Here is a 110,946-nt window from a genome sequence, read left to right as displayed (position 1 = left end):
CTCCGTAGTAGACAGGGACGAGTGACTGTATAGGCCGTCTCTCGCATCGTCCTAATCGCCAGCCGGCCCTGCTCGCTGGTAATCAGAGGCTCGCGCCCATGCTCGTCGGTGGTATCCGAGTGCTTGTGGTTTATCCAGCTGTCAAGGACTTCGCAGACATGAAGAGCCAATGCAACCGTTCGCTCGCCTTCTTTTCCGTTCTTCAGCGTCGTCCCAGTTTCGGGCCGATGTTTTGAATGGACAATATTACGCCAGTCATTGGAGTCGCGTTTCGATTGATCTAATCGTTGGCTTCGGTGGCCACTGACTCCGAATATTCCACTTGCAGACAATGTGCTTCCCGAAAATTGAGCCGATATCACGAACTGTACCGCTGAATCTCGGAAGTACTGCTATGACACGTTCAGATACTTTCTTATAGTTGGTGGTCAGAGCTTTGGTAGGAGCGAAGAATCATCGGAGATCCAGAATCCAGTCCCTCTCGGAGACACGTTATATCCTGATACGAAAGTGTAAAACACTCTTCGGCAGAGTATCTTATAAGAAGACGCATGACTCGTATCAAGTCGGCTGTTGAAGATACCCTTCCGGACGGGGTATTTTGGGTCGTTCGGTCCATATACGGAGTGGTTTCACCGAACAAAGAGACTAGCATCGTGGTCCCACACGACGGATTGTGGCTGGTAGTGGATATTAAAGGGGGGGAGTATCTCACTCCTTCTCCGAAACGGGCCAGTTGGCCAGAGTTGGTGGACGGGAAAATCTTCGACAAGTATACTCTTGAAGGGTTCGCTGAAGTCGAACCGAACGATATCGTCTTCGACATCGGCGCGTTTGTAGGGGGTTTCTCGCGACCTGCGGCGAAGAATTGTAAACACGTCGTCTGTATTGAACCCGATCCAAAGAACAAGAAGGCACTAGAATACAACCTCAATGAAGGAAACGAAGAAATCGTCAGGTCCGTAGCATGGAAGGACGAGACAGATATCGAATTACAACTGGGACACGATCCGACTGACCACTCAGTCCTGTCAGCCGACGATGGGGGCACCGGACGCTCAATCGAGGTCAAAGCGAGAACGATCGATGACTTGGCCGCCGAACGTGGAATCGACACAATCGACTTTCTCAAGATCGACGCTGAGGGGGCAGAACCAGAGGTTTTATCCGGGATCGAAGAGACAGAGGTGAAAAAGATAGCAGTGGATTGTTCCTTCGAACGCGAAGGAGAAGCGACGTTCGAAGAAATCGAACAAATTCTTCAGCAACGCGGATTCGCTACCAGACGCTCCGGCGAGGTACTCTTTGGAAGGCTCAAGCCCGAATCCACAGCGGACTAATGACCGGGAACGTAACACTGAGCCTTGAGATTGAATTTGGGTGGGGTTTTCACGACCTAACGAAGAGCTCGAAGTACGACAAATTGAGTACCGGCAGAAAAGAAGAGACCAAGTATCTTAAGCGGTTGTTGAAGGCGTGTGATGTCTATCGTGTACCGATTAGCTTCAATATCGTGGGTCATCTCTTGCTGCCGGAGTGTTCCGGTGACCACGATAGCCCACTCGGTGCAGAATGGTTCGCTGCGGATCCGGGAACGGATATGGATACCGACCCATTATTTTACGCTCCCGACATCGTCAAGTTGATACAGGACGCCGAGGTGGAACACGAAATATGCACCCACACCTACTCACACGTTCTTTTCGATGAAATCAGTGACGCCGTAATCGACTGGGAACTGAAGCGAGTTAAGGAGGTACACGCGGCTGCTGGCCTCAACAGGCCGGAGACCTTGGTGCCCCCGAGACATCAGCTTCCGCCGGAACAAAAGATACGAGAAAACGACATTCACACAGTTCGTGTTCCGTTCCTGGACGTGGAGAAACCGACGAACAATTTCCAATCATTCGTGTGGATACTCACGAGGGACCATCCGGTAGGCTCTCCTGACACGAGCAACGGGGTAGTCAAAACTCGCTGCCCACCGTATCCTTCTTTGACAGCCACGTATCTACAGAACGGACAGACCAAGCCCCATCCAGTGTTTCGGTTGATGCCCGTGAGAGCGCGACAAGCGATTCATCACAGGTATCTCAGAGACGGCCTCCAGCGAGCGATTGAAAGAGAGACGTACATCCACTACTGGAGCCATCTCCATAATCTCTCGAACGAACAGCAGTGGCAGCCTCTCTGCTCGTTTCTCTCGGAACTCGGGAACGCTCGGAGTGACGAGGACATAACGCTCAAAACGATGCGTGAATTGGGGAGAGAGATCGTTGATGACCGATGACAGTACGCCACTGCAGGTCGGACTCCTCTGCGATGGACGCCACGTCCAGCGATGGGTCGCCCGCACATTGGACCATATGCTAACCCATACCGATGCCGAAATCAGTGTTATCGTTGTCAACACGTTCAAAGGCCAGAGTGAATCACGGTCTAGTGGAAAAGTACTTTCGGAGGTGTTGGACAACGGTCTCTGGACCCTCGTTGTCGGAACTAGGAAACTAGCCAACGCGTTGGGCCACCCGCCAGAGTATATCGAGAAACACAAACGCGACATCCCTCTCTCAGAAGTGGACGGAATCGACCAGACGTCGGTCGTGGAAACGGAGCCAGTAGACACCGACGGGTTCGGGAAAGAATTGCCAGACGAGGTCGTGGACATGCTCGCAGAAGAGACCGACGTTGTCGTGAGGTTCGGATTCGGGTTTCTGAAGGGGCGTATTCTTGAAGCACCTGAACATGGTGCCCTGAGTTTTCATGGGGGTGACCTGCGTGAATACCGCGGGAAACCACCGGGATTCTGGGAGTTTATGAACGACAAATCCCATGGAGGGTTTGTACTTCAGCGGATAACGGAAAAACTAGATGGTGGTCAGATCGTGACGATGAAAACAGTCGACTTATCGGACGCTAGAACGTGGCAAGAGGTCAAGTTACGACTGTATGATGCCTCCGAAGATATGTTAACTGACGGAATCCGGAATATCAGTGATCCGGATTTTGAACCAGCTGATCCGGAATCACTTGGGAACGTCTACTCGACACCGAGTGGAAGGGTAGTGGTTTCATATCTCCTGAAAAACTCTCTCGGTAGAGTGAGGGGACTGATGTAGTGCGATAAGAAACCAACGGATGTACAAAGATTTACGAACTATACATAAATGAGTCTTGGTTGGTCCAGATTCTGTCATTCCGAATCGTGATGTCGACAACCCAGAGCGGAGTGGTTTGACAGGGCAGTTACCAAGGTTCGATACTGCTCAGAAACTGAGCTGTATGTGAAGTTCTCTCGAACGTACTCCTGTCCTTTCTTGCCGAACGCCTCGTTCATGTCACTGTCTTCTAGGAGTCTAATGAGATTGTCAGCAAACACGTCAATCTCGTACGGTTCGATTCGGAATCCGGTCTCCCCGTCTATGACTTGATCAACCATGCCACCGACGTCGTATACGACACACGGCGTCTCACAGAGATATGACTCAGAGATACTCATCCCAAAACTCTCGCGCTCGGAGGTGAGTATCGTTACATCGAATGCAGAATACCACGCAGCCAGTTCGTCAGTGGCTTTACGACCGGGCCAGATGACGTTCTCCGCAACGCCGATACGAGATGCGTACCGCTGAACGTTAGTCACGTAGTCACTATCGCCAATGACGACGAGATAGACGTCGTCATCCATCCGGTGCCGAGTTTCTTTCAGTATATCCATCGCTCTGTCTAGTCGCTTGACTGGGCGGGGGTTGAGTACAGCTCCGATAACGCGATCGTTATCCTCGATATCGTACTCACTACGAACGGAACTCGCGTCGGACGATGAGGCGGGATCAAACCACTTCTGATCGATTCCAGGCGGAATCACTCGGACGGACTCCGGGGAGTCGATGCTCAGAGACTGCAGGACTTCCCGTTTTTGTTCATTCGAGATGAAAACGCTAGCGTCGCTCCGTTTTAACAGATAGAACTCTAAAAAGCGTGTCAGTCGTCGTTTCAGTTCCGAATCTGGATTCTTGTACCCATTGAATCTGATAATCATCGGTATGTCGACCACGTTCGAGATTGCAGTCGGAAGCGTCCCGAAGACTTGCGGTGACCCGTAAACGTGTGCGACATCAAATTCGTTGCGGTTGGCGAAAATATATCTAAGAGCCTTGAGTTGGGGCGTTAGCATACCTTCCCCCAAGAACACGAAGTCCATCTCCTGACGCTCGAAATGTCGAGCAACTCGTCGGTCGTGCTCGCCAAAGATCATCGTGGTGACCGCATGGTCACGAAAATACTGGTCGAAACGGTTGATAGACGCGTCGACATTATCCGGCGAGACCGAGCCGGTAATATTCAATACCCTCATTTGTAGTGGAATTATATAAACAATCAAAAAGTCAAAATCAGTCTATATATCCGAGATTTTGCAATCGGTCAGCAGCGACCGACTCTTCGGTATCAACGTCGTCGGTTGGGGTCTCAGCCGTAATTGATTTACGTGTCTCGGAATCGATTTCGAGCCACGGTACAGTCACCAGTTCATCCCTGAGGATGTGCGGTGGATGGCCGTAAATTCGGATCGGAAACGGCCAGGCGAATTCGCCGACCATATTGCCGTGGTCAGATGTCACGACAGACTTCCCGCGTAGGTCGTCTACCAGCGATTGTACGTGTGGGAGAGCTGTCTCGAGGTTTTCCCTGTATGCTTCGAACACACGGTCCTTGTCAACCGTTCCCTCGCGGGCAAGCTCCCAAATATTCGCACTGTCCCGGGAGCCGGTTCCGTTCAGAAGCTGCGTTCGACTGTATTCGAAGCCGCCCTGGGAGCCGAACCATTCTCTGGCTTTTTGCCCGATAAACGGGAAATGCGGCTGGACAAAGTGCGAGATGATCCGTTTGTTCGGGTACGATTCTGCGACGTCTCGGGTCCGTTCAGTCATAACCTGCGGCGTAACCGTGTTCAACTTTTCGTCCCACCCATCGCGCCAGACCTGGACAACATCATGAAACTTGGCGTCGAGATCGAGAGCCATGCTCACTTTCGGGTTCGCAGTCACGTAGACAGTGTCGTGAAACTCGCCCTCTTGGAAGTTCTGACGCAGAAACTGGGCGGTTGCGGAGTTCCAGGATCGCTTCTGACTCAGCGTCCCCGGTATCGTATTGAGTTCTTCGAACATGTCGAATCGGCACGCATCCAGAATGATCAGATTGTCCCAGTCTTCTTCGACAACATCAACACCGTCACCCACAAGCAGAGAAAAAACAGATGGCATGATGATCTCCTGCATGAAATCTTTCTCCAGCCACCAGCCAGGGTCGTTCCAGTGCTGGCGGGCTACGCGGACCAGTGTTCGGAATCGCATACCAGTGGATATCCAGTTTGATAATATATATATTGTGTCTTCACGACCGCGCTGTAGAAGCAGGCAGTAGAGCCGGGTACGGCGTCAAGAGACCAGCTACTTCCGGTTCAGGGCTTCGAGTATGGAGCGAACGGGTGCCGTCGGGATAGGTGTCTGATCGACGGCGGACAAGATGAAATCGATATCGTCAGCGTCGAACCCGAAGGTGACGATGAGGCCGAGATACAAGACACCAAAGAAAGATATGAATCCGAAAAACCGCGGCAAGGTCGATGAGATTACCGACCCGTACATCACCGACGGGATGCCGAAGAGCACGAAACTCGAACCCAGCGGCAACAGGACTGACTTCGGAAAGGGGTTGATCCGTCCGAAACGGACGAGATTATACTGATAAAATCCGTTCATCACGGTGTAGGAACCGGCAGAAGCGAGCGCAGCACCAACCAACCCAAATTCGGGAATGAGGACCAGGTTCAAAGCCACGTTGGAACCGAAAGACATGATATTTCCGTAGAGAATGGCCTTTGAGTAGCCCATCGCAACGAGCGCTCCGGCATTCAGACCCATTAAAATATGAACAAAAAATCCAATGCTGAGGACGACTAAAGCAGTGCTACCGACAGTGTACTCGGTCCGGAACAGCAATTCGAGTGACGTGGTGGGGAACAAAACGAACACAAAAAACACAGGGAAGGTTACAAACACGACCCACTTCGTGACGAGTCGATACAGCTGCCCCATCTCTGATCTGTCCTCGGCCTCGTGTAACCTCGAGATCATCGGGACAAAGAGGAATTTGAACGTAGCCAGAAAAATCAGCAGCGTCCGTCCAAGCGTGTACGCAGCGTCGTAGATTCCGACCGCGTTGCTATTTCTGAAGTAGGCGAGGAGGAAATTATCGCCGTACTGTAACATCAACACAACGCCGCTGGAGAGGACAAGCGGTAACGAAAACGAAAGAATCGATCGGGTTCGCACCGGGTCCGGGCGAACTCGCCAGCGTGCGCCCGCCACAAGATTAGTCCGGATATGTAGGTAGACGAGACCGCTCAGCCCGGCGAGGACAAACGCCCCAGCCCAGCCAATCGCGATGACGAGCGGGCCAAGGCCCAAGAGTGCAAAGCCAATCACACCGACCGCTTTCAGCCCTTGGTGACCGAGGTTTTGTACAACGACTCGGCCGAGTGCCGATTCGAGCCCTCGGAAACCTGCCACAACCAGTTTCATAAGCACAAAAAACGGTAACGAGACCGCGAACACGACCAGCACAGGCGTAAACCCCGGTTCGTTTAATAATGCAGACACAGTGTCGGCGTACAACCCGAGGACCAGTGCGGTTGCCGTCGCGAGCGGCATCGCAATAAGCAGGGTGTCTCGAAAAAGCCCCGGTTTGTCGTCAACGCGTGGCAGTCGCTGTCCCAGTGCTGCTGGAAGTCCGAGTAGGACACCGATTGAGACGATATTGATGATTGAAGCACCGAGTACGACAAGTCCGTACCCGCTGGGAGCAAGCTGATTCGCTGCGATGATACGAGTCAAAAACGTTGCACCGAGGCCGACAATATTACCGACGAAAACAAACGCGGTACCTTGGACAAGCTGTTTGAACGTGTCGGTGTCGTCATCCATCTGTAATGTGAATCAATTCAAACTACTCCGCATAACCGAGTTGTCGGAGCCTCGATTCGACTATCTCTTGATCAACATCGTCGGTTTCTGTTTCGGGGTCTTCGGCAATGATGCGACGACGTGGGCCAGACTCATATTCTAGCCACGGGACAGATACAAGTTCGTCGATGTAGTTCCCGCTCCAGTGACCGTAGTCACGAACTGGAAGCGGAGATAGATGTTCTCCAATGACTTGGCCGTGATCCGCCGTTACAACTGTCTTTCCATCAAGCTCCTCCATTATTTCCTGAACGTGTGGGAGGGTCAGTTCAAGATTCTCTTCAAACGCCTGCCAGTATACATCTTGAGGGACGTTTGGCTTTGCAGCATCTTCAGCACCGAAGAGCGAACCCAAATCCGAATGTTTCTCGGCAGTCGGACCCAGAAACGGTCGATGAGGCTGCATGTAATGCACCACGAGTCGCTTATTATTGTATTGCTCTGAGTATTCTAAAGCGTACTCTGTCAGCGTTTCTGGCCGAACCGTTCCAACCTTTTCATCCCACCCAATATCTTGCCAGATGTTCAATACATCATGTAGTTTAGCGTTTATTTCGTCTTCGTTATAATACAGCTGCGGATTTGCGGTAATGTACACTGTATCACGGAGGTCACGGTTCTTGAAATTCCCATGAAGAAATTCTTTCGTCCCTGTCCCCCGTGACTGCTTCTTTGATAACTTGCCGGGGAGAGTGTTCATTTCGGAAAATATATCGTAGCGACACGAGTCAAGAATTAAGAGATTATCCCAATCTTCATCGAATACGTCCACGCCACTCGTGTTGAAATCTTTGAAAAATAATCGTTGATGATAGAGTCTGTTGATCTCGCGTGCAGCAACAATCGGGTTTGATAACAAATAACGTATATTTTCGAGGATACTCATCTGCTTATACCTGTCTTGTTAATTTGGGCCATTGTACGTTGCGATATCAATTCGATCTATCCAGAAGGTCGGTGACAAGTGTTTGAAGAGTTTCTTTCTGGTATTCTGACGAAAAGTACTGTTTGTTCTCCCATCTATTTGTGGGCGTTTCGTTAATAATTGCCTCAGCCATGCTGTCAACGTCATCGTAGGTAGTTCCAGTCACAAATTCAACATCTCCAGCATCTCGAGCAACAACTGGGACCCCACAACTTAACGCCTCAAGAACTACGAGAGGAATTCCTTCAAACGGTGATGGATGAATATATATGTCTGCTGCTTTATAATATTGATCAATTCGGCGGTAATCCACATATCCTTCAACGCGAACCGTATCATCATCGTATTTTTCCCGAAAGTGATCTGCGTACGAACCCTGTCCAACTATAACAAACTGTACATTACGATTTGCTGTTACTTGATCAACTACTTCTTCAAAGAACGGCATTCCTTTTCGTTTGATGAACTTACCAACATATAGAATAATAGTTCTGTTAGTTGGAAAATCAAGTTTTTGCTTATAGTTTTGTTTATTATCAGGAGGACTAAATCGCCCTTCTGTATCAGGAGACGGAGGTAAAATAGTGATATTTTCCTCTGGTTGTCCGTGCCGTCGTAATTCGGATTTTCCAAAGGGACCGAGTGCGATAGTGTGATCTGATAGCCGAATGGGGATTCGACCGATATAGTTGTGGAGAAAATATACATGTGGTCGAAGGACGAACTTCGCTCCTTTGTAGGCGTTGAAATGATCGCCTGTATACCGGGTGAGAATAGGAAGATCAACTCGTTGACCCGCTAATGAAACGCCAGCTCCGTGTGTCGTGAAATTCCGAAGTTGGATGAGTGCGTCCGGGTTTTGATTTTTTATATACTCTAGACACTCGCGATACGTCGCTAAAACTTTCAAGTACGGAGTTCTGTACTCTTGAGTACTGGTTTTGTATTGCGTGAAGTACTCTGTGGCTGATTCTGGAAGGTTAGCACTCCCGAACACATCAACCTCAAAGTCTTGTAGGTGTTCACCCCACGATATGAGCTGTTTTTCTATGTATTGTGACGTCGTATCGTGAGCTGACCCAATATATATTCCAACCGTCATTCTGAGCAGAAATCAGGCATCACGAATTTGTTCCATAAGCCGTATCGTCCATCTTGCCTGTTCAATTGAGACGGGAGAACCTTTGCCCTCTTCGATAGCCTTTGCTGTTTCATTGAACAGGTAATAGTGGGCTCCCATCGCGTCTTCGCGGTGCGAATCAAACTTATTATCGTAAATTTCCTTTCCAAAATTCATAGCATTCTTTGCAAGACTACCAATGATGCGCGTTGAGTCATTTACTGCATTAAACGCGAGGTTTTTTGGATCGCGGCCGGCACTGTTGGTACTTCTTTCAATGACAGTCATCGAAAGAATATCAATTAAAAGAGATTTTTTTGTGCCGTGAACGAAAACCCGCTGGTTTTCTGGTGTTTCAGCCAAGACTTTAATACTACAAAGAGAATTGCCTTCAGTTATATATTGGACCTGGGCTCCATCGTATTCAATTCCTGCGGGGTATTCACGAACGGCCCGTTTAACCACACCAATGGATTTCTCGTCTCGGGGAAACCCGCCGAATAGCAATGTTAGGTACAATGGGTGGGGAAGACCCTCTTCTAACTCGCCTCCTGGAAGATCAAATACCCAATCGCCTCGAGGAGTTTCATCCGGTACACCTTCTGCAGTATAAATAGTATCTATACCACGGATTTCACCAATTTCACCATCTGAAATGCGTTCACTAACCTCCCTAACCGTCGGATTGAATACCTGGTTGTGGACTGGAGTCAGCAAAACATCATTTTCCTCAGATAGGGCCGCCAGCTGATCTAGTTCATCGACAGTTAGAGTTATTGGTTTTTGAATGAGAACAGGAATTCCAGCATTTATTACAGTTGTGGCTATCTCTACGTGAGTCTGGACGGGCGTACATATATGCACCCAATCAAGGTGTTCGTTCTCGAGGAGTTCCTCAACATCATAATAAGCGCGAATTTCATGTTCGCGTGCCGCTGAATCTGCCCGTGACTGATTCATATCACACACAGCGACCAAATCAACGCGAGGATTCCGGTTCAAGTTGGGCAAATGACCATTCGTCGCGACGACACCGGCACCAATTACTGCCGTCCGGAGAACCATGTGGTGTCCGATAATACATGCAGATTAAAAAGTATCGTTCTTGAAGTCCAACAGAGATATCTACGGATGACTTGAGACTGGCTTTTGACTCATTATTCCCTCACACTCACAAGCAGGCGTAGATCCCGGTACGGTTCATGTCCTACATCGACCTCGCTTTTATACAAATTTAAATTAAGACGATACATTCCTGGCTGGGTCGGTGCCTGAATTGTGATGTTCTTTCGAATCTCATCGTTATATTCTACTCGAACTGTCTGGGTTTCAATGACAGTATCGTTCCACGCGGCTGTGAGTGTGTAAGAGTGACTCTCTGTCTCGTAGTTTGAAATGCCGATCGCCAATGATGTTGTACTTCCGGGAGAAACCTCTGTGGGATAATCTGATGCATCTCCTTCTGGTCCGACCACATAGAATTTAGTGTATTCCCGGCCTGCATCGTTCGGGGCTGGAAATGCAATGATTAATATGAATGATGCTGCCGAAATAACAAGTGCAACCGCAAATACGCGTGTCAATAACAGTCGAATATTTTTCATATGGCGAGAGTCACTCAGTCTAAAGAGGCTATACGATCCACATTCAAAAGCATTCGTGCACTCGCTTTGGTAGTGTTCAGATTAGCTGATTCCATGCGAAGGCGAATGCTTCGATCCAGTCGTCGGCAGTTTCTCGCTCGGCGTTGCTGAAACAGTTTGAGAACGAAGACGTGCGCCGTTTTACTTCACGAAAGACACGTTTGACGCTGTTCCGATTCCGTGGCGTTCGTATCTGAAATCGAGGCCGTGTCGCTGGCAAGCGTCTTTCAGTGAGGCGGTGCCGTCAACGAGAACCACGGCGTCATCAACGGCGTGTTTCTCGCGGAGTTCGGCGAAAAACGCATGAGCGAGAGCGTTCGTTCTGGTCGGTTCAAGCTTTGTGTGGAGTAATTCGTTCGTGTCAGGATCGACGGCGGCGTACAGCCAGTAGCGTTCGTCGTCAAGTTGGATCACGGCCTCGTCGACCGCGACGTGATCCGGATCGCGTCCGTCTTGGGGCTGTAGATCGGCCTTGTGGACCCAGTTGTGTACGGTAGAGCGAGCGCGTTGGACACCAAATACCTCAAGAAACGAAACAGTATTCGCAAGCGAACGTCCAGCCAAATGTAGCTGAATACTGAGTTTCATCAGCAGTCGCGGTGCCGCTTCTCGCTCCTGGTCTAAACAGCCGTTGAGGTGCTCGTTTTTTGGCATAGAGCACTAAAAACCGTTCCCGCCTCACTTCTCAAGCTTATCTGAACACCGCCGCTGCAGATGGCGTCTAGCTCCTTAGGTACGTGCCCGACAATGAACTCCTCCGGATGTGTTCGTCAGTTGATGGGACCTTTTTACTTCAAACTACGAGGGATTCGGATCCGTCTTTATCGAATCACTTGCCGCGGGCACGCAGTGGTTGTGACGCCCATCGTCGGCATTCCCGACGTCACCGAGGACGGAGAAAGCGGGCCCATCTGTAAACCGACCCCGGATTTACTGGCCGCATGTATCGAGACGTGGCCGCCGACCCGGAGTGCTTGGCGTCTATGTCCCGGGCGGCGCGGGCAGTCGTAGAGAATCGCGACTGGACTGATGTCGCTGATTGTGTCGGGACCGTCTACGAGCGGGTCTGCGACGGTGACACCCCATCCTAAACCAACGCCGGCAGATACATCCGCCACCGACACCCTGCCAACAAGTCCACACAAATAGATCCCACCCGATGGAATCGGAACACACGACTATCGAAATCGCTTATTTGTACAACCCAGTCTATCTCTGAGAGAGGCCACCCTCGGGATGCACCATTGAGATGGGCTTGTCCGGAACGCAAGGGCAGGATATTCAAGGCGTGTGCGATCCGTACGAACTCTACACTGGCGGCTGGCGTGCCATCCTGCCGGTCCTCAAATTGCGAATCACCTCACACCGCACCTCCTCAGCGAGGACTACCACGTCGTTGACTGCAAGCTGTTCCCCCCCCTATTACCCCGTGTTCATCAGCAAATTCCACGGACTCACGACCGACACGTCGCTGATCGTCACCTGGTCGGAGGTTTGGAACAACTGCTGGTATAAGTACCTTGGCTGGAAGGGGGTGTTCGGCAAAATATAGAAAAATGACAATAAGCACGCCTGACACTATCATTCCGATTTTGCCGTTCATCCGTGACAACCGCGTGGATGTGGGTCGGACAAGCTGGATGGACACCGTCGAAAACGCCAGCGATTACCAGTGATTCTCTGACATCTCGTGGCGGACCGCAACTGGGACGTGATCTACGTCGGCCGCCTGTCCGAAAATAATAACGTGGTGTGGTTTCTTAAGACCGTCACTACGGCAAAAAAGCAGATTGGTAGGCCAGTCAAGATGTGCATCGTTGGCGATGGCCCCGAGCGGGAACATCTCGAACGACTCGTGGCCGACCGGTGACTCAAGGACGTCGGGTTCCGGGCGTTCGTTGAGGTTAACGAGGATATCGTTGGCTATCTCAAGGCTGCGACGGTGTTCGCACTCCACTTGATTCGCGAATGGTTCCCGAATACCATTCTCGAAGCCAACGCCTGTGGCGTCCCCAGCATCGTTGTTGATGACCTAGATAACGGGCCGACCGCGGCCGTTGACGACGGTGACAATGGCTTCGCCGTTAGCCCGGACCCCGACGCAATCGCCACGCCGCTCGTGGATAGTCTAATCAACGACGAATTTCGGGTGCGAGTTGAAGCCGGTGCGCGTCATCACGACGGGGCCCACGACTGGAGCCAATTCAACTCTTGCAGGCTAAGTCCATCCCCTCAAGAAGCGAGCCACTCCTGTGGCGAGCGAGTAGGGTGGAGTCATTCACTCATCCAGCTGTCAATTGGCTTAACGTCGAACTCCGGTAGAGATACACCGCAGGGCCGATACCTGCGAGCAAGCCGATTACTATGGCGATACTGAACCCGAAAGCTATTAACGATGGTGAAAGGACAGCCAAGCCTTCGAATCCAGTCACAGCATTCGCAGCGGCGTTGGCGGCGTAGATTCCCGGTACAGAGAGAATCGCCCCGACGAGACCGCCGAATAGGGCAATCAAAAACGAGCGAACGACAACGACACCAACGAGTGTGCTGGGCATAACACCGGTGGCTTGGGCAGCCGCAAACTCTTGTTTCTGCTGGAAGATCATCGATAACAAGAGATTCAACGTCAATGCAACCCCGGCAATAATCGCTAGGGCGATGAGACTAATACCGCTGGCGATGACGACGGCTTTGTCTTGCAGGATGGTCCGCAGTTGCTCGCGGTTGGTCCGGACCTCGTAGTCGGGGTAGACGCGTTCGAGTTCGGCCGCCGTCTGCTCCGGGTCGACGCCGTCGGCGAGGCGAACCGAGATGAACGTCGCGCGGTCGCTGGCCGTCTTGCCGGTCACTGTCTGGAGTTCGCTGTGGGGCATCGTCAGCGTCGGCGCGCCCACGAACTCCGAGTACGTGTTCGTGATGCCGACGACGGTGAACTCGTGTTGGCGGGCGGTGGCTATCGTCCCGCCGACGTGGAGGGTGTCGCCGACGGAGACGTTGAAGAGGGTGGCGGTGCGCCTATCGATGGCGATTTCGTGTGTCATCGGCCCGTCGTAGCTTCCGCCTGCGTAGTGGTGGGACCGGTTCACCTCCCGACCGGCGACGATACTGACCGAGCCCCCGCGTGCGGGGCCGCCGACGCCTGCGACGGTTTCGAACGACGACTGGTTCGGGCTGGCGTACACCGTCTGGAACATGAGCGGAACGGCCGTGGCGACATCGTCTCGGCTTTCGAGCCCGACCGCCACGTCGTGCGAGTCGACGATACCGCTCCGGACGCCGCCGACGGACCCCGGTTGGAACTCGATGGTGCCGCCAGTGATCCACAGGTCACGCCCGGCGGAGTCGAACTTCGCCTGGCCGAAGTCGATGACGCCCACGCCGACGCTCAACAGCAGAATCGTCCCCAGCACGGCGACGGCGATGCCGATGGCGGCGATAATCGTCCGTCGTCGGTCGTATCGCAACTGGGCGACGGCGATGCCGACAACCGCCCGGAGCCGTCCCATCATCGTGCCAGCACCTCCAGGATGTCCGTCCGTCGGCTCAGGACGACGGGGTAGACCATCCCCAGCACGCCGATGAGGAGCGTCACGCCGAGAGCGTACCCGAGCAAGAGCGGGTCGAAGCGCGCGACGGTCTCCAGTCCGAGACGCGGGGCGACGAGGGCGTTCAGGCCGACGATGCCGAGGACGCCGAGGCCACTCCCGACGACGCCGCCGAGCAACGACGTGGTGACGGACTCGACGGCGACGAGGGTCATCCGGCGGCGTGCCGGGTAGCCGAGCGCGCCGAGGACGGCGAGTTGTTGCTCGCTCGCGCTCACTTCGAGCCCCATCAGCGTCGCGACGAAGAGGACGCCGACCATCGACCCGATGAGGAGCGCGGCCGCGGCGACGGCCAGCGGGAGGTTCGACAGCGAGGCATTCTGTGCCGACAGGCCGTTCCGCGTGACGACGGTGGTCCGTGGGTAGAGGCCGGCAATCGTCGACCGAACGCTCGGGTCGTTCGTGGTCACCAGTATCTGGTCGGCGTGGTCACCCTCGGCCCCGCCGGTCAGCGTCTGGAGTTCGCTCAGGTGGAGCAACACCACGGGTGCGGTACTCGGGCCGAACCCGATGCCGCCGGCCGTGACGTTGCGCACGGTCAGCGTCTGGTTCGGCCCCGTCCGAGGTGTCCGAACGTCGTCGCCGACGGACGCGTTCAGGACGCTCGCTGCGGCGTCGTTCAGCACGGCGTCGCCCGTCCAGGACCCGTTGTAACTCCCGTTCGCGTAGTAGGGGTCCCCGGGTGAGAGGCTGCCCGTCGGCATCCCCGAGAACTGGCCGCCGCCGGCTTCCGGGACGATGCCGACGGCCATGACGTACTCGCGTTCGTCGGTGGTTCGGTCGGTGGCGGGGAACAGTTCGAGTAACACCGGCGTCGCGTACTGGACCCGGTCGTCGGCTCGGATGCGGGCCGTCGTCGAGTGGGCGTCGCCGAGTTGGACGCTCCCCGTCGAGACGGCCACCGTCGAGACGGTGCTCTGTTCGGGGACGACCCAGTAGTCGACGCCCTCGCTCTGGACCACCGATTCGGAGGCCAACCCGAGCGAGACGCCGGTGACGGTTATCATCAGCCCCACCGCCAGCGCGACGCCGAGGACGCTCAGGAGGAGGCGGCCGGGGGCGGTCGCGAGCCGTCCACGCAGCCGTCGGAGTGCCAGCCCGAAGACCGCGATCAATCGTGTGATGCCGCTACGCATGCGAATCGTGAATCAACTGCCCGTCGTGGAGCTGTATCTGTCTGGAGGTCCTGTCGAGTGCTTGCTGGTCGTGGGACGCGACGATGACCGTCCGTTCCTCGGCGACCTCCGCCAGCACGTTCAGCACGCGCTCGCTCGTCTTCGAGTCGAGTTCGCCGGTCGGTTCGTCCGCGACGACGAGGTCCGGCTCCGTCGCGAGCGCGCGAGCGATGGCGACGCGTTGCTGTTCGCCGCCGCTGAGCGCGCCGGGGCGGTGGTCGGCCCGGTCGGGGAGGCCGACCTTGTCGAGGAGGTCGTGCGCACGGCTCCGACGTTTCGCCTTCGACCAGCCGAGTTCGACCAGCGGCAGGGCGACGTTCGAGACTGCCGGGAGGGCCGGCAGTAGATGGAACCGCTGGAACACGATGCCGACCCGGTCCCGGCGGACGCGGGCGCGTTCGCGTTCGTTCAGGTCCGTCACGTCTTCACCGGCCAGTTCGACACGGCCTGCTGTCGGTGCGTCGAGCGCGGCCACGATGTGGAGGAGTGTCGTCTTCCCGCTCCCGCTCGGCCCGGCGAGGCCGACGAACTCGCCTTGCCCGACGAACAGCGAGACGTCGTCGACGGCACGCACCACGGGGGCGTCGGACCGACTGAACGGACCGCCACCGGACCCGCGGGTGTACTCCCGGACGACGGAGTCGAGGGCGACGACGGGGACCGCCCGCGCTGCGGCGTCTCCGTCCGCGTTGCGAGATTGCGTCACTGTGTCATCTATGCGTTCTGACGGGAGTATATCTCTTTGGGACTGCCGGCCCGAGCAGGTACCGAACTCGCCCACGTTGTCTCATGCTGCATTTCGGCCTTCAACGACTCAAGGGTCTGTCTGAAACCCGCTTCATCTGTACGGCCGTGGTGAATCGCCAGACGTAGCTTGATTTCATGGTTTCAGCGACTGCTTGATGTTGTGAACGGCACACATCAAGTTGACATCCTCCTCCGCGTGAACGCGGAGGAATCCCGAGCGGTGGGAGTTTCAGGTTCGCAGTCCAATCACCGGACTACCAGACCTTTCGGGGACGGGTAGTCCCACAACATCGGACTGGTGGGCTGCTGGCGGTGCCAAACCGCCGTTACCCCTATCCTCGACCGTGTAGGGCGTCCCGGTGTTGTTTTGGCCACGGGGACGCCAGCAGGCGTCAGCGGACTCGGGGGTATCGTATCGCGTGCTTTGAGCAGTCAGCACGTTGGCACGCCCTTCGAAGATGTGGCGTTCACCGCCTGCTCTTCCGGATACTGCCTCGTTACGAGGGCGGACAGGCCGCCTCCGTAGGACGGTTCGGAATCCGCTCCGTTCCGACCGATTCCTACCCTATAGTACGGCGGCCTGTCAGTTAAACGCCGGTATTCTGAAACTCAAGAGAAGGCGTCGAACGCGGATGTTCTCCCAAGTTGACGGCGCATATCCACGGCCTGAAGGCCGTGGTATTGCGCCTGCTCAGCCTATAAGTTCACGAAATTCACCGTACCAAGTTCGCGCACGCACGGCGTCGCCTCGCTCACCAACAGCATTTTTAGCTAACTGAACGGCCCTACTCGTGAAGCGGGAAATTTTCGACATAGGCATCGACAGTTTCCCGCTTCATTCCACTAGTTCTAACTGTCGAAACCGACGCTGTCCAGCGATTCACCAGAGCCGATGAATCAGATGTAGTCGAGTCATGCGCAGTGGCTGTCGACAGTGAACTGTTTTCGATTCGCTACTCGACTCGCGTATTGACTGAGCCTCTCCTGCCGCTGCCTGCAGTCACGTCCGTAACGGGAACGGGTGCGTCGTCTGTCTCGCCGCCTGCGGGCGAAGATTTTTGAGGATTTCGTCAAAGGACAGGTGTGAGCAAGCAAGCGCACAGTCCCCCGGGGCTCCCTGTCGTCGGGAGCGTCACGAAATTGGCACAGGACCCGCTCCGGTATCTCTCCGGCGTGCAGGAGGCATACGGTGGGCAGTATCCACTGGTTAGACTCGATCCGCCGGGTGGGCAGTCAGTGTCGGTCGTACTCGACGCGTCGCTTGTCCACGACATTCTCTCGGATCGCGACCGGTTCGCACGCCCGGGGACTGGAGCGGATCAGCAACGCCGACAGGGGCTGCTCACCAGTGCCGGCACGCTCTGGGAGCAACAGCGGTCGGTGCTGGACCCCGAGTTCGTCGGGCCCCGGCTGTCCGAGTACGCCGAAATTGCGGCCGACACCGTCGGAGCGATGCTCGCTGGGTGGCCGGCGGACGGACGGATAGATCTGGTGTCGGAGCTGTCGACCATGACGATGCGGGTGATCACCCGGACACTGTTCAGCCAAGACACGACGCGCGAACAGAGTCGGACAGTCGAGGAGGCCTTATCAGCGGTCGCCGACGAGTTCGAACCCGAAGTCACGGACTTCCTGTTACCCGACCGACTCCAGCCCGGCCCCTCGGCGGCGTTCGAGGCGGCAAACGAGACGCTCGATACGGTCGCACAGGGATTCGTCGACGACCACATCGACGCCGAGGACCCGCCACAAGACATGATTACGGCACTCATGGAGGCCAAACGTGACCCGGAAGTCGAACTCTCGGAGAACGAGTTGATCGACGAGGCCGTGCTGTTTATGACCGCCGGGCAGGAGACCACAGCACTCACAGTCACGTACGCGTTCCACTGGCTGTCGGCCCATCCCGAGGCGCGTCGGCGTGTCACCGAAGAGGCTCGACAGACCCTGCACGGCGACCCCCCGAGCTGGGAGACGCTCTCTGAGTTGACCTACACTGAGAAGGTCGTTCGGGAGACGCTCCGACTCACCCCCGCAGCGTGGAATATCACGCGGGTGGCCCGCGAACCGACGACTGTTGCTGGCGTCGACATCCCCGCCGACGAACCGTTGCTCCTGTGCACGTACGCTCACCATCGCGACGGCCGTGTGTGGGACGCACCCAAGACGTTCGATCCGGACCGCTGGGGCGAAACCGCGAGTCGAGCCGACGAGTCGTACTTCCCGTTCGGTGCCGGTCCGCGGGTGTGCATCGGGCGCCAAATCGCGCTCACCGAAGCGCAATTCGCGCTCGCACACGTTCTGCAACAGTACGATGTCGAAACCGTCCCCGACTCCCTGTCGTTCCAACCCGGTGTAACCCTCAGGCCCGAGGGCTCCGTCGATGCACACGTGTGCGAGCGGTCCCCGAGAGGCGGCTGACGTCCGCCACTCGCGAACGGTCTGGTACTCGTGCGACTCCCACGCGGCCGAGTAGAACGCCGGTCCACTCGTGTCGGCTCCGCAGTACCGGCCGGTCGCGGTACCCTTCGCCTCGACTTCACATGTGACTGTCCGGTGCCCTCGTCGAAGTAGACGTGGAGCGGACGTGAGCGGACTCGTGAATCAGCGTCCGCGTATGGTCGGCGTCGTTCTGCCGGTCACGCACCGCGACGAGTGGCTGCCTGTCGACGGGGCTCGACTGCCCCGGTCGACTGAGCGGCCCGACAGTATCGCGCTCACTCGCCGGAGAGACGGCCGGGCGTCCACTCTCCATCGAGCGCGTCGTGTGTGAACGGTGTAGCATCTTCGCCGGCGTAGGTCGCCACCAGTTGTCCGTCGCCCTCGAGGTAGTACTTGTAAGTCGTCAGCCCCGCCAAGCCGACCGGGCCGCGGGCGTGTATCTTCCCGGTCGAGATGCCGACTTCGGCACCGAGACCGTAGCGATAACCGTCGGCGAAGCGTGTCGACGCGTTGTGGAAGACGCTCGCGGCGTCGATACTGGTCATGAACGTCTCTGCGTGGTCGGTGTCGTCGGTGATTATGGATTCGGTGTGTTTCGAGCCGTGAGCGTTGATGTGTGTCACCGCCTCGTAGACATCGTCGACGACCCGAATAGAGAGCTCTAGGTCGCCGTACTCGGTCTCCCAGTCGTCGTCGGTCGCCACGCCGACATCGACAATCTCGCGGGTCGCCGCGTCGCCGCGGAGGTCGACACCCGCGTCCTCGTATCGCTCGACGATGTCGGGGAGGAACGCTTCGGCGACATCGGCATCAACCAGCAGTGTCTCGACGGCGTTACACACCGCCGGGTACTGCACCTTGGCGTCGAAGGCGATGTCTTCGGCCATTTCGAGGTCGGCTGCCGTGTCTACGTAGACGTGACAGACACCCTCCGTGTGGCCGAGGACTGGAATCTGCGTGTTGTTCTGAATGTACGAGACGAACTCCGAGGAGCCACGTGGCATGAGGAGATCGACCGAGTCGTCCATCTCCAGCAGGCGGTCAACTTCCTCGTGGGCTTCGATCAGTTGAATCCAGCCGTCGGGTAGGTCTGACGTGGCATCCCGAATGAGTTCATACAGCACGCGGTTGGACTCACTGGCCTCACTGCCGCCCTTGAGGATGACAGCGTTGCCTGATTTGAGTGCCAGTCCGGCAATCTGGACGAGCGCGTCCGGCCTCGATTCGAAGATGGTCCCGACGACGCCGATGGGGACTGCGACCTTGTAGAGCTCGAGGTCCGCGTCGAGTTCTCGGGCCTCCAAGGTCCTCCCGAGCGGGTCTGACTGTCCGGTGACACTCTCTATCATCTCGGCGATACCTTCGAGTTTCGCGTCGTCGAGTTTCAGCCGGTCGACGAGGGCCTGAGTGTACTCGCCGCGGTCCAACATGGCTTCGGCTTCCGCGACATCGGAGGCGTTCGCGTCGAGAATCGTCTCGGTGTTGTCTCTGACTGCGTCGGCGATGGACGCAAGTGCTGCGTTACGCGTCTCCTCGTCGACGTTTGCGAGCCGTAGTGCCGCCTGCTGTGCGTCTGTGACTTGGGTTTCGGTGTCGTACTCAGTCATCTGTGTCTCCGTTTATCGGGACGAAGACCGTCCCCGTTGATTTGCCAGTGGCAATTCGTTCCAGCACGTCCCGTTCCTGTGACCCCGCGATAATCGCGGGCATTCCGTGCTCACTAACGTCACGGGCCCCTTCGACCTTCGTCTTGATGCCACCGAACTCGGCGACGGTACTTTCGTCGATAAGCGACTGGACGGCGTCGTAGTTGGCTTCGACGGCTTCGATAAGTTCCGCGTCGGGGTCGTCCTTGGGATTGCCAGTGTACACCCCGTCAACGTCGGTCAGAATCACGAGCAGGTCGACATCCATTCCGATAGCGACCGACGCCGACAGCATGTCGTTGTCGCCGATCTGAATCTCCTCAGTCGCGATTGCGTCGTTCTCGTTGATGATCGGGACGATACCCCAATCGGACAGAGTCTCGATGGTGTTGTGAACGTTGGTGAACCGCTCGGGGTTGGTTAGGTCGTGTTCGGTCAGGAGAATCTGAGCGACCGTCTGGTCGTACCGGTCGAAACTCTGGGTGTAGTGGCGCATCAGGTGGCTCTGGCCCACGGTCGAGAGTGCTTGACTCTCTTCGAGTGTCTCGGTCTCCTCGCCGTCGAGCATCCCCTTTCCGGCCCCGATAGCACCGGACGAAACCAGAATGACCTCCTTGCCCCGTTCCCGGAGGTCCATGATATCACCGACCAGTTTGTCGAGTTTCACCCGGTTGAGCCGGGAGGCTTCGTCGGTCAGCGAGTTCGTACCCGCCTTGACGATGACGCGGTCTGCCGTAGCGGCCTGCTCGCGCGCTCGTTGCACCGTCTCGCCGGCGACAGTCCCGGCGGGGGAGTGGTCACTCATCGTTGAACTGGTCGGCCAGTTCGGCGGACCGTCTCTCTGCGGCCGTCACGGCTTCAGCGACCGCCGTGTCGGCGTCACTATCCCACAAAACCTCCATCCCTTCGATGGTCGTCCCGTTCGGCGAACACACCGCATCGATGAGTTCGGAGACGTTGCGCTCGTCCCGGAGCACTGTCTCGGCTGCCCCCTTGAACGTCTGTGCGGCCAGTGTTTCGGCCTGTTCTGGCTCTAACCCCCCGTCGATACCGGCCTGCTTCATCGCGTCGATGAGGTAGAATGCGAAGGCTGGTCCGCTCCCGTTGACTGCCGTCGAGATATCCATATATTCCTCGTCGATTTCGGCGAACTCACCGACCGCGTCGAGCATCTCGCGAACCTCGTCGGTGATGCCCGTCTCGGTGGCGGCGGCGGCCATATCGCCTGTCTCCGCCGCGAGGTTCGGCATGATTCGGACCACCGTCGCGTCTGTCCGCGCTGCGACGTGCTTCCGTGAGACACCCGCGGCGATGGTGACCAACGACTGGTCCGTACGGAGGTCGAGGTCGGCTAGAACCGCGTCGACTACCGTCGGTTTCACCGCTAGCACGACGATGTCCGCCTCTCTGGCCACGGCGATGTCGTCGGTAGTTCTGTCCGCGTCGTCGGCGACCGCCTCGAGCGCGTCCGGGTCGAGGTCGATCGCCGTCACGTCGTATGCTCCGGTTCGGGAGAGGCCACTTACCAACGCCCCGCCCATGTTCCCGCAGCCGACAACGCTCACGTGAGTCATCCTGTGTAAGTCAGGTAGATAGTGAGACATACGACCTGCGATTTCGGTCTCAAGGCACTCACCCTACGTGTGCGACTGAACCCAGCCGAGCACGGGGCTTGTCGGAAGAACCCGGAGCGAGGCCAACCAAGCCTTCGAGGGCGTCGAGCAGTGGAAGCAGGCGAGAAAGGCGTCGAATGCCCCTTGGCTCTGCCCCGAGTCGTACGCTGTGTCCGCAACACCGTCCTGCAGGTTCGCGGTGTATCGGGGTGGCTGGCATCGGGAACAGGTTGGATCTCTTGCAGGCTATCATGAGTGTGTGGGACAGCAGACGCTCGACGGAACGGATACCACTGACCGGTACGAGCGGTCCCGGGAGCTTGTCGACGAAGTACTGCTCGGACAGGAGGCACCACTGGTCAAAGAACCGAACGAGCGGTCGCTGCAGTGGGGAGGTGAACGGTGACCACCCTCGGTTCATCGCTCGTGCTCCGGTTCGACGGAAGCGTTCGGTACGGGCCGCACAACGCCAACCCGCGCGGGGCCGCAATCGGCTACGTAGTAGAAGAAAGGCAGCCACTCGCCGAGGGCTCCCGAGAGCTGTCGGCGTTCGTGTCGAGTACCCACGTCGAACTTCGGGCACTCGTTGCCGGTGCGCAGACGGTCGCAGCGTTGACTGACCACCTACGAGTCAGCGACGTTCACGTGCGCGGCGATGCCGCTGCCGTCATCGATACTGTTGCTCCCTGCGGTGAATCCACTGTCGACGACAGGATATCTCAACGACGTGCCGAGCGCGTCCGCAACGCTCTCGCGCCGGTCCCGCGGGTCACGTATCGCTGTGTGTCTCGACACGAGAACGAGCGCGCACACGAAAAAGAGTCGCACACTTGGCGCGGCATTCGTGCTCTTGCAAGGACTGGTGACTGCACTCTTTCCACAGGTGAGCGTTAGGTTCGTCAAAGAGATAATTGGAAAGAATTTCGACAACGCCTCCGGTCTCGAAGCGAAGCCAGCGTATCTCCGGCAGTTGCGCGCGGTCGGCGTCGGTATGGTCGCTGCGGCCGGGACGGATCTGCTCTTGCAGAGCGTCGAAGAAACGGACGACGAACTGTCCGAGACTGGCACGTCCGACAACGGCGACCGTCGAGACTGACAGAGACGGCGAGTAGCGGATCTACTCACGCCGGCGATTGCGAATCTAAGGCGAATATCGAGGCGATAGTAAGCGCGATACCCCGGCACAGTCGTCTCGGTCCAGCAACCCGACAACCAGTCAGTCGCGGAGCTTTGCTCCGATCAGGCCGGCAACTGCCGCGAACACTGCGATGGTTCCGCCGATCTGTAGCTTCGACATGCGTGTATATCTCAAAACCCCCTCGAATGTCAATACCGGCGTCGTGTTTCTCCCCTGGAAACGTTGTCCTGCGTGGGAAGCAGAAGGTGCTCGAAATAAGAGAGGAGTTCCCGTTCGGTGCTGGCGACGGAAACGAAGTGTTCACCGTCAAAACTGACGGGATTACTATCCCAACTGCGGTCGGGATTCCTCCGCCTTCAGGCGGAGGAGGATGTCAATGCGTCAGTCGGCTTGGACGGAGGCTCTTCGCCGTATTTGAGTCGGGTACTCACACGTCGTCGGCGGCCTCCGAATCGTCCCCGCGCCGCGCAATCACGATGCCGGCGACGAAGAGGACCCCTGCGAGCGCGAGGAGGCCGATGGTGAGGACATTACCGTCTAAGAAGAACGAGCCCCCGGCGAGGAAGGCAGCCGTCGTGTGAAGGATAGCCGTCTGGTTCACACGTTTGTCAGGCGTTAGACGGACTAAAGTGGTGCGGACCAGCGTGCTTCTGTGAATCCACTGGAAGCAGTTCGCGCTGTTCGGTATCGCTTCGGGCCGCGTTTGCCGTCACAGTGACCTCCGGGTGGCCGGTGTACACCTCGACGGTTACAGCCGTCGGCGTGGCGTCGGCCGGTACCGGTCACGACAGGGTATCCTCGACATCACTCCCGACTGGGGTGTCTCACCGCGGTGAGTACGTCGTGGCAGTGACGATACTCGACGAGGGGCCACAGAACTGACAGACGATGTGATACAGTCGGCCCCGGCGTCGAAACGTACGTACTCAGCACGGGGACGGGTCGGGTTTTTGATGTCCGCAGTCGGCCCGCCGCTACGTTGGAACGAGGGAACGATGGCTGCGCCGGTCACAACCTGCACGTCGTTACTCCAGTTGGTGGTAGTCGAGTTCGTGGCCTTCGTCCAGTGCGTCCTGCACGGCTTCACTGGGGCTGTCGACGGGAGCTGTGCTGGTAGTCATTCCGCCGAGGTCAGCCTGCTCGTACTGGATGTTACGACGCCACGTCTCGTCGGTATCTGGGTGGTCCGTCCGGTAGTGGGCACCGCGTGACTCGGTTCGCTCACGTGCCCCTTGGAGAATGGCCTCGGCAGTCGTCAACATGAAGCCGATGTCGACGGCGTACTCGAACGACCGGCTGGTAAGCGGTCCAACGTCTAAGTCGTCAGCCTTCTCGCGGACACGCTGGAGCGCGTCGAGTCCGGCGGTAAGCGACTCCTCGTCACGGAGGAGGCCCGCATGCTCCCACATGATGTCCTGCAGTTCCTCGAAGACGGTATCCACGTCGTACGTCCCGTCGCTACCGGCGAGGCCGGCGAGTCCGGCGATGTGTGGTTCGGCGACCCGCTCGGTCAAGTCGTCCGGAATCGTACCGGCTCCGTCGACTCGGTCGGCGATGCGTTCGCCGGCGACGACACCGTACGCGATAGTTTCGGCAAGCGAGTTGCCACCGAGTCGGTTCGCACCGTGGACACCGGCCATCGTCTCGCCGATGGCGAACAGTCCGTCGACGCCGGTTTCGCCGTGGTCGTCGACGACGACGCCGCCCATTCCGTAGTGAGAGGTCGGAGCCACCTCGACTGGTTCCGCCGCCATGTCGACCCCGAGGTCTTGGAACCGCTCGTACATCCGCGGTAGCCGCTCTTTGATGAACTCGTCGTCGCGGTGGGAGATGTCGAGGTAGACGCCACCGTTCTCAGTGCCTCGTCCCTCGGCGACTTCCTGCGCGATAGCACGGGCAACCACGTCGCGGGCATCGAGTTCCATCTGGTCGGGCGAGTACCGCTCCATGAACCGTTCGCCGTCAGTGTTGAACAACCGACCGCCCTCACCGCGAACGGCTTCCGTAACGAGCCGCCCGCTCCACGGTTCCCACTCGGGGTCGGACTCGTCGACTGCCATCCCGGTGGGGTGGAACTGGACGAACTCCATGTCCATCAGCGTCGCACCAGCGTCGTACGCCAGTGCTGCCCCGTCGCCGTTGTTCTCGTCGTCGCGCGAGGTATGGCGGTTGTAGACGGCCGCGTACCCGCCTGCAGCGAGCACGACAGTTCCGGTGTTGAACAGGACGTACTCGCCGCTGTCCATATCGAAGCCGACGGCACCGTACGTCTGCTCGCCGTCCGAGACGAGCTTCGTTATCATCACGTTCTCTCGGTACGGGACATCGAACGACTGTGCACGGTCGACCAGCGTGTTCAGCAGGGACTCTCCGGTGTGGTCGCCGGCGAAGGCGGTTCGGCGGTATGACTGCGCGCCGAAGAACCGCTGGTCTATTTCGCCGTCGTCGGTCCGGGAGTAGTCCATACCCCACTCGTCGAGTTCACGGAGTCGCTCCGGCATCTGCTTGGCGACAGTCTCGACCTTGCCGGGGTCGTTGACGAAGTGTCCCTCGTTGAGGGTGTCTGCGGCGTGAATCGTCCAGTCGTCCTCCTGGTCGTGGGTGCCGAGGGCACCGTTGATACCGCCGCGGGCCCACGTCGTGTGTGCATCGCCGTGGTTCCGCTTACCGAGGACGAGAACGTCTTCGACGCCACGTTCGGCCAGTTCGATGGCCGTCCGGGCACCAGCGGCACCTGCACCGACTACGAGCACCGAGACGTCGACTTCGTCGTACTCGGGAACGCTCGTCTCCATCGCGTCGTCGTCGTGCCAGTTCACAATTTATAATGGGATTCCAGCCATATGAACCCTTTGCGTGCGCGCGTGCACGCGGGCACGACCGGAGGCTGCTCTACAGGCTATCCACTCCCTGCTTACCGACTCTTTACCGTTCACACAGAACCGCCGAAGTCACCGTCACATACGTAGCCGGTTTCTGGACAGAGAGATGCCTGCCCGTCGAACTGCTGAGATAGACAGAACAGCGTGAAAGTCAGTCCGGGCACAGTCGTCTCGGTGCCAGCAACAGGGTCTCGTCTTGTCGTAGAACGCCACCTGTGTCCGCTGATTCGCGACGACGAACGCACTGGTTCGGTCGATTTTGCCACGGTACCGGCGGTTCGTCGGCACCGAAGCACTATCGGACAGGTGTGATACTCCCGAGGGGAACCCGCCACTGTATAGCTCGACCGGTAGTGTTCAGATTAGCTGATTCCATGCGAAGGCGAACGCTTCAATCCAGTCGTCGGCAGTTCCTCGCTTGGCGTTGCTAAAACAGTTTGACCTCGAACGTCCGCTGCACCCTCGAGGGGGCGACGCTCGTACGTCTTGGGTGCACGCTCTGTCTACGTGCCTCCGCAACGACCCACCGAGGACGAGGGTACGGGTCTAGAGGCCAACTGGACTGTGTTCCGCGACCGAGAGTGGCATTTTGCGGACTCCGAAGGGGACTTTGTTGGGGCACCCGTACAGTATTCCATGGCAGACGACCGACCGGAGGTTGGGGCGGACGTGGCGGACGTGGACTTGTCCGGACAGACAGTTCTGGTGACGGGGTCGACAAGCGGTATCGGGCGCGCGGCGGCACTCGCGTTCGGTCGCCTCGGTGCGGAGGTGCTGGTACACGGGCGCGACGAGGACGCGGGCGCGGCCGTCGTCGCGGAACTCGAAGCGACCGACGCCGACGGCGCGACGTTCTTCGCGGCCGACTTCGCGGACCGCTCGGCGGTCCACCGACTCGCCGAGGAAGTGACCGCCCACACGGACGAACTCGACGTTCTCGCCAACAACGCCGGCGGGTACTTCCCGAACGGCGGCACCACCGAGGACGGTATCGCGTTCACGTTCGGCGTCAACCACCTCGCGCCGTTCGTGCTGACGGCCGACCTCCTCCCGACGCTCGCCGCTGAGGCTCGGGTCGTGACCACGTCTTCGCTCGCCCACAGGCAGGGGGGTATGGACTTCGAGTCACTCCGCACGCCGGAGACGGGACAGGGGTGGGGCGAGTACGCGCAGTCGAAACTGGCGAACGTCCTGTTCACCCGCGAACTCGCGCGCCGTCTCGACGCAGCCGGACGCGACGTAACGGCGAACTGCTTCCATCCCGGGGCGATTCCCGGCAGTGGATTCGTCCGCAACGCGCCGTTCCCGATTCCCACGCTCACCCGGGCACTCTCGGCGGTGCCGGACCCACTCACGCGCCCGTTCGTCACGACGGTGTCGGACGGCGCGGAGACGCTCGTCTATCTCGGCGCGTCCCCCGAACTCGACACCAGCGGCGGCTACTTCACGAACTGTCGGGAACGCCGCCCGTCGCTGGCCGCCCGGGACGAGGAGACGGCCCGACGGCTCTGGGAAGTCAGCGAGGACCTCGCCGGCGTCGAGGTGGACCTCTCACCGGCTATCGAACAGTAATCAGTCCACGAGCGCGCCGACCAGTTCGTCGACGGCGGCGAGTTCGTCCTCGTTGACGCCGTGACCCATCCCCTCGTAGATGCGTTCGTCCACGTCGCCGTCGAGTCGCTCGAGCACCTCGGCGGTCAGGTGGACGCGCTCGACGGGGATGTGCGGGTCCACGTCGCTACACCCGAGGAAGACCGGCGTGCCCTCGACGGACCCCTCGAACGCCTCTGGGTCGACTTCGGACCCGATGAGGCCGCCGCTCAACACCGCGAGGCCGCCGTAGCGGCTGGGGTTCCGGGCGACGAACTCGCTTGCGAGACAGCCGCCTTGGGAGAACCCGAGAACCAGCACGCGCTCCAGCGGAATCCCCGCGTCTGTCGCCGTCTCGACGGCGTCGCGGACGGCCTGTAGTCCCGAGGTTCGGCCCGGCTCGTTCGTCGCCACGTCGGCGAGGAAGGAGTTCGGGTACCACTCGTTGCGGGCCGCCTGCGGTGCGAGGTAGGCGACGCCCTCGTGATGGAACTCCCCGCCCATCTCGACGATGCTCCGGGCCGTCGCGCCCCGCCCGTGGACCATCACGACGGCGGCCGCGGCGTCGGCCACGTCCGCCCCGGCGGTCACGAGCGGTTCGTCTTGGTGTGGGCCGTCCACGTCAGTTCACCTCCGTCGTCGCGGGCGTGTCGAGTGGTGGCAGCCGTGACTCGATGGTCTCGCGGTCCTCCGCCAGCCACGGCGGGAGTTTCAGGTCCGCTCCCAACGTCTCGACGCTCTCGTCGCGGGTGAAGCCCGGCGGGTCCGTCGCTATCTCGAACAGGATGCCGCCGGGTTCCCGGAAGTAGATGGACTGGAAGTACTGGCGGTCCTTCTGCTCGGTGACGCGGTGCCCCTCGCCGAGTAGCGTCTCGCGCCAGTCCATCTCCGTCTCGGCGTCAGTGGTGCGGAACGCGACGTGGTGGACGGTACCGACGCCCTCGACGCCGCGCGCGCCGTCGGGGCGGTCCAACACGTCCACGACGCCCGCCCGGTCGCCGGCCGTGAACCGCGTCCGGTCACCCTCGGTGCCGACGCGCTCGTAGCCGAACGTCGTCAGCACGTCGGCCGTCGCGGCCGGGTCGAGCGAATCGAGCGTCACGCCGTGGAAGCCGCGAATCGCGTTCGCCTCGGGGACCGGTCCGTCGCCGTATGGGTCGACGTCGCTCTCGCCGGTCACTAGCGCGAGCGGTTGGCCGTCACGGTCGGTGAACGGGAGGACCGTCTCGCCGAACCGCGTCTCGCGGTCGGCGACGGCGAGTCCCTCGCTCTCCAGTCGGTCGGTCCAGTAGTCGAGCGACCCGTCGGGGACGACGAACGCGGTTTCGCCGGTCTGTCCGCGCCCGACCTGTCCGTCCCGGCCGTTCTCGAACGGAAAGAAGGTCATGATGGTGCCGGGCGTCCCCACCTCGTCGCCGTAGTAGAGGTGATAGGTCGCCGGGTCGTCGAAGTTGACCGTCCGCTTGACGAAGCGGAGGCCGAGGACCTCCGTGTAGAACGCGACGTTCTCCTGTGGGTCGTTCGCAATCGCCGTCACGTGGTGCAATCCGGGAATAGCCTCTGGCATGATGAAATCGGCGCGGTTGCCGTAGGACATCCTACGAGACGGATACACATATGCTCCCGCTGACATCCGTGTCACCGGCTGACTCCGGCGTTACTCGCCGGAGCACCCTTGCGGGTTGGACAGTGCGTTTATGTATTAGCCTGTCGTAATCGCAGACGTTGCGTATAACGTACCAAAACTCATGCTCGACGTAGTCCCTACAACGACAGGTGTACTGCCCGATATTGTCCTGCAAACACAAGCGGACGCGTTCGAATTTATCAACGGCGACCCGCTCCTCGCGTCGTCGCTGTGGGTGAACATCGCCCTCGCGGGGTTCGCGATACTCCTGTTCGTGTACATGGGGCGAAACATCGAGTCGACGCGCGCGCAGTTGGTCTGGGTTGCGACGCTGCTCGTCCCGCTGGTATCGCTGTCTAGTTACTTGGCACTCACCTCGGGACTGACCGCCGGCTTCCTCGAGATGCCCGCCGGGCACGCGCTCGCGAACGAGCAAGTGTTCTCCCCGTGGGGTCGGTATCTCACGTGGACGTTCTCGACGCCGATGATACTGGTGGCGTTGGGCCTGCTGGCTGGTACCGACCGGGCGAAACTCGCGACGGCCGTCACGATGGACATCGGGATGTGTGTTACCGGCCTCGCCGCCGCGCTGACCACGTCCTCGTACCTGCTTCGCTGGGCGTTCTACGTCATCAGTTGCGCCTTCTTCGTCGCCGTCCTCTACGTGTTGCTGGTCGAGTGGCCGGCCGACGCCACGGCCGCCGGTACCGCCGACATCTTCAACACGCTCAAACTCCTGACCGTCGTCCTCTGGCTCGGCTACCCCATCCTGTGGGCACTCGGGTCCGAAGGGTTCGCGCTCCTAGACGTGGCGATAACGTCGTGGGGCTACTCCGGCCTCGACATCCTCGCGAAGTACGTCTTCGCGTTCCTCCTCCTGCGGTGGGTGGCCGCCAACGAGGGGACTGTCGCCGACACCACGACGGCGTCTACCGGTGCCGCCCCGGCGGACGACTGACGCTCTCCCCGTCTCCCCTACCATCACTCGCCGCACGAACGTGGCGACACAAGATTGAAACCGAACGATTCGGTACGTATATCCGTGCCAACTGTCGAAGTTTCACTTCCACAGGACGTACACGCGCAGTTCGAGCGATTGGTCGACGAGGAGTTCGTCACCGAGGAGGAGGCAGTCGAGGAGTTGTTGTCGGCCGGACTGGACGCCTACACGCGGGACACGGGCGACGACCGGGAGACGCCGGACATGGCCGACGAGTACGCGGACGACATGTGGGACACCGCCGAGGACCCGGCGGGCGGTGGCCCGGACGAGGACTACCTCTAACCCCGTCAGACCGGGGCTTCGAGTTCGGTCCCGCCGACGTACTCCCAGTCGTCCAAGTCGGCCGCCGCGACGACGGCGTCGATACGCTCGCCGCCCGCCGCCAGTGCCGCCTGCTCCCCGTCTTCGTCGACGACGACGGCGACAGTGGCGCGGACCGTCACCCGGTACGGGTCGAACGGGCCGTTCGGGTACTCGTACACCTCGACGGCCTCGGCCGATACCGACCGCAAGTCTTCGCCACTCGTCTCCCGGAGCGCGCCCGCGACGGCCGCTTCGGCGTCCGTCTTCGCCACGCCCTCCGTGGACGCCGACCCGGTCGACACCGCCTCGATAGTCCGACGTATCTCGTAGCCTGCCATGGTCGTTCCCTCGTATCCGGGCGTATATATACCTGTGGCGGGGGGTTAGGCGTCGAACGACGGGGGGCCGTCGGTCCCGACCAGTATCTCGTGGGCCTCCACGTCCTCCAGTGCGGCGACCTGCCCACCGACGGTCACGCGCCCGTCGTCGGTGTCGACGGTGAGCGCGGCCGTCTCGCGGTTCGGGTCGACCGACACGTCCGCCACCACACCCGAGAGGGTTCGAGGGTCGCCCGACGCCACGTCCCGGCCACGGATGGTCGCGTAGAACGGCCCGTCCGCGTCACGCAAGTCGTCGATACACCGGCGGATTGTCGCGTACCGCCGGGGGAACGTTGGAGGCGTGTCGGTCGTCGCCAGCGGCTCCGCACTCGACCAGACCACCGTGTTGAGAAAGCCCGAGACGAGAAAGCCCAGTTCCGAGCGGTTGAACACGACGCCGTAACTGTCGCCGTCCTCCCGGAGTGCCTCCCGCGTGGCGAACACGGAGTACGCCCCGTCCGCGACGGCGACGACGGGCGTGGTGACGCCCCGCCGTGCCCGGACGTGGGTGGCGACGCTCCCGTAGTCGAACTCCGCGGCGTCGGGCACGTCTCGGGCTGGCGAGAGGAGGAGTTCGGTCGTCACGCCGGCCGCCCGGTCGGCCCGCAGTCGGTCCTCGAACCGGGCCACGAGGTCGGGTGACAGCGAACAGACCAGTTCGTACTCGGCGGACTCGATGACGTCGCCGAGGTATCGGAGGACGGTCGACCGCGACGTGACGACCGAGACCGCTTCGGCGTCGCGGGCCGGTGTCGTGTACGTCGCGCGGAGGTCCGCGACGAGTTCGTCGAGCGAGGTGCGGACGCTCCCGAAGGCGTCCTCGGGGTCGACTGCGAGCACCTCCATCGGGCGGGACTCGCGCACCTCGACGAGGCCGTCGGCGGCGAGGCTCCGAACCGTGTCGTAGACCCGCGGCTGTGGGATGTCGGTCAGGTCAGCCAGTTCCGACGCCGTGAGACGCCCGTGTTCGAGGACGGTCAGGTACGCCTCGGTCTCGTACTCGCCGAGGTCGAACCGCGCACCGACGCGCGCCAACGCGTCCCGGAGGTCCTCGGATGCCATCACCGGACCGTGGCCCGGCTACCGCAAAGACCCTTTCATTCCGGGCATCGCCGAGTCCCGACACCCCGCCGGTTCGTCTACGTCTCCGCCAGCCAGTCTTCGACGAGACCGTCGATTGCCGCCTCGATGGCGTCGAGTGTCGCCGTGTCCCGTTCGGTGCCGTCGGCCGCGACGAGTTCGTGGGCTCGCATGGAGTAGTCCGCCAACTGCCGACTCGTCTCCGTGTCGGGCCACGCGGGTAAGGCGAGTTCCGAGACGACGGCCTTCGAGAGGCTGGCCTTCCCGTCGCTTGCCCGCCCGCGGAGCGTCCGGCGGTACGGTGCGGCGTTGAGCAGGGCACAGAGGAAGTGTGCCGTCTCCCGCGAGTCCGTCGCGACGAACATGTAGTGGTCGCCCGGAACGACCTGCTTCTCGCCCACGTCCGGGTCCGAGCGCGTCGTCACGACGGCGAACTCGGGCTTGAACCCGAGGCGACACCAGACGACGCGGTAGGGTGCCCACGTGTACTCACCCAGACCGAACACCGAGTAGAAGGGGCCACGGTCAAGCCACGACGACTGCCGGTCCAGCAGTGCCTCGCGGTGGTCCCGCAGGTAGTCGTACGTCGCGGGATACGTCTCCCGGAGCGTCGCCTCGTTGTCCTCGCCCGCCCGTCGCTGAGGCACCAACCGCAGGTCGTGTCCGCTCGTTCCCCACCGCCGGATGTGCCGGGACTGCAGGTACGGGTACACCAGTTCCTCGTCCACTCGCGGGAGGGTCCCCCGGTCGATGCCGAACACCGCCGTGGCGTCGTCTTTCAGCCCGTGTCTGATGTCGTGGGCGCACTCGCCCATCGCGGCGCGTTCGGCGTCGGCCCGAACCCACGCGGTCGTCGGGTCGTCGGGGTCCGTCGGTACGAGTTCCGTCTCGGTCGCCGACGCACTCGCCCGGAATGCCGTCCCGGACTCGTAGTTCGGGGTCCCCACTCCGGGGGTCCAGACTGTCGTCCCTACGGGAAACGACGGGTCACGGTCGGCACGGAACGCGTAGACGGCGGCGTTCGCGCCCACGCCGAACGGGTCGAGTGCCGCGAAATCGTGGACGCCCGTGAGCGCGAGCGACCGGTCACCGACCCGTAACTGCCGCAGGACGGCACCCGCCGGGCCGCGCATGGCGTCGCGCTTGAGGACGAACCCTGCCCGGCCGCCCGGCCGGAGATACCGGTGGATGCAGGTCCACGCGTACGGGACGGCCACGTCGTCGTTGCTGTGCCCCAGCCGTGCCGTCGCCCCCTCGTGCGGTTGCAGTCCCAACTCGTCGACGTACCGGTCGCGCCATCGCCGCTTGTGGCGGTCCGACAGCCGCTCCCACGGAACCCACGGTGGATTTCCCACGAGGGTATCGAACTCCATGTCGACCGGTTCGCCGTCCACCCGTATCTCGCTCTCGCTGGTCAGTCCGAGCGCGTCGGCCAAGTAGACTGGCAGTGCCACCGTGTCGACGCTGGTCAGCGAGTCGAACAGGGCACACCCGTAGGCGAGTTTCGTGCTCTTGACCGCGACGGGGTTCACGTCGATACCGGCGATACGCTCCGTCGCCGCCCGCACTCGCTCTCTCGGGTCCTCGGGGAGTGAGTCACGCCGGGCGTCGAGGGCCGCAGTCAGGAACACACCGGCCCCACACCCCGGGTCGAGGACCGTCGCGTCGGCCGCCGGGTCGACGGCCGCCACCGTCAGGTCGGCGACGGCACGCGGCGTGTAGTACTCGCCGAGTGCCAGCCGCCGCGCGGGGTCGACGGCCCGTTCGTAGAGGGCTCGGAGGTCGCCGGGCGTCAGCGACCGGAGGTCGGCCGGAGAGACGGCTGCACGGACACGCTCCCGTCCGTCCTCGGGAGCGAGTATCCGGTCGTGGAGGTCCCCGAACGCCACGTCGAGGGTATCGGTGTTCGCGCGCGGGTCCCGGTTGGTGATGGTCGCCCCCGTGGCGGCCTCCAGTGCGTCGAGCAGTCCGTCGAAGAGGAAATCGGCCGACAGTGATTCCACGAACAGCCGGTCGACCGTGTTGGAACCTTCGAGGGAATCGAACACGTCACCGTGGCTCGTCCGGACGAACGACGCCCACGAGTCGCGGGCCGCCGCGACCGTCTCGTCGGAGGCGAGAGCGTCGTGGGCGGCATCGGCGTAGTGTTCCACGAGCGCGCCGTCGATGTCGAGGGCGGGACACATTCGGCTGGTGCGACGTAGATATCCCGCGGTAAAATAACCCGTCGACCCGCGTCAGTCGTCGGCGTCCGACTCGACGTCGCCGACGAACTCGAAACCGCTCTCGTCGATGCGTCGGTCGACGTGCTCGATTTCGCCGCGTAGTGCCTCGATGTCTGCCTGTAACTCTGCCACCGAGTCGGGTCTGAGTTCGCGCGCGACGGCCACGACGGCTTGAAGATGGTCGATTGCGGCCGCGTACGCCTCGCGGGCGTCGCCACAACGGCTGGCCTCCCGGTGTGCGTCACCCCGCTCCCGGGCCCGCTCTGCCAGCGTTCGCCGAGTCATCTCTATTTCGTTGACGATGCGGGCGATGGTCGACCGGATGTCCTCCCGGTCGCCGACGAAGCGCGTCTCCTCGGCCCCCCAATCGAGGACGAGTGTGGTCTGGTACTTCTCCAGTGCCTCCTCCAAGAGGTCGGCGGCGAGCGTCGGGTCCTCGACAGCGGTGGCTCGCTCGTACGCCTGCTCGGCCCGCCGGAGGGGCGACTCGGCGAGTTGGTCGAGTTTGTCGGTGATGTCCTCGATGTCGGCTTCGATTTCGGCCGCGTCGGCGAACGCGTGGTCGGGGGCGGCCTCCAGCGCGCTCTCGTACTGGTCGCGCGCCGCGAGGTAACTCTCGTAGGCTTGGTTGTACTGCTCTCGCCGCCACTGTCGCTCTGCCTTCCGTGTGAGATGCTGGCCCCGAGCGCGGTTTGCCTCCAACGAGGTGGCATCCAGCCGTTCACGCGCGGCCCGAACTCGCTCCCAGATGGCGTCGTCCCGCTCCGTCGTGAGTTGGGCAGCCACGTTCCGTGCCTCGTCGACGTGTGTCTCCGCTTGGTCGAGTGCCTCCCGTGCGCGCTCGTGGTCGTTGGCGTCGATGGCCTCGTTCGCGTCCACGAACCACTTGCGAGCGTACCCCAGTTGTCGCTCGGCGCGCGACCAGACGACCGCCGCGCGTTCCAGATACTCGGTGGCCGGTTCGATGTCGACTGTCGCCCGGACGTAGAATCGCCAGCGGACGCCCTCCGTCGACCACACGTCGAGGTGTTTGGTCAACATCCCGCTGTCGCTCTTTACGTCCTCCATCTCGGCATAGGTGACCGAGAACACCTCGTCCCCGCCAGTGCCACTCCCTCCCACGACGAACAGGACACGCGTGTCGGTGACGGCCGCGATGGCCTGGTACCCGTCGCCCGGCGCGTACACCGTCGCCCTGTCCTCCGTCTCTCGTCTGACCCCCTTCTTTTTGTTCGACAATAGGAAGGCAACCCGCTCCTCCTCGTCGAGATACTCGATGAGTGGACGGTCACGCAGGTACCCGCTGGTGAACAGGCCGCCACTGCCCGTTCCCGTCAGCAACTCTTCGTCGGCGATTGCATCGTCGTCGTAGGAGGCGAGCATACTGGGTCTTATATCGGCTATAATGCTGATTTGTATTCAGTCATGCGCTCGATACTATAATTGAATCTAATTAAATTAACCACAGAATAGAAGAAATGAATTGGCGATAGGCACTCCAGTCCCGGCCGTTCTCCGGGACGGCAGGCAGTCGAGTCGCGACCCGGGCGGCCCGGTCGGGTGTGCGGCCCTCGGATTGCCGGTGCGGCGAACGTTTTTGCGTCTGGCGGGTGCGTGACGGGTATGAACCGCGAACTGGTTGCCGGTGTCGTCACACTGGTCGCGGGACTCGTCGGCTACGTGGTCGGTACTGCCGTCTCCTACCCCGGTCGGGCGTTCTCGGTGACGGCGGTCATGGTCGGCCTGTTGCTCGTCGCCACCGGCCGTGTCTCTCACGACGGTGACCCGACGTGATTTCGGCCGTCGCCTACGGTGCCGACGGCGTCACCGAGTACGACGATATCGCGACGGCCCGCGACGCCGCCGGGACGACGTGGGTGCGGGCCAGCGACGCCTCCGCCGCGGACTTGCGCACCGTTGCCGACGCCTTCGACATCCACCAGCTGGTCGTCGAGAACGTCCGCGACGGCGTCCGACCGAAAACCGAAGAGTACGCCGACCACACCTTCACGCTCATCAAGACTGCCGAACTCGCGGGTGGTGACCAGATATTCGCCGAGGAGGTCATCGACGAGACGGTCGGTATCTGCTTCGGGGACGACTGGGTGCTGACGATGACGACGGTTCCCGACACACCCGTCGAGCGCGTCTGGCGGGCCGTGGTCTCCGGCGACGAGCGACTGCTCCAGCGTGGCCCCGACTTCACCGCGTACCGCGTCATGGACGTGGTCGTCGACGAGTACTTCGACCTGCTCGACCGACTCGAAGACCAGATAGAACGCATCGAGGAAGCGGTGACCGTCTCGACGGACATCGAGACGCTCGACGCCATCAACTCGCTCCGGCGTGACCTGCTCGCGTTCCGCAAACTCGTCTGGCCCTGTCGGGGTGCGGTCGATATCCTCGCCCGCGGCGACCCGGAGTACGTCCAGCCAGCCAGCGAGAAGTACTTCAGGAACTTGTACGACCATCTCGTCCAAATCGTCGACCTCACCGAGACGTACCGCGACCTCACCGTGGGGACGCGGGACATCTACCTCAACACCGTCTCTCAGTCCACGAACGAGGTGATGAAGGTGCTGACGGTCATCGCAACCGTGTTCCTCCCGCTGACCTTCGTCGTCGGCGTCTACGGAATGAACTTCACCGGCGGCCCGTACAACATGCCCGAACTCGGCTGGGAGTACGGCTACCCGGCCGTCATGGTCGGGATGGCGCTGCTCGGCGTCGGGATGCTCGCCTACTTCCGCCGCCGAGGATACTTATAGGCCAGTACTCAGCGGGACGAGCAGTACGCCCATCAGGTTCACCCGTCTGGCACCGAACCGCTGGGGAACGAGGCCGACCACCCCGGCGACGCCGTACACCGCGATGCCGAGCGGTCCGGCGAACACGAACGACACGCCCGCCAAGAGACAGAGGACCGCAACCGAGAGGGCGGTGTAGTCCACGCGGCCCACGACACGGAGGTAGCGGTCGCCGAGGACCACGACGAGGACGAACCCGACTGCCGCCGCGAACGCGACACTGGCGAGCAACAGCGGGAGTGCCATCGGGACACCCGCCGCTTCGGCGGCGACGAGGACGCCGGTCCGAGGCGACCCCAGTGCATGGAGTGCGAACAGCGCGAAAATCGTGTTCGCCGTGTTGACGCCGCTGGTCGTGACGACGAATCCGCGCGCACCGTAGCGATACGGGACGGCGAGCAACGCGCCCGTCCCGGCGACGCCGCTGGAGACGCCGGGGACGAACCCGACGAGCGCGCCAGAGACGGTCCCCAACAGCGACAGTCCGCCGACGGCGGACCGGGAGAGTGCGACCGTCGCGTCGTCCTGCGCCGGGACGCCACCACCCCCGAGTGCCTCCACCAACACCGGCGCGCCGAACAACCCCGCGAACAGCGGTGCCAACATTCCGCCAGCGTCGACCAATCCCGACGGATTCGAGTCGAGCGTGACCAGTCCCAACGCGCCGCTCGCGACGAGACCGACTGCCGCGCCGACCTTCGCCCGGTAGGTCCCTTCGGTCGTGACCAGCAGGACGCAGACGCCGGCCAGCACCGCCGGGAGGTGTGCCCGAACCGTCGGGTAGACGGCGGTGACGAGTTCGGTTATCGGCACCGCGAGCGGTACCGCGAGGACGACGGCCAGTCCGCTCCCGAGTGCCGACAGCCTGAGTGCTTCCCGGCCGCGGCCAGCCAGCACCAACTCGTGACCGGGGAGGGAACTGGCGGCCATCGCCGGGTCGGGGACCCCGAGTGCCAGCGCGGGCACGACGTCGAGGAAGGTGTGGACCGTCCCGGCGGCGAGCATGGCCGCGCCGACGAGTCGCGGCGGCCCGGGTACTGCCGCCACACCGGCCGCCAGCAACAGTGCCATGTTGTTCGCGTGCAGGCCCGGCACGAGGCCCGAAACGGTGCCGAGGAGGACCCCCCCGCAGACGAACCCGAGTGCGAGCGCGGCCGCTTCCGGCGCGACAGCCACGCGCGTCCCGAGGACACTCCACCCCATCGTGCCGGGGTGGTCCCGGCATCCGACTTGAACTTACGGCTCGAACGCATCCCTCGTGGACGACGCGGACTCTTGGGTGTGCCCGACCGTCTCACCGGGTGGTTCGACGCCGGCGAACTCGAAGCGTGCCCCTCCGTCCACACTCTCAGTCACCGAGACGGTCCAGCCGTGTGCCCGTGCGATGTCGTCGACGATTGCGAGGCCGAGACCGGTCCCGTCGCCGCTGGTCGTGTAGCCCTGCTCAAGGACGTCGTCGCGCTTGTCTTCGGGAATGCCGTCACCATCGTCCGCGACGTAGAACCCGTCGCCGGTGTCCCCGACGGTTACGGTCACGCCGTCGGCCGCCGGTACCGACGCCTCCTCCGTCGCCCCGTCTTCAGTTTTCCTCGGCTCTGACTCGCCGTCCGCAGCGTGTTCGACGGTGTCGCCAGCACTCGACGAGTGCCGACTGCCCGTCGAGCCATGCTCGACACTGTTTCGAAACAGGTTCTCGAAGACGTTGAGCAGTCGGTCCCGGTCGGCCCCGACTGTGCGGTCTGTCTCCACGACGAGTGTCGACCCGTCGGTCCCGACGTTCTCCCACGCCTCGGCCGCGAGACCGGCGAGTTCGACCGACTCCGTCTCCGTGATTGCCTTCCCCTGTCGGGCCAACTCCAGCGCGTCGTCGATGATGTCGCCCATCCGTTCGTGTGCCTCGACGATACGCGCCACGTGTTCGGAGTCTACTTCGTCGGTCGTCTCCACCTCGGCGGCGAGCAGTTCCGCGTGTCCGCTGGCGACGTTCAGGGGATTCCGGAGGTCGTGAGAGACGATGCTCGCGAACTGGTCGAGTTGTTCGTTCTGATGTTCGAGTTGTTGGCTCCGCTGTTCGAGGTCCGTCGTCCGTTGCTGGAGCGTCCGCTCGCGCTCGCGCAGTTGCTCCTCACGGCGTTTCTGGTCGGTGATGTCGTGTATGAGGACCACCCGTCCAGTGGCGTCGTCGCCGTCAGTCACCGCAGAGACGCTCACGTCGTAACACCGTTTTCCCCCGTCCGTGTCGACCCACAACTCGTCGCGTAGGTCGTCTACCTGTAAGTCGTTCCGGAGTGCCACGACGAGCGTCCCCTCCTTGCGGATGGCGTCGAAGTCCACCACCGTGGAAATCCGCTGGCCGACCGGTCGGTCGACGCCCAGTATCTCCTTTGCCGTCGTGTTGATGTCGACGACGACGCCGTCGGTGTCGAGAACGATGACGCCGTTGTCGATCTCCTCGACGATGAAATCACGGGCCATGACGACTACGCCCCCGAAGCGGGTACTCACGGCCGAAAGGAGCCGTTCGAGCGGAATCGCCCGAACGAACCGCACGTTCGCCGTCGTCAGAAGCGCGATGGACCCGAACGCGAGGAACGTGAGCGGCAACAGCGTGAAGTGTGGAAACGGACTCAGCCCGACGAAACTCGCCACGTTCGCCAACCACATCACACCGAACGACACCAGCAGGATGAAGCTCAACTTCCGGTAGACGTTGCGTGACCGACGGAACTTCTCGAACAACATTCCGATACACGCGAGGATAATTACCCACGAGAGAACGATCAGAGCGGTCGAGGCCGGTCGCCACTCGAACGAGGCCACGGTGTACTGACCGTGGTCCACGAGCCGCACGTTCGCGTAGTAGAGGCCGTGGTAACTGTTCGTCGTCGCACTGGCAGCACTCACCGCCGGGAGGAGTAACAGTCCAGCCAGCGTCCGACGGGTCACCCAGTGATTCCGGCCCGTGTAGTGGAGGGTGAACCCGAGAAGGCTAATCGGGAGAAACAGCAACAGCGGTAACCCGACCACGAGAATCCGCTCTTTGGTCGGGAGCGATACCGCCGAGACGGTGAGGAGGTGAACGCTAGCCCACACTGCCATCGACAACTCGATGGCGACGAACCACCGCTCCGCCGCACTCTCACTCTTTCGCCACGTCAACGCGGCCCCAGCCACGCCCAACAGCACGACGAGGGCCAACGGCACGGTGTAGGGCGTCGACTGGAGCATGCGTCTCTACCGCACGATTGAATGCCACACTCCGTAAACTATGCCCATTGGTATCATATCTGATTCCAAAACGGGCCGTTGCGAGTGTAAAGCACACGGATTCACGCCAGTACCGCGACGCCGCCGTCGCTGTCGCCCCGTGGCGCGTACAAATAATGGGAGAGGTGTGGCGTCAGCCGAACAGTTCGCCGAGGCCTTCGCCGCCGTCGCCTTCGTCCTCGTCGTCGCCGCCTTCGTCGGCCTCTGCTTCGTCGCCGCCTTCGTCCTCGTCGTCGCCGCCTTCGTCGGCCTCTTCGAGTTCGCCTTCGGCCTCGCCACCAGCGGATGCGGCCGCGCCGCCCGCGGGGACGGCCGCGGCCTCCGCCACGGCGTCCTCGATGTCGATGTCCTCGAGTGCCGCGACGAGGGCCTTGACGCGGGACTCCTCCACGTCGACGCCCGCGGCGTCGAGAACGTCGGTCAGGTTGTCTTCGTTGATTTCGGTGCCAGTCTCGTTCAGGATGAGTGCTGCGTAAACGTATTCCATTGTTAGTCTCCGAACATGTCTCCGAGGGCGTCGCCACCGTCGCCGCCGTCGTCCTCGTCGGCGTCGCTCTCCTCGGCGTCGTCGGCGTCGCTCTCCTCGGCGTCGTCCGCGTCGTCTTCGTCAGTCTGTTCCTCGTCACCCGCTGCCGGTTCCGCGTCCGGTTCGGGTGTCTCGACTCCCTGCAACTCTTCGGGGAGTGCGTCGGGGTCGTCTATCTGCGCCGCGAGTGCCCGCACCTGTCCGTCGGCCTTGCTCAGGAGGTCGGGCATGACTGCCTCGTCCTCGATTGCGGCCTGTAGGGCGACGGACTTGGCCTCGCCGCTGGCCTTGGCCAGCAGTGTCGGGGCCGTCGCCGTCGTCGGGTAGGCGGCGTTGACCGAGAGGTTCCGGGCCTGTCCGGCGGCCGCCCGGATGTCGGCCTCGTAGGCCTCGACATCGAGTTCGAGTTCCTCGGGCTCGAACAGCACGCCGTCCGCGAAGACGGCCTGCAGGTCGAGTCCGACCTCTTTGGGTTCGATACCGAGTTCGCTGAGGACGCCAGCGAGCTGGTCGTCCACCACGCCGCCCGCTTCGAGCACCGTCGAGTCTTCGAGGACGACGATGGAGCCGTCCTGAATGCGGGCGTCCGCACCGACGGCTTGCAGTTCACCGACGAACTGTCCGGGGTCCATCCCGGTGTCGCCCTCGGGGATGACGATGTCGTTGGGCGCGACTTCGCCGTCGTTGATGGGGGCCGACGTCTTGGACTCTTCGAGCTGCTGGTACAGCGAGAACGGGTTCGCGTCCGTCCCGATGAGTCCGACCTGCCCGCCGATGTACTCGGTCAGGTCTTCGAGGCCCTCGTCGACTTCGTCGAGTGCCCGCGTCATGAGCGTGTTCCGGCTCACGCGCAGTTCGGCCGTCCCGTGGAGGTTCCGGCGCATCGCCTGTAGCTGTCGGCTCGGAATGCCAGCGATGGCGACGATACCCACGGAGTCGTAGGATTCGAGCGTGTCGACGAGGTCGTCGACCTCCTCCTGTTTCCACTGCGGAATCGTCTCGGTCTTACGTTCTGCGCTCATTTACGCGACCTCCACTGCGGGACCCATCGTGGTCTTGACGAACACCGAGTCGATGTTGAGCGGTCCCTTCTCCAACTCGGCGTGCAGCCGCCGGACGATGACGTCGATGTTGTCCGCGATGGCTTCGGCGTCCATGTCCTCCGCGCCGACGCGCGTGTGGAACGTCCGCCGCTCCTTGCTGCGGAGCTGCACTGTGTTTTTCATGCGTTCGACGACTTCGACCACGTCGTCGTCGGGGTCGAGCGGGGTCGGCATCTTCCCGCGCGGGCCGAGGACCGTCCCGAGGTAGCGACCGATGTCCTGCATCATGTTCTGCTCCGCGATGAAGAAGTCGGTCTCGTCGGCGAGGTCCTTGGCCTCGTCGTCGTCGCCCAGTTCTTCGAGTTCGTTCCCGTCGAGCACGTCGTCGGCAACGTCCTCTGCGCGGATGGCTGTCTCACCCTCCGCGAAGACGACGATGCTCGTCTCTTGGCCCGTGCCTTCGGGGAGAACGACACCCGTATCGACACGGTTCGACGGGTCGTTCAAATCGAGGTCGCGCAGGTTGATAGCGAGGTCGACCGTCTCACGGAAGTTCCGTGGCGGTGCCTCCTCTAGTGCGCGAGTTACCGCTTGCTCTATGTCCTGATCTGCCATTGTTCACCTCCGTAGTACGCCAATGGCTCCTACGGATTAGTGAAACAGGCGAGGCCTGTCTCGTCCGGTGGGAGGCCAGTCTGACACTTAAAACCGTCGAACCGCCCAGAGAGGCGGGCCACTTGCCGTCCGTCACTTACCACCGACAGCGCTGTAACCCAGCCCCGCTACGACGATGAAAACGAACGTCAGTCCCCCAGTTACTGCCGCCTGTGTCAACAACCCGTCGACCGTTCCGAACGCAATCAGCGCGGCCGTCCCGCCCGACACACCGCCGATGACGGCACGGCGACTCCCCGACTCGATTCGTGCCCGCTGCAAGAGTCCCTGGATGGCAGACATTGTTGTCATGTACGCATTTGTGGGCACAAAATAACCGGGAACGATGGCGTTCGGTTTCGTTACCAGTCGTCGGCTACCGGCGTCGACACCACGACGCAGGAAAACGGTGCTTCTTCTGTACGACCGTCCGCGGACTACGCGGTCGCTTCGGCCGCGAACACACCGCAAAACCCATCATGTTCGTTTTGCGAGTGTTTGCCTCGAAGCGACCTACGCGGTCGCTTCGTCGGCGAACACGTCGTCGTACTCGCCCTCGTCGACGCGCTCCTTGAACTCGCGGGGGTTGTTCCCCTCGATGGTGACGCCGAGCGAGGTGCAGGTGCCGACGACTTCCTTCGCGGCGTTCTTGAGGTCGTAGGAGAGCAGGTCCGGGTGCTTCTGCTCGGCGATCTGCTTGACCTGCTCGGCCGTGAGGTCGGCGACGAAGTTCTCCTGGGGTTCGCCGCTTCCCGTCTCGAATCCGGCCTCGTCCTTGACGAGTTCGGCCGTCGGCGGGACGCCGACCTCTATCTCGAAGGAGCCGTCGTCCTCGTACTCGACGGTGACGGGGACCTCCGTCCCGTCGAAGGCGGCGGTCTGGTCGTTGATATCCTCGACAACTGCCTGTACGTCCACGGGCGTCGGCCCGAGTTCGGGGCCGAGCGGCGGGCCGGGGTTGGCCTGCCCGCCGGGGACGAGTACCTCGATGGTTCCAGCCATGTTTCACCAAACGAAGCGGCGCGGATTTAAGAATTGCTTTCCCGGCCGGCCCGTGTCTCTCCCCCACACGGTCCGCGAGGACGCCGTAACCGCCCGGGACGGCGTCTGCGCGGCGACTACTGTACCGAGATGCCGTTGCGGGCGAGGAACTCGCTCGCGTCCTTTATCTCGACCGGACTCCCGACGATTCGCACCTCGGACTCGTCGGTCAGAATGGTGAGCGTGAACCGCTCTTCGAGGTCGTTCCGGAGGTCGCCCAGCACGCTCTCCGGAAGCAGAATCTGCGTGCTGTCGCGTAGCATCGCCGCGCTTGTCATCGTTCTTTGTCAGGGCATCTCGTCGTATAGGTGTGTCGGAACCCGGTAGCGTCACCCACGAAAGAGGTTCATTACCTCCTCGGTGACGGCCGGTTCTACCGCGACGACGTACCGCTTGCCCGGGTCGAGCGTCGTGTCCGGCCGGGCGATACGGTTTCCGTCGTCGCCGGAGACGACGAGTGACCCGGCGGGCAGGGCGATGTCCGCGAGTCGTTTGTTCGCGGCGGGCGCGCCGTCGGCGACGCGTATCTCGAACACTTCGAGGTCACCGACGACGTCGGCGATGGTCTGTACGGCACCGCCGACGACTTCGGCCGCAAGCCCCGTGAGAACGAAGATTCCGGCACCGATCATCGCCCCCATTCCGATCATCGTAGCGTCCAGCAGGCCGAGCGTGGCCTCGGGGGTACGCTCGCCGTGGCTACTCACGCCGACCCCTCCAATTCACCGAACGGGACTCCTGACCGCGCCGTCCATTGACCGGTCCGAGCATGCACCGGTGATTGTCAGACTCGTCTTAAAATTCCTCGCCCGGCATCGGTTTCGGTGCCGACCGAGGGCAACGAAAGCGTTTTTGAGTGCCGATGGCCGACTATCCGGTAATGGGGCTTGAGGAGGAAATCCGTGAGATAGAGGAGGAAATCGCCGAGACGCCCTACAACAAGTCAACCGAGGCACACATCGGCCGCCTGAAGTCGAAACTCGCACAGAAGAAGGAGAAACTCGAACAGCAACAGTCCTCGGGCTCTAGCGGCCCGGGCTACGCCGTCGAGAAACACGGCGACGCCACCGTCGCCCTCGTCGGGTTCCCGAGCGTCGGCAAGTCCACGCTCCTCAACGCCCTCACCAACGCCGACAGCGAAGTCGGGGAGTACGAGTTCACGACGCTGGACGTGAACCCCGGAATGTTGCAGTACAACGGCGCGAACATCCAGATACTCGACGTGCCGGGCCTCATCGAGGGGGCCGCCGAGGGGCGCGGTGACGGACAGGCCGTCCTCTCCGTCGTCCGGACCGCAGACCTCGTCGTCTTCATGCTCGACGTGTTCGAGATAGACCAGTACGCGCGCCTGCGCGAGGAGCTGTACCGCAACAAGGTCCGCGTCGACACCGAACCGCCCCGCATCTCCATCCGCCGAAAGGGGAAAGACGGACTCTCCGTGACTGCGAGCGTCGACCTCGATTTGGACGAGGGGACTATCAAGGAGGTACTCCGGGAGAACGGCTTCGTCAACGCGGACGTGACCATCGGCGAGCAGGTGGATATCGACCGTCTCATCGACGGCGTGATGGACAACCGGGAGTACCTCCCCTCCATCGTCGCCGTCAACAAGGCCGACCTCATCGACCCGGACTACCTCCCGACGGTCGAAGAGAACCTCCGTGACCACGACATCGACCCCGACGAGGCGGTGTTCATCAGTGCCGAGGAGGAGAAAGGGCTGGACGCGCTGAAGGCGGAACTCTGGGACGCCCTCGGCCTCATCCGTGTCTACATGGACAAGCCGGGCCGGGGCGTCGACTACGACGAACCGCTGGTACTCCGCCGGGGCGACACCGTCGGAGACGCTTGCCGGAAACTCGGGGGCGAGTTCGAGGACCGCTTCCGCTTCGCCCGCGTCTCCGGCCCGAGTGCCAAACACGACGAACAGCAGGTCGGGACTGACCACGAACTGGCCGACGAGGACGTGCTCCGCATCGTCCGGCGGAAGTAACTGACAGTGACCGCCACGCGCCATCGCCTCCTCGTGTTCGCCGGCCTCGCCGTCCTCCCGTGGACCGTCGTGGTCACCGGGGGCGCGCCGACGCTGTTTTTCACCGTCGGCTTCCTCAACCTCGACCCGTTCGCGCTGACGACCATCACGGACTACTACTTCGCGTTCACCGAGGGCCTGCCGGGGTTCCTGAACGCCTACGGCATCGGGGTCGGTCTCTTCGTGCTTGCAGTCGGGAGTGCTGCCACGGGGCTGTTCGGCCGGGAGGACGAGCGCGTGACGGCCGCGCTTCTCGTTCTCGCCGGAATCAGTCAGGCTACCTTCGCCCTCGGGTTCCTCCGGCGGCCGGGCGTCGTCGCGTTCCCCGTCGGGACTGTCTTCCTCTGGGGGGCCGTCTGGTGGTACTACTGGCCCCCGTTCCGGGCACTCCTGACCGGTGCTGGCGGCGACCCGTCCTGAGCGGTATTCTTTTCGGACCGCCACCCCTGTCTCCGGACATGCGAGGGACGCTCGACCACACGATGATGCGCGTCGAGGACTTGGACGCCACACTGGCGTGGTACCAGTCTCACTTCGACTACGAGGAGTACGGCCGCTGGGAAGCCGACACCTTCACGAACGTCTTCCTCGGGCCGCCGGACAAACACGACGAGGGGGCACTCCTCGAACTGACGTACAACCACGACGGGCGAAGCTACGACTTCGGCGACGCGTGGGGGCACATCGCCGTGCGCGTGCGCGATGTGTATGAAACGTACGAGCAACTACTCGACGAGGGCGTCTCGGACTACCGCGACCCGGACTCCTGTGGCGGGAGTTACGCGTTCGTGCGGGACCCGGACGGCCACGAGATAGAACTGGTCGAACGTGACCACGGCGCGCGGTTCAGCCTCGACCACACGATGCTCCGCGTCGAGGATGCCGACGCCGCAATCGGCTGGTTCGTCCGGAAACTCGACTACGACCTCTTCCGGCGCGAGGAGTTCGATGACTTCGCGCTGTACTTCCTCAAGCCCGGCGACGACCCCGCCGAGACGATGTCGGTCGAACTGACGTACAACTACGACGGACGGACGTACGACATCGGGGACGCGTGGGGGCACGTCGCGGTCAGAGCCGACGACTTGCAGGCCGACTGGGAGACGCTCGTGACCCGACACGCCGCGGATTACCGTGACCCGGCGAGTTGCGGGAACCGCTACGCGTTCACCAAAACCGCCGACGGACACGAAGTCGAACTCGTGACGAACTGACGCGAACCGGCACGTCCCACGCGTGTCAGACGCCTGTTAGCCGACGGGCGGACGCGCTCGTACGTGCGGCCGAAAATACCGGTATAGCGGTCTGACGGGTTGATTTCCGACCATGTGGGTTGATGTCATCCTCCGGACCCGACCACAAAGCATTTATAACGAGCGATGTTCCTTTTCATCGTACCCCTACCCATGGTGACAGTAGCGAGTACAGCCGGTCGGTCTCCGCGCGGAACGGTGCAGTCCGTGGCCGACCCGTTGGAAAGGTGCTTGAACCGCCCGAATACCAACAATAAACTATGACAGGAACACGAGATAAACTTCGCAGTCTGTTCCTCGTGACGCTGATGGTCGGCTCGGTTTTCGCCGGCACCATCGCGTTCACAGGGACGGCCGCTGCGGCTGCCAACGTGTCGTATCAGGTTGGTCCTCCGACCGACGCTGACGAGCACTTGACAGGAACAACAGGCGTACAGTATAGGATTGGCGGCGTGGTTGAAGATGGCGGTGACGTCTCTGAGACCGTCATCACCATCGAAGAGGCTGACGTTGAGGGCGCGACGATTTCGAGCGTCACCAACGTCCCGACCTCTGTGATCAATAATGCGGACGTCACCTTCATCGACGACGAGATCGAGATCAACTACGATGGAACCATCACTGTCCCGGACAACACGGACGTGACGGCGACCATCACCGGTGTGGAGAACCCCGACGACGCGGGTACCTACGAACTCTCGATCGAGCACTTCGACGACGAGGGTAACACTGTCGACGAGATCGCAAGCGAGCGATACAAGGTCGGCGACCTGAACCTCGAGAACCGTCGCTTCTGGCAGGGTCAAACGATCTACGCCAAGGACGACGCCACACAAACGCTCGAACTGTTCGAGGTTACCCGAGATGACGGTGGTGCCCGTCAGATTCTCTCGAACGACTTCATCTCACAGACAAACTTCGACGAGAACAGCAACGCGCTGATCAACACCGACAATCTCGAAGGCGAGTACGCACTCGCCGACAGTGGTCAGAACCCGACAGACGGGCTTCCGACTGCGCAGACCGGTGGTGGCCTCGCTCCGAACACCGCCTCTACCATTGATGGCGGTGACACGTTCACCGTCTCCGTTCAGAGTCTGAGCGCGACCTTCGACGAGGAGGAGATTGAGACAGGTGACAACGTGGACCTCGACTTTGAGTCGAACCGGAACGACTTCGATGTCACCATCACGTCGGAGCAGCTTGACTCCGGCGACCTCGCAAGCATCTTCAGTACGGACAAGGCTGTTACCGAGGACGAGGACGACGACGAGATCGAGTTCACCGTCAGTGGTGACCAGATCGCAACGGGCGACTTCACGGACATCGACCCTGGCGAGTACACGCTCGATATCGAAGTCTCCGACACGGCAGCGTCCACTAGCGCGTCCATCAACGTCGTCGAAGACGACGACGCAACAGCGACCATCGCCCAGGGCGGCATCGCGACCGCCGCCAAGGGTGACATTGCACAGTTCCCGATTGAACTGGAAGACACTGACGAGGCACGCGTCAACATCGGTTACAACGAAGTTGGGTTCAACCTCACGGCCGACATAGAGGACGGTGACGGCGACGGTGTCGTCACGCCGCAGCTCAACCTCTACACGCTCGGTGCGTATCCGGACCCGGATACTACGGCAGGTTTCACCCAGTCTGACGCGATCAACGCGATGCAGGAATCCGTCGATGTCGACGACAGTTCTGACGAATTCGACATCGTCAACATCAACCCTAACGCAGGGCCGATCGACGACCCGCCACTCGACGCTGCAGCGTACGACATCAACGTCACCCACGACGGTGACGAGATCGGTGTCGGTACGCTCCAGATTACCGAGACTTCGGTCAACGATGTTCGGACTTGGACCGCACCCGAAGAGGAGTTCGGCGAGTTCGACCAAGACGAAGTTGAGGAACTGTACAACGCCGTCGACGAGGGTCTCATCACGCAGTCCGACTCCGTCGCCCAAGAGGACGTGATGGTCGTCGAATTCCAGACGACGAGCGTCTTCGGTGCCATCGAAGCTGAGGAGGAGGCAGCCGATGTCGACTCCGACGACTTCGCAACGGCATTCGTCAACTTGCTTAACGGCACCAGTAACCGGGCAAGCTTCAACTTCGGTTCGGCCAACCAGCGTCTGACCGAAGAGGACTACGAAATCTGGATCGAGCAATCGAATCCGGACGCGAACCGGAACCCGAAGGTTGTCGACTTCGCATCGACGAACGACGCCGATGCGATGCAGGTCGTTCCGGACCAGCGTAACGGCTCGCTGTACGTCCTGATAGACACCGACCAGGCCGTGCTCGAACGCGTCCCGACGGACGATTACGACGAGTACGCAGCTGGCTTCCAGACCAGTGGTAGCGGTAACGCAGAGTTCGACGATGGGGAAACCTACACCGCGAACTTCTTCATCTCAGAGCGTGACCGAGGCGGTTCCGACTTCGTCGTCGGTGACCCGCTCTCGGCCACTGGTGATGTGAGTGTTGTGGACAAGTCGCTCAGCTACGACACGGACGACACCGGAACCATCCGCGTCGACGCTGCGGCGGACCAGGTCATCTCCGGAACCACTACCGTGGCTCCCGGTACTGAGCTGAACCTCCGCATCCGCTCGACCGGTACCAGTCCGTTCCTCGAGAGCCCGACGGCCATCGTTCAGTCCGACGGCTCGTTCAACGCGACGGTCGACTTCTCGGACCGTGCCCCGAACACGACGTTCGAGGCAACGGCCCGTGACTTCGACGACGACGACACCGAGACGCCCGGCGTCATCGGCGATGCCGCGACCGCAGCGGTCGGCTTCGCTGACCAGACCGTCGAGGACGGCACGGTGACCGTCAGTACGGCGACGCTCTCCGAGGGTGGCTTCATCGTCATCCACGACTCGTCGCTCCTCGAAGGGAACGTCGCAGGCAGCGTCATCGGTAACTCCGACTACCTCGAATCCGGCGAGAACGACAACGTTGTCGTCGAACTGGACGAGGAACCGGAGGAAGACACGACGCTCATCGCCATGGCTCACCTCGACACCAACGGGAACGAGGAATACGACTTCCCGGACGCCGACGGTCCGTACACGACCTCGGCCGGTGACGCCGTCACCGACACGGCCAACATCACGGCCGACACCGGTGGCGACATGACCGAGACTGAGATGGATACCGAGACCGAGATGGACACCGAGACCGAGGCTCCTGACACGGAGACCGAAGAGCCCGAGACCGAGACGACCACGTCGTCCGAAGGTCCCGGCTTCACGGCCGTGCTCGCAGTCCTCGCGATGCTCGGTGCCGCACTGCTGGCGGCCCGCCGTCGCAGCTAAGGTCTGAACTACCGGAGTCTTCTCCGGCCGCTCGAACACACCTTTCTTTCGACGCTTCCCGGTGAGTGCCGACAGTAACGACAAAGCATATACTGCTCATTCGCATACCACCTGACAGATGCTGGAGACCGTCCTCGGTGTACTCGCGTGGCTCACGCGCTTTTCGGACCCGCTCGCGTGGCTCGTCCTCGGCACCTTCACCGTCGGGTCCCTGCTTGAGTGGTACGACGTCGACCGCTCGTGGGCACGACGGATAACCGTCGCCGGATGGGTGCTGTTCGCCGTCTTCTGGTTCACGCTCATCTACCACTTCGCGTTCGTCCAGAAGAGTATCGTCGAGGGCATCGGGACGCTCGTCGCCGTCCCGGCGGCACTGTACGCCGGCTACTTACTCACGAGGGGCCGGGACACGCTGTTCGTCCTCTCGCGGGCCGTCGCCGTGATGGGCTTGGTGTACCTCCCGTTCGAGACGATAGTGGTCCTCCGCCAGTTCGTCATCGAGATGGTGACTCGACAGACCGAAGTCGTGATGTCGCTGCTCGGCTTCGAGCCGGCGGTCGTCAACAGCGCGACCGTCTCGCCGGAGAAGTACGACCCGTTCCGAGCGACCTTCAAGTTCTATCCCGAACCGAACCACGCGATAACGTACACTATCGTCACCGCGTGTACGGGTATCGGGAGCATGGCGATTTTCGCCGGGCTGGTCACCGCCGTCGACGCACCGCTCGGCCGGAAGCTCCGTGCCTTTGCCGTCTCGATACCGATTATCTACGCCCTGAACATCGTCCGAAACGTGTTTATCGGCATCTCCTTCGGCTACCAGTACATGGACCTCTTCCCGAACGCAGTAATGACCGTGTTCGCCACGGACGACCCGTACATGGTCTCGTACTTCATCGCCGACCGCATCCTCGCACAGGGGCTGTCGGTCGTCGCCCTCGTAGGTATCACGTGGCTCGTCGTCCGGGAACTCCCGGAGGTGCTGGTAGTGGTCGAGGACTTGCTGTTCATGCTGACGGGGACGGAGTACGACTTAGAGCGTGCGCTCGGGGCCGAACAGGTCCGTGCCGACGGCGAGGGCGACGGTTAGGCGAGGCGGTCGGCCGGTGCCTCCGCGAGTTCCACGAGTGCCTCGCGTTCGAGGACGTGGAGACTCCCGGGCACGACGAGCAAGTGGAGCGGCGGGCCGAACAACTCGGTTGCGAGCGTCGAGAGCGTCTCCGCGCGGACGGTCGGGTCCGGGCTTCCGGCCTGACAGACGGCGACGGCGAGCGTGTTCGGGAACTCCTCGGCGAGCATCGCCGCGGCGGTGTCGGCGGTCATGTAGTCGTCGTCAGCGGCTTTGATGTCGAGGTAGACGAGGGTGTGGAGGTCACGGCTCCGGTTGTCCCGTATCGTCGCCACGACGCTGTCGGGGACGCCCTCGCCGCCGTGGGCGCGCTCGAACGGGAGCGTCGTCGCCTTCCCGAATCGGTAGTTCTGGAGGCCGGTGAGCGAACTCGCGGCGGTCTGTGCGGTCGTTCCGTGGACCACCCGCGTCTCGATGCCCCGGTCGTGGGCACGCATGCGGAGGTCGACGTGTGTCGTCGAAATCATCGTATCGCCGGCGGTGAGAAAGACGGCGTCGCCGGACTCGGCGGCGTCGAGAATCGGACCGGGGTTTCTCTCGATACCGTCGCGGTCGCGGACCTCGATGTCGACCCCATGATGCGATTCGAGGGCGTCGACCGAGGTCCCCGCGAGTTTACTGGTGTAGAACTCCGCGAACACGCGGTCGGCGGCCCGCAGTGCCTCCTGTCCGGCCACCGTGACGGAGCGTTCGTCGTACAGCCCCAGACCGACGAAAGTGAGCATACGGCCAGTCGGTCGGCGGTGCGGTTAAACCGCCCGGACCGTCAGGCTTACCGCACGCGCTGACCGACCACCGCTATGGCAGTCCCGTGTGTCCGCGTTCCTCGCGAGGACGGCGAAGCAGTGCGCAGCACCCTCGCCGAGGCGGACCTCGTGACCGAGACGCGCGAAATCGTCGTCGAGGACGGCTGGCTCTACATCCCCGTCACCGACGCCACCGCAGTTCCCGACGACTACGAGGTGGTACACCGCGACGTGCCGACCCGGGAGACACAGACGACGCCGGCCGATATCGTCGACTTCACGCCCTCCTACGAACGCATCGGGGACGTCGTGGTCGTCGACGAGGACGACCCCGAGCGTGCACAGGCTCTCGCGGCGGCCGTGATGGAGTCGGCCATCCCCGCACGCGCCGTCATCAACCGCGCCTCGAAAGTCAAGGGCGACCTCCGAGTACGAGACTGGGAGGTGCTGGCCGTCGCCGAGGACGGGACCGACCGCGCACCGACCGAGACGGTTCACCGGGAGTACGGCTGTGAGTACGCGCTCGATTTGGCGGCAGTCTACTTCTCGCCGCGGCTCGCCACGGAGCGCCACCGCGTCGCCGAGCAAGTGCGCGCGGGCGAGCGGACACTCGACATGTTCGCCGGTGTCGGTCCGTTCGTCGTCCCGTTCGCCAAACGCGGCGCGACGGCCGTCGGCGTGGACTTGAACGACACCGCAATCGAGTACCTCCGGGAGAACGCCCGCCGGAACGGCGTCGCTGACCGGGTGACCGCTATCCACGGCGACGTTCGAACGGTGACCGACCCTGATGGAATCGACGGCGACGGGACGGACTATCGCGACTGGGCTGACCGTCTCGTGATGAACCTCCCCCACAGTGCCGAGGAGTTCCTCGACACGGCGGTCGAGCTCGCGAGCGAGGAGTGTGTCCTGCACTACTACGACATCCAGCACGAGGACGACCCCTACGGCCCGGGCGAGCGTGCCATCCGCGCGGCGGCCGAACCAGAGTACGCAGTGACCGTCGACACCCGCCACACCGTCCGCTCGTACGCGCCACACGAACTGAACGTGGTGCTGGACGTTCGACTGTCACGGACCTGAACCGGACGCGATTCACAATCCTTATTGCGGTTATGGGACGAACGGTTATCTGCACACGCGGACACGCGCGGCGGCTCGGTAGACGAACAGCGTGAGTGTGCCGGTGTCGTGCGGAGTAGAGCGACGCAGGGCTGGGCACACGAACAGCGTGAGTGTGCCGGTGTAGCTCAGACTGGCTAGAGCGAATCCTTCGTAAGGATTAGGCCGAGGGTTCAAATCCCTCCACCGGCTCTTTCTCTCGGACGAACGACTGACCAGACAGCGACCCGCTCGGTCAGTGGGCCGGCTGGTGTCCCGTCGGTATCACGATACTCGTGTGCCAGCCGTGGCTTCCGAAACGGCCCTTTCGCCGCCGGCACCGAGCGTGTGGATTTCAGCCGTGGTAACTGCCCTCAACGCTTAACCGTGTACTATGCCAAGGGGGTGCCATGAGCGAAGTCGGAGTCGACCCGATTCGGGTGTTACACGTGGACGACGACCCCGAAATCGTGGAGTTGGCGGCGACGTTCCTCGAACGCGAGGACGACCGGCTTGCGATGGAGGGGGCGGTGACGGGGGAGGAGGCACTCGACCAACTCGAAGCGGGCGAGTTTCACTGCGTGGTGAGCGACTACCAGTTGCCCGACATGGAGCCACCGGCGTTCGCCGAGGCCATTCACGACGCCGCGCCGGGGGTCCCCATCGTTCTGTTCACCGGACGGGACGAGGAGCAGGTCGACGGGGAGATGCTCGATACCGTCTACACGGCGTATCTCCAGAAGGGGTCGGGTACCGAGCAGTACGGTGAACTCGCGGCCGAAATCGTCGACGCGGTGGCCAGTGCAGACGACGTGGCGACTGACGGCGGCACGCCGGTCTACCGGACCGACGGCGGTCCCGGGAGCGCGCCGTCCGACGACGGCGGCCGGCCGACGGAGCCGACGGACCCCACGGCGGACCGCAGTCTCTCGCGTATCGCCGGTGGGAACGCTGCTGCGGTCCTGACCGGTGTCCTCGACGCACTCCCGGATGGGGTACTCGTCCTCGACAGCGACCGGACGACTGCGTACTGGAACACGGCGGTCCCCGAACTGACGGGACGGAGTGGGGCCGAACTCGCCGATATCGAGCCGCCAGTGCTGTTCGCCCCAGAGGACCGCGAGGCCGTCGCGGCGACGCTCTCGGCGGCGGCGAACTCGGGACAGGACACGCTCGATTGCGCGCTCGAAACGGCCGACGGCACGACGCGGCGCGTCGAGTTGCACTGCACGCGCCTGACCGACACCGAGGGGCGGATCGTCGCGCTCGCCTGCACGCTCCGGGACGTGTCCGACCGGGCGGCGTACGAGCGGGAACTGGGCAGACAGCACGAACGACTGGAGGAACTGGTCGGTGCCGTCTCACACGACCTGCGAAACCCGCTGAACGTGGTGACCGGCCGCATCCAACTGGCTCGTGAAACCGGCGACGAGACGCACTTCGACGCGCTCGAACGCGCGACGGACCAGATGGAGGACCTCATCGTCGACCTCGTCGACCTCGCACGGAAGGGGCACACGGTCCCGGACACCCAAGAGGTCGCCCTCGCCGAGATGGCCGAGTTCGCGTGGGAAGAAGTCGACACCGCGGACGCAACGCTGTCGGTGGCGACGGAGGCGACGGTCCCGGCGGACCGCGAACGCTTAGAGCAAGTCCTCGTCGAACTGTTCGAGAACGCAGTCCAGCACAGCGACGGGCCGGTCGAAATAACGCTGGGGGACCTCGACGGGGGGTTCTACGTCGCCGACGACGGTCCGGGGATGGACCCGGACCGTGCCGACCAACTCGTCGAGTACGGGGAGACGACGGACAGGGAGGCGACCGGCCTCGGCCTCGCCTTGGTCCGTCGCATCGTCGAGGGGCACGGCTGGCGGCTGGACATCGTCGAGAGCGACGCGGGCGGGACCCGCGTCGAGGTGACGGGCGTCGGCGGCGACACGCCACCGGCGGCCTGAGTCAGGACTCGCCGGTCACGTCGCGGAGGACGCCGACGATGCCGCGGAACTCGTCGTCAGCCCCGCTGAGAATCGAGACTCTGGCGACCACCCGGCGGATGTCGCCTTCGACGTTCTCGGCGACGAACCCGAACCGTCGCCAGTCGTTCGCGCCTTCTTCACGGAGTTCCGAGACCAGTTCGGTTGCCGTCCGGTAGTCGTCTTCCCCGATGAACGCGGAGACGTGTGTCCCTTCCACGAACTCCCGTTCGTAGCCGGTCTGTCTGACGAACGCGTCGTTGACCCACTCGAAGTACCCCTCGGGGTCGAGGACGTACATCGCGTTGCCGACGTTCTCGACGACCTGCCGGTACAGTTCGTGCTCTCGTTCCCGTTCCCGTCGCTCGCTCACGTCCCTGATGATGACGACGAACCCGCGGACGACGGGGTCCGAGAGGAGGTTCCGGCCGCGCGCTTCGACGGCGCGCCAGCCGCCGTCGTCGTCCCGAACGCGGAACTCGACGGTCGGGATGTAGTCGGGGTCGATGACGGCGTCGTAGAACTCCTCCCGGAGGTCCTGCCAGTCGTCCTCGTGAATCCGCTCGTAGGGCAACCGACCGTCGACCTCGGCGGGGTCGAACCCCAACACCTCGTCGACGCGGCCGTTCCCGAAGGCGAGGTCGGCACCGGGACGCACGACGGTCACGACTTCGGGGTTCTTCTCGACGAGACGCGCCGAGAGCGCGCGCTCTTTGCGAGTCGCTCGCTCCCGTCTGGCCGTCGCGGCACAGTCCAGAACCCGTGCGACGAGCGTTCCAGTCGGCTCCTCACACGCCCTCGTCACGTAGCCGCTCGCGTCGGCCGCGACGGCCCGCCCGGCGATGTCCTCGCTTCCGTCGTCGAGGAACAAGACGACTGGGAGCGTTCCGTCCCGGTTCCTGATGCGGCGGGTGACGTCCGTGGGGTCCCAGTCCCCGTCGTCGGTGACGACGAATCCGTCGAACGGCGGGTCGGACTCCCCCATGGGTGTCCGTAGCCGCGGGTCGGGCGTGTGTTGGGCGGTTTCGACGTGTTCCACCGCGTCGGAGACTGACTCTTCGATGACGAAGTCGACTGGCTCCGTCGCTCGCTCGAAGCCAGCGCGGACCCACTCTGCGACATCCGAATCGGCACCGACGAATCCGACTCGATGCGGCGTACCGCCGGCGTCCTCCATTGGTGCCAATCAGAACACGTCTCCTGATAAGTTTTAGCAAGGAATCGATACGACGGCGACGCGACGGCCGCCCGCCGCCGCGGACACGTCGCTCACCTGCCGGTAGGTAGGCTCTGTTTATCGCGGTTCGGAAACGGGTCGGTGGCCGTCAGAAGGCCGCGCCGACGTAGAGGACGACGACGAGGAAAATCCAGACGGCGTCGACGAAGTGCCAGTACATCGAGGCGGTGCTGACCGAGGTGTGCCGGTCAGCCGAGTACTGGCCGAGCAGGGCACGGGCGAACACGATGCCGATGAGGACGGCACCCATCGAGACGTGGAGGCCGTGGAGGCCTGTCAGCCCGTAGAACGCGCTCCCGAAGACGCCCTCGGTGAGCGTGAAGCCCTCGTGGACGAGGAACTCGTAGTATTCGAGCACCTGTCCGCCGATGAATATCACGCCGAGCAACAGCGTCACGCCGAGCAGGCGGATGAACCGCTTGCGGTTCTCGTTGAGGAGCGCGACGTGTGCGTAGTGGAGCGTGAAACTGCTCACCACGAGGATGGCAGTGTTGACGAGGACGAGCGAACTCACGAGGGGCGGGAGTTCCGCACCCGTGGGTGGCCACGTCCCCGACCGGACGAAGAAGTAGTAGACGAAGCCAGCCCCGAACGTGGCGACTTCCGTTCCGAGGAACAGTAACATCGCCAGTTTGAGGGTCGAGCCGCCGTGTCCCTCCGTGCCGTGCTCCCAGAAGTTGACCACGAACGCGTGGTAGACCCAGCCGTACAGGCCGATGAGGAAGAGGACGGTACTGGCCACGAACACGCCGGGGCCGACCATCGGCCCGACGATGGCGTTCTCGCCTCGCCCGAGGACGAAGAGTCCGGCACCGACGTAGAAGCCGGCCGCCGCGATGGCCGTGACGAACGGCCACCAACTCGCCTCTCCGAACCCGCGGGGCCAGTCCTCTACCGCGGGGAGATGATGGTCCCCGTGGCCACCGTGGTCGTCTGTCGTGTCGTCTGCGACGCCCATTGTATCGGGGGGTAACGGGTGGACTACCAAAAACCTGCCCAACTCGTCGCCGCCTTTCGGAAGGTACTCGGCCCGGACGGCCGTAGCCACCCCCGATGGCAGAGACGCCGTCCCCGCGCCGGACGATTGCGACGCTGGTCGCCCTCACACTCGGGAGTGCCCTGTTGGCCACCCCGGTGGCCGCACACGGCGGGAGTCTCGGTGCCTCCGCCCGTGAGTCGCTCGCGGTGCCGACGTGGCTGTTCCTGCTGACCGGCGGCGGTGCCGTCGGCGGGTCGTTCCTCCTCGCCAGTTTCGTCACCGACCGCGCGTTCATCGCCCGGATTCACGGCTGGCGAGCGACGACGGACGTACCCCTCCGCCGCGTCGCCGCCGCGCTGGTCCAACTCGTCGGTGTCCTCGGATTGGGTGCCATCCTCGTCGTCGGCTATCTCGGTCCACCGGACGCCTTGGGGAACCTCGCGATTCTGCTCGTCTGGGTCGGCTGGTGGGCCGGGTTCACCGTGACGACGTACCTCGTCGGCAACGCGTGGCCCCTCCTCAACCCGTGGCGGACGCTCTCGTGCCGCCTGCCGTCGCTGAACGGGACCTACCCCACACGACTCGGCGCGTGGCCGAGCGTCGCCGGGTTGCTCGTCCTCATCTGGCTCGAAGTCGTGAGTCCACTGGCCGACGACCCTCGCTTGCTCGCTACCGTCGTCGCCGGGTACAGCGTCGTCACGCTCGCCGGTGTGGTGGCCGTCGGCCCCGACCGGTGGTTCGGGTCGGTCGACCCCGTGGCGCGCGTGTTCCGCTACTACGGCCGCGTCGCACCCCTGTCGTGGGACGGTGCCGGCGACAGGCTCTCGGTTCGACTCCCGGGCACCGCACTCACGGAGTCCCGACTGGTCGACGGGTTCGACGAGGTGGCCTTCGTCGTCGCGTTGCTGTGGGTGACGACGTACGACGGGTTCGTCTCTACGCCCGCGTGGACGGACATCGCCACCGTACTCGTCGGCGTCGGCGTCCCAGCGTGGGTCCTCTACCCGGCCACGCTCCTCGTCGGCTACGCACTCTTTCTGTCCGTGTTCCGCATCGCCGTCCGCCTGAGTCGGCGGACGGCGGACACCTACCGCACGTCCGAATCGCTCGCCGTCCGCTTTGCCCCGTCCCTGCTCCCCATCGCGGCCGGGTATCACCTCGCGCACTACCTCGATTACTTCCTCTCGCTGTCGCCCGCGCTCCTCTCGGCGGTCACCGCGCCGCTGGCCGCCCCGGCGACGGTACAGGTCCTGCAGGTGCCCGGGTGGTTCGGCGGTGTCTCGATGGCGTTAGTCCTGCTCGGCCACCTGCTCGCCATCTGGGTCGCACACGCGACGGCCTACGACGTGTTCCCCGGACGGTTACAGGCCGTCCGTAGCCAGTACCCGCTCGCCGGGGTGATGGTCTGTTACACCGTCGCGAGCCTCTGGATAATCACGCAACCGACAGTCACGCCACCGTTCCTCTGACAATGACACACACGACACCCACCGCAGACGACGCGCCCGACGCCAACGGCGACTTCGCGGTTCCGGCAGACGACGACGCCGTCCGCTGTCGCCACTGTGGCGCGCCGTTCGCCGACGACGAACTGCTCGCACTCCACCGTGGACTCGACCACCCCGGCGACCTCTCGGCCGACGAACGGGAGGCGTTCGAGACGGCCTACGACGCCGAACAGGAGGAAATCAGGCGGTTCCGACTGTTGGCACTCGGCGTGTTGGTTCTGCTGTACTTCGGCCTGCTGATGACCTACGCCGTCGTCGCGTGAGTCACGCCTCGCGTTCGACGACGAACCGGGTAAACTCCCGGAGGTTCTCGGCCGCCTCTCCCTCCAGTGGCACGCCGTCGAGGTGGTCGCGGGCGTTCGCCGCGAGCGAGAGTGCCCGTTCACGGGCGTACTCGATGCTTCCCGTCGCTTGGAGGATTTCGATGGCCTCGAGGACCTCCTCGTCGCTGTTGTCCTCGGCCCAGAGTATCTCTTCGAGGCGGGCCGCGTCCTCGGGCGGGGCGTGTTCGGCGGCGTGGATAGCCATCAGCGTCTTCTTGCCTTCGCGGATGTCGTTGCCGAACTCCTTGCCGAAGTCGTCGTCGAACCCACCCTCCGCGGCCGTCGCCACGCTCTCGGCTTGGTCGAGCGTGTGTTCCACGTCGAGGATGTCGTCGCCGATTTGGAAGGCGACGGACATCGACTGGGCGTAGTCGGCTACGGCCGCCTCCACCGCATCGGACTGTCCGGTGACGATGGCCGCGAGGCGGGCGACGATGCGCCCGAGGCATCCCGTCTTGCAGGCACACATCTCCAGATACTCCGGTTCGCCGACCCTGATTTCCTTCTCGTTGTGCCACTGGATGTCCATCCCCTGCCCGAGGTGCGTGCGGTTGAGTTCGTGCGTGAGCATCTCGTAGGCGTCGAGACGCGTCCCGTCGTCGAGGTCAGCGGGGTTGCGCGAGAGAACCTTCAGCGGCAGGAAGTACATCGCGTTGCCCGCGTTCAGCGCGATGTCGGTCCCGTGGCCCAGATGGAGTGCCGGGTCGCCGCGACGCATCGTCGCCCCGTCCTCCACGTCGTCGACGATGATGGTCCCGTTGTGGAGGATTTCGGGGATGCAGGCGTACGGCAGGTAGTCGTGTGGGTCCTCGCCGAACCCCTCGACGAGGAGGAGGAAGACCACGGCACGCCAGCGTTTTCCGCCACGGTCCAGCAGTTCCCAGATGGGGTCGGCGAGTGCCGACTGCACTGCAGTCGCGTCGTACTGATAGGCTGGCGGCCCGAACAGGTCGTCGAGGTACGCCTCGTCGACCGCTCGGGGCAACAACTCGGCGATGGCATCGTCGACCACCGGCCGCCACTCGGCGAGTACGTCCCGCATACCCCGCCAATCACCGGCCCGGCCCAAAAGCCTTCAGTTCCCCCGGCGAAAGCCTTAGGCTCTCATCGCCGCACCGAGGGGTATGGACTGGATAGGCGATGTCTTCACCAGCCAGCGTGGCTGGTCGCATCTGGAGTCCCTCGTCGACGTGGGCACCCGGATGGCCGGGACCGACGGCGAACGCCGAGCGGCGGAGTTGACACGCGACGCCTTGACCGAGGCGGGCGCGCGCGACGCCCGAATCACGGAGTTCCCGCTCCAAGGGTGGACCCGCGGCGAGAGCCGTCTCGTGGCCGACGGCACCGAAGAGGACTGCATCGCGCTCCCGCGAAGCCCCGCGGACACGGCGACGGGCCGGTTCGTCGACGCGGGCTACGGCCGCCCCGAGGATTTCGAGGAGGCCGACTGTGAGGGGGCCGTCGTGATGGCCGCCAGCGACGTGCCCGAGTGGTACGACCGCGTCATCCACCGCCGGGAGAAGTACCACCACGCCGTCGAGGCCGATGCCGTCGCGTTCGTCTTCCGGAACCACGTCGAGGGCTGTCTCCCGCCCACCGGGAGCGTCGGGTGGAACGACGACGAAATCGGCCCCATCCCGGCCGTCGGCGTCAGCAAGGAGGTCGGCTGCCGCGTCGCACGTCGGTTCGAGGGCGAACCCGTCACCGTCGGCGTCGAGGCGGACATCCACGACGCGACGAGTCGCAACGTCCACGCAGCACTCGGCCCCGACACCGACGAGGAAGTCCTCCTGACGAGTCACGTCGACGCCCACGACATCAGCGAGGGCGCGATGGACAACGGTGCCGGGACGGCGATGCTGGTCGAAGTGATGGGGGCACTCGCCGCGCGAGAATCCGACCTCGACACGCGGGTCCACGCCATCGCGTTCGGGGGCGAGGAGGTCGGCCTCCGCGGGTCCGAACACCACGCCGCGCGGACCGATACCGACGACGTGCGCGTCGCCTGCAACCTCGACGGTGTCGTCCGCGGTCGGACGCTGCGGGCACAGACACACGGCTTCCAACCGCTCGCAGACGCGGTCGAGACGGTCCGGGACCGGTTCGACCATCCCATCGAACTCGACCCGCGGATGGGACCCCACAGCGACCACTGGTCGTACGTCAAGCGCGGCGTCCCCGCCTGCTACGTCCTCAGCGACACCGAAGACCGCGGCCGCGGGTGGGGACACACCTATGCGGACACGCTCGACAAACTCGACTCCCGCGACCTGCGTGAGGGGGCGATTCTCGTGACCGACCTCGTCGTCGAACTCGCCGACGCGGACCGTACCGTCTCACACGCCGACACCGACACCGTCGCCAAGGCACTCGAAGCCCAAGGGCTCGCCGAGGGGATGCGTATCACCGGCGACTGGCCGTTCTGAGCGGGAACCCCATCCTTTTGCCTGCCCGGACTAACTGCCCTACACGATGAACGAGGAGGCCCGTCCGGTCGTCGGCGTCGTCGGGGAGTCGGCCACGGTCACCGACGCAATCGTGGCCGCGGACGGTGAGGTACACGCCACACGGGGGACCGACTACCCCGCCGACCTCGACGCCGTCGTCGCAGTCGGTGAGCACGCCCTCCTCTCGCTGACCGACGCCCCGCCGTCCGTCCCTGTCCTCCCCGTCGACGCCGGGCCGGGCGTTCGCTCGGTCGCGACGGACGACGCCCTGCGTGCAATCGAGCGTCTCGTCACGGGCGAGGGAGCGACGGTGACCGTGCCGATACTCGGCATCACGGTGGACGATACGCCGCGTGCGCACGCACTCGCGGACATAGCTCTCCTCACGGAGGAACCTGCCCGCATCTCGGAGTACGCCGTCACGACCGGGACGGACCTCGTGTCACGATTTCGCGCCGACGGCGTCGTCGTCTCGACGCCCGTCGGGAGTCACGGGTACGCCAGAGCAGTCGACGCGCCGGTCGTCGCCCCCGATACCGGCGTCGTCGCCGTCGCACCCGTCGGCCCGTTCGCCACCGAGGCCGACTCGTGGGTGCTACCGACCGACGGCGTCTCCCTGACCGTCGAACGCGACGAGGCTCCGGTCGAACTGCTCGCCGACGACCGGGTCGTCGGTCCCGTCCCACCCGGGGACCCGGTCGGCATCTCCGTCGCCGACACGCTCCGGGTCGTCGTCCTGCCGGAGAGCGCGCCACCGTTCGAGCAGGAGTGACGCCGGCCGGGATTGGAAAAACTCTAATGTATCTGGTGTCCACGTTCGCGTATGGAACCATCGGTGACGCTTTTCGGCCCGCTCGACACCTTAGTCGGTCCGTACATAGAGTGGGTCATCCTCGTCCTCGCAGTGGTGAACATCGGAACGCGTGCCATCGCACACCGGAAACACGTCTCGCAGGCCGCAGACGGTGCCGACGCCGTCTCTCGGTTCATTCCCCACGAGGCGGCCAACGTCGCCCTCGCGGCGGCGGCGTTCTACTACACCACGCTGCACCCCCACGGTGGCATCGTGATGTCGACGCTCGTCCTCGGTGCCTTCGTCAGCGACTTCTTCGAGTTCGAGGCCCGTAAGGTCGAAGCCCGCCGGGGCATCAGCCTCGAACGCCCGAAAGCCGGTATCGCCGCGTCCGGCCTCGTGTTCCTGTACGCGGCCTACCAGACCCTGTTCTTCGTCATCGAACCCGTCTGGTCGGCCATCGTCTGACTGCCCCGTCGGTCACGGACGACCGATACCACACCTTTTCGCGCACCGCTACGAGTCGACCAGTCTCGCATCTCCGAGGCGTGTCCGCCGCCAGTGACCGCCCGCTTCCGACATCGGTGTGGCGCACGGACGTGATGGCTGGCCCTACTTGCGGAAGCGACCACGACAGCGCGCAGGCTAACGCGTCGAGAGACGTGCCACACATGCAGTCGGTCGGGCACACGCTGACAGTATGCTCCGCGGCAAGAGCAACGACAGTAGCCCACCTGCCACACGCCGCCACGCGATGGCGGCCGCTGTCCGGGTGAGAAGCGTTTCGGGAAAAGACCGCGTCCGTCAGTTAGCTACTGCGCTCGGCCCACGTCTCGCGCGCCTGTTGGACCGCCGGGATGACGACCCAAAACGTCAGCGCGCCGAGGATGGCGAACCAGAACAGTGCCTCCCTGAGGAACAGGGCGAGCTGCCCGTAGAAGTCAGGGTTCTCGGGTGGTGCCGCGATGAGCTGTCCCTCCTCGAAACTGGCGGTGGTGTACCAACCAGACAGCACCATCCAGCCCAGCCCTGCCACAGTCAGGATGCCGAGACCTTTGGCGAATTCGTCAGCCATTATCCGAAGGTTCGTCGGTGTCGTCTTTAGACTTTCCCATTCCCGCCGCACGGAACCGTGTCGAGAACGCGTAGGCCGCCGCTCCGGCGACGATGAGGCCGATGCCGACGAGCGCGAGTGGGGCGTTGATTTCCGAGAGCGACGCAGTCGCCCTGTTGGTCGCCGAGTCGAGGAGAATGAAGCCGCCAACGACCGCGAAGACCGAAAAGAGCGTCGTGAATACCGTGACGGCCTTGTACACTCTCATCGGGACTTCGACATCGCGGGACCCATCACCGTCCGACGCCGCGGTGTCGTCGGCAACGTCGTCGGGGACGCGTGGCTCCCCGTTGGCTGTCGACTGCGACGACGAATCCTGAGAACTCATCGCGGCCCCGCTATTTCGGTGGGCGGAGCCGGTAGTACCGACGGTTGAGGGTGAACATGTACCCCTCGCGCATCGACTTGAGCACGGCGTACGTGATGAACCCTGCCACGAACGGGAGCAGGAACGTCAGGTCGAACAGCAGGTGCGAGTCCATCGGGACGAGGTTCTTGATGGAGAGCGCGGAAATCGTCGCCGCGAAGACGACGCCGAACACGCCCACTGCCGCCCAGAAGGGCTGTTCGACCGGCCGCCGCGCCGCACCTTTGTTCACGAACGGGACGATGGTGATGGCACCGACAATAACGAGGTTCGCCAGCACACCGTAGGTCCGGTCGGCCATCAGCTTCTGCCCGCCGAGCAGGCTCAGGTCGGGGTTGAGTGGCCCGAGTTTCAACAGGCCGAACGACCAGTAGAGGTACCAGTCCGGCAGGATGACCGCGGGCGTGTTCGATGCGTCGGCCGGTGGTAGCATCTCCGGCGGGAGCGTCGCCGAGAGGAACAGTATCATGCCGACGAAGAAACTCGTCAGCGCGAGATTCCGAATCATCTCGTGGGGCCACGCCGGGAAGCCCAACACGTCGCGCTCGACGTAACTGGACTCTTGGCGCAGGTCTTGGTCCTCACGGCGTGCACGCTCGAAGTACTCGTAGGTCAACCGGGAGAGACCCTGCGTGCGCTCCTTGCGCTCGCGCCACGTCGGCGTCTCGTCGTCCGGCGGGACGATGCCGGTGCCGTCGGTGGCGACCTCTTCGCCACCGTCAGTCACCTTCTCCGAGTCGGTGTTCGTATCGTTTGCTGTCATTGTATCAGTGGGGTTCCGCGATGCCCTGCATCCAGACGATGCCGATGTGGACTGCGATGAGTGCGGTCACGAGGAACGGCAGGAAGAACACGTGCAGGATGTACATCCGTTGCAGCGTGGCCTGGGTTAGCGTGAACCCGCCGAACATCAACTGTGCGACCCACTCGCCGGCCATCGGGATGGACAGTGCCATCTCGACGCCGATCTGTCCGGCCCAGAAGCTCAGCTGGTTCCACGGGAGCAGGTACCCGGTGTACCCGAAGACCATCGTCATCGAGATGAGGACGATGCCGATAATCCAGTTGAGCTCTCGGGGTTCCTTGTACGCACCCGTGAAGTACACACGGAGCATGTGCAGGAACACGGCGGCCGTCATGACCTGCGCGCTCCAGCGGTGGATGGACCGGAGCATGTACCCGAAGTTCAGGTCGGTCATGATGGCTGCGACAGAGTTCCACGCGACGGTCGGGTCGCCGGTCGCACCCGCGGCGGCCGGCGCGTAGTAGAACCCCAGCAACGCGCCCGAGACGGCCGCGACCAGGTACGCTAACGTCGAGAACGACCCGAGCGCGTACAGGGGGTACCAGTACCAGAACTTGTTGTCGAGTCCGTACTGCTCGGTGTGGCTCTTGGGCATCTGCATGTTGACCTTGTAGTACAGGTCCTCCAGCAGTTCGAGGTAGTCGACCAACCTGAACCGCTTGTCGAGCCACATCAACACCGCGAGGTAACGCTCTTCGACGACCGTGAGGTCGCGGGACTCCATCCAGCCTTTGTGGTCGTGTTCGTCTTTCTTTTTTAGACTCATTGTATCACTCGCCCGGACGCGGTAGTGCCACGAACTGTAGTTCGACGGGGCTGAACGGGTCGTATATCGACTGGTGGCACTGGCAGTACACTTCGTTTTCGGCCCCGAACTTCGCACTCCCTTCGTACGCCTTGAATCCGGGGACACAGCAGAAGTGCGTGCACTTGTTCAGCCACGCCATGAACCCGTCCTGTGTCGCACCGGAGATGAAACTCTGTGCCCGTTCGGGCAGGTCGCTGTACTCGCCCTCGCCGTTCGCCATCTGTTCGACTTGGGGACTCCGCACGATCTGCACGGGAATGGACTGCACGTCGCCGTCGGACCGCCAGTTCGCGGCCGCTGGCTTGCCGACGCCGTCGTTGCCGATTCCGTTGCCCCACTCTTCGTAGTCGTCGAAGTCCTCGACGAACAACTTGTCGCCGGCCTCCTTCTCTTCGGACTGCCACGTGAACCCCGGTGGCGGGGACCCGACCGACCGGAAGTAGTTGTCTTGGTCGGCACTCGGGTCGAGTCCGGCGTAGTTCTGGATGCCGCAGTACTGGTACCACGAGGAGGAGTAGGTGACGCCGTTGATTTCGCCCTCGGCGATGGTTACTTGACGGCCACCGACCGTCTCCGTCTGCACTTCGGGCCAGACGCCCCGGAGTGCCCCCTCGTCGTCTATCTCCAGCGGAACGAGCGGCATTCCGCGTGGGGCCGGTCCGTCGGTGTTCTCGATACCGATGAACTGTGTGATACCACCGCCGACACCTGTCGGGGATGTCGCGGTGTCGATGGCGGCCGCACCGCCGGTACCGACGCCCGCCAGTGCAGCACTGCCGACGACGCCTTTCACGAAGCGGCGTCGGCCCGTCTCGCTCGGATATTTGTCTTCGTCAAGTGGCATGGTTTATTTCTTGTAGTAGGGGTACAGCGCGCGTTTGACTCCGTCCCACGGGTCGTCCACGAGACTCGTGCCGTCGACTTGGTCCTCGCGGATGTAGAGGTCCTCCCACTTGCGCCGACGTTTCTTGACTATCATCACGTCGGGGAGGAACTCCTTACGGTACAGGAGCATGATGAAGGCGAGGTCCACGAAGATGACGGCGAGGATGCCGCCGAGATACATGTTCCCGACTTCAGTCAGCCCCCACCCGGAGATGAGGCCGTAGGTGAACAGACCGACGAACACGACTTCGACCACTGTCAACAGGACGATAGCCAGTGCCGCGGCGGTGCTCTCTCTGGGCGGTTCGTAGCGGTGGATGTCGCCGTAACTGCTGCCTTCCGACGCCATCAGTCGCTCCCTCCTTTGGTGTGGGCTGATTCACCGTACTTCAGCAGGAAGAAGGTGAAAATCAGCGAAACCACCATCATCAGTATCGTGGCGATGCCGACGAAGTGGGCTTGGAACGGGACACCCATGTGGATGGGGTTCAACTCTCCACCGCCACCGCCGTCGCTGCTTGCAGTGGGGTAGTCAGTGCCGACGACGACGGAACCGACCATACCACTGCCCTTGTGCGGCTGGCAGTAGTAGTTGTAGACGCCGTCCTCCTCGAAGGTGTACTCGTAGGTGTTGCCGGCTTGCCCAATGGGCGCGCCCGACTCGAAGTCGGCGTCCTCGGCGACGACGTTGTGGGCACCGCCTTCGCCGGTCCACTCCCAGACGACGGTTGCTCCGTTGTCGACGTGAACTGCCGCCGGACCGAACGCGAGGCCAGTGCTCCCCGCGCCGACCTCGACAGTTACCTCGTCCTGTCCGGTCGCGTCGACCACGCTCCCGTCGTAGTTGTTCGCGCCGCTGAGGTAGCCGCCGAAGTCGGGGCCGCCGCCACCGCCGCCCTCTTCGGAGGCGGCGGCCGTGCCCACGCTCGCGGACACGGCGGCGGTGGCACCGGCAGTCCCACCGGCTGTTCGGATGAAGTCCCGCCTGTTCATATACGTCTCAATCTCAGGACTGGGTTTGTATAAACCCACCGAATACGCCAGCAGGAACGCCGATGAACTGGTCTAACGCTGTTTCTGGTTCTCACGAAAACGGACTCCGTGCCCCGCTCGAACCGCCCTGTCAATCCGACTGTTCGGTGCCGTCGTCTCCGCCGTCGTCGGCGGGAATGCTGGACCGGCCGTCGCCCTCGTCGCCGACCCACCGACCGTTCTCGACCGGCAAGAACTCGGGGTACTCCCCCTCGCCGACGCCGACTGCCCGGAGCCGATTCCGGAACTCTTCCGCCCGGAACCGGTCGGACAGTCGTGCGTTCGCCACGACCATGAACAGGACGAGGCCGATTATCAGGAAGCCGATGCCCGCGACGACCAGCAACGTCAGGTTCACGTCCTGCCCGCCACGCGGCGCGGAGAGCAGTCCCGTCACGAACCCGAGCCACGCCAGCAGGAGGCCCACGCCAGCCAGCACCTGTACGCCTGCGATGACCTGCAGGACGCGGTTGCCGAGTTCGCCGGTCCCCTCGGGAACCTCCGCCGGGTCCGGCAGTACCTCCCCATCCGGCATGTCCGGTGCATCGTAGTCGTCCATCGAACAGAGTGCGACGACGGGTTTCACGTCCCTGACGACGGTGCCGAACCCCTCGACGCTCCCGTCCGGTTGGACGAGCGCGTACCCTTGGTCCGAGTACGCGACGAGGTTCCCGTCCCGGAGTCGCTCCACGCGGGCGAACACGTCACGGATGGCGACGCGGTATTTGAGGTCCGCTTCGACCCGGTCCAGCAACTCCTCGCCGGTTATCCACGTATCCGGGTCGAACGCCGCCTCCCACTCCTCGGGTGACATCTCCGCCATCTGTTCCGGGCCGAACTCGTCGAAGTCGTACTTCTCTTCGACCTCCGCACGGAGTTGTTCCGTCGTGGGCGTCTCCGTCTCCGCGTCTTCCGCCGTCGCCGAACCTCCCTCCGCCGGGTCCGCTCCGTCCGCCTCATCCGCCTCGCCCGTGCCGGCGTCGGCGGTGACTGCTCGGTCCCCGGCCTGTTCGTCGTCCCCCCGACGTCCGTTCGGTGGCGACTCTGGGTCGGCCATCACACGTGGATACGAACGGGAGCGGTAAACGCTTTCCGACCCCGTCTCCGCCTTTCGGCACGCTTTAGCGCGCCCAGTGGCTAGGCGCGGCTATGGTCGGGTTGTCGGACGCGGCGATTGCCACTGTCGTCCTTTTCGCCGTCACGCTCAGTTTCCCCTGTTTTCTCTACGGCGCGTGGATAATGATAGACGCCGAAGGGGTCACGTGGGGCGTGCTGACCCACCACCTGAAGTTCATCCTGACGGGACTGCTCCTGACGACGGTCCCGCTCCTCACGTGGATGCTCCCGCGCCTTCTCACGCAAATCGGTGGCGCGACCGTGGTCCACGCGTTCCTCGGATTACAGGCCTACGCCATGCTCACGTTCGCGTTCACGGGTATCGTGCGCGTGTTCCGCGCGAAGTACGAACACGACCTCTACAACGACTACGACGAGGACGTACTGCTCGACGAAATCGGGTCCGAGCAGATGCAGTTCTGGCGGCGACGCATCCGCATCGGCGTCTTCGGCTACGTGTTCTTCTGGCTCCTCGCCTACCTCGTCGGTCTCACCCGATTCCTCTTCAAGTACGCCCTGTAAAGCGGGATGGGCCGGGGCTGGCGACCGGCCGCCCACGGGGGAACGCACGTGTGCATCGAGATGGCAGTTCTGTATTGGTGGGAGTCGCTATCGACTGCGAAGGCGACCAGTCGTCGTCACCGACGGGCGGCCCGTCCCGGCTCGGTTTCGACGCGACCCACCGACCGAAGTCGGTGGCGGCAACACCTGCACGTGGCTTGCCCGAGCCATTCCGCTCGGCCGTGACGGGCCACCGCAACTCGTCGTCGTAGGGTTATCCTGTCGACCCTACGTTTCGGTAAGCGAGTGATACTGACATAACGATTTTTTCGGGTTCGACAGTTCTCTATGCAGTTTCCGTCGCTCTGAGTGCGAACTCGATGCGCACTTCTTTCCACTCACAGACGTAGTTGTTCGTGGACGAGACACGGGAACAGAACGGGCGGAGCGACGCGGTAGATAGGGCTTACCACGCCTCGCCGCTGGCGAGGTCGGTGTCGCTGTCCAGTTTCGACGACGGACAGATGTCTTCGAGGGCGCAGTCCGCACAGTCGGGGTTGCGCGCGGTACACACTGCACGGCCGTGACTGATGAGGAGGTGGGTGAACTGTTGCCAGTCGTCCTCGGGTACCAGCGGCATGAGGTCCGCCTCGATGGCCTCGGGTCGTTTCTCCTCGGTGATACCCAGCCGCCGGGTCAGCCGCTGGACGTGCGTGTCGACGACGATGCCCTCGACCACTTCGTGCCCGTGCTGGAGGACGACGTTCGCCGTCTTGCGGCCGACGCCGGGGAGGTCAGTCAGTGCCGCCATCGTGTCGGGAACCTCGCCGTCGTGGTCGTCGAGCATCTGCTGGCAGGCGTTCTTGATGTACCCCGCCTTGTTGTTGTAGTACGTAATCGAATTCAGGTCCTCGGCGAGTTCCGCCTCGTCGGCCTCGGCGTAGTCCTCGACCGACTGGTACTTCTCGAAGAGGTGTTCGGTTTCGGTATTCACGCGCTCGTCGGTACACTGTGCCGAGAGGATGACAGCCACGAGCAACTCCAAGCGGTTCGAGAAGTTCAGGGAGATGGTCGTGTCGGGGTACTCCTCGTACAGTCGCTCGATGACTTCCTCGGTCTGTGCCTCCCGGGAGGCGAGCGGCGTGCCCATACCGGAACCGAGGGTGCCGACGACTTCGGCGTTCCGTCTCGCAGTGGCGAACAGGCGACACTCCGTGACCGACGCGGCGTGTCGCACACCCGCGAACCGCGCCGGAACCGTGGTCAGGTCACGCACCGGTCTGGTCACGGCTCCGTACAAGAACGCTCGTACCGCGTCGATGACGGCCCTACAACCCGAGTTCGTCGCCGAGGACGGCGTGTTGAATCTCGCTGGTCCCCTCGCCGATTTCCATCAGTTTGGCGTCGCGGTAGAACCGCTGGGGCGCGAAGTCCTCGGTGTAGCCGTAGCCGCCGAGTACCTGCACTGCGTCCTCGGCGACTTCCCGCGAGACTTCGCTGGCGTCGAGCTTGGCCAGCGAGGAGAGCCGCGTCACGTCCTCGCCGTCGTCGTACTTCGTCGCGGCCTTCTGTGTCAGCAGGCGGGCGCGCTCTATCTTGCGGTCCATCCCGACGAGTTTGTCGCGGATGGCGTCGAACTCGCTGATGGCCTGCCCGAACTGCTCGCGTTCGGTGGCGTACTCGCGGGCCGCCTCGAACGCCCCCTGTGCCAGTCCCGTCGAGAGCGCGGCGATGGAGATACGGCCGCCGTCGAGCGTCTTCATCGTCTGTTTCCACCCCTCTCCCTCCGCGCCGAGTAGCCGGTCCGCGGGGACCCAGCAGTCGTCGAACTGGAGTTCACAGGTTGGCGAGGCGTTCAAGCCCATCTTCTCCCAGACGTTGGTCACCGCGATGCCGTCGTCCTCGTCCGGGTCCACGATGAACGTCGAGATACCGCCGTAGCCCGCGTCGGGGTCGGTGACGGCCTTGACGAGAATCGACCCCGCGACGTTGGCGTTGGTGATGAACTGCTTGGTGCCGTTCAGGACGTAGCCGTCGCCGTCTTCTGTCGCAGTCGTATCCATGTTCGAGGCGTCACTGCCCGACGTGGGTTCGGTGAGTGCCCACGACCCGATGGACTCGCCCTCGGCGAGCGGGCGGAGCCACCGCTCTTTCTGTGCCTCGGTCCCGAACATCTCTATCGGCTTCGCCCCCAGCGAGGTGTGGGCGACGTAAGAGAGGCCGACGCTCCCGGAGACCCGCCCGAGTTCCTGCGCGACGGTGGCGTACATCAGGTAGTCACCGCCCAGCCCGCCGTACTCCTCGGCCACCGGGACCCCCATCATGTCGAGGTCGGCCAGCGCGTCGAAGATGTCGGCAGGGAACGTGTGGTCGTCCTCGATGTCCTGTGCGACCGGGGCTATCTCCTCGTCGCAGAACTCGCGGACGGTTTCCCGCATCATCCGGTGTTCGCTCGGGAGGTCGAAGTCCATGGCAGTTCCGTACGGCCCCGCCGAGATTAAAACCACGGAACCACTCGCGGAGTTGGCAGGTCGGAACCCAATTCGTATTCGGCAAGCGGTACAACCGCATGACTGCGACGTAATCGCTGAGACTGTAAACTAAAAGTAGGATGGGGCAAAGCGGTTGTGCCTCATTTTCGACACTCGGAGACCTTCGGTCAATCAGATTTTTGAACTGTCGATCGTTGCGGCTGGCTATTCAAATTAGTCTCACTCTAAGTATGCCGATGTCAGCCGCGACTCGACGCTCCCGTACCGGAAAGCGACGTATCCGACAGTGAGCGCGGCGACACAGAGCCACGCTCCGGTGTTGACCAGCCCGAACGCCCCGACGAACTGTGACGGGCCGGTGAACGTCGGCCGGAGCAGCATCGGCAGAACCTCCGCAGCTTCACGGACGTTCGCCAAGCCGTAGATGTTGTTCGTCGCGAAGTTGATCAGGAAGTGGAGGCCCATCGGCAGTGCCAGTGAGTCGGTCCAGACGTACGCCGCGGCGAGGATGACCCCCATCATCAGCCGGGATCCGAAAGCGGCCAAGGAGTTCGGGAAGTGCGTGATACTGAATATCAGCGCGGACGCCACCACTCCTACCACGACCGCACCACGGTCGGACAGCCACCGATTCCGGAGTCCTTCGACGGCACTCGTCAGAATGAGGCCCCGATTGATCAACTCTTCCCAGAAAGCCACCAGCACCCACTGGATGACGTACACGCCGAACGCGACGGCGAACGGTAGCGTGTTCGCTCCGGTGCCGCCTGAGAACAACTCGGAGACAGTCGCCCACCCGGCGATTAGACTCACGGGAAGTGCCACCGCCATCCCTGCCAGGGCGATGGCACTGCCAGCACCGAAGTCCGTGAGCCACGACGGACCGAACGCGAGTCCGTAGTCGGTCACCGGTCGCCGGTCGACGTACTTCGCGAAGCAAACCGCCGTGACGAGACCGGCGAGGGCAGCGATGAGGTTGACGACGGCTCCGGTCACCGACGGCGGGAGTTCAGTACCTGCGAGAACCAGTGTCGGGACCACGTACACCCCCACGAATCCGGCGACCGTCGCCCCAAGAACGCGCCAGAGCGCGCGGAGGCGATTCTCGGTTCGATTCCACAGCACGGAGACGACCTGTCCCACGATGCCACTGCGGTCGGCTCGCCGGTCGGCATCGGCCGACCGGGATGCGGTTCGTTCGAAGTCAGTATCGGGATCTACTTCGGCCATCGACACCTGGACGTACGGACCCGCTGAAAAAGGCCGGGTTCCCTGGCTTCACTCGCTGAAGCCAACCCGGTGTCGCGTGTGGGTTCGGACGTGGGGTCACCCTACCTACCAAGGAGGTACCTCGTCCCTCGCGTACGAAGGCCTTTATTGACCGGCGGTCTGGGGCGTCGCCGCCGCGGTCACAGGAACGCCGACGGCGTTGACGCTTTTGAACCGGCAACGCGGACCTTCGTTCCACAGTTTCCGACGAAGAGAGCACTCTCCGAACCGACTCCCTCTGGCCGCCCGCAGTCCAACGGAGTGACAGATGACGAACACCTCTGAGGAGATACACGGTCAGATTCACTCCTCCGGTTGTAATTGATACGCACGTGAGCCACCAGTATCAGTCTCGGCGTGGCATCCACAGCCCGTAGAGTATCAGTCCCAGACCGGTGAACTCGGGGACCTGGAGGAGGCTATTGAGGACGGGGGTGGGAAGTTCCAAGACATAACTGAATATCAGGGCCAGCGGGGCCTGAACGAACAACACTAGCATGAAGCCGGTCGCGATGTACAACATTGGACGACTCTGGTTTTGCCGGTATGCTGTGTAGGCGAGGTAACTGATCGCCAATCCGAGGACCATCGGAATTACTTCGCTGGCCTGTCGAACGGTTCGTAAGGTTTCGATATCAATCTGGAGCGGTATGTCGAGCATGTCAGGTCCCCTCTACGAACTGTGTGAAGCGGTCTGCCATCCGCTCTCGGCGTGAGACTGTAATCTCGAAGCCGTCCTCGCTGAGGTCGAGTTCGATGCCGTCGAGTTCCGTCCGATAGAGTTTGTAGTTCTTGCCATCGGTGACTGGCTGGATATCTTCGGTGACTAAGTCGTACTCGCGGAGTCGTTCGAGTCGCCGGTAGACGGTTGGTTCCGAAACCCCGGCGCGGTCGCTGAGTTCGGCCGCCGAGCGAGGCTCTTTCTTTGCCTCGACGAGAATCGTGCGCGCACACTCATCACCGAGTAAATCTGCGAGTGATTCGGGGTCTCGCACGCCGGACACGGTAAGTGTGTCATCTCCTGTTTCGTCAATATAGGTTGTGCCGTTCTGGGCTTGCTGTCTGGCTTCAGTCAGTGAAGCCACGAGAAATCGCTATTCATCACCGGGTTGCGAGGTGGAAGCATCGGGAATCACCGTGGAGAGCCCTCTCGAAGGATTCAGGTACCGAAAGTGAGGTTATCCACGGAGTGTTCCCCGGACGCGGTTCGGTCGCTATTGAGTTTGGAACTAGCCGAACTTCGTGGCTCTTGCCCTCGAATATACCCGAACTCCTGTATCAGGAAACTGAACAACCCTCGCTAGGCCGAACTTCACTGTTAGCGGAGGTGCGTAGTGCCCTCATCGTCAGTGCGAGAGTTCAAACGAGTACACACGGTCGGAACCCCTATGTCGCTGGGGCGGTTCCCCTACGGCGATGGCAGTCCGTCGCCTGCTCCGCGGGCACCTCTCCCGCGAGGACGTGGCCCCCGTCGTTGATTCCGTCGCCGACCGGTACGCGTTCTCGGACCCGACCGTCGAGTTCCTCGAAGCGGACAACTGGCTCTCGACGCCGCTGGTCGTGGACGAACAGGTGTTCGTGAAGGTAATCTCCGACCAGAACTCGCTGGTCCACGCCCTCCTGACCGCCGGGCGGAACCTCGGGGCGTTCTCCTCGGGCACCGAGGGCTTCTTCGAGCACTTCGGCACTCCCGTCGAGATGGCCGAACACGAACTCGACGCGACGCGACGGATGCGCGAACTGGGGATTCGGGCCCCGGAACCGCTGGAGGCGTTCGAGGTGAACGGCTACGGCGTCCTCGTGTTGGAGTACCTCCCCGAGTTTCGGACGCTCGACGAACTCGACCCGGACGCGATAGCGGCCCACGCCCCGACACTGTTCGCGTCGCTGGCGACGATGCACGACAACGGCCTCGCACACGGTGACCTCCGCGAGGAGAACGTCCTCGTCGCCGACGGCGAACTCTACTTCATCGACGCGACGAACGTCCGCGAGGGCGGTATCGAGGACGCGCGCGCGTACGACGTTGCCTGCGCCCTCGGTGCCCTCGCCCCGTTGGTGGGTGCCGGTCGCGCCGTCGAGGCCGCGCTCTCGGCGTACTCGCCGGACGCACTGCTCGACGCCCGGGAGTTCCTCGACTTCGTGAACATCCGCCCGGACCACCGCTTCGACGCCGCCGCCGTCAAGGGTGAGATCGAGAAGGCCGCGAGTTGACGACGTATCGCTCTCGGTGTCGCTCGCTCCGTCCCTCCCCGAACCGCCGGGTGATTTTTATCCCGCGCGCGCAAATTTTGCCGCATGAGCGACGAACGGGCGGCCACGTCAGGACACTACATCGACGGCGAGTGGGTCACCGGGTCGGCCGGGGAGACCTTCGAGAGCGAGAACCCCGCGACGGGCGAGACGCTCGGGACTTTCGAGCGTGCGACTGCCTCGGAGGCCGACCGGGCCGTGACCGCGGCGGCCGACGCCTTCGAGTCGTGGCGCGACCTCTCGTACATCGACCGGGCCGAGTACCTCTGGGAGGTGTTCCACGAACTCCGTGACCGCCACGACGAACTCGGGGCGACGGTGACCCGCGAGTGTGGCAAGGAGATAAGCGAGGGGCGGGCCGACGTGACCGAGGCGTGGCACATGGTCGAGTGGGCGGCGGGCAACGCCCGCCACCCCCACGGCGACGTGGTTCCCTCCGAAATCGCCAGCAAGGACTCCTACATGCGTCGCCGTCCCCGCGGCGTCGTGGGCTGTATCACGCCGTGGAACTTCCCCGTCGCCATCCCCTTCTGGCACATGGCCGTCGCGCTCGTCGAGGGCAACACCGTCGTCTGGAAACCGGCCGAGCAGACGCCGCTCTGTGGCGAGACGGTCGCCCAGCTGTTCGAGGCCACCGGCATCCCAGACGGGGTGTTCAACATGGTACAGGGGTACGGCGACGCCGGGAACGAAATCGTCGAGGACGACCGGGTCGACACCGTGTTGTTCACCGGGTCCGCGGCGGTCGGCCACGAAATCGCGGACACGCTCGGCGGCCGCCCCGGCCGCGAGGTATCGGTCGAGATGGGCGGGAAAAACGCCGTCGTCGTCACCGACGAGGCGGACCTCGACATCGCCGTCCACGCCGCCGTGATGTCGTCGTTCAAGACGACCGGCCAGCGGTGTGTCTCCAGCGAACGCCTCGTCGTCCACGAGGACGTCCTCCCCGAGTTCCGCGAGCGGTTCGTCGAGGTAGCCGACACAGTGGCCGTCGGCGACCCGCTCTCGGAGGACACGTTCATGGGGCCGCTCGTGGACGAGTCTCAGGTCGAGAAGTTCCACGAGTACAACGCCCGCGCACGCGAATCGGACGCCGAGGTGCTGGTCGACCGCGAGGAGTTGCCTCCGACGGAGATTCCCGACGGGCACGCCGACGGCCACTGGGTCGGACCGTTCGTCTACGAAACCGACTACGACCCGGAGAACCCCCTCCTCCGCGAGGAGGTGTTCGGCCCGCACGTCGCGCTGATACCCTACAGCGGGTCCATCGAGCGTGCCGTCGAGATACACAACGACGTGCCCTACGGCCTCGCGGGTGCCATCGTCTCGGAGGACTATCGTCAACTCAACTACTTCCGGGACCACGCCGAGGTTGGCCTCGCGTACGCGAACCTCCCGTGTATCGGTGCGGAGGTGCAACTCCCGTTCGGCGGCGTCAAGAAGTCCGGCAAGGGCGCGCCGAGTGCCCGCGAAGTCATCGAGGCGGTCACGGAACGGACAGCGTGGACAGTCAACAACGCCGAGGACATCGAGATGGCGCAGGGGCTCTCTGCCGAGATTACGCGCAGAGACGAGTGAACTCCGGCGGGCCGACCCCCCCGCCGGAGCGAGGTGCGGGCCGCGGTGGGCTGTCCGGACAGCCAGTTGCGGTGCGGTGGCCGAGCAGCGAGGCGGATGTGCCGGATTCAACGTGAAAAGCGTCTCACCGGCGTCCGATAATTGTCCCCCACCCGAGATAAACGTTCGGCTCCGGGCGCGTGGCCCTGCCGGGCTATCGACTCACCGTGAAACCCTACAGCCGTCGGTCCGACAGCGCGGGGAACTCCTCACGGACCGCACGAACGCGCTCGGGGTCGACGGTGGCCGTCACCGTCGTCGGGTCGTCGCCGCTCCCCGCCAGTACCGTTCCCCACGGGTCCTGCACCGTCGAGCGGCCGAGCAGCGTCGCGTCCCCGAACGACCCGCTCCCGTTGACCGTCGCCACGTAACACTGGTTCTCGATTGCCCGTGCCTGTTGGAGGACCCGCCAGTGGTCGACGCGCGGGTACGGCCACGCGCTCGGAACGAGGACGAGCGTCGCGCCGTCGGCGACGAGTTCGCGGTACAACTCCGGGAAGCGCAGGTCGTAACAGGTCGTGATGCCGACGCCGAACCCCTCGAACTCGACGACCGGTGTCCGCTCCCCGCGCGTGAGCAAATCCTGCTCTGTGGACCCGTACCCGAAGAGGTGGTGTTTCCGGTACACCGCTTGCCGGTTCCCGTCTCGGTCGAAGAAGACGGCCGTGTTGGCCAGCCCCTCGTCGTCGGGGACGGGCGCGTCGGTTCGGGCGGCCGTCGCACCGAGGTCCTCGACGATGCTCCCCGCGAGGACCGCAACGCTGTTGTCCCGCGCAGCCGCGGCGATAGTCGAAAGCGTCTCGCCACCCAGCGGTTCGGCGTCGCGGTGGTACTGCTCGAACGCGAAGTACCCGATGTTGAAAATCTCCGGGAGGGCGACGAGGTCGGCGTCCTCGGCGGCCCGGTCGATGGCGGCCACCGCTCGGTCGACGTTGTCAGCGACGGCACCGCCCTCGACGGCGAGCTGGGCGAGCGCGAGTTTCATATCTCGATGCCGAGGTCGGCGAGCAGTGCGTTCTCGACGTTCTGGAGTTCCCCGTCCATGTTCCGTTTGAAGTACCGCTCGACGCCCGGTAGCTTTCCGTCGACGGTGAACCGATTGGTCAGCCGGGTCCCGTCCTCGATGGCTTCGAGTTCGTGTTGGCCGACGACGCGCATCACCTTCGACCGACCGACGAACTCAACGTACTCCGGCGGGTCGAACTCCACGTCCTCCGTCTCGATGGCGACGTGTCTGTCGACGTAGGGAATCGGGAGCTTCACGTACCACGTCGCGGTGTGTTCGCCCGTCTGCTCGAAATCGGCGACGACGCTGATGGGACGTGCGCGCTTCTCCGGGTCCGAAATAAACGACCACACTCGTTCCCTCTCTGCTGGCAACTCGAAGGTCCGCTCGACCCGGACTGTCATACTCCCCGTAGGGGTTCCACGTCACAAAAGCGTCCGCATCAACTCCGGGTGACGCGCCACGTCGTCGACCGGGCGCGACCCCACTTCTCGATGTCCACGTCGTCGGACTTCTCCGCGAGTCGAGGCAAGCGCGCGCCGACCTGTTTGGCCGAGAGGCCGATGCTCTCGGCGATGTTCTTCGCGCGGACGTAGGACTCACCTCCGGTGACTTGCTGCCGGAGATGGTCTAGGATGCGCCGTTCCTCCTCGCTGAAATCGGCCATACTAACACTAGGGGGTCGACGCTTTTATTCCTTCCTTTTACCCCGAGGCCTGCCTACGAGAAGACGTGAATCGCCGCGATTGCGAGCGACCCCGCGAGAACGGCTAGCGCGAATCCCCAGCCAGCGAACACCTGCTCTGACGCGGCAACGTACATCACGACCGCGCCCGCGACGGCGAGCGTGCCGAACACGAACCCGAGTCCGGTCGCTTTGTCCGACTGCTCTCCGGTTGCTACCATTGCCGGTCGTTCCGAGGGCGCGCACTTAGTTCATTCGAACGGCCGCGGCGAGGCCCAGAAGACATATCCGCTCGCTCGCACTTCCCGGCGACAATGGGTCGTATCACGTCGGTTCTGTTCGGCAGTACGCTCCGCATCGTACTGACTGCTGTCGTCGGGATAGCCGTCGTCGTCGGGGGTACCGTCGCCGTGGGTGTCCTCGGCGCGCCCGCCGTTGCAGGTGTGCAAAACCAGTTCGGTGCCGTCACCGAGGACAACACGACGATAGGGACGAATTTGACAGTCAGAAACCCCAACCCCGTCGGCGTCCAGTTGGGCGACACCGCGGTCAACTACACCGTCTACATGAACGACGTGCGGATGGCGAGCGGGCAGAAGTCGGGACTACAAGTCGGGACGGGCAACTCGACGCTGAACTTCACGACCCGGATGGACAACGGGCAGATACCGCCGTGGTGGACATCCCACATCGAGAACGGCGAGCGAACGCAGGTGTCCATCGACGCCCGCGTCACCTCCACGCTGACCGCCGGGCAGACCGTCCAACTACAGCAGGACCGGACCGTCGAGACGGATCTCATCGGCCAGTTCAACTCCGACGAGGACCGGCCGGTCGACGCGAACCGCCGGGTCGTCTCCGACCCAGTGTTGTGGGTTAACGGTACCCGCGCGTCGTGGGACCGCGAGAACCTCTCGCCCGAGCAAACGCCGCTCGACCTCTCGTTCGACGTGTACAACCCCAAGCCCTACCCCTACGCCGTCTCGGAACTGGGCTACACCATCACGATGAACGGCATCGAAGTCGGCACCGGGAGTACCGACGACGTGGCGACCCTCCCGCCGGGAACCGAGCGGACCATCGACACCCGGACGATACTCCGAAACCAGCACTTGGACGAGTGGTGGGTGTCCCACCTCCAGAACAATCAGGTGACGGACTTGCGGATGCAGTTCTACGTCGTCGTCGACCCCGTCGAGGAGGATGGCCTGCTCGGGTCCGACCCCGTCGGCGAGTTCCGGGTCCCGCTCGAACCGATAGACTACCAGCGGACCGTCGAGACGGACATCTTCGGAACGAAGCCGACGAACGAAACCGCGAGCAACGAGGAAAGCGGTAGCGAGACGGCAGACGACGACTCCGACACCGCGACCGAAACCGCGACGGCGACACCGACGGAGACGGCGACTGACACGGCGACCGACGACGGCGGACTGCTCGGCGGGTCTGGCAGTGACTCGACGGCCACCGAGACGCCGACAGACGAGACGACGGGCGGCGAAACTGACACGGCGACTGACACGCCGACCGACGACGGCGGACTGCTCGGCTGAACCCTCGACTACTTGATTTCCGTGTGTTCGGACTCCTCGTTGAGCGCGAGGTTCGTGGCGATTTCGGCGTTTCGGACCGCGTACTCGGCAGTCTGACGGAGGCTGACCAGCACCTCGCGCACGCGGAGGAGTTCCGTGTTCCCCATCTCCGGGAGGTCGTCGAGGATGTCCTGCTCGTTCGACCCGACTTCCGCGAAGCGTTCCCGGACCTCGATGGCCGCGTCGTAGTCGCGTTCGACGGCGGCGGTGACGGCCAGTTCGGTCATCTCGTTGACGCCGTCGGTGAACTCGCGGATGCGTCGCATCGTGGAGGAGTCCACGTCGAGGGTGTGTCCCTCCGTTTCGAGGACGATTTCGGCGATGTCCTCGGCGTTGTCGGCGGTGAGTTCGAGATTCTTGGCGATTGCTCGGTAGCCGATGAGCGGGAAGCCGTCTTCGAGTCCCACCGCGCGGGCGAGGTTGGGGTTCTGGTAGGCCGTGAAGATGAGCCGAAGCAGGAGGACGAATATCTTGTTGGCCTGTCGTTCGCGGTTGAGGGCGCGCTGTGCGAGGTCGGGGTTGCCGTGGGCCAGTGCCTTCACGGCCTCGTTGCGCATCGTCGACCCGGTCGATTCCAGTCGTTCGAGCAGGTTGTCGAGCGTGAAGTCTTCGGGGTCGACCGAACACCGGATGGCGATGCGCTCGGGCGTCTCCTCGATGACGCCGAGTCCCATCAACTGCGTCTCGGCGTTGTAGACGGCGTTGATGTGTTCGCTCTCGAGCGTCCCCCCTTCACCGGCCTCGACGTGGATGATACGTCGCCCGAGGACGTACTGCGCGACGATGGCTCGCTCGACGGCGTCGGCGTCGAGGTCCTGTGCGTAGATTATCGCCTCGGACTCCTCCGTCTGGACGGACTCGGGCATCACCGTCAGCGTCCCCTTGCCACCGATGCGCAGGGACACCTCGTCGCCCTTGTCGACGTCGTGTTCGGAGGTCCACTCCGCCGGGAGGGTCATGGCGAGCGTGGACGGTCCTAGCCGCTGTACTTTCCGCGTCTCCATACGCACTCTGTGGGCGGAACGGCCTTAATCCTGTCTATACATGGGTTAATACCGAGCGAAATATAATATCTCTTCATGAGGGTCCGCCTCGCGGCCGTGTTCCTAAACCACTTCCATCAGCCGTCGCTCGTACCGGCCGACCCGGACTTGGAGCCACCCCCGTAACTCCTCGTCGAGGTCCGGGTCGCCGGTGTCGACCCGGAGGACGCCGATACCGTCGAGTTTCCGCTTTGACGCGACGACCTCGACCCGGCACCGGCGGATGATGGCCGGCGAAATCTGCTGGTTGCCGCGGCCGAAGACGAATCCCTGTCCCCCGATGGGTGAGACGACGACGACGTTCTCCTCGCCGAGAGCGTCGAGTATCTCTGCTTCGCTCGCGTCTTCGACCAACACCTCGCCGTCGCGCCACACGTCGACGCCCAGTGCAGTCCCCTCGAAGCCGAGTTGGGCTTTCACCGCACCGACGGTACTCCCGGGACCGAGGACGTACGTGACGCCCGCGCTCGCTTCGCGGGCGACGCCCTCCGCGACGCCCTCGACAGTGCCGCCGCCCAACTGCTTGCTCGACTGGCGTTCCTCGGCGACGGGGACCTGTACCACCCCGCGAAGTTCCGTGTGGACCTCCCCCTCGCGGTACTCGTCCTCGTCGATGTCGTTGACCTCGCCCGGCTCCGTGTCCTCGAAGGTGGCCGCGACCTGTCCGGCCGCCCGCGGCCGTACGCCGAACACCTCCGAGTAGACCTTCACCCCGGCCGGCACGCCGAGCATCGGGGTGTCGTCGTCGCCGATGGCCTCGGCCACGTCGACGGCCGTCCCGTCCCCGCCGACGAACAACACGAGGTCGACGCCGCGGGCGAGGAACTCCCGGACGGCCGCCCGGGTGTCCGACGGTGCCGTCTCCTCGCCGTCCGGGTGGCCGACCACGGTCGGTTCGAAGCCCGCCGCGCGGGCGGGGTCGGCCCCCATCGCCCCGCCGTAGGTCAGCACCTCGGTGTCGGGTGCGAGTTCGCGGACGCGTGCCAGTGCCTCGCGGGCACGGTCCGGCGCGCGCGGTTCCGCACCGCGAGCGCGCGCCTCCGCAACCTTCCCGTCGGTCCCTTTCAGGCCGACGCGCCCGCCCATGCCTGCTATCGGGTTGACCACGACCCCGAGGGTATGCATTGACGGTCGTAGTCGGGGCGTCCTCAAAAGCAGTCCGGGATTGTTAAGACAGAGCGGCCGGAAGCGTCGGCTATGAGCGTCGTACTCGCCGCCTCGGAAAGCACCGTCCAGACGGGTATCATCAATCTCGCCGGGGCCATCGTCGGTCTCGGTGGCCTCGCCCTCGTCGCCGCGTGGTGGGCATACCTCTACCGGTAGCAGCGTCCGCGACGACGCGTCCCGTTACTCCTCGGATTCCGGTGTCTCGACCCGCTCGCGGAGCCACGCCGCCGCCTCGTGTACCACGTCCTCGTCGGTCCCTTCGAGTTTGACCCGGACGGTGTCGCCGGGGTAACTCCCGACCTTCACGTCGAACCGGTCGCGCACCTCGCGGATGCGGTCGAGCATCGCACTCTCGGGTTCGTCGGCGGCCACCCGCTCAACGTGTCGCCGTTCGCCAGTAAACTCTGCCGCCACTTCCTCGAACATGGCCTTCATTTCGGCCGGGACGCCCGGGAGGACGTAGACGCTCTCGATGACACACCCCGGGGCGACCCCCTCGTGGTTCGGGAGCATCCGCGCTCCTGCCGGAATATCGGCGGTTCCCTCGGCGAGGTCCGCGCGGGCGTAGCCGCTGTGGTCTTCCAGCCACGCCAGTGCCTCCTCGCTCCGGGTCACTTCGCGACCGAACGCCGCCGCCACGCCGTCCATCGTCACGTCGTCGTGTGTGGGTCCGAGGCCGCCCGTGACGACCACGGCGTCGTACTCGGCGTGATACTCGTTGACGACACGGGCGATGTCGCTCACTCGGTCGGGAACGACGGTCACGCGCTCGACGGCCGCTCCGCGGTCGACGAGGCGTTCGCCGAGCCACGCGGCGTTCGTGTTGACGGTGTCTCCCGCGAGTAGTTCGTCACCCACGGTGACCAGCGCGACGCGCATAGCACTCCTTGGCGGTCGGCGGTCAAAAGTCCCCCAGATGCGACCGCGCCCCGGCGGGCCAGTTGCGCGTCACCCCATTCCTGGTGGCGGGTCGTCCCCGTCGTCCTCGACGTCTACGTCGAGGCCCACCTCCTCGCGTCGTCGCTCCAACGAGCGAATCTGCCGGAGGTAGTACAGCAGGCCGCCGGCCGCGGCGAGTAGGCCGACACCGAGCAGACTGCCGAACAGCCACAGGTCACGCGTCAGGTAGTACCTGACCGATATCGACCGCCGTTCGACGTCGTCCCAGTGAATCGTCACGCGGTCGTTCTGTATCTCCGTCCCGTCGTGGCCGGGGCTGACCTGCCCGAGAATCGGGATGCCGACCCGTGCCCCCGGCGGGAGCGTCACGTCGTACGTTCCCTCGACGAAGGTGGGTGACGACCACGACTTCCCCCGCCGCGGCGAGGTGAACGCCAGCTTTCCGTCCCGCGCCGGGAACGTGACGACGGCACGCTTGCGTGTCAGTGAGACGTTCTCGACGGAGACGTTCCGCACCGTCCCGTTCTCGAACTGGAACTTCAGCGCGCGCGCGTCGAGGGGGTTCTCGGTCCCCAAAGCGTCCCGCTGGTAGAGTTCTATCTCGGTCCGGTTGTCGATGACGTAGACGGCGGTGTACTCGGACTGTGCCACGTCGACCGTGACGTTCGCGCTCGTGTTCCAGTCGTAGGTGACGTTCTGGTTGATTTCCTCGGGGTCCGGCTCTCCCGGTCCCAGAATCGTCGAACACCCCGCGAGCGCGGCGAGGACGGCCAGGACACCGACCGCGAGGAGGAGTCGCCTGTTCATGGTACGACTGCGAGCAACTCCGCGGGCAGGTACTCGCCGATGCTCGCCACCAGCCCCGGCGGGTCGGTCCCCTCACGACAGACGATGCTCTGTTCGAGCAGTCCGAGTCGCTCGACGGTCACGATGTCCTGTGCGTGACCCGCGCGGTTGACCGTCGCACGCGCCTCCGCCCGTGTCGCGCTGTTCACGTTGACCCGCCCGGTCCCGCGCGTCCAGTCGTACAACCGGTCGCGCTCTGCCTCCGCCAGTCGCGCCGGGTCGTCCCAGACGAACCGGAGCGGGACGTGTTGCACCAGCCCGAACCGCGTCCGTATCTGGGCGGGTGTCCCCTGTCCGAGGCCGAGTTCCGAGGCCGGAATCCGCACCTCTCGCCCGGCGTCGAGGACGAACCCGTCGTCGTCCCACCCTTCGAGGGTGCCGACGTAGGTTTCGCCCGTCTCGAAGTCGCCGGTAATCGACCCCCACTCCTCGCGGAGGAGGTTCCGGGCGGCCACGGCGTCGGGGCCGTCGACAGTGACCGAGGGGAAGTCGTCGTCGCGGATGCCGACCTCGTAGGTCACGTCGAGGTCACCGACCGCATTTCCGACGAGGGAAGTCAGACTGTCGAGCGTCCGCTCGCGGGCGTCGCCGCCGACGTACAGTTTCGATGCGAGGACGACCATCAGGCCTCTCGCTCGATTTCGACGTTGAGTTCGTCCCGGAGGGCGTCGATTCGCTCCTCCATCGAGCCGACGAGCGCGGTGTTCTCCATGGCGTCGACGGGCGACCCACACTCGGGGCACTCGAAGCCGAAGTCCATGGCCTCGTCGAACTCGAAGCGGATGCCACACACCTCACAGAGGTAGAACTCGTTGTTGTACTCGTACTCTTGGCGTTGTTCCAGCGCGTCGAGCAGGCGGCGCATCTCCGACTGGAGTTGCTCGGGAATCTTGTCGTACTCGAACGTCCAGAGGTAGGTCAACCACCCGGAGTCCTCGTCGCGCAGGCGGCGATAACTCGCCAGGTCGTTCTCGTAGAGAATAAAGAGCGCGCGGCGCACGTCGTTCAGTTCGAGGCCCAGTTCCTCGGCGAGTTCCTCGTCGGTCACTTCGCCGTCCGGCGGGGCCGCGGCGACGGGCATCCCCTTCGGGCCCACGAGTTCGTGGAGATACTTCTGTATCACCGGGTCCTCGAGGAGTTCCTCAAAAGCCATTGATACCTAGTCCGGGTCTGAATCGTTTAAAAGCACCGGACCGCCCCGGTCGACCGCCCGGGCTCGGACCGGCGTCGCCGCGGCCGCTCCGGGCCTCGGTCGCCCGTAACCAGCCTGCCGGTCACGTCTCGTCGGTGTCCTCGACCTGTTTCCCCGTGGCTTGCGGCACGACGACCTTCTCTGCGTCTTCCCACTCCCGGTCGAGTTCCCGGCCCTCGAACAGCCGGTCGAGGAAGACGGCGAGCGACGCGATTTCCGAGTGGGGCTGGTTCGTCACCGCGAGGTTCCAGTCGGCGGCCTCGTACACCTCGAACGGGACCTTCTCGGCACCGACGACGACGAGCAGCGGGTCGCGCCGGTCGCGGTGGCGTTCCCGAATCTCGGCTTCGACGTCCTGCACTTCGAGACCGTACATGGTGAGGTGGACGACCGCGCCCTCGAACGCACTGAGGACCGGCCGCCACGACTCGACAGTCTCGACCGTGAAGGGACCGCCGAACCGGTCGGTGATGTCCTGCACCGTGTCGGCACGGCTCGCCCCGTCACCGGCCAGCACCACGCGGTCGGCCCCCAACGCCCGCGCGGTCAGCCCGACGTGTGTCGTGATTCGCTCGTCCCGGCCCGGCCGGTGGCCGAGGCGAAGGACCGCGACTTCGGGAGTGTCCTGCATGTCTGCCCCGAGACCACGGCGGGGTTAGGGGGTTTCGGTGCGCGTCCCCAGCGCGTCCTCGATTGCGGCACTGATGGCGTCGTACGTCGGGTCGACAACCGTCCCGTCCACGGCCACCGTCGGCGTGCCACGGACGCCAGCCTCCTCGCCCCGCTGGCGGTCGGCGGCCACCGTCGGCCGGTACTCGCCGTCGAGTGCGGACTCGCGGACGGCGGCCCCGTCCAGCCCCGCATCGTCCGCGAGTCGCTCGTAGGCGTCCGGCCCGAGGTCCGACTGTGCCTCGAACAGGGCGTGTGCGTACTCGAAGAACGCCTCGTCGTCCGCCCGAGCCTGTACCGCCCGCGCGGCACAGGCCGCGTTCCACGATACGTCCTCGTCCACCGGGATGGGGAAGTCGTGGAACTCGTAGCGTATCGTGCCGTCGTCCGCGTACTCGGCGAGGATATCGGGGACGACGTTCAGGGAGTAGTCACGGCAGTGCGGGCAGGCGAAGTCCTCGAAGGCGAGGACCGTCACGGGTGCCTCCGGGTCGCCGCGAACGGGTGTCGAGAGTATGTCCGACGCGGGGGACCCGGTGGCCGTGCCGGTTGCGTCACCGTCTTCGAGCGTGTCCGGGCCGCCGCCGAGACACCCGGCGACGGCGACGGCCGTCCCGCCGCCGACAGCCGCGAGCAACTCCCGTCTGGTCCGTCGCGCGCTCGATTCAGTCGTCGCTCGTCCGTCCATAGGTTCCGCTTCGGCACCACCGCATTTAAGTCCGTCTCGATGGCGTCACGTTCCGAACTACCCAGTCAGGGTGCCCGCCGAGAGCGGTGTCGTGCGGTGGCGTTCGTACTCTTCCGCGGGGCCGTGTCGGCGGTTTCTCCGACGACGACCACCGGGAGCGGCGTCCGGAGACTCTCGACGGTGAAGAACGCGACACCCGCGTCCTCGGTGTAGACACCCATCACTTCGACGACGGGCGTGGTGCGACCCCACAGCAACAGGTCCTTGCGGCTCAGGTAACTCTTGTCGTTACTCGGGTGGCTATGGACCGCACCGAGGAGTCTGGCGCCCTCCTGTGCGAGGAGTCGGCCGGCTGTCTCGCGGACGCAGGTGAACTGTATCTCCTCCTTGCTCTGGGAGAGCGGCCGTGCGGGGACCACAGCGTCCACGCGGAGGTGGGTCTCGTTGGCACTGCCGTAGAGGCACCACCCCTCCTCCCGGTCGTCCCGGTAGTGTCGCTCGAAGATGTCGAGGGCGTCGCTCTCGACGACGACGGTCCGGTCGTCGTCGTCGTAGCCGACGGACCCGAGCGAGAGGCCGATGGAGCCGAAGTACCACGCCACGAACAGCACGGCGACGACGAGACAGACGGCAAGCACGACTGTCAACGACGCGAGCGTTCGCGGCGTACAGTGACGTTCCAACCAGTCGACGGGACGCGGTGTCCTACACATCTCTCTTAGGAGCGTCTTACCGCTGGTAAGGACCTCTTTCGGCGGCCGGGGGTGTCGTTCGCTCGAACCACATGGTCGTGGCTACGCCGCTGGTAGGGAAATCCTTAGTCGCGTGGTTCGTTCGTTCGCCTCCGTTTCCGTTCCGATTGGGTGCCCGTTGCGTGTGCCGTTCGCGTTCCAAAGGCACTTTGGCAGACCCCACGGGAGAGGGGGTATGGACCTGACAGGAAAGCGGATACTCGTGACCGGCGGCGCGGGGTTCGTCGGCTCACACCTCTGTGCGCGCCTCGTCGAGGACAACGAAGTGCGCGCAGTCGACGACTGCTCGACCGGTGACCCCTCGTGGCTCCCCGGAGGCGTCGAACTCGTGGACGGTGACCTCACCGACCCCGACGTGGCCGCCGAGGCCATCACGCCCGACACCGACGTCGTCTTTCACTTCGCCGCCGACAAGGACGCCGCCCGCGACGACATCGACCAGTACCGCTTCAACAACCGACTGACCGAAACCGTCCTCGACCGGATGGACGAGGCCGGTGTCGAGAACATCGCGTTCACCTCCTCCTCGACGGTGTACGGCGAGGCACCGCGGCCGACCCCCGAGGACTACGCGCCGCTGGAACCCATCAGCATCTACGGGGCGAGCAAACTCGGCGAGGAGTCCCTGCTGTCGGTGTACGCGAACAGCCACGACATGACGGCGTGGGTGTTCCGCTTCGCCAACATCGTCGGCCCGCGCCTCCAGAAGGGGGCTGTCGTCCCCGACTTCATCCACAAACTCCGCGAGGACCCGTCTACGCTCGAAATCCTCGGCGACGGCCGCCAAGAGAAGTCATACATGCACGTCTCCGAATGCGTCGACGCGATGTGCCACGTCGTCGAGAACGCGACGCGACCGTTCAACGTCTACAACCTCGGTACCCGGACGACCACCTCCGTCACGACCATCGCGGACATCGTGAGCGAGGAGATGGAGTTGGACCCCACCTACGAGTACACCGGCGGCGACCGCGGGTGGGTCGGCGACGTGCCACGGATGCGTCTCTCCATCGAGAAACTGGCCGCGCTCGGGTGGGAACCCGACCAGTCCTCCGACGACGCCGTACGGCAGGCGACCCGCGAACTGCTCGACGGCGACTGACGCCGCGCCTCTCGTAGCACCTATACCTCCCCGGTCGCTACGCGTCGCCGTGCAAATCGTCGGGTACGACACGGGGGTCGGCGTCGACGACGACCGCGACCCCGCGCTCTCGCTGGCCGACGGCGGCGACGTGACCCGCCAGTCGCTCGCGCCCGGGACGGACCTCGCGTACACGCTGGGCGAGCGTCACTGCGCGGGGGCCGTCTCCGGGGACGGCCACGAGCGATGCCCGAACCCGTCCGCGCCGTACTGTGCCGACCACACCAGCAAGTGGGCCTGCGCGCGGTGTGTCGGGAACTGTGACCGCCCGCTCCCCGCCTGTCGGGAGGAACACGCCGTCTATCTGGCCGCCTTCGCTCCGGCCATCTTCAAAGTGGGGGTCACCCGTTCGTGGCGACTCGACACCCGCCTGCGCGAGCAGGGAGCCGACCGCGCCGCCCACCTCCGGACGGTGAAAGACGGCCGCATCGCCCGCCAAATCGAGGCCGACATCGCCAGCGAGGTGGGCGATAGGGTTCGCGTTCCGACGAAAATCGACGGCATTCATCGCTCGGTGGACGACGACGCGTGGACCGCGCTCCTCGCGGAGTTCGACCCGCTCGCGACCTACGAGTTCGACTACGACCTCTCGCTGACGGACCGCCCCGTCTCGGAGACGCTGGCGACGGGCACCGTCCGCGGGACGCAGGGCCGAGTCCTCGTCCTCGACCACGCGGGGAGTGCTTACGCGGTGGACCTGCGTGACCTCGTGGGGCACGAGGTGACTGACGGGGGCACCGACCGAAACCTCCAGTCCAGCCTCGGCGCGTTCTGATTCGTGTTTCTGCACAAGAGATTTGTTCCCCCCTGAGAGTCTCACCGCTGTGAAGCGTGAATGGTCCCTGTTTGCCGGTCTGGCGGTGGTCCTCCTCGTCGCGACACTGCTGGCCGTCGCCGTCCCCGGAGCCGTCTCCGCGCCCGAGGACGACGTGCGGCGTGGTTTCCTGCAGATACGCGACGTGACCGTCTCCCACGGGCAGGTCGGCGGCGAGACGGTGCCCCTGACCGTCGAGACGCGAGTGCAACACGATGGCGGCCCCTCCGAGAACGTCAGCGTCCTGTTCCGGGCCGTCGGCAGCCAATCGGGGCTGGTCGAGGCGACCCGCTCTGTCGACGTGGGTACGGTCGAGGGCGAGCGTGAGGTGCCCGTGACGGCGAACCTCACTGTCCCGCGCCGCGGCGGCTATCGCATCCAGACCGTCGTCTACGCCGACGGGCGGCGATACGACGAGGGTGAGACCGAAGTCGGCGGCGTCGGGACGCTGACGCCCGAGTACGCACAGACGACGGTCGACTTCCACCGCTTCGCCGGCGGTGCGGACGCACAGCCGTCCGTCGAGTACCGCATCGAGCGCGCGGGCGAGGACACGACGACGCTGAACGTCTCGACGTACCTCACGAACAACGGCGACACGCCGTCCGAAGAGGTCAGGCTGACGCTGAAGGCGCGGCAAGCCGACTCGAACATCGTCGCGGCCGAGCGGACGGTTCGGGTCGGCCAGATTCAGCCCGGCACGACGGCCAACCCGTCGACGACGCTGACGGTCCCCGCCGAGTACAACTACTACCTCGACGCCACGCTCTGGAAGGACGGGGTCATCGTCACGTCCACGCGCGCGGCGGCCAACCTCGACCCGAGCGAGACCATCTCCGTCAACGAGACCAGACGCGAGGTGGGCCTGCGCGTCGAGGACTTCGAGCGCGGTGACGGCGCGGGCGGCGCGCCCGACAGAGAGCGGCCGGGGACACCCGTGTCCGAGGAAGGGCCGGGGTTCACCGCCGCGCTAACGCTCGTGGCACTGCTCGCTATCGCGCTCGGACTCGCCCGACGAGGTGGTTCCCGTGACTGACACTGATACAACCCCGACAGACGCACCGACGACCGGCGAACCGACCGACGAGAACGACGGCGACAGCTCCCTCCTCCGGGGCCGGAGTGCCGTCGAGTACCTGTACTGGGGTGCCTTCGCCACCCTGCTCGTCCTCGCCCTGTTGGCGACGCTGCGTTTTTACGACAGCGCGTCACGGGCCATCCGTATCTGGATAGCAAGCGACTGGGTGCCGGTGTTTCAGGCAGCGTTCAACCTCGCCGTCGTGTTCGGGTGTGCCATCGGCCTCTCGCTGCTGGTCCGGCGGATGCGCAACTGAGGGGACACGACAACCCTTTTGGGAGCAGCCACCCAACCCGGAGCCATGGCAGACGAACCTGAAGACGAAGCCAACGAAGCAGGCGAGGAGACAGGAGAATCGGAGAGCGACGGGAAGTCCTTCCGCGAGCGTGTCGAGGAGATTCGACAGGAGCGTGCCGAGGGCGGCGAGGGCGAGGGTGACGACCACGAGTCCCGCGAGGAACGCCTCGAAGAGATGATGGGTGGCGGCGGCCCCGGCGGCATGGGCGGCGGCAACCCCTTCGCACAGATGATGGGCGGCATGATGGGCGGCGGCCCCGGCGGCGGCGGTGGCATGGGTCCCGGTGGCGGCCCCGGCGGTCCGGGCGGGATGGGCCCCGGCGGCGGTCCGGGTCGCGGCGAAGAGGAGTCGGCCGGGAACGAGGAACTCACCCGTGAAGTGCGGAAGCTCCGCGACGAGGTACACGACGTGCGCCGAACGCTCGACCGTATCGCCGACGCGCTCGAAGACTGAGTCTCAGACTCCCGCCGACGCGTGGGGGAGCGAGAGCGTCACGACCGACCCATCCTCCGTCGTTTCGATGGTGAACGACCCGTCCGATTGCTCGGCGAACCAGCCGACCAGCCACAGGCCAGTCCCGTTACTGTGTTCGAGTGCCGTCTCACCCGGGCGGTTGCGGAGGGTTCGCTCGTACTGCGGGATGCCGGGGCCGTTGTCGCGGATGTCGATTTCGACCGCCGAGTCGGTCGACTCGACTGACACCTCGACGGCCGGGGTGTCGGAATCGTTGTGAACGACGGCGTTCTCGACGAGATTCATCACCGCCGTCTCTAGTTGTCCCCGCACCGAGACGGGGGCCTCTTCCGGGCCGTCGAGATGGAACTCCGCGTCCTCGTACTCCGTTCGACACTCCTCGACGACGTTCGTGACGGCATTCGGCGCGTCGACGACGGTCCACTCCTCCGTCCGGAGCAGTTCCTCCATTCTCCGGGCCCGGTCGGCCAGTTCGACGAGACGGTCCGTGTGTTCTCGCATACTCTCGACCCGCTCCGGATTAGCCTCTTCGAGGGCACCGAAGTGCCCTTGCAGGACGGTCATGTGGTTGCGAAAGTCGTGCCGCAGGATGCGATTGATGACCGAGAGCCCCATCGCGAGTTGTTCGGCCTCCTCGCGTGCCTGCTCCGACCGCACGCGCTCTATCCGCCGCTCGGCGTCGTAGATGCCGACGAATCCGCCCGGGAGCAGTCCGCTTGCCGCCCAGCCGACGGCAGACTGTACTATTACCATCAAGCCCTCCGTCGTCTGTGCGTACGTGCTCAGCCCGCCGCCGATGCCGAGGAAGAGCGCGCCGAGATACGCCCACACGACGACGCGGTTGAGGTGCCGTGCCCGGGACGAATCGGCCCGTACCCAGAAACCCACCGCGAAGACGAGCAGGATTATACAGATTGGGGCGACGAGCCACGCGGCTATCTCCCGCTGGGTCACGTCGGCAGTGTACATCAGCCAGAGATTCACCACGAGAACGACGGCGACGCCGATCGATAGGGATAGGACTCCGCGGTAAACGGATTGCCGACTGTTACGTTCCAGACCCTTGCCCATCTATGCCTATGTGAATACACTTTGATGTTCCCTGCTTAATGAAAGCTGTCGCCGTTTGGGAATTTGATTCCCGTTATTCGAGCAGCGCGTAGGCCTCGCGGAGCGCGTCGACGGCGTGGTCGACGCTGATTGATTCGCGCTGGGCGAGACAGTTTTCCCGGAGTGGTTCCCGGTCGCGGAGCGTCCGCTCTATCGTCTCCCGGAAGCCGCCTACGTCGCCCGGGGGCGCGCGGTAGCCGTTCTCGCCGTTCCGAACGGTGTCCGAGAGCGCGCCGGCGTCGACGGCCGCGACGGGCGTCCCGCAAGCGTTCGCCTCCAGCGCGACCAACCCCTGTGTCTCGACGGGACTCGGGAACGCGAACACGTCCAACGCGCTGTAAAACGCCGGGAGGTCGCCCCGGTCGAGAAAGCCGAGAAAGTGTACGTCGACGTCTGCTGTGGCGGCGCGCCGTTCGAGGCGGTCCCGTGCCGGTCCGTCGCCCCCGAACACCACCGTCACGTCCATGCCGTCGGTGGCGTCAAGTATCAGGTCTAACTCCTTCTCGAAGCCGTGGCGGCCGGTGTACCCCACCAGCGGGCGGTCGGCGTCGAGGCCGTGTGTCCGGCAGAACTCGTCGGTATCGACCGGCTTGAACTGCTCCGTGTCGACGCCGTTTGGGACGACTTCGATGGGTGCGCGAACGTCGATTTCCCGGAGGTGGTGGCGGGCCGGTTCGCTCGGGACGATAACCATCTCGGCACGGTTCATGTACCACTTCTCGTAGCTGCGGGCCGCCCGCTCGACAGGCGAGCGGAGCCACCCCTCCGCGATGTAGTCGGCGTACTCGGATGTCGGCGTGTGGTAGGAGGCGACCAGCGGCAGGTCGTGTTGACGCGCGTAGTTGAGGCCGCTGAGGCCCAGGAGGAACGGCGTGTGGGCGTGGATGAGGTCCGGGTCCGCCGCCGGGAGTTCGTCCGGAACCGACGGCATAGCCACGTTGAACCCCTCGTAGAACGGGAAGGACATGCTCCGAACCGGCCACTCGCCGACGGCAGGGTCGTACCCGTCGCCGTCCGGGTAGACGACGGGCATCTCCCCGTCGCGCCCCTCCCACTGCTCGCGCCACGTCTGAATCGTGTAGGTGACGCCGTTGACCGTCGGGAGGTAGGTGTCCGTGAACACGGCGGCGGTGGGCAGCATCTGTCGGGGCTTTCACCGACCGGGACTTAATTGGTCGGATTGCCGACGAGGTCGTGATAGACCGCTGATAACTCGTCGCCGACGCGGTCTAACCCGTGCTTTTCCGCCGTCTGCCGCGCGTTCTCCCCGAGACGTTCGCGCAGGTCCGGGTTCGCCGCCAAGCGGTCGAGGGCGTCCCGGAATTCCGCACGCGTCTCACACTTCAGGCAGTCCTCGCCGTGCGTGTAGAACTCCTCGAACACTGGAATGTCCCGCAGAACGACGGCCTTCCGGCAGGCCATCGCCTCCAACACGGCGATGCCTTGGTTCTCCGCCTTCGTGGGGAAGAGGTACACGTCACCGGCACCGAACGCGCCGCGTATGTCCTCGACCCACCCGGTGAACGTGACGTTTTCCGGCGGATTCGTCGTCCACTTCCGCACCGTCTTCGATGCCTGTGGCCCGGTGTCGTACGGGCCGAACCACGCGAACTCGTACTCGGTCGCTTCGGCCAACCGGCAGAACGTCGTGAGGCCCTTCCGCTCGAAGACGTTGCCGACGGCGAACACGACCATCCCGTCGAGGTCGAACCGCTCCCGATACTCCGTCCGGCAGTCCTCGTAGCCGACGAGCGAGTCGAGATCCACGCCGTTGGAGATGGGGCGAATCGGTGCCCCGACGGGGTAGGATTCGATGGTCCGTTTCGTGTACTCGCTCGGACAGAGTACGAGGTCGGCTTGGGAGTAGAACCACCGGAGGTACCGACCCAACGGCCCCGCGAGGTGGGTCGACCCGCGGAAACTCTCGGCGAAGTCCTCGGCGGTGACGTGGGAGTGGAGGACGAGGGGAATGTCCTCGCGCTTGGCGTGGCGGGCCACGGCGACGGTTCCCGGCCCTATCATGTTGCAGTGGGCGATATCGTAGTCGGCGAAGAGTCCGCGACCCGTCGCCGCCGCGCGGAGGCCGCTCGCGGGACCGCCGCCCGTCCACGGCGAGGTGACCACCTCGATGTCGGTGTCGGCCAGTGCCGCGCGCTGGTGGTCGACGGACGTGCCGATACCGCTCCGGTCGAGACGGTCGGCCAGTTCGAGGTAGTTCAGGGCGCGCACGGGGGGAGCGAGACGAGGGCGGGAGAAAACGCTACCGGAAGCGGAGCGCAACCTATAGGCCGCCCTGCCTGCTAGCGGCGGCCGTGCCCGACGAGGAGCAACTCGCGGCCGAGCGCGTCGACCGACTCCAGTCCCTCGCCAGCGAGGCGGCCGCAGCGGGGGAGTTCGACCGCTCGCGCGAGTACGTACGCCGTGCCCGCCGCGTCGCCGAACGGACCCGCCTCTCGCTACCACGGACGTTCAAGCGGTTCACATGCGACGCCTGCGACGTGTACCTCCGGCCCGGGACCAACGCCCGCGTCAGGACTCGTGACGGCCACGTCGTCGTCACCTGTGACTGCGGTGCGCAGGCGCGCTACCCCTATCGCTGACCGTCCCGTTGGACAGGGTTTATAAGTGATACTTGCCTGTGTAGGGACAATATGAACGACACCGACCGGCGACAACGCATCCACGACCTCGACGTGACCGTCTGGGTCGGGAAGAACGGCATCGGAGCGGTCGTCGAGGAACTGAACGACCAAATCGCGGAGCGGGACTTGGTGAAGGTCAAGTTCCTCCGGGCGGCCCGCGGCGGGACGACGACCGAGGATTTGGCGGCTGACCTCGCCGCCGAAGTCAACGCGTCGGTCGTCGAGACGCGCGGTCACACGGCAGTCTTGGAGCGATGACGCTCCTGCAGACTGGCGGCGCGTTCGTCGCCGACTTCCTCGACAACGCCGGCGTCCCCGCGGCCGACGCCATCGGGTCGGCGATAACGTTCGTCGTCTCGTTCCTCGTCCTCTATCTGGTCGGCAAGGCCGTCGTCCAGCCTCTCGTGCGGCGCGTGCTGAACCGGCGGGGACTCGACCAGCACGCCCGCAAACCCCTACTCAAAATCACGGGCATCCTCACCGTCTTCGTCGCCATCGCCGTCGCGTTCGGACTTGCTGGCTACGGCAACTTCCTCACGGCACTCGCCACCGTCGCCGCGGCGGCGACGCTCGCCATCGGCTTCGCCATGCAGGACGTCATCAAGAACTTCGTCGCCGGCATCTTCATCTTCACCGACCGCCCGTTCCGCATCGGCGACTGGATAGAGTGGGACGGCAACTCCGGCGTCGTCGAGGACATCAGCCTGCGCGTCTCCCGCGTGCGGACCTTCGACAACGAACTCCTGACGGTGCCGAACTCCCAGTTGACCGACGATGTCATCAAGAACCCCGTCGCCAAGGACCAACTCCGCCTGAAGTTCCTCTTCGGCATCGGCTACGACGACGACATCGACGAGGCCACCGAGATAATCATCGAGGAGGCCGAAAACCACGAGGAGATTCTGGACGACCCGGCCCCCTCGGTTCGGTTGGTGGAACTCGGCGATTCGTCGGTGGGTCTGCAGTCCCGCATCTGGATTGCCAACCCCTCGCGTGCGGACTTCGTGAAGACCCGTGCCGAGTACGTCAAAGCGGTCAAAGAGGCGTTCGACGCCGCCGGCATCGACATCCCCTACCCGAACCGCACCATCGGCGGTGGTCTCGAACTGGAGAACGTCGAAGGCATCGCGGAACCGCAGGCGGGCGACGACTAACCACCTTTTTACTGCGGGGGGTCGCCGGAGGCGACCCCCGTCTGCTCACGGACGGCGAAGCCGCTACCCGACGATGAAAATGGTGGATGAATGGAACGGACCTCTGGATTGCCCGGCGTTCGGACACGGGGAAGCCCGCGCACCTCCTCCACCCCGCGACCCTTCGAGCGACGGGTGTCCAAGGGTCCGCTGCTCGCTTCCGCGCCTGACGGAGTGCCCTCGGTTAACCACGGCGGGTCGTCCCTGCAGACGAACCGCCGAGGACCGCCGCCCCCGAAGGACGAGGCTTCGACGTTGGCTTGCGGGGCCCGCGGCCGTCTGACCGGACGCCCCAGAGATTCGGTCCCCGCTGAAGACCGTAGTGCGGGTAGAGAGCAGGGCCTAACTGCCCGACCTAGTCCGTATGAAGATACTCCTGGTGACGCATAAGGGCCTTTCGGATACGGTTCCGTCAGTCGGTTTCTCCCGTGCGCCTACAGGACGCCGAGCGTCCGGGCGTACCAGCCAGCACTGAGCGGTACCGACCCGGCGGCCCCGACCACGACCCACCGGTGGGCGGACGTGAGTTGGACGGCGTCGACACGGGCAGTCAGTGCCCACGAGAGCGTGACGATGACGGCGAACACCCCGAGCGCGAGCGCGACGCCGGCGGCCAGTTGTGGGTCCGACCGCTCCTCGCGTCCGGCGGCGAAGACGATGATAGTGACCAGCGCGAACAGGCCAGCGAGGAGTGGGTTCACGCCCCCGGACCCGTAGTAGCCGCCCGTGCCGTCGACGCCCAGCAGATACGGGATACTGAGTGCGACGACGAGGGCCACCGAGGCGACGATACCGACGGTCGGAGCGACCCGCAACCGGTCCATATCCGGACCTGCGAACGCCTGTGACTTAACCACGACGCTCGGGGCCCGACCCCAAAGGGCAAAGGCCGCGCGCGGCTACCGACGAACATGGTCGGACTCGGCGACACGAAGAAGAAAATCCAGAAGATGATCGACGCGGCGGAGGACCTCTACGGGAAGATGAACCAACTCCGCGCGGAGGTCGACCAACTCCGTCAGACCGTCGAGAGCACGAGCGAGACTGTCGACGGGATGGAACACGAACTGGCCGAACAGCGCGCCCTCCTCGACGCACTCGCGGCGGACGCCGACATCGACACCGAGCGCGTCCTCGCGGAGGCCACGATAGCGACCGCCGAGGACCCGGACGAGAACCCGGCGACGGGCGGCGAGACGAGCGGTGCCGCCGGCGGTGCGGCCGCCGAACCCGAGGACTGACTCCCCGGTCCGAACCGCCCGACTACGTCTTGAGCCGCTGGTGTTCGACCTTCAGACAGCGGTCTTGGACGAACTGCCGACCCGCCGCATCCGCTTTCGCTGCAGCCTCGTCGTCGGTAATTCCCTGTTGGAGCCAGACGACGCCCGCGTCGTCGCGGTCGAGTGCCTCCTCGACGATGCCCGCCACCTCGTCGCTCGGCCGGAACACGTCCACGATGTCGATGTCCGCCTCGACTTCGGACAGCGAATCGTACGCACGCTGGCCGAGGATTTCGTCCTCGAACGGGTTGACCGGGACTATCTCGTAGCCGTGTGACTGCATGTACTTCGGTATCCGGTGGGCCGCCTTGCTCGGCGTGGCCGAACAGCCGACGACGGCGATGGTCTGGGCGTCGAGTATCTCGGAGAGTGCCGCGTCGTCTTCGACTGGCATGCCTGTATCGACAGTGCGCGGCGAGAAAAGCGTGCCGCCGCTACATGTCGATGCCGGGGAGTTGGAGCGTGACGTTGCGGTCCTCGTCCGTCCGCACGATGCCGTCGAACAACTGCTTGAGCGTGTTCATCGCCTCCTCGTCGTGTGCCGTCGACTCGATGACGTGGATACCGACGGCGTCTGCCTTCTCGACGCGACTGGTGAACACGTGCATGAACCGGAAGACGGTCCGCAGGTCCGAGTAGAGCAACAGCGTCGAGATGGAGTCGAACATCACGCGGTTGTGTTCGATGTCGCGGTAGGCCGTGAACTCCTCGATGAACTCGGAGAACTTGATACCGATACCGGTCATATCGACCGGAGAAGACGCGTACTTGACGAGGTCCGTATCCGAAACCGACCGCCCTTGATGTTTGGTCACGCAGTCGACGATACCCACGTCGACGTTCTCGGGTGACCCGACGAGTGCCTCGAAGTCGTCGAGAACGCGCTCGGCGTTGTCCCGTGTCGTGACGACGATAGAACCTTCCTCCCGGTCGGAGCCCTGTTTGAGGACGTTCATCGCCAACTCGCGTTTACCGGAGAGTGGAGGCCCAGCGACGAGGATATTGGTCCCCTGGTCGACTGTCGCGTCACCGAAATCAGAACCCAGTTCGTACATGGACTGTGAAAGGTTTCGTCGGAGTGACCCCCGCCACAGGGTCGCTTCTCTACCGACTACTGACCCGAGCATATATATATACTTTTCTTCCGGCGACCGACGATTCGACGACGGAAACCACCCGCGGATTCATACGACCGTCGCGGCACGCCCCGCGACGAACGCCGCTGCCGCCAAGAACATTCCGTATTTCAGCTGCGACTGGCCGACCGACGGACACTCGAAACTCCGATAGCCCGCGGCGAGCATTACGAGGTCTGCGGGACCGACGACCGCCAGATACGCCACGCCGAACGTCCCCGTCAGGTACGGGACGGGACTGGCGAGTGCCGCCGCGAGTAGCAGTCCCGCGGCCAACTGGAGTGCCCGCCGCTCGCCGATTGCTATCGGGAGGGTGTTCAGCCCCTCCTCTCTGTCACCCGCCACGTCCTCGACGTCCTTGATAATCTCGCGGGCCAGCGTCGAGAGTGCCGCGAGCAAGAAGAGGACGACAGTCGGGCCGACCGACCCGACCGCCGCGCCACCGAACAGAAACGTACTCCCGCCGAGGTACGCCACCAGCGCGTTCCCGACGCCCGGCTTCCCTTTGAATAACTCCGTGTACGTGACCAACGCGGCGAGGTTCACGACGGCGATGGCAATGGCGAGGATCGGCAGAAGTGCCAGCGCGACGACGACGGCCACCAGAAAGAGGGCGACGCTGAACGCGAGTGCCCCGCGTGGCGAAATCGCGCCACGCGGAATCGGCCGGTCGGGGTCGTTGATGCGGTCGATGTCGCGGTCGAAGTAGTCGTTGATGGCGTTCCCGGCCCCGGTCGCCAAGACGGTCGCACCGACCGCCGCGGCCACCGGGACCGCCGAGAGCGACGCTACGGGCACGGCGACGAACGACCCGATGAACGTCAACATCCCGGCGACGACGGCGTTCACCGGCCGTGTCAGTTCGAGTGCCCCCCGCGCGGCCGCTCCGATGCCCATACCCCCACTCTCCCACGACCCGGAAATAAAGCACCCGATACGCCACTCGGCAGCTCGCCAACAGCCCCGCCACCGGTCACTCTGAACCGAGTCGTTTAACACCGAACGTCTGGTACCGCCTCATCCGGGCGCTTAGCTCAGTCTGGACAGAGTACTTGGCTTCGGACCAAGCTGCCGCGGGTTCAAATCCTGCAGCGCCCATACATTTGGAACGAAGTAATCGCCAGACGGCGTGGCGATTATCAGTCGAACGGGTCTGATTTTGCTTTGGTTCGATGGGCGATTGGGTGAGTGGATGTCACCGGGATTCGCGTACAGTCAAAATTATCGGAAATAAGAAATAAAAACACCGAGTGATGTTGTGCCCACCACTACATCGTTCCTGAACGTATCGCTGGATACGTCAATTCAACGATCGCCAAGCCGTAGCAGACGCGTCAATCACCTCTAATGCATCCAGACTCCCATCTGCATCCCCTTTCTCGAAATCTTCCTCTGTCTGTCCCATTTGGTTGGTCACGTGGGCGAAGCAAACGAGTGGTTGCTCTCGAACGTCGGCGAACGTGTAGAGTGCTGCTGCCTCCATTTCGACAGCAAGAATCTCGTCTAATCGGGCACGGTCGATTGCAGTCTCCGTTTCCCGAAACGGGGCGTCCGTTGTCCACGTTGCTCCCGTGTATACAGGTCGAGACACGGTTTTGCACTCCTCCTCGACCGGAGCACGAAGCTCTTCATCGAGAGTTGCATAGCGACTCGTCGAGTGGTAATGGTGACTCGTTCCTTCGTCGCGGAGCGCGCGATCGATGAGAACGAAGTAGGGCGGATCGTCCTTGGGTACGATCTGTCCTGAGGAGGTGACGCTTATGAGAAACTGGCAGCCTGCGGCGAACAATTGCTCTGCAAGCAGCACAGCGAACGGTGCCCCGACAGCACACCCGACAATTCCGAACTCCTCGCCGTTTCGTTCGAACCGATAGAGGTCAGTGTGATAACCGGGCCACGCTTCATCTTCGTGTGCTTCGCCGGTGGCCGACAACTGGCGCACAATATCTCCATCTGGATCGAGGATACAGATATCCGGAACTGAGTGTTCTGGGAGGTCTTTCTGCCGTCGAGCGTTCTCCAGCAGTGCTTCCGGCGAGAATACAGATGATTCGTCGAATTCTTTCGCCTCGAAAAGCGGGGACGTGTCCGGATCGGACGAATCGGTCATGTAGTTCGTGTTCACGGAACCAGGGCAAGGATATTGCGGTCACTCAGGCAGAGTCCCGACTACCGCTGAGATCGCAGCTTTCGATGGGTCTGTGCTCTCGAAGACTTGCTCGTCGGAGATACCCAAGAAGAACTCCTGCTCGCCCTCGACGCACTCAAGTATCGTGTCCGCCAACGCCTCAGAGTCCCGGTGAACCATCCGCTGGAAGTAGGAACCTTCTCGCTGGAGATTCGATTGAACGTACTCGGAACGTGTGTTCAACACGAGTGCAACGAGAGTCCCTCCAGGAGCGAGTACGCGAGTGGCTTCCGCAAGGACTGTCTCGATTTCGGGAATGAATTCGAGCGTCGAGACGGAGACGACAGCATCGACGGACGCTGATGCGACAGGGAGCGCGGTCGCATCGCCGAGCACGAACGGTGCAGAAACTCGATCCTGTGCTGCCTGGATCATCGCCTCCGAGCGATCCACCCCGATCATTTCGTGGCCGGGAAAACGCTCTTCGAGCGAGCCGATGCCGCATCCAACGTCTAAAATTCGGTCGTCCGCACTGACGTGCTGTTTCACGTATGCAGCCTCGCGATCCATGATCGTCATCCCGAACTCGCTTTCATAGAATCGAATGAAACTCTCTCCGTCGCTCATATCGTGTTCGTACCTTTGTCCCAGTTTGTGATTTGCTCGTCCACTTTCCTACTTGACATCGGCGGCTGTCTATTCGGCCGCTCGCTTGGCCTGTCGTGTCTTCTCTACTTCTAATGGGTCAGACGTGGCGGTAGCGGTGACCAGTCGCAGAAACTGGCCCGCGTTCGTGAGGAGTTTGTTCTCGGCCTTTCGGAGGTGCTCTTCGTACGTTGAACGAGCGACGGCTGTTTGTTCGGTAAGGTCTCGGAGGGAAGTCTTCCGCGGTTGTTCGTAGTAGCCGCGTTCCAGTGCTAACTGGAGTGCCGCTAGCTGTCGGTCAGTGAGATTCTCGAACAGCTGACTCGCCGGTGCCAGCATACTGTGGGGAATCTGCGTCTCCGAAATCGACGTCTTCGAGAGCAGTTCGATTTCCCTGTCGGATCGCAGGTCACCGAGTAACTCCCGGATGTCGTCACCGTCGAATGCAACTACCGTGTAGTGCTCCCAGCCTTGGCGGTAGATCGTTGGTGACTGATACAGACAGTTGTGCTCCTCGAATCGGTCGATGATGGACTCTTCCAGTGAGCAGAGACACGACTGCGTGACGACGTGATACCCGTCTTCCCCCTTCGATTCGTGAAGGATGGTTCCAAGCCGACTGATCTCGTCGAGTAGCTCATCAGTCGGTGTCGTCTCGGAGGTGATTTCGAGCACTTGGCAGTCGCTCAGCGGCCACTCACGTATCGTCAAGTCCGGGTGGCGCTCCGAGATTTCTCGGTACGGACACTCGTGTTCGACCCGTATCGAGGCTTCGTACAGACTCATACGGCCAACTTTGGGCTGGTCAAAATTAACGATGCCGGTCATGTCCGGCAGTTCGTATATACAAATATATCCTCTATTCAGGGATACCGATGCAGGAGATCACGCCGGAAGAACTCAGCGCACAGTTGCGGAATGGTGATGGCGGGCCGCTCGTCCTCGATATTCGCCACGAAGCGGATTTCGAGGACTGGCATATCCCAGACAGCATCAACGTCGATGTCTACGACGAATTAACTGACGACCCTGAACAGGCCAAGGACGCCCTCTCAGACTTGCCCCGTGACGACCGAGTCGTCACGGTCTGTGCCGCAGGTGTCGTCTCTGAGACCGCGACAGAAGTTCTCCAGGAGTTGGACTACGATGCGGTGACGCTCACCGATGGGATGAACGGCTGGAGCCGTGTCCACCGGTACGCGGAGGTACCCGCCGATATCGATGGCACGCTCATTCAGGTCGCACGCCCGGGGAAGGGCTGCCTCTCGCACGTTCTCGTTTCAGGCGGTGAAGCAGTCGTCTTCGACCCGTCACACTATCTCGACGAATACGAGGCCATTGTCGAGGAGTACGACGCCGACTTGGTCGGGGTCTTCGACACGCACGCCCACGCCGACCACGTCTCGGGTGCGGCGGAGCTCGCCGACCATCACGGCGTCCCCTACTACCTCCATCCGAAGGATGCTCTCGCAATCGACGCGACGCCAGCCGAGGACGGACAAACTGTAACAGTCGGCAGTCTCGACATCGAGGTCATTCACACGCCGGGACACAGCGAGGGGAGCGTCTCGTTCGACATCGACGGTGCCGCCCTGATCACGGGCGATACACTCTTTCACGAGAGCGTGGGACGCGTCGAACTCGGTGTCGAAGCGGGAATCGAGGACTCCGACGTCGAACAGAACGCGGCGACGCTCTACGAGAGTCTTCAGCGATTGCTGGCCCGACCGGACGACGCGCTGGTCCTGCCAGCACACGACCCTGGCTCGCCCGAACCACCGGTGTCGGCGACCCTTGCGGAGGTCAAGGACTGGAACGACGACCTTGGCCGCGACCGAGAGGAGTTCGTCCGCGAACTCGCAGCTGACATCCCGGATCACCCGCCGAACTTCGAGCGCGTCAAGCGGACGAACGTCGGACAGGAATCGGTCCCGAGCGACGAACTGGCCGAACTGGAACTGGGCCCCAACAACTGCGCTGCTGAATGAACCTATGAGTCCGGGAACTGAAATCAGACAGGGAATCCGCGAGCATCTCGGACAGTTCTCACTCCACGTCCTGCTGGTGTTCGCCACCGGCCTAACCATCGGGTCCGAACGGACCGTCGTCCCCATTCTGGGCGAAGAGGTACTCGGCGTCGAATCGTTCCTGGTTATCGGTTCGTTCGTCGTCTCGTTCGGAATCGTGAAATCGGTCCTCAATCTCTACGCTGGCAAATGGGGTGAGGATTACGGCCGGAAGCCAGTCCTCGTCGCCGGGTGGGCGACGGCACTCCCCTTGCCGATTATCCTCATCTTCGCTCCGAGTTGGGGCTGGATCACCGTCGGGAACATCCTGCTCGGTATCAACCAGGCGCTGACGTGGAGTATGGCGATCAACGCGAAGATTGACCTCGCAGGGCCCGACCAGCGTGGCCTTGCGGTCGGAATCGATGAGTCGTTCGGCTACACTGGCGTTGCCGTCGGGGCATGGCTCACTGGCGTTATTGCTGGGCAGTGGAGCCTCCGGCCGGAGCCGTTCTACTTCCTGGCCGTCGTCGTCGTGCTGGCGTTCCTCATCTCCATCTTCCTGATCAAGGAAACCGTCCAATACGCCCAAGCCGAAGGTGACGACGACCACCACGACGCGAACCTGCCGTTCAACGAGGTGGTGAAGCGAGCGACCTACGGTGACGAGACGCTGTTCGCTGCGGCTCAGGCCGGTCATATCGAGAACTTCGTCGACACGCTGTTCTGGATCGCCGTCCCGCTGTATCTGGTAAGCCAGGGGCTTGGTATTGCGGCTGTCGGTGTCGTCGTCGGTGTCCACAGCGCGATGTACTTCCTCCAGATTGCGACCGGTGGACTTGCTGACCGTATCGGTCGCCGGCCGCCCGTCATCTGGGGGATGTTCCTCGCAGGTGCTGGCGTCCTCGGAATGGTACTCGTCGAGGGGTACCTCGCGTGGACAGTCTTGGCCGCGATGTCCGGTCTCGGCATGGCGTTGCTGTATCCGAACCTGATGACTGTACCGAGCGACGCTGCTCACCCGACGTGGCGGTCGGCAGGGATGGGAGTCTACCGGATGTGGCGCGATTCCGGCTACGCCGTCGGCGCGATCCTGATCGGACTCTCGATGGAGTTCGTGAACGCCGAAGCCGCATTCTACATGACTGCGATCCTGATGTTCATTTCCGGGGCAGTCGTATATCTCTGGATGGAAGAGACTCACCCAGACTTCGGGACACACGAGCCTCCCGCACCTGCCACAGAGCAGCCGACCCAGACAGTTCCGCAGGACTAACCCACTAAGAGATACTTTTTCTCCGGCTGTATCGTACGTCTTCTTTCTCTCAGCCCAGCCAGAATCGAGCTAATCTATGTTGTCGGTGGCGTGTTTGTTGGGGTACTTGCGGTTCGGTATCGGTGGAATCGGACAACGATTCCCGACCAGGGGCATGGGGTTAGCACTGACTGGGTGGTTGCTGTGCTGTTTGCGGTGCGTAGTTATTTGTTTGAGCAAGCGAGGCAGACGGGGCCGGTGCTTCCGTCAGACGTTGAGCAGCTTGCTGCTGGGGGCTTAGTCACTCCCGTCGCTGCTTGCGATGGGGTTTGTTGTGCTTGCGATTACGGCTATTTGAGAGGGAAGGCATCGAGCGAGTCACTGAGCAGTCACAGCGGGCCGCGTCTCCGGTGACGCCGAACCTTCTCGAAGCACGTCGTACGATTCGACGCTCCAGTTCGAATCGAAGCTTTCCGGGCACCATCCCCCTTCGTGCCGAAAGATACCGCACGCACCGACGATAGCATATAAAGCGCAATCGCATTGAAAGAGGGGGGGTGTACTACTAACCAGCGGCCCACAGAGATATATGTAAGAAAATACAGGCAGCCGTCAACTCGTCACGATTGCCTTGCTCGTTCTCGGTGCCGTCGTCGTCCTCCCGATACTGTTCCTGGGCACCGGGATGATGGGGAGTGGTCCGATGATGGGCGGGATGTGGGGGAGCGGAATGTGGGGCGACGGAACGATATCGGGGTGGCTGTTCGTCGGAGCCATCGTGATGTGACTCCTGTTCCTCGCCGCACTCGTCGGCGGCGGCTACCTCGTCTATCGGACGGTAGCGGGCGGCCAGCGCGACGCCGACACCGCGCTCGAAGAACTCCGCCGTGCCTACGCCCGGGGCGAGGTGACCGACGAAGAGTACGAAAACCGACGGGAGACTCTCGAACGAGACGCCTGAGACCGGGCCACCGATTCAGGACCCTCGCCGAGAGTGACTGACTCCGCGGCGGGGCACCCGAGAGGCGGCGTCAGCCCGGCGTCGACGCGTGTCCGTGGTCGACGTCGAACAGCGAGAGGACGTCCTCGACGCTCATCTCGGTGCCGCCGTCGCCGCTCGTGTCGTCGACGGCGGCCATCACCGCTCGCTCGAGTTCTTCGAGACGGCCGGTGACCTTTTCGAGGTTGAGGATGCGTGGCGCGAGCGTGAGGTACGTCGTCCCGTCCTGTTCGTAGCAGTCGTTCGCGTCCATCTCCGGCAGACGCCCGTCGCTCTCGGCGTCGTCGGTCACGTCCATGTTCCCGAGTCCGGCCACCGTGACCGGCGTTTCGATGTCGAGCGGCCCGTCCGCGATGGCCTGCGGGAGAACGAGCGTGGCGTCCCGGAGTTCGGTCTCACCCTGACTGCGGAACGTGTAACACAGCGAGTCCTCGACGGCGAGGCGACGCTCCGCAGTCGCGATACCCAAGACGATGCAGTCTTCGAGGATGACGTTCGCCCCGACGACGTTCCCGCGAACGATACAGTCGACGAGTCGGACCCGCTGTCCGGTGACCGTCCCGTCGATGTGGCTGTCGGACGCAACTACCTTGTCGGGTGTGCCGACTTCGCCGCCGACGCGGGTTCCGTCGAGTTCGATGCCGTCGTCGGCCATGACCGACCCCTCGACGGTGACTCCGGCCTCGGTTTCGACAGTTCCACCGTACACGCTCCCCTCGATGGTTGCTCCGTCGCGCAACCGGACGGGACGACCGATTTCCGCCTGCTCGGCCGGAGCGATGCGCCCGTCGAACGTCTCGTCGCTCTCGACGACGGCACGGTTTTGCTCGATGTGCGCCATTACTCGTCGACCTCCTGTTGGACCTCGACCCTGCCACTGTCCGGCATGGCGTCCGTCGCGGCGTCGGCGTACGAGAGGCCGAGCGGCGACGACTCGCCGTACCGACCGAGCGCCTCACTGACGGTTCCTTCCGACAGCGTGTCGGTCGTCGCCGGGTCCGATACCGGGGTGACGTTACCCATGAGTGACTCGACGCCAGCGTCGGCGTCGAGCGAGGCGGCACACCAGTCGGTCCCGTCGTTCGACACCTGTGACGGGACGACGACCTGCTGGTTCACGACACCGTCCTGCTCGTACTCGACGACGTAGTACGGCACCTGTAACTGGTCGTACTCGTCGGTCGGCAACGGCGTTTCGGCCGAGTCGAACCGGTGGTCCTCGATGGTGTCGAGGAGTTGCTCCTGTCGGTCGACGAAGTCGTACATCGTCTGGACGGCTTCGCTCGTGGTATCTCGGACCGCCTGTGACCGCTCTTCCCCCACGTCCGCGTTGTGTGCTTGGAGTGCCTGCCACGCGGTGGTCACTTGCGACGTGAACGGGTCCTCGATACCGTTCTCGAACTGGTCTTCCTCTATCTCGAAGATGTGTGACCCGAGGTCCCGGATTCGCTCCTGTGCCTTCTCGTCCAGCTCGGCCTGTTTCCGCTCGTACCGCTCGCCGATGCTCTCGAGTCGACCTTCGAGCTCACTCCGCTCGGTCTTGATTTGCTCGAACTCGGCGTCTATCTGTGGCTTGACCGACTTCACCTCCATGACGTACTCCATCAGCTTGAGTTCCGCCTGTGCCTGGATGTTCTCCTGAATGGCGTCACGAATCGTCTGAGCGGACTCGGTGATGGCCTCCTTGATTTTCTTGGCCTCTCCGGTGAGTTTCTGAACGTCCTGCCGGAGGTTCGCGATGGTCTCGTTTATCGCCCGGAGCGGCTTCAGTAGGTCGTCGTTCGCCATCAGGAATCACCCCCGTGGTCGCGCGCCGTGGCTCCGAGCACCCGGTCTTTCCGCTGTCGCATCTTGTCGATGTGTCCCGAGAACGACGTGCGTCCCCGGGTTTCGAGCATCCAGTCCTCGCGGTGGTGTTTGCGTTCCATCGCCATCTCTTCCTTTTGATGTTCGAGCTGCGCACGGGCGCGTTCGTCCGCCAGTTGTTGCTCGGCGACGAACTTCTCCACTTCCCGCCGCCGCTCCTCTTCGCGCATCATCTCGGCTTTCTCTTTGGCCGCCTGCTCTGCCGCCTCGATTCGCTTCTGTTCCTCGTTGCGCGTCTCTTCGAGTATCTGGTCCGTCTCGGCGTCGATTTCCGCGAAGGACGACTCGACTTCCTCCTCGAAGGCCTGCTTTCGCTGGTCGTGGAGCCGCTCGTATTTGACCATCAGGTCGCCGATTTCGGAGACTTTCCCCTCGGCGGCCTTCGCCTCGGTCTTGAGGTCACGAATCCGGGACCGGAGTTCTCGAATGCGGTCGGTCGTCGACCGAATCTCCTCACGGCGTTGCTCGAACTCTCGTTCCTGCAGGTCCGCCTTCTGGTCCTCGATGTTCTCGTAAATCTCGCGCCGTTGGTCGTCTTTCTCTCGCCACAACTGGTCCCAGACGGGGTTGACGATATCGTCCTTGATGCGGTGGCGCGGGATGACGGCTGCCGTGTCGTGGGTCGTCCGGCACGTCTCACAGTACCAGTCGCCATCCTGTGGGTCGGACAGTTCGACGACCGAGTCGATGTCGTCCGTCTGGCAGTCGGGACAGTAGAAGTTGTAGCTCACGAGGCCGAACGCGTCCGCCGCCGTCCCGATGTGGTCGTTCAGCAGGTCGACCGCAGTCTCCTGCATCCCCGAGAGGTCCTCGACCAACTGCCGGCTAGTGTCCGACAGCGACTCCAGTTCGCTCTCGGCACCCTCGGCGGCCGCCATCTGCTCTAACTCGTCCAGTTCTCGGACGTCGCTCCGTGCCTCGTCGACCGACACGTCCACGTCCGCCGAGACGCTGTCGTCCTCGGCCAGTCCCGCCAACGACTCGACGGCCTCGCGTTCGGCCCCCTCAGCCGGGACGACTGGTGCCTGCACGGTGTACTGCTCTGCCGTCTCGATTTCGGCCTTGACCTCGTCGAGCGTCCCCGTAACTGTCTCCTCGACGTTTCCGTCTCGGGGCATCACGACGGGGAACTCTTCGATGTCGGTGAGCCGTTCGTTCGCGCTGGCAATCGCCTCCGGGTCGGTCAACTGTTCGAGTTCGAACCGCGTCGTCCCGACCGACTTCGTGGCGTCGTAGAGTATCGCCCCGTCCTGTACGGGGAGGCAGTGCGCCGTCCAGTATCCCTTCTGCACCGACCGAACCGTCACGTCGGGCGACTGGCTGTTGAGGTACGCGTAGCCACCGCCGCCGACGGCGAGACCGACCGCGACGAGGCCGCCGCCGACCGCCGCGCCGGCATCGGCGGCCAGTGCACCGACGCCGAGGACGACGGCGACGAGTCCGATTGCGAGCACGTACCGCAACCGCGTCTGCTGTTCGTCGAGGAACTCCGACAGCGGTTCCCGCAGAACCTCGTTGATTGCGAGTGCCCGCGCCGTGTCCTCGTCGGCCGGTCCGTCGCTCTCGTACACGACATCACGCACGCGCATCGCCGTCACCTCCGAGTTCCGTGGTGTCGTGTCGCTGGCTCGAAACTGTGCGTCCGGTTCGTGGAACTGTCGTCGGGTTCGTGTCGGTCATTCTATCTCCCTGAGTGCTTGACTCGCTGCGCGACTTACGTCCGGGTCCGTGTCGAGGCGCAGGTCTTTCAGCGTCGGCTTCGCCCGCTCCGCACCGAGGTCACCGAGTGCCCGACAGGCGGCGGCCCGGACGGCGGCGTCGTCGTCGTCGAGCCGCTCGGTGAGCGCGTCGATGGCGGCCTGACTCGGGACTGCGTCCTCCCGAGTCGCGGCCGCGAGGTCCGCGACGGCCGATTCCCGTGTCTCGGGGTCTGGCGCGGTCAGTTCGTCGTGATAGCCTTCGAGGGTATCACTCCCGGCGTCCGCCGCCGGTGTCGTATCGCCGTCCTCGTCTGCGCCGTCCGGTTCGGCTGTGGCGGTCGCACCGTCGGCGGCCGTCTCCGCTGTTTCAGCGTCGTCCGCCGCCTCCGCTGGCGCGGCGGAACCGTCGTCCGTTTCGGCGCCTGCGTCCGCCGCCCTCTCCTCGTCCGTGGCTGTCGCGGGTGCTGTGGAATCGCTGGGCACGCCCGTCGGCGACGTGTCCCGGTCACTGGCCGCCGGGGTGGTTTCCGTCCCCGTGTCCGCGCTGGCAGTGTTCGAGTCCGACGCCGGCACCGTCTCACCGCCCGCGTCCGCCGGTGCAGTGCCCTGTGTGTTCGGCTGGTGTGGCGTCTCCGTTCGACTCTCGCCGGCCGGGTCACCGTCGCCGAGTGTCGAGAGTGCCGGACGGCCGGTGTAGCCGAGGTAGCCGAGCGCGCCGTAGACGGCCGTCCCGACGAGGCCGCCGGGGAGTTCAAACAGCGACCCGACGGCGACGAGTACGCACATCCCCATCCCGACGTACCACAGTCCGGACGGGTACGACCGGAGTTTGAGGCCGACCACGATGGGGACTAGCGCGAAGAGGAGCGAGACGCCGACGACGCTCCCGACGAGTCCGGCTGGTAGCTGCGTCAGTTGCGCCTGTAACAGCCCGTAGATGCTGACGAGTCCCAGTAGCAACTGGAGCGCGCCGACGGCGAGCATCCCCTTGCGGAACCGCTCGATGTTCGTCTTCGCCTGTGCGGCCCCGACATCGAGCGGGCCGTCAGCGGCCGTCGTCTCGGTGTCCGTGGAAGTGACAGCCCCACTAGCGGTTCCCGTGTCAGGGTCGCTCGACGGGAACGCCTCGTCGTCGGACTGCTGTGCCCCGAGCAGTTTCAACACCAACTTCACCGGCAACGACACTACTTTCACCAACAGTCCGACGAAGAACCGGACGATTTTCAACAGAAAGAATATCATCTATCTCGTTTACTGACACGTTCTGCCGCGACTCGCCGCTCGCCGCAGCAGCATCCATCCGCCGAAATTGGTGTCCCGTGTTCCCGCCCGGTACCGCGACAGTACCGACGGTTGCCCTTGTGTGCCTGCCTCCGTAACATTCGTGTGATATGTGACTTCTTCCGGACATAATCTCTTTGGTCTACGAGGTAATTTGCGGCCGAAATACGCACTTACAGAATGTATTCGGCGGTAAAACTGTACAAAATTGGTTTCTACCCTCGAAAGAAAACACGTGCCGGTAGCCGAGACGACGGCTACCGACGCCGACGAAGTGAGTTCGACGACTCGGTGGGCGCGGTTACGCTTCGTCGACCAGCACGGCGTTGATTTGGCCGTCCTGTCCCGGACGGGAAGTCACGCGGGCGCGACCCTCGCTCGTCTCGATGACGGCACCCTGCGTGATGATGTTCCGGCGGGCGTAGTTGGGGTTGGAACCGTTCTCGGCGACGTTCTCGATGTCGGCGGCGACCACTTCGCCGTCGACGGCGACGCTCGCGGTGTCCGTCTCGATGGCACGGACTTTCTCGGTGTTGCCGCGCTTGTCGACGCGCTTGAGTTTGTGTTCGCCGACCCGTGTCTCGGTCGGTTCGCCGCCGAGTTCGTGCTTTTTCTTCTTGTGGTTCGGGCGGAGCCGGCCGCCGGTACGCTTGCGCGTGGAGCGTCCTTGGTCTCTCATACTGTGTGAATTCACGACGGACCACTTGAAGCGTTCGACTCTACGTCGCGTGTCGGCG

The 110,946-nt window shown here is 63.4% G+C and carries 115 protein-coding genes, 2 tRNA genes, 1 other RNA gene and 7 pseudogenes; 46 read left to right on the top strand and 79 right to left on the bottom strand.

Annotated features, from left to right (window positions below; genetic code table 11):
- The first annotated feature begins 551 nt into the window (after positions 1-551).
- The 3 genes from MUG95_RS03600 to MUG95_RS03590 are packed head-to-tail and all read left to right on the top strand — an operon-like array spanning position 552 to position 3,119.
- Positions 552-1,340, top strand: coding sequence for an FkbM family methyltransferase (locus MUG95_RS03600; protein ID WP_247009708.1), 789 nt, complete (start codon positions 552-554; stop codon positions 1,338-1,340).
- Positions 1,340-2,290 (top strand): polysaccharide deacetylase family protein, encoded by a 951-nt coding sequence (locus MUG95_RS03595; protein ID WP_247009707.1) that lies wholly within the window; start codon positions 1,340-1,342, stop codon positions 2,288-2,290. The genes MUG95_RS03600 and MUG95_RS03595 overlap by 1 nt, the downstream gene beginning before the upstream one ends.
- A complete protein-coding gene (locus tag MUG95_RS03590; protein WP_247009706.1) occupies positions 2,280-3,119 on the top strand; it encodes a formyltransferase family protein in 840 nt (279 codons plus the stop codon). Before MUG95_RS03595 ends, MUG95_RS03590 begins: the two co-directional genes overlap by 11 nt.
- A gap of 74 nt (positions 3,120-3,193) precedes the next feature.
- Here MUG95_RS03590 and MUG95_RS03585 read toward each other — a convergent pair whose 3' ends face one another.
- The 8 genes and pseudogenes from MUG95_RS03585 to MUG95_RS03550 form a co-directional block, all read right to left on the bottom strand.
- Positions 3,194-4,357: a glycosyltransferase family 4 protein gene (locus tag MUG95_RS03585; protein ID WP_247009705.1), complete on the bottom strand. Its 1,164-nt coding sequence runs from the start codon at positions 4,355-4,357 to the stop codon at positions 3,194-3,196.
- A 37-nt stretch (positions 4,358-4,394) separates the two neighbouring features.
- Entirely contained in the window at positions 4,395-5,354 is a 960-nt protein-coding gene (locus MUG95_RS03580; protein WP_247009704.1) for a hypothetical protein, read from the bottom strand.
- A gap of 96 nt (positions 5,355-5,450) precedes the next feature.
- Complete coding sequence (locus MUG95_RS03575) at positions 5,451-6,986, bottom strand: flippase (protein ID WP_247009703.1); 1,536 nt, start codon at positions 6,984-6,986, stop codon at positions 5,451-5,453.
- Positions 6,987-7,008: 22 nt separating this feature from the next.
- Positions 7,009-7,911, bottom strand: a complete 903-nt coding sequence (locus MUG95_RS03570; RefSeq protein WP_247009702.1) for an alkaline phosphatase family protein — start codon at positions 7,909-7,911, stop codon at positions 7,009-7,011.
- Positions 7,912-7,957: 46 nt separating this feature from the next.
- Positions 7,958-9,052 (bottom strand): glycosyltransferase family 4 protein, encoded by a 1,095-nt coding sequence (locus MUG95_RS03565; RefSeq protein WP_247009701.1) that lies wholly within the window; start codon positions 9,050-9,052, stop codon positions 7,958-7,960.
- Positions 9,053-9,064: 12 nt separating this feature from the next.
- Positions 9,065-10,135: a Gfo/Idh/MocA family protein gene (locus tag MUG95_RS03560; protein WP_247009700.1), complete on the bottom strand. Its 1,071-nt coding sequence runs from the start codon at positions 10,133-10,135 to the stop codon at positions 9,065-9,067.
- Positions 10,136-10,227: 92 nt separating this feature from the next.
- On the bottom strand, positions 10,228-10,674 hold the full coding sequence (locus tag MUG95_RS03555) for a DUF1616 domain-containing protein (RefSeq protein WP_247009699.1): 447 nt from the start codon (positions 10,672-10,674) through the stop codon (positions 10,228-10,230).
- 76 nt (positions 10,675-10,750) lie between these two features.
- Positions 10,751-11,367, bottom strand: a pseudogene (locus tag MUG95_RS03550) (IS6 family transposase).
- Positions 11,368-12,403: 1,036 nt separating this feature from the next.
- On the opposite strand from MUG95_RS03550, the pseudogene MUG95_RS17010 reads away from it, so the two are divergent.
- Positions 12,404-13,090, top strand: a pseudogene (locus MUG95_RS17010) (glycosyltransferase).
- Here the strand turns inward: MUG95_RS17010 and MUG95_RS03545 are convergent.
- From MUG95_RS03545 to MUG95_RS03535, 3 genes are read right to left on the bottom strand one after another with little or no spacing between them, the layout of a single operon-like run.
- A complete protein-coding gene (locus tag MUG95_RS03545) occupies positions 12,996-14,222 on the bottom strand; it encodes an ABC transporter permease (protein WP_247009698.1) in 1,227 nt (408 codons plus the stop codon). The pseudogene MUG95_RS17010 and the gene MUG95_RS03545 overlap by 95 nt on opposite strands.
- Complete coding sequence (locus tag MUG95_RS03540; RefSeq protein ID WP_247009697.1) at positions 14,219-15,454, bottom strand: FtsX-like permease family protein; 1,236 nt, start codon at positions 15,452-15,454, stop codon at positions 14,219-14,221. Before MUG95_RS03540 ends, MUG95_RS03545 begins: the two co-directional genes overlap by 4 nt.
- Positions 15,447-16,211 (bottom strand): ABC transporter ATP-binding protein, encoded by a 765-nt coding sequence (locus tag MUG95_RS03535; RefSeq protein WP_372608192.1) that lies wholly within the window; start codon positions 16,209-16,211, stop codon positions 15,447-15,449. The genes MUG95_RS03540 and MUG95_RS03535 overlap by 8 nt, the downstream gene beginning before the upstream one ends.
- 1,112 nt (positions 16,212-17,323) lie before the next feature.
- On the opposite strand from MUG95_RS03535, the gene MUG95_RS03530 reads away from it, so the two are divergent.
- Positions 17,324-18,661: a cytochrome P450 gene (locus MUG95_RS03530; protein WP_247009695.1), complete on the top strand. Its 1,338-nt coding sequence runs from the start codon at positions 17,324-17,326 to the stop codon at positions 18,659-18,661.
- Between the two features lie 296 nt (positions 18,662-18,957).
- Here MUG95_RS03530 and MUG95_RS03525 read toward each other — a convergent pair whose 3' ends face one another.
- From MUG95_RS03525 to proC, 3 genes are read right to left on the bottom strand one after another with little or no spacing between them, the layout of a single operon-like run.
- Complete coding sequence (locus tag MUG95_RS03525; protein ID WP_247009694.1) at positions 18,958-20,289, bottom strand: glutamate-5-semialdehyde dehydrogenase; 1,332 nt, start codon at positions 20,287-20,289, stop codon at positions 18,958-18,960.
- The gene (proB, locus tag MUG95_RS03520; protein WP_247009693.1) at positions 20,282-21,133 is read right to left on the bottom strand and encodes a glutamate 5-kinase; all 852 of its coding nucleotides are present in this window, start codon (positions 21,131-21,133) and stop codon (positions 20,282-20,284) included. The genes MUG95_RS03525 and proB overlap by 8 nt, the downstream gene beginning before the upstream one ends.
- A complete protein-coding gene (gene proC, locus MUG95_RS03515) occupies positions 21,126-21,902 on the bottom strand; it encodes a pyrroline-5-carboxylate reductase (protein WP_247009692.1) in 777 nt (258 codons plus the stop codon). The genes proB and proC overlap by 8 nt, the downstream gene beginning before the upstream one ends.
- A 298-nt stretch (positions 21,903-22,200) precedes the next feature.
- On the opposite strand from proC, the gene MUG95_RS03510 reads away from it, so the two are divergent.
- The 4 genes and pseudogenes from MUG95_RS03510 to MUG95_RS17120 all read left to right on the top strand — a co-directional run.
- Positions 22,201-22,347, top strand: a complete 147-nt coding sequence (locus MUG95_RS03510; RefSeq protein ID WP_247009691.1) for a hypothetical protein — start codon at positions 22,201-22,203, stop codon at positions 22,345-22,347.
- Positions 22,344-22,835: a ribonuclease H family protein gene (locus MUG95_RS03505; protein WP_247009690.1), complete on the top strand. Its 492-nt coding sequence runs from the start codon at positions 22,344-22,346 to the stop codon at positions 22,833-22,835. The genes MUG95_RS03510 and MUG95_RS03505 overlap by 4 nt, the downstream gene beginning before the upstream one ends.
- A complete protein-coding gene (locus tag MUG95_RS03500) occupies positions 22,786-23,037 on the top strand; it encodes a hypothetical protein (RefSeq protein WP_372608183.1) in 252 nt (83 codons plus the stop codon). Before MUG95_RS03505 ends, MUG95_RS03500 begins: the two co-directional genes overlap by 50 nt.
- 257 nt (positions 23,038-23,294) lie before the next feature.
- Positions 23,295-23,402 (top strand): annotated as a pseudogene (locus MUG95_RS17120) (LURP-one-related/scramblase family protein); the annotation flags it as partial.
- 104 nt (positions 23,403-23,506) lie between these two features.
- Here MUG95_RS17120 and MUG95_RS03495 read toward each other — a convergent pair.
- The 3 genes and pseudogenes from MUG95_RS03495 to MUG95_RS03485 form a co-directional block, all read right to left on the bottom strand.
- Positions 23,507-23,680 carry a hypothetical protein gene (locus MUG95_RS03495; protein ID WP_247009688.1) on the bottom strand — a complete coding sequence of 58 codons (174 nt, stop codon included), beginning with the start codon at positions 23,678-23,680 and terminating at the stop codon, positions 23,507-23,509.
- Positions 23,681-24,104: 424 nt separating this feature from the next.
- On the bottom strand, positions 24,105-25,874 hold the full coding sequence (locus tag MUG95_RS03490) for an L-aspartate oxidase (RefSeq protein WP_308219597.1): 1,770 nt from the start codon (positions 25,872-25,874) through the stop codon (positions 24,105-24,107).
- A gap of 444 nt (positions 25,875-26,318) precedes the next feature.
- Positions 26,319-26,408, bottom strand: a pseudogene (locus MUG95_RS03485) (IS6 family transposase); the annotation flags it as partial.
- 189 nt (positions 26,409-26,597) lie between these two features.
- Here MUG95_RS03485 and MUG95_RS03480 point away from each other — a divergent pair.
- On the top strand, positions 26,598-27,533 hold the full coding sequence (locus MUG95_RS03480) for an SDR family oxidoreductase (RefSeq protein ID WP_247009686.1): 936 nt from the start codon (positions 26,598-26,600) through the stop codon (positions 27,531-27,533).
- Here MUG95_RS03480 and MUG95_RS03475 read toward each other — a convergent pair whose 3' ends face one another.
- Together MUG95_RS03475 and MUG95_RS03470 are read right to left on the bottom strand one after the other, a co-directional pair.
- Complete coding sequence (locus MUG95_RS03475; RefSeq protein WP_247009685.1) at positions 27,534-28,172, bottom strand: alpha/beta hydrolase; 639 nt, start codon at positions 28,170-28,172, stop codon at positions 27,534-27,536.
- Between the two features lies 1 nt (position 28,173).
- The gene (locus MUG95_RS03470) at positions 28,174-29,118 is read right to left on the bottom strand and encodes a ring-cleaving dioxygenase (protein WP_247009684.1); all 945 of its coding nucleotides are present in this window, start codon (positions 29,116-29,118) and stop codon (positions 28,174-28,176) included.
- Between the two features lie 181 nt (positions 29,119-29,299).
- On the opposite strand from MUG95_RS03470, the gene MUG95_RS03465 reads away from it, so the two are divergent.
- On the top strand, positions 29,300-30,136 hold the full coding sequence (locus MUG95_RS03465; protein WP_247009683.1) for a bacteriorhodopsin: 837 nt from the start codon (positions 29,300-29,302) through the stop codon (positions 30,134-30,136).
- 84 nt (positions 30,137-30,220) lie between these two features.
- Positions 30,221-30,463 (top strand): DUF7120 family protein, encoded by a 243-nt coding sequence (locus MUG95_RS03460; RefSeq protein WP_247009682.1) that lies wholly within the window; start codon positions 30,221-30,223, stop codon positions 30,461-30,463.
- Positions 30,464-30,468: 5 nt separating this feature from the next.
- Here MUG95_RS03460 and MUG95_RS03455 read toward each other — a convergent pair whose 3' ends face one another.
- The 4 genes from MUG95_RS03455 to MUG95_RS03440 all read right to left on the bottom strand — a co-directional run bounded on the left by MUG95_RS03455 (position 30,469) and on the right by MUG95_RS03440 (position 35,552).
- Positions 30,469-30,822 carry a hypothetical protein gene (locus MUG95_RS03455; protein ID WP_247009681.1) on the bottom strand — a complete coding sequence of 118 codons (354 nt, stop codon included), beginning with the start codon at positions 30,820-30,822 and terminating at the stop codon, positions 30,469-30,471.
- A 45-nt stretch (positions 30,823-30,867) separates the two neighbouring features.
- On the bottom strand, positions 30,868-31,926 hold the full coding sequence (gene trmB, locus MUG95_RS03450; protein WP_247009680.1) for an HTH-type sugar sensing transcriptional regulator TrmB: 1,059 nt from the start codon (positions 31,924-31,926) through the stop codon (positions 30,868-30,870).
- 77 nt (positions 31,927-32,003) lie between these two features.
- A complete protein-coding gene (locus MUG95_RS03445) occupies positions 32,004-34,130 on the bottom strand; it encodes an N-6 DNA methylase (protein ID WP_247009679.1) in 2,127 nt (708 codons plus the stop codon).
- A 51-nt stretch (positions 34,131-34,181) separates the two neighbouring features.
- Positions 34,182-35,552 (bottom strand): coiled-coil domain-containing protein, encoded by a 1,371-nt coding sequence (locus tag MUG95_RS03440; protein ID WP_247009678.1) that lies wholly within the window; start codon positions 35,550-35,552, stop codon positions 34,182-34,184.
- A gap of 240 nt (positions 35,553-35,792) precedes the next feature.
- Between MUG95_RS03440 and MUG95_RS03435 the strand changes: the two genes are divergently transcribed.
- Together MUG95_RS03435 and corA are read left to right on the top strand one after the other, a co-directional pair.
- Positions 35,793-35,963 (top strand): hypothetical protein, encoded by a 171-nt coding sequence (locus MUG95_RS03435; protein ID WP_247009677.1) that lies wholly within the window; start codon positions 35,793-35,795, stop codon positions 35,961-35,963.
- Entirely contained in the window at positions 35,960-36,937 is a 978-nt protein-coding gene (gene corA / locus MUG95_RS03430) for a magnesium/cobalt transporter CorA (protein ID WP_247009676.1), read from the top strand. Before MUG95_RS03435 ends, corA begins: the two co-directional genes overlap by 4 nt.
- Here the strand turns inward: corA and MUG95_RS03425 are convergent.
- The 10 genes and pseudogenes from MUG95_RS03425 to MUG95_RS17000 form a co-directional block, all read right to left on the bottom strand.
- On the bottom strand, positions 36,932-38,179 hold the full coding sequence (locus tag MUG95_RS03425; RefSeq protein WP_247009675.1) for a tripartite tricarboxylate transporter permease: 1,248 nt from the start codon (positions 38,177-38,179) through the stop codon (positions 36,932-36,934). The two genes, corA and MUG95_RS03425, sit on opposite strands and share 6 nt — an antisense overlap.
- 33 nt (positions 38,180-38,212) lie before the next feature.
- On the bottom strand, positions 38,213-40,204 hold the full coding sequence (locus MUG95_RS03420; RefSeq protein ID WP_247009674.1) for a sensor histidine kinase: 1,992 nt from the start codon (positions 40,202-40,204) through the stop codon (positions 38,213-38,215).
- Positions 40,205-40,376: 172 nt separating this feature from the next.
- On the bottom strand, positions 40,377-40,730 hold the full coding sequence (gene rpl12p, locus MUG95_RS03415; RefSeq protein ID WP_247009673.1) for a 50S ribosomal protein P1: 354 nt from the start codon (positions 40,728-40,730) through the stop codon (positions 40,377-40,379).
- A 2-nt stretch (positions 40,731-40,732) separates the two neighbouring features.
- Positions 40,733-41,791: a 50S ribosomal protein L10 gene (locus MUG95_RS03410; RefSeq protein WP_247009672.1), complete on the bottom strand. Its 1,059-nt coding sequence runs from the start codon at positions 41,789-41,791 to the stop codon at positions 40,733-40,735.
- Entirely contained in the window at positions 41,792-42,427 is a 636-nt protein-coding gene (locus MUG95_RS03405) for a 50S ribosomal protein L1 (RefSeq protein ID WP_247009671.1), read from the bottom strand.
- Positions 42,428-42,559: 132 nt separating this feature from the next.
- A complete protein-coding gene (locus MUG95_RS03400) occupies positions 42,560-42,769 on the bottom strand; it encodes a hypothetical protein (RefSeq protein ID WP_247009670.1) in 210 nt (69 codons plus the stop codon).
- A gap of 210 nt (positions 42,770-42,979) precedes the next feature.
- Complete coding sequence (locus tag MUG95_RS03395) at positions 42,980-43,468, bottom strand: 50S ribosomal protein L11 (RefSeq protein ID WP_247009669.1); 489 nt, start codon at positions 43,466-43,468, stop codon at positions 42,980-42,982.
- A 116-nt stretch (positions 43,469-43,584) separates the two neighbouring features.
- Positions 43,585-43,785 carry a VNG_1110C family protein gene (locus MUG95_RS03390; protein WP_247009668.1) on the bottom strand — a complete coding sequence of 67 codons (201 nt, stop codon included), beginning with the start codon at positions 43,783-43,785 and terminating at the stop codon, positions 43,585-43,587.
- 51 nt (positions 43,786-43,836) lie between these two features.
- Positions 43,837-44,043, bottom strand: coding sequence for a TrkA C-terminal domain-containing protein (locus MUG95_RS17005; protein ID WP_372608191.1), 207 nt, complete (start codon positions 44,041-44,043; stop codon positions 43,837-43,839).
- A pseudogene (locus MUG95_RS17000) lies at positions 44,038-44,214 on the bottom strand (amino acid transporter); the annotation flags it as partial. The gene MUG95_RS17005 and the pseudogene MUG95_RS17000, both read right to left, overlap by 6 nt.
- 173 nt (positions 44,215-44,387) lie before the next feature.
- Here MUG95_RS17000 and MUG95_RS03380 point away from each other — a divergent pair.
- The 6 genes and pseudogenes from MUG95_RS03380 (at position 44,388) to artA (ending at position 51,214) form a co-directional block, all read left to right on the top strand.
- Positions 44,388-45,500, top strand: coding sequence for an OBG GTPase family GTP-binding protein (locus MUG95_RS03380; RefSeq protein ID WP_247009666.1), 1,113 nt, complete (start codon positions 44,388-44,390; stop codon positions 45,498-45,500).
- Between the two features lie 6 nt (positions 45,501-45,506).
- On the top strand, positions 45,507-45,959 hold the full coding sequence (locus MUG95_RS03375; protein WP_247009665.1) for a TIGR04206 family protein: 453 nt from the start codon (positions 45,507-45,509) through the stop codon (positions 45,957-45,959).
- Positions 45,960-45,997: 38 nt separating this feature from the next.
- Positions 45,998-46,753 carry a VOC family protein gene (locus MUG95_RS03370; RefSeq protein WP_247009664.1) on the top strand — a complete coding sequence of 252 codons (756 nt, stop codon included), beginning with the start codon at positions 45,998-46,000 and terminating at the stop codon, positions 46,751-46,753.
- Positions 46,754-47,052: 299 nt separating this feature from the next.
- Positions 47,053-47,176, top strand: a pseudogene (locus MUG95_RS17085) (surface glycoprotein); the annotation flags it as partial.
- A gap of 68 nt (positions 47,177-47,244) precedes the next feature.
- Positions 47,245-50,124, top strand: a complete 2,880-nt coding sequence (locus tag MUG95_RS03365; protein ID WP_247009663.1) for a DUF7282 domain-containing protein — start codon at positions 47,245-47,247, stop codon at positions 50,122-50,124.
- Between the two features lie 118 nt (positions 50,125-50,242).
- Positions 50,243-51,214 carry an archaeosortase A gene (artA, locus tag MUG95_RS03360; protein WP_247009662.1) on the top strand — a complete coding sequence of 324 codons (972 nt, stop codon included), beginning with the start codon at positions 50,243-50,245 and terminating at the stop codon, positions 51,212-51,214.
- Here the strand turns inward: artA and dph5 are convergent.
- Complete coding sequence (gene dph5 / locus MUG95_RS03355) at positions 51,211-51,978, bottom strand: diphthine synthase (protein ID WP_247009661.1); 768 nt, start codon at positions 51,976-51,978, stop codon at positions 51,211-51,213. The genes artA and dph5 overlap by 4 nt on opposite strands.
- A gap of 75 nt (positions 51,979-52,053) precedes the next feature.
- Here dph5 and MUG95_RS03350 point away from each other — a divergent pair, with 75 nt between their 5' ends.
- From MUG95_RS03350 to MUG95_RS03340, 3 genes are all read left to right on the top strand, one after another.
- Complete coding sequence (locus tag MUG95_RS03350; protein WP_247009660.1) at positions 52,054-53,085, top strand: class I SAM-dependent methyltransferase; 1,032 nt, start codon at positions 52,054-52,056, stop codon at positions 53,083-53,085.
- 156 nt (positions 53,086-53,241) lie between these two features.
- A tRNA-Thr gene (locus MUG95_RS03345) sits at positions 53,242-53,316 on the top strand.
- A gap of 197 nt (positions 53,317-53,513) precedes the next feature.
- Positions 53,514-55,058, top strand: coding sequence for a hybrid sensor histidine kinase/response regulator (locus MUG95_RS03340; RefSeq protein WP_247009659.1), 1,545 nt, complete (start codon positions 53,514-53,516; stop codon positions 55,056-55,058).
- Position 55,059: 1 nt separating this feature from the next.
- Here MUG95_RS03340 and MUG95_RS03335 read toward each other — a convergent pair whose 3' ends face one another.
- Complete coding sequence (locus MUG95_RS03335) at positions 55,060-56,253, bottom strand: PAS domain-containing response regulator (RefSeq protein ID WP_247009658.1); 1,194 nt, start codon at positions 56,251-56,253, stop codon at positions 55,060-55,062.
- A 148-nt stretch (positions 56,254-56,401) separates the two neighbouring features.
- Entirely contained in the window at positions 56,402-57,271 is an 870-nt protein-coding gene (locus tag MUG95_RS03330; protein ID WP_247009657.1) for a cytochrome c oxidase subunit 3, read from the bottom strand.
- 95 nt (positions 57,272-57,366) lie between these two features.
- Between MUG95_RS03330 and MUG95_RS03325 the strand changes: the two genes are divergently transcribed.
- Together MUG95_RS03325 and MUG95_RS03320 are read left to right on the top strand one after the other, a co-directional pair.
- Positions 57,367-58,761 (top strand): hypothetical protein, encoded by a 1,395-nt coding sequence (locus tag MUG95_RS03325; protein ID WP_247009656.1) that lies wholly within the window; start codon positions 57,367-57,369, stop codon positions 58,759-58,761.
- A 2-nt stretch (positions 58,762-58,763) separates the two neighbouring features.
- Positions 58,764-59,063: a DUF7410 domain-containing protein gene (locus tag MUG95_RS03320; protein ID WP_247009655.1), complete on the top strand. Its 300-nt coding sequence runs from the start codon at positions 58,764-58,766 to the stop codon at positions 59,061-59,063.
- 1 nt (position 59,064) lies between these two features.
- On the opposite strand, the gene MUG95_RS03315 is transcribed toward MUG95_RS03320, so the two are convergent.
- Positions 59,065-60,165 carry a polyprenyl synthetase family protein gene (locus MUG95_RS03315; protein ID WP_247009654.1) on the bottom strand — a complete coding sequence of 367 codons (1,101 nt, stop codon included), beginning with the start codon at positions 60,163-60,165 and terminating at the stop codon, positions 59,065-59,067.
- Positions 60,166-60,247: 82 nt separating this feature from the next.
- On the opposite strand from MUG95_RS03315, the gene MUG95_RS03310 reads away from it, so the two are divergent.
- Genes MUG95_RS03310 through MUG95_RS03300 form a run of 3 tightly spaced genes read left to right on the top strand, consistent with a single transcriptional unit; the run spans position 60,248 to position 62,831 of the window.
- A complete protein-coding gene (locus tag MUG95_RS03310) occupies positions 60,248-61,549 on the top strand; it encodes a M28 family peptidase (RefSeq protein ID WP_247009653.1) in 1,302 nt (433 codons plus the stop codon).
- Between the two features lie 46 nt (positions 61,550-61,595).
- On the top strand, positions 61,596-62,342 hold the full coding sequence (locus tag MUG95_RS03305; RefSeq protein WP_247009652.1) for an NAD(+)/NADH kinase: 747 nt from the start codon (positions 61,596-61,598) through the stop codon (positions 62,340-62,342).
- Between the two features lie 51 nt (positions 62,343-62,393).
- Positions 62,394-62,831 carry a DUF7313 family protein gene (locus tag MUG95_RS03300; RefSeq protein WP_247009651.1) on the top strand — a complete coding sequence of 146 codons (438 nt, stop codon included), beginning with the start codon at positions 62,394-62,396 and terminating at the stop codon, positions 62,829-62,831.
- Positions 62,832-63,171: 340 nt separating this feature from the next.
- Here MUG95_RS03300 and MUG95_RS03295 read toward each other — a convergent pair whose 3' ends face one another.
- The 8 genes from MUG95_RS03295 to MUG95_RS03260 all read right to left on the bottom strand — a co-directional run bounded on the left by MUG95_RS03295 (position 63,172) and on the right by MUG95_RS03260 (position 68,431).
- Positions 63,172-63,438 carry a DUF7314 family protein gene (locus MUG95_RS03295; RefSeq protein WP_247009650.1) on the bottom strand — a complete coding sequence of 89 codons (267 nt, stop codon included), beginning with the start codon at positions 63,436-63,438 and terminating at the stop codon, positions 63,172-63,174.
- The gene (locus MUG95_RS03290; RefSeq protein ID WP_443984537.1) at positions 63,431-63,805 is read right to left on the bottom strand and encodes a DUF7315 family membrane protein; all 375 of its coding nucleotides are present in this window, start codon (positions 63,803-63,805) and stop codon (positions 63,431-63,433) included. The genes MUG95_RS03295 and MUG95_RS03290 overlap by 8 nt, the downstream gene beginning before the upstream one ends.
- A 10-nt stretch (positions 63,806-63,815) precedes the next feature.
- Complete coding sequence (locus MUG95_RS03285) at positions 63,816-64,607, bottom strand: cytochrome b family protein (protein WP_247009649.1); 792 nt, start codon at positions 64,605-64,607, stop codon at positions 63,816-63,818.
- Positions 64,608-64,611: 4 nt separating this feature from the next.
- Positions 64,612-65,415 carry a cytochrome b gene (locus MUG95_RS03280; RefSeq protein ID WP_247009648.1) on the bottom strand — a complete coding sequence of 268 codons (804 nt, stop codon included), beginning with the start codon at positions 65,413-65,415 and terminating at the stop codon, positions 64,612-64,614.
- Positions 65,416-65,419: 4 nt separating this feature from the next.
- Positions 65,420-66,301 (bottom strand): Rieske (2Fe-2S) protein, encoded by an 882-nt coding sequence (locus MUG95_RS03275; protein WP_247009647.1) that lies wholly within the window; start codon positions 66,299-66,301, stop codon positions 65,420-65,422.
- Between the two features lie 3 nt (positions 66,302-66,304).
- Entirely contained in the window at positions 66,305-66,691 is a 387-nt protein-coding gene (locus MUG95_RS03270; RefSeq protein WP_247009646.1) for a DUF7318 family protein, read from the bottom strand.
- Complete coding sequence (locus MUG95_RS03265) at positions 66,691-67,335, bottom strand: halocyanin domain-containing protein (RefSeq protein WP_247009645.1); 645 nt, start codon at positions 67,333-67,335, stop codon at positions 66,691-66,693. Before MUG95_RS03265 ends, MUG95_RS03270 begins: the two co-directional genes overlap by 1 nt.
- Before the next feature lie 130 nt (positions 67,336-67,465).
- The gene (locus tag MUG95_RS03260; RefSeq protein WP_247009644.1) at positions 67,466-68,431 is read right to left on the bottom strand and encodes a DUF7319 domain-containing protein; all 966 of its coding nucleotides are present in this window, start codon (positions 68,429-68,431) and stop codon (positions 67,466-67,468) included.
- Positions 68,432-68,523: 92 nt separating this feature from the next.
- Here MUG95_RS03260 and MUG95_RS03255 point away from each other — a divergent pair, with 92 nt between their 5' ends.
- The gene (locus MUG95_RS03255; RefSeq protein ID WP_247009643.1) at positions 68,524-69,012 is read left to right on the top strand and encodes a DUF7321 family protein; all 489 of its coding nucleotides are present in this window, start codon (positions 68,524-68,526) and stop codon (positions 69,010-69,012) included.
- A 445-nt stretch (positions 69,013-69,457) separates the two neighbouring features.
- Here the strand turns inward: MUG95_RS03255 and nth are convergent, their stop codons facing one another.
- The 5 genes from nth to MUG95_RS03230 form a co-directional block, all read right to left on the bottom strand.
- Positions 69,458-70,141 (bottom strand): endonuclease III, encoded by a 684-nt coding sequence (gene nth / locus MUG95_RS03250; RefSeq protein ID WP_247010447.1) that lies wholly within the window; start codon positions 70,139-70,141, stop codon positions 69,458-69,460.
- 178 nt (positions 70,142-70,319) lie between these two features.
- On the bottom strand, positions 70,320-71,462 hold the full coding sequence (locus tag MUG95_RS03245; protein ID WP_247009642.1) for an acyl-CoA dehydrogenase family protein: 1,143 nt from the start codon (positions 71,460-71,462) through the stop codon (positions 70,320-70,322).
- 240 nt (positions 71,463-71,702) lie between these two features.
- Positions 71,703-72,713: a CPBP family intramembrane glutamic endopeptidase gene (locus MUG95_RS03240; protein WP_247009641.1), complete on the bottom strand. Its 1,011-nt coding sequence runs from the start codon at positions 72,711-72,713 to the stop codon at positions 71,703-71,705.
- Between the two features lie 385 nt (positions 72,714-73,098).
- On the bottom strand, positions 73,099-73,413 hold the full coding sequence (locus MUG95_RS03235; protein WP_247009640.1) for a DUF7521 family protein: 315 nt from the start codon (positions 73,411-73,413) through the stop codon (positions 73,099-73,101).
- A 1-nt stretch (position 73,414) separates the two neighbouring features.
- On the bottom strand, positions 73,415-73,756 hold the full coding sequence (locus tag MUG95_RS03230) for an ArsR/SmtB family transcription factor (protein WP_247009639.1): 342 nt from the start codon (positions 73,754-73,756) through the stop codon (positions 73,415-73,417).
- Between the two features lie 412 nt (positions 73,757-74,168).
- Here MUG95_RS03230 and MUG95_RS03225 point away from each other — a divergent pair, with 412 nt between their 5' ends.
- The gene (locus MUG95_RS03225; RefSeq protein ID WP_247009638.1) at positions 74,169-74,966 is read left to right on the top strand and encodes an RIO1 family regulatory kinase/ATPase domain-containing protein; all 798 of its coding nucleotides are present in this window, start codon (positions 74,169-74,171) and stop codon (positions 74,964-74,966) included.
- A gap of 84 nt (positions 74,967-75,050) precedes the next feature.
- Positions 75,051-76,583: an aldehyde dehydrogenase family protein gene (locus MUG95_RS03220; RefSeq protein WP_247009637.1), complete on the top strand. Its 1,533-nt coding sequence runs from the start codon at positions 75,051-75,053 to the stop codon at positions 76,581-76,583.
- Positions 76,584-76,797: 214 nt separating this feature from the next.
- Here the strand turns inward: MUG95_RS03220 and MUG95_RS03215 are convergent, their stop codons facing one another.
- Genes MUG95_RS03215 through MUG95_RS03200 form a run of 4 tightly spaced genes read right to left on the bottom strand, consistent with a single transcriptional unit; the run spans position 76,798 to position 78,534 of the window.
- Complete coding sequence (locus MUG95_RS03215; protein WP_247009636.1) at positions 76,798-77,607, bottom strand: carbon-nitrogen family hydrolase; 810 nt, start codon at positions 77,605-77,607, stop codon at positions 76,798-76,800.
- Positions 77,604-78,032, bottom strand: coding sequence for an SRPBCC family protein (locus tag MUG95_RS03210; RefSeq protein WP_247009635.1), 429 nt, complete (start codon positions 78,030-78,032; stop codon positions 77,604-77,606). The genes MUG95_RS03215 and MUG95_RS03210 overlap by 4 nt, the downstream gene beginning before the upstream one ends.
- Positions 78,033-78,070: 38 nt before the next feature.
- Positions 78,071-78,295 carry a DUF7123 family protein gene (locus tag MUG95_RS03205; protein WP_247009634.1) on the bottom strand — a complete coding sequence of 75 codons (225 nt, stop codon included), beginning with the start codon at positions 78,293-78,295 and terminating at the stop codon, positions 78,071-78,073.
- Between the two features lie 53 nt (positions 78,296-78,348).
- On the bottom strand, positions 78,349-78,534 hold the full coding sequence (locus MUG95_RS03200; RefSeq protein ID WP_247009633.1) for a DUF7525 family protein: 186 nt from the start codon (positions 78,532-78,534) through the stop codon (positions 78,349-78,351).
- A 93-nt stretch (positions 78,535-78,627) separates the two neighbouring features.
- Here MUG95_RS03200 and MUG95_RS03195 point away from each other — a divergent pair, with 93 nt between their 5' ends.
- Positions 78,628-79,866, top strand: coding sequence for an LEA/WHy family protein (locus MUG95_RS03195; RefSeq protein ID WP_247009632.1), 1,239 nt, complete (start codon positions 78,628-78,630; stop codon positions 79,864-79,866).
- A gap of 8 nt (positions 79,867-79,874) precedes the next feature.
- Here the strand turns inward: MUG95_RS03195 and MUG95_RS03190 are convergent, their stop codons facing one another.
- Together MUG95_RS03190 and MUG95_RS03185 are read right to left on the bottom strand one after the other, a co-directional pair.
- Positions 79,875-80,909 (bottom strand): phosphate signaling complex PhoU family protein, encoded by a 1,035-nt coding sequence (locus MUG95_RS03190; protein WP_247009631.1) that lies wholly within the window; start codon positions 80,907-80,909, stop codon positions 79,875-79,877.
- A gap of 102 nt (positions 80,910-81,011) precedes the next feature.
- A complete protein-coding gene (locus tag MUG95_RS03185) occupies positions 81,012-82,073 on the bottom strand; it encodes an ATP-NAD kinase family protein (RefSeq protein ID WP_247009630.1) in 1,062 nt (353 codons plus the stop codon).
- Between the two features lie 72 nt (positions 82,074-82,145).
- Here MUG95_RS03185 and MUG95_RS16845 point away from each other — a divergent pair, with 72 nt between their 5' ends.
- A complete protein-coding gene (locus tag MUG95_RS16845; protein ID WP_256463864.1) occupies positions 82,146-82,271 on the top strand; it encodes a hypothetical protein in 126 nt (41 codons plus the stop codon).
- Between the two features lie 24 nt (positions 82,272-82,295).
- Here the strand turns inward: MUG95_RS16845 and MUG95_RS03180 are convergent, their stop codons facing one another.
- From MUG95_RS03180 to MUG95_RS03150, 7 genes are all read right to left on the bottom strand, one after another.
- Positions 82,296-82,994, bottom strand: coding sequence for a competence/damage-inducible protein A (locus MUG95_RS03180; RefSeq protein WP_247009629.1), 699 nt, complete (start codon positions 82,992-82,994; stop codon positions 82,296-82,298).
- Between the two features lie 69 nt (positions 82,995-83,063).
- On the bottom strand, positions 83,064-83,822 hold the full coding sequence (locus MUG95_RS03175) for a DUF5803 family protein (protein WP_247009628.1): 759 nt from the start codon (positions 83,820-83,822) through the stop codon (positions 83,064-83,066).
- Complete coding sequence (locus tag MUG95_RS03170) at positions 83,819-84,484, bottom strand: DUF2110 family protein (RefSeq protein ID WP_247009627.1); 666 nt, start codon at positions 84,482-84,484, stop codon at positions 83,819-83,821. The genes MUG95_RS03175 and MUG95_RS03170 overlap by 4 nt, the downstream gene beginning before the upstream one ends.
- On the bottom strand, positions 84,484-85,014 hold the full coding sequence (gene tfe / locus MUG95_RS03165) for a transcription factor E (protein WP_247009626.1): 531 nt from the start codon (positions 85,012-85,014) through the stop codon (positions 84,484-84,486). The genes MUG95_RS03170 and tfe overlap by 1 nt, the downstream gene beginning before the upstream one ends.
- Positions 85,015-85,135: 121 nt before the next feature.
- Complete coding sequence (locus MUG95_RS03160) at positions 85,136-85,684, bottom strand: tRNA (cytidine(56)-2'-O)-methyltransferase (protein WP_247009625.1); 549 nt, start codon at positions 85,682-85,684, stop codon at positions 85,136-85,138.
- Between the two features lie 24 nt (positions 85,685-85,708).
- Positions 85,709-86,410, bottom strand: a complete 702-nt coding sequence (locus tag MUG95_RS03155; protein WP_247009624.1) for a DsbA family protein — start codon at positions 86,408-86,410, stop codon at positions 85,709-85,711.
- A gap of 65 nt (positions 86,411-86,475) precedes the next feature.
- The gene (locus MUG95_RS03150) at positions 86,476-87,123 is read right to left on the bottom strand and encodes a hypothetical protein (RefSeq protein WP_247009623.1); all 648 of its coding nucleotides are present in this window, start codon (positions 87,121-87,123) and stop codon (positions 86,476-86,478) included.
- A gap of 214 nt (positions 87,124-87,337) precedes the next feature.
- On the opposite strand from MUG95_RS03150, the gene MUG95_RS03145 reads away from it, so the two are divergent.
- Genes MUG95_RS03145 through MUG95_RS03125 form a run of 5 tightly spaced genes read left to right on the top strand, consistent with a single transcriptional unit; the run spans position 87,338 to position 90,946 of the window.
- Positions 87,338-88,264, top strand: coding sequence for an NAD-dependent epimerase/dehydratase family protein (locus tag MUG95_RS03145; protein WP_247009622.1), 927 nt, complete (start codon positions 87,338-87,340; stop codon positions 88,262-88,264).
- Between the two features lie 49 nt (positions 88,265-88,313).
- Positions 88,314-89,078, top strand: coding sequence for a DUF2797 domain-containing protein (locus MUG95_RS03140; RefSeq protein WP_247009621.1), 765 nt, complete (start codon positions 88,314-88,316; stop codon positions 89,076-89,078).
- A gap of 49 nt (positions 89,079-89,127) precedes the next feature.
- Positions 89,128-90,153 (top strand): DUF7490 domain-containing protein, encoded by a 1,026-nt coding sequence (locus MUG95_RS03135; protein ID WP_247009620.1) that lies wholly within the window; start codon positions 89,128-89,130, stop codon positions 90,151-90,153.
- Positions 90,146-90,451 (top strand): DUF8060 family membrane protein, encoded by a 306-nt coding sequence (locus MUG95_RS03130; RefSeq protein ID WP_247009619.1) that lies wholly within the window; start codon positions 90,146-90,148, stop codon positions 90,449-90,451. Before MUG95_RS03135 ends, MUG95_RS03130 begins: the two co-directional genes overlap by 8 nt.
- Before the next feature lie 45 nt (positions 90,452-90,496).
- Positions 90,497-90,946 (top strand): hypothetical protein, encoded by a 450-nt coding sequence (locus MUG95_RS03125; protein ID WP_247009618.1) that lies wholly within the window; start codon positions 90,497-90,499, stop codon positions 90,944-90,946.
- A 3-nt stretch (positions 90,947-90,949) separates the two neighbouring features.
- Here MUG95_RS03125 and MUG95_RS03120 read toward each other — a convergent pair whose 3' ends face one another.
- The 3 genes from MUG95_RS03120 to MUG95_RS03110 form a co-directional block, all read right to left on the bottom strand.
- Positions 90,950-91,936, bottom strand: coding sequence for a sensor histidine kinase (locus MUG95_RS03120; RefSeq protein ID WP_247009617.1), 987 nt, complete (start codon positions 91,934-91,936; stop codon positions 90,950-90,952).
- A 175-nt stretch (positions 91,937-92,111) separates the two neighbouring features.
- A complete protein-coding gene (locus MUG95_RS03115; RefSeq protein WP_247009616.1) occupies positions 92,112-93,218 on the bottom strand; it encodes a glycosyltransferase in 1,107 nt (368 codons plus the stop codon).
- 26 nt (positions 93,219-93,244) lie between these two features.
- Positions 93,245-94,306: a glycosyltransferase family 4 protein gene (locus MUG95_RS03110; protein ID WP_247009615.1), complete on the bottom strand. Its 1,062-nt coding sequence runs from the start codon at positions 94,304-94,306 to the stop codon at positions 93,245-93,247.
- Positions 94,307-94,389: 83 nt separating this feature from the next.
- On the opposite strand from MUG95_RS03110, the gene MUG95_RS03105 reads away from it, so the two are divergent.
- Genes MUG95_RS03105 through MUG95_RS03095 form a run of 3 tightly spaced genes read left to right on the top strand, consistent with a single transcriptional unit; the run spans position 94,390 to position 95,873 of the window.
- Positions 94,390-94,677, top strand: a complete 288-nt coding sequence (locus tag MUG95_RS03105) for a ribonuclease P protein component 4 (protein ID WP_247009614.1) — start codon at positions 94,390-94,392, stop codon at positions 94,675-94,677.
- A 51-nt stretch (positions 94,678-94,728) separates the two neighbouring features.
- A complete protein-coding gene (locus MUG95_RS03100; protein WP_247009613.1) occupies positions 94,729-94,977 on the top strand; it encodes a YhbY family RNA-binding protein in 249 nt (82 codons plus the stop codon).
- Positions 94,974-95,873: a mechanosensitive ion channel family protein gene (locus MUG95_RS03095; protein WP_247009612.1), complete on the top strand. Its 900-nt coding sequence runs from the start codon at positions 94,974-94,976 to the stop codon at positions 95,871-95,873. Before MUG95_RS03100 ends, MUG95_RS03095 begins: the two co-directional genes overlap by 4 nt.
- A 93-nt stretch (positions 95,874-95,966) precedes the next feature.
- Here the strand turns inward: MUG95_RS03095 and ffs are convergent.
- Both ffs and MUG95_RS03085 read right to left on the bottom strand, forming a co-directional pair.
- An RNA gene (gene ffs / locus MUG95_RS03090) (signal recognition particle sRNA) lies at positions 95,967-96,278 on the bottom strand.
- A gap of 68 nt (positions 96,279-96,346) precedes the next feature.
- A complete protein-coding gene (locus tag MUG95_RS03085; protein WP_247009611.1) occupies positions 96,347-96,736 on the bottom strand; it encodes a DUF7548 family protein in 390 nt (129 codons plus the stop codon).
- A gap of 87 nt (positions 96,737-96,823) precedes the next feature.
- On the opposite strand from MUG95_RS03085, the gene MUG95_RS03080 reads away from it, so the two are divergent.
- Positions 96,824-97,153, top strand: a complete 330-nt coding sequence (locus MUG95_RS03080; RefSeq protein ID WP_247009610.1) for a DUF5798 family protein — start codon at positions 96,824-96,826, stop codon at positions 97,151-97,153.
- A 22-nt stretch (positions 97,154-97,175) separates the two neighbouring features.
- On the opposite strand, the gene MUG95_RS03075 is transcribed toward MUG95_RS03080, so the two are convergent.
- The 3 genes from MUG95_RS03075 to MUG95_RS03065 form a co-directional block, all read right to left on the bottom strand.
- Positions 97,176-97,586, bottom strand: a complete 411-nt coding sequence (locus MUG95_RS03075) for a CoA-binding protein (RefSeq protein ID WP_247009609.1) — start codon at positions 97,584-97,586, stop codon at positions 97,176-97,178.
- Between the two features lie 40 nt (positions 97,587-97,626).
- Positions 97,627-98,247: an RAD55 family ATPase gene (locus MUG95_RS03070; protein WP_247009608.1), complete on the bottom strand. Its 621-nt coding sequence runs from the start codon at positions 98,245-98,247 to the stop codon at positions 97,627-97,629.
- Between the two features lie 129 nt (positions 98,248-98,376).
- Entirely contained in the window at positions 98,377-99,225 is an 849-nt protein-coding gene (locus tag MUG95_RS03065) for a geranylgeranylglycerol-phosphate geranylgeranyltransferase (RefSeq protein WP_247009607.1), read from the bottom strand.
- Between the two features lie 126 nt (positions 99,226-99,351).
- Here MUG95_RS03065 and MUG95_RS03060 point away from each other — a divergent pair.
- Positions 99,352-99,426 (top strand) — tRNA-Arg (locus tag MUG95_RS03060).
- Between the two features lie 202 nt (positions 99,427-99,628).
- On the opposite strand, the gene MUG95_RS03055 is transcribed toward MUG95_RS03060, so the two are convergent.
- The 3 genes from MUG95_RS03055 to MUG95_RS03045 all read right to left on the bottom strand — a co-directional run bounded on the left by MUG95_RS03055 (position 99,629) and on the right by MUG95_RS03045 (position 101,887).
- Positions 99,629-100,438 (bottom strand): nucleoside phosphorylase, encoded by an 810-nt coding sequence (locus MUG95_RS03055; RefSeq protein ID WP_247009606.1) that lies wholly within the window; start codon positions 100,436-100,438, stop codon positions 99,629-99,631.
- 39 nt (positions 100,439-100,477) lie between these two features.
- The gene (locus tag MUG95_RS03050) at positions 100,478-101,083 is read right to left on the bottom strand and encodes a class I SAM-dependent methyltransferase (protein ID WP_247009605.1); all 606 of its coding nucleotides are present in this window, start codon (positions 101,081-101,083) and stop codon (positions 100,478-100,480) included.
- Positions 101,084-101,152: 69 nt separating this feature from the next.
- Entirely contained in the window at positions 101,153-101,887 is a 735-nt protein-coding gene (locus tag MUG95_RS03045) for a helix-turn-helix domain-containing protein (RefSeq protein ID WP_247009604.1), read from the bottom strand.
- A gap of 89 nt (positions 101,888-101,976) precedes the next feature.
- Here MUG95_RS03045 and MUG95_RS03040 point away from each other — a divergent pair, with 89 nt between their 5' ends.
- The 3 genes and pseudogenes from MUG95_RS03040 (at position 101,977) to MUG95_RS16990 (ending at position 105,323) form a co-directional block, all read left to right on the top strand.
- Positions 101,977-103,089, top strand: coding sequence for an MBL fold metallo-hydrolase (locus MUG95_RS03040; RefSeq protein WP_247009603.1), 1,113 nt, complete (start codon positions 101,977-101,979; stop codon positions 103,087-103,089).
- A gap of 4 nt (positions 103,090-103,093) precedes the next feature.
- A complete protein-coding gene (locus tag MUG95_RS03035) occupies positions 103,094-104,383 on the top strand; it encodes an MFS transporter (protein ID WP_247009602.1) in 1,290 nt (429 codons plus the stop codon).
- A gap of 604 nt (positions 104,384-104,987) precedes the next feature.
- Positions 104,988-105,323: pseudogene (locus tag MUG95_RS16990) on the top strand (SHOCT domain-containing protein).
- A gap of 70 nt (positions 105,324-105,393) precedes the next feature.
- On the opposite strand, the gene MUG95_RS03025 reads toward MUG95_RS16990, so the two are convergent.
- From MUG95_RS03025 to MUG95_RS03005, 5 genes are all read right to left on the bottom strand, one after another.
- Entirely contained in the window at positions 105,394-106,203 is an 810-nt protein-coding gene (locus tag MUG95_RS03025) for a bactofilin family protein (protein ID WP_247009600.1), read from the bottom strand.
- Positions 106,203-107,150: a hypothetical protein gene (locus MUG95_RS03020; RefSeq protein ID WP_247009599.1), complete on the bottom strand. Its 948-nt coding sequence runs from the start codon at positions 107,148-107,150 to the stop codon at positions 106,203-106,205. Before MUG95_RS03020 ends, MUG95_RS03025 begins: the two co-directional genes overlap by 1 nt.
- Positions 107,150-108,817 (bottom strand): hypothetical protein, encoded by a 1,668-nt coding sequence (locus tag MUG95_RS03015; RefSeq protein WP_247009598.1) that lies wholly within the window; start codon positions 108,815-108,817, stop codon positions 107,150-107,152. Before MUG95_RS03015 ends, MUG95_RS03020 begins: the two co-directional genes overlap by 1 nt.
- An 87-nt stretch (positions 108,818-108,904) precedes the next feature.
- Positions 108,905-110,170 (bottom strand): HEAT repeat domain-containing protein, encoded by a 1,266-nt coding sequence (locus MUG95_RS03010; protein WP_247009597.1) that lies wholly within the window; start codon positions 110,168-110,170, stop codon positions 108,905-108,907.
- Between the two features lie 340 nt (positions 110,171-110,510).
- Positions 110,511-110,888, bottom strand: coding sequence for a 30S ribosomal protein S8e (locus tag MUG95_RS03005; RefSeq protein WP_247009596.1), 378 nt, complete (start codon positions 110,886-110,888; stop codon positions 110,511-110,513).
- Positions 110,889-110,946 lie beyond the last annotated feature (58 nt).

The organism is Halorientalis litorea (assembly GCF_023028225.1).
Classification (GTDB): domain Archaea; phylum Halobacteriota; class Halobacteria; order Halobacteriales; family Haloarculaceae; genus Halorientalis; species Halorientalis litorea.
This window is presented reverse-complemented; position numbering and strand designations above follow the sequence as displayed.

What these genes read in the sequence shown, in the direction of transcription:
- MUG95_RS03600 (WP_247009708.1), top strand. Translation starts at nt 552, where the DNA reads ATGACTCGTATCAAGTCGGCTGTTGAAGATACCCTTCCGGACGGGGTA.
- MUG95_RS03595 (WP_247009707.1), top strand. Translation starts at nt 1,340, where the DNA reads ATGACCGGGAACGTAACACTGAGCCTTGAGATTGAATTTGGGTGGGGT.
- MUG95_RS03590 (WP_247009706.1), top strand. Translation starts at nt 2,280, where the DNA reads ATGACCGATGACAGTACGCCACTGCAGGTCGGACTCCTCTGCGATGGA.
- MUG95_RS03585 (WP_247009705.1), bottom strand. Translation starts at nt 4,357, where the DNA reads ATGAGGGTATTGAATATTACCGGCTCGGTCTCGCCGGATAATGTCGAC.
- MUG95_RS03580 (WP_247009704.1), bottom strand. Translation starts at nt 5,354, where the DNA reads ATGCGATTCCGAACACTGGTCCGCGTAGCCCGCCAGCACTGGAACGAC.
- MUG95_RS03575 (WP_247009703.1), bottom strand. Translation starts at nt 6,986, where the DNA reads ATGGATGACGACACCGACACGTTCAAACAGCTTGTCCAAGGTACCGCG.
- MUG95_RS03570 (WP_247009702.1), bottom strand. Translation starts at nt 7,911, where the DNA reads ATGAGTATCCTCGAAAATATACGTTATTTGTTATCAAACCCGATTGTT.
- MUG95_RS03565 (WP_247009701.1), bottom strand. Translation starts at nt 9,052, where the DNA reads ATGACGGTTGGAATATATATTGGGTCAGCTCACGATACGACGTCACAA.
- MUG95_RS03560 (WP_247009700.1), bottom strand. Translation starts at nt 10,135, where the DNA reads ATGGTTCTCCGGACGGCAGTAATTGGTGCCGGTGTCGTCGCGACGAAT.
- MUG95_RS03555 (WP_247009699.1), bottom strand. Translation starts at nt 10,674, where the DNA reads ATGAAAAATATTCGACTGTTATTGACACGCGTATTTGCGGTTGCACTT.
- MUG95_RS03545 (WP_247009698.1), bottom strand. Translation starts at nt 14,222, where the DNA reads ATGATGGGACGGCTCCGGGCGGTTGTCGGCATCGCCGTCGCCCAGTTG.
- MUG95_RS03540 (WP_247009697.1), bottom strand. Translation starts at nt 15,454, where the DNA reads ATGCGTAGCGGCATCACACGATTGATCGCGGTCTTCGGGCTGGCACTC.
- MUG95_RS03525 (WP_247009694.1), bottom strand. Translation starts at nt 20,289, where the DNA reads ATGACTGAGTACGACACCGAAACCCAAGTCACAGACGCACAGCAGGCG.
- proB (WP_247009693.1), bottom strand. Translation starts at nt 21,133, where the DNA reads ATGAGTGACCACTCCCCCGCCGGGACTGTCGCCGGCGAGACGGTGCAA.
- proC (WP_247009692.1), bottom strand. Translation starts at nt 21,902, where the DNA reads ATGACTCACGTGAGCGTTGTCGGCTGCGGGAACATGGGCGGGGCGTTG.
- MUG95_RS03490 (WP_308219597.1), bottom strand. Translation starts at nt 25,874, where the DNA reads ATGGAGACGAGCGTTCCCGAGTACGACGAAGTCGACGTCTCGGTGCTC.
- MUG95_RS03480 (WP_247009686.1), top strand. Translation starts at nt 26,598, where the DNA reads ATGGCAGACGACCGACCGGAGGTTGGGGCGGACGTGGCGGACGTGGAC.
- MUG95_RS03470 (WP_247009684.1), bottom strand. Translation starts at nt 29,118, where the DNA reads ATGCCAGAGGCTATTCCCGGATTGCACCACGTGACGGCGATTGCGAAC.
- MUG95_RS03465 (WP_247009683.1), top strand. Translation starts at nt 29,300, where the DNA reads ATGCTCGACGTAGTCCCTACAACGACAGGTGTACTGCCCGATATTGTC.
- MUG95_RS03455 (WP_247009681.1), bottom strand. Translation starts at nt 30,822, where the DNA reads ATGGCAGGCTACGAGATACGTCGGACTATCGAGGCGGTGTCGACCGGG.
- trmB (WP_247009680.1), bottom strand. Translation starts at nt 31,926, where the DNA reads ATGGCATCCGAGGACCTCCGGGACGCGTTGGCGCGCGTCGGTGCGCGG.
- MUG95_RS03445 (WP_247009679.1), bottom strand. Translation starts at nt 34,130, where the DNA reads ATGTGTCCCGCCCTCGACATCGACGGCGCGCTCGTGGAACACTACGCC.
- MUG95_RS03440 (WP_247009678.1), bottom strand. Translation starts at nt 35,552, where the DNA reads ATGCTCGCCTCCTACGACGACGATGCAATCGCCGACGAAGAGTTGCTG.
- MUG95_RS03435 (WP_247009677.1), top strand. Translation starts at nt 35,793, where the DNA reads ATGAACCGCGAACTGGTTGCCGGTGTCGTCACACTGGTCGCGGGACTC.
- MUG95_RS03425 (WP_247009675.1), bottom strand. Translation starts at nt 38,179, where the DNA reads ATGGGGTGGAGTGTCCTCGGGACGCGCGTGGCTGTCGCGCCGGAAGCG.
- MUG95_RS03420 (WP_247009674.1), bottom strand. Translation starts at nt 40,204, where the DNA reads ATGCTCCAGTCGACGCCCTACACCGTGCCGTTGGCCCTCGTCGTGCTG.
- rpl12p (WP_247009673.1), bottom strand. Translation starts at nt 40,730, where the DNA reads ATGGAATACGTTTACGCAGCACTCATCCTGAACGAGACTGGCACCGAA.
- MUG95_RS03410 (WP_247009672.1), bottom strand. Translation starts at nt 41,791, where the DNA reads ATGAGCGCAGAACGTAAGACCGAGACGATTCCGCAGTGGAAACAGGAG.
- MUG95_RS03405 (WP_247009671.1), bottom strand. Translation starts at nt 42,427, where the DNA reads ATGGCAGATCAGGACATAGAGCAAGCGGTAACTCGCGCACTAGAGGAG.
- MUG95_RS03400 (WP_247009670.1), bottom strand. Translation starts at nt 42,769, where the DNA reads ATGTCTGCCATCCAGGGACTCTTGCAGCGGGCACGAATCGAGTCGGGG.
- MUG95_RS03395 (WP_247009669.1), bottom strand. Translation starts at nt 43,468, where the DNA reads ATGGCTGGAACCATCGAGGTACTCGTCCCCGGCGGGCAGGCCAACCCC.
- MUG95_RS03390 (WP_247009668.1), bottom strand. Translation starts at nt 43,785, where the DNA reads ATGACAAGCGCGGCGATGCTACGCGACAGCACGCAGATTCTGCTTCCG.
- MUG95_RS03380 (WP_247009666.1), top strand. Translation starts at nt 44,388, where the DNA reads ATGGGGCTTGAGGAGGAAATCCGTGAGATAGAGGAGGAAATCGCCGAG.
- MUG95_RS03370 (WP_247009664.1), top strand. Translation starts at nt 45,998, where the DNA reads ATGCGAGGGACGCTCGACCACACGATGATGCGCGTCGAGGACTTGGAC.
- artA (WP_247009662.1), top strand. Translation starts at nt 50,243, where the DNA reads ATGCTGGAGACCGTCCTCGGTGTACTCGCGTGGCTCACGCGCTTTTCG.
- dph5 (WP_247009661.1), bottom strand. Translation starts at nt 51,978, where the DNA reads ATGCTCACTTTCGTCGGTCTGGGGCTGTACGACGAACGCTCCGTCACG.
- MUG95_RS03350 (WP_247009660.1), top strand. Translation starts at nt 52,054, where the DNA reads ATGGCAGTCCCGTGTGTCCGCGTTCCTCGCGAGGACGGCGAAGCAGTG.
- MUG95_RS03340 (WP_247009659.1), top strand. Translation starts at nt 53,514, where the DNA reads ATGAGCGAAGTCGGAGTCGACCCGATTCGGGTGTTACACGTGGACGAC.
- MUG95_RS03335 (WP_247009658.1), bottom strand. Translation starts at nt 56,253, where the DNA reads ATGGAGGACGCCGGCGGTACGCCGCATCGAGTCGGATTCGTCGGTGCC.
- MUG95_RS03330 (WP_247009657.1), bottom strand. Translation starts at nt 57,271, where the DNA reads ATGGGCGTCGCAGACGACACGACAGACGACCACGGTGGCCACGGGGAC.
- MUG95_RS03325 (WP_247009656.1), top strand. Translation starts at nt 57,367, where the DNA reads ATGGCAGAGACGCCGTCCCCGCGCCGGACGATTGCGACGCTGGTCGCC.
- MUG95_RS03320 (WP_247009655.1), top strand. Translation starts at nt 58,764, where the DNA reads ATGACACACACGACACCCACCGCAGACGACGCGCCCGACGCCAACGGC.
- MUG95_RS03315 (WP_247009654.1), bottom strand. Translation starts at nt 60,165, where the DNA reads ATGCGGGACGTACTCGCCGAGTGGCGGCCGGTGGTCGACGATGCCATC.
- MUG95_RS03310 (WP_247009653.1), top strand. Translation starts at nt 60,248, where the DNA reads ATGGACTGGATAGGCGATGTCTTCACCAGCCAGCGTGGCTGGTCGCAT.
- MUG95_RS03305 (WP_247009652.1), top strand. Translation starts at nt 61,596, where the DNA reads ATGAACGAGGAGGCCCGTCCGGTCGTCGGCGTCGTCGGGGAGTCGGCC.
- MUG95_RS03300 (WP_247009651.1), top strand. Translation starts at nt 62,394, where the DNA reads ATGGAACCATCGGTGACGCTTTTCGGCCCGCTCGACACCTTAGTCGGT.
- MUG95_RS03295 (WP_247009650.1), bottom strand. Translation starts at nt 63,438, where the DNA reads ATGGCTGACGAATTCGCCAAAGGTCTCGGCATCCTGACTGTGGCAGGG.
- MUG95_RS03290 (WP_443984537.1), bottom strand. Translation starts at nt 63,805, where the DNA reads ATGAGTTCTCAGGATTCGTCGTCGCAGTCGACAGCCAACGGGGAGCCA.
- MUG95_RS03285 (WP_247009649.1), bottom strand. Translation starts at nt 64,607, where the DNA reads ATGACAGCAAACGATACGAACACCGACTCGGAGAAGGTGACTGACGGT.
- MUG95_RS03280 (WP_247009648.1), bottom strand. Translation starts at nt 65,415, where the DNA reads ATGAGTCTAAAAAAGAAAGACGAACACGACCACAAAGGCTGGATGGAG.
- MUG95_RS03275 (WP_247009647.1), bottom strand. Translation starts at nt 66,301, where the DNA reads ATGCCACTTGACGAAGACAAATATCCGAGCGAGACGGGCCGACGCCGC.
- MUG95_RS03270 (WP_247009646.1), bottom strand. Translation starts at nt 66,691, where the DNA reads ATGGCGTCGGAAGGCAGCAGTTACGGCGACATCCACCGCTACGAACCG.
- MUG95_RS03265 (WP_247009645.1), bottom strand. Translation starts at nt 67,335, where the DNA reads ATGAACAGGCGGGACTTCATCCGAACAGCCGGTGGGACTGCCGGTGCC.
- MUG95_RS03260 (WP_247009644.1), bottom strand. Translation starts at nt 68,431, where the DNA reads ATGGCCGACCCAGAGTCGCCACCGAACGGACGTCGGGGGGACGACGAA.
- MUG95_RS03255 (WP_247009643.1), top strand. Translation starts at nt 68,524, where the DNA reads ATGGTCGGGTTGTCGGACGCGGCGATTGCCACTGTCGTCCTTTTCGCC.
- nth (WP_247010447.1), bottom strand. Translation starts at nt 70,141, where the DNA reads ATGGGCACGCCGCTCGCCTCCCGGGAGGCACAGACCGAGGAAGTCATC.
- MUG95_RS03245 (WP_247009642.1), bottom strand. Translation starts at nt 71,462, where the DNA reads ATGGACTTCGACCTCCCGAGCGAACACCGGATGATGCGGGAAACCGTC.
- MUG95_RS03240 (WP_247009641.1), bottom strand. Translation starts at nt 72,713, where the DNA reads ATGGCCGAAGTAGATCCCGATACTGACTTCGAACGAACCGCATCCCGG.
- MUG95_RS03235 (WP_247009640.1), bottom strand. Translation starts at nt 73,413, where the DNA reads ATGCTCGACATACCGCTCCAGATTGATATCGAAACCTTACGAACCGTT.
- MUG95_RS03225 (WP_247009638.1), top strand. Translation starts at nt 74,169, where the DNA reads ATGGCAGTCCGTCGCCTGCTCCGCGGGCACCTCTCCCGCGAGGACGTG.
- MUG95_RS03220 (WP_247009637.1), top strand. Translation starts at nt 75,051, where the DNA reads ATGAGCGACGAACGGGCGGCCACGTCAGGACACTACATCGACGGCGAG.
- MUG95_RS03215 (WP_247009636.1), bottom strand. Translation starts at nt 77,607, where the DNA reads ATGAAACTCGCGCTCGCCCAGCTCGCCGTCGAGGGCGGTGCCGTCGCT.
- MUG95_RS03210 (WP_247009635.1), bottom strand. Translation starts at nt 78,032, where the DNA reads ATGACAGTCCGGGTCGAGCGGACCTTCGAGTTGCCAGCAGAGAGGGAA.
- MUG95_RS03205 (WP_247009634.1), bottom strand. Translation starts at nt 78,295, where the DNA reads ATGGCCGATTTCAGCGAGGAGGAACGGCGCATCCTAGACCATCTCCGG.
- MUG95_RS03200 (WP_247009633.1), bottom strand. Translation starts at nt 78,534, where the DNA reads ATGGTAGCAACCGGAGAGCAGTCGGACAAAGCGACCGGACTCGGGTTC.
- MUG95_RS03195 (WP_247009632.1), top strand. Translation starts at nt 78,628, where the DNA reads ATGGGTCGTATCACGTCGGTTCTGTTCGGCAGTACGCTCCGCATCGTA.
- MUG95_RS03190 (WP_247009631.1), bottom strand. Translation starts at nt 80,909, where the DNA reads ATGGAGACGCGGAAAGTACAGCGGCTAGGACCGTCCACGCTCGCCATG.
- MUG95_RS03185 (WP_247009630.1), bottom strand. Translation starts at nt 82,073, where the DNA reads ATGCATACCCTCGGGGTCGTGGTCAACCCGATAGCAGGCATGGGCGGG.
- MUG95_RS16845 (WP_256463864.1), top strand. Translation starts at nt 82,146, where the DNA reads ATGAGCGTCGTACTCGCCGCCTCGGAAAGCACCGTCCAGACGGGTATC.
- MUG95_RS03180 (WP_247009629.1), bottom strand. Translation starts at nt 82,994, where the DNA reads ATGCGCGTCGCGCTGGTCACCGTGGGTGACGAACTACTCGCGGGAGAC.
- MUG95_RS03175 (WP_247009628.1), bottom strand. Translation starts at nt 83,822, where the DNA reads ATGAACAGGCGACTCCTCCTCGCGGTCGGTGTCCTGGCCGTCCTCGCC.
- MUG95_RS03170 (WP_247009627.1), bottom strand. Translation starts at nt 84,484, where the DNA reads ATGGTCGTCCTCGCATCGAAACTGTACGTCGGCGGCGACGCCCGCGAG.
- tfe (WP_247009626.1), bottom strand. Translation starts at nt 85,014, where the DNA reads ATGGCTTTTGAGGAACTCCTCGAGGACCCGGTGATACAGAAGTATCTC.
- MUG95_RS03160 (WP_247009625.1), bottom strand. Translation starts at nt 85,684, where the DNA reads ATGCAGGACACTCCCGAAGTCGCGGTCCTTCGCCTCGGCCACCGGCCG.
- MUG95_RS03155 (WP_247009624.1), bottom strand. Translation starts at nt 86,410, where the DNA reads ATGGACGGACGAGCGACGACTGAATCGAGCGCGCGACGGACCAGACGG.
- MUG95_RS03150 (WP_247009623.1), bottom strand. Translation starts at nt 87,123, where the DNA reads ATGTGTAGGACACCGCGTCCCGTCGACTGGTTGGAACGTCACTGTACG.
- MUG95_RS03145 (WP_247009622.1), top strand. Translation starts at nt 87,338, where the DNA reads ATGGACCTGACAGGAAAGCGGATACTCGTGACCGGCGGCGCGGGGTTC.
- MUG95_RS03125 (WP_247009618.1), top strand. Translation starts at nt 90,497, where the DNA reads ATGGCAGACGAACCTGAAGACGAAGCCAACGAAGCAGGCGAGGAGACA.
- MUG95_RS03120 (WP_247009617.1), bottom strand. Translation starts at nt 91,936, where the DNA reads ATGTACACTGCCGACGTGACCCAGCGGGAGATAGCCGCGTGGCTCGTC.
- MUG95_RS03115 (WP_247009616.1), bottom strand. Translation starts at nt 93,218, where the DNA reads ATGCTGCCCACCGCCGCCGTGTTCACGGACACCTACCTCCCGACGGTC.
- MUG95_RS03100 (WP_247009613.1), top strand. Translation starts at nt 94,729, where the DNA reads ATGAACGACACCGACCGGCGACAACGCATCCACGACCTCGACGTGACC.
- MUG95_RS03095 (WP_247009612.1), top strand. Translation starts at nt 94,974, where the DNA reads ATGACGCTCCTGCAGACTGGCGGCGCGTTCGTCGCCGACTTCCTCGAC.
- MUG95_RS03085 (WP_247009611.1), bottom strand. Translation starts at nt 96,736, where the DNA reads ATGGACCGGTTGCGGGTCGCTCCGACCGTCGGTATCGTCGCCTCGGTG.
- MUG95_RS03080 (WP_247009610.1), top strand. Translation starts at nt 96,824, where the DNA reads ATGGTCGGACTCGGCGACACGAAGAAGAAAATCCAGAAGATGATCGAC.
- MUG95_RS03075 (WP_247009609.1), bottom strand. Translation starts at nt 97,586, where the DNA reads ATGCCAGTCGAAGACGACGCGGCACTCTCCGAGATACTCGACGCCCAG.
- MUG95_RS03070 (WP_247009608.1), bottom strand. Translation starts at nt 98,247, where the DNA reads ATGTACGAACTGGGTTCTGATTTCGGTGACGCGACAGTCGACCAGGGG.
- MUG95_RS03065 (WP_247009607.1), bottom strand. Translation starts at nt 99,225, where the DNA reads ATGGGCATCGGAGCGGCCGCGCGGGGGGCACTCGAACTGACACGGCCG.
- MUG95_RS03055 (WP_247009606.1), bottom strand. Translation starts at nt 100,438, where the DNA reads ATGACCGATTCGTCCGATCCGGACACGTCCCCGCTTTTCGAGGCGAAA.
- MUG95_RS03050 (WP_247009605.1), bottom strand. Translation starts at nt 101,083, where the DNA reads ATGAGCGACGGAGAGAGTTTCATTCGATTCTATGAAAGCGAGTTCGGG.
- MUG95_RS03045 (WP_247009604.1), bottom strand. Translation starts at nt 101,887, where the DNA reads ATGAGTCTGTACGAAGCCTCGATACGGGTCGAACACGAGTGTCCGTAC.
- MUG95_RS03040 (WP_247009603.1), top strand. Translation starts at nt 101,977, where the DNA reads ATGCAGGAGATCACGCCGGAAGAACTCAGCGCACAGTTGCGGAATGGT.
- MUG95_RS03035 (WP_247009602.1), top strand. Translation starts at nt 103,094, where the DNA reads ATGAGTCCGGGAACTGAAATCAGACAGGGAATCCGCGAGCATCTCGGA.
- MUG95_RS03025 (WP_247009600.1), bottom strand. Translation starts at nt 106,203, where the DNA reads ATGGCGCACATCGAGCAAAACCGTGCCGTCGTCGAGAGCGACGAGACG.
- MUG95_RS03020 (WP_247009599.1), bottom strand. Translation starts at nt 107,150, where the DNA reads ATGGCGAACGACGACCTACTGAAGCCGCTCCGGGCGATAAACGAGACC.
- MUG95_RS03015 (WP_247009598.1), bottom strand. Translation starts at nt 108,817, where the DNA reads ATGCGCGTGCGTGATGTCGTGTACGAGAGCGACGGACCGGCCGACGAG.
- MUG95_RS03010 (WP_247009597.1), bottom strand. Translation starts at nt 110,170, where the DNA reads ATGATATTCTTTCTGTTGAAAATCGTCCGGTTCTTCGTCGGACTGTTG.
- MUG95_RS03005 (WP_247009596.1), bottom strand. Translation starts at nt 110,888, where the DNA reads ATGAGAGACCAAGGACGCTCCACGCGCAAGCGTACCGGCGGCCGGCTC.